Genomic DNA, 84,342 nt, shown 5'->3' with positions numbered 1-84,342 from the left:
CTGTGCATCGGCCGCGCCGCGCAGCCGGTGGCGGTCGAGCGACTCGGCCGCGCCCGTGGGCGGCTCAGCGTGGTCGGCCTCGGCCCCGGCGCCGCCGAGCTGATGGTGCCGGCGGTGCGCCGGGCGCTGGACGAGGCCGAGGACATCCTCGGCTACGAGACCTACGTGAACATGGCCGGGCCGCTGCGCGCGGAGCAGGTGCGCCACTGCAGCGACAACCGCGAGGAGCTGCAGCGCGCCCGCCATGCCTTCGAGCTGGCCGCCAGCGGGCGCCGTGCGGTGGTGGTGTCCTCCGGCGATCCGGGGGTGTTCGCCATGGCCGCGGCGGTGCTGGAGGCGCTGGAGCAGAGCATTGACCCGCTCTGGCATGCGGTCGAGCTGGAAATCCTGCCGGGCGTCTCCGCCGCGCTGGCCACCGCCGCGCTGGCCGGTGCGCCGCTGGGCCACGACTTCTGCCTGCTGTCGCTGTCGGACAACCTCAAGCCCTGGGCGGTGATCGAGCAGCGCCTGGAGCACGCCGGCGCCGCCGATCTGGTGATGGCCTTCTACAACCCGATCTCCCGCGCCCGGCCCTGGCAGCTCGGTCGTGCCCTGGAAATCGTCAGGAGCCATCGTGCGCCGGAAACCCGCGTGGTGCTCGGCCGCGACATCGGCCGCCCCGGCGCCCGGCTCACCAGCCTGACCCTCGGCGAGCTGACCCCGGAGATGGTCGACATGCGCACCCTGGTGATCGTCGGCTCGTCGACCACCCGCAGCTTCCCGCGCGCGGATGGCGGCGACTGGGTGTATACGCCGCGCTGGTATCGCTGAGGTCGAGGCCCGGCAGTGCTCGAGACGGTTCGGTGCGCCACGGCAGATGCTGCCGGCGAGACTTCATTCCGCAAGCGTCTCGGCATGTTTCCTGTCCGTGGCGATCCGCTGGCCGCGGTCATGCGCGTATTCCGTTTCCGCCAGCGAAGGGCCGAGGAACTCGCGCAGGGTCGGTCCCGGCCTGAGCCCGGGGATGCGGCGCAGGAATTCCGCCACCTCGTGGAGCCAGACTCGCCGGCCGATCCGGCTGTACCAGCGCATGGCGTGGCGGAAGTCGCCGTCGCGGTGCAGGAGGATGCGTCCCAGCGCTCTGGGGCGGGACTGCATGGCCAGCTCAATCAGCTTGAACCACAGGAACACCCGCCAGGCCGGGACGCGTCGCACCGCCAGCACCTGATGCTTGTAGTCCCAGCGCCGGGTGTCCGTCTCGATGACCTGGCGCTCCTCCACCGTGGCATAGAAGGGTGTCCAGCGATGTGGCGTGGCGTAGATCAGCTGGATCTGGTCGGGGTCGTAGCGCAGCAGATGGCGGAACGACCGCCAGTAGTCGCGGTCGCCTTCCTCCTCGAAACCGAGCACGTAGGTGGCCATGGAGACGATGCCGTGCTGGCGCAGCAGGCAGATGGCCTGGCGGTCCTCGCTGACGTCCGCCCGCTTGTTGATGTTCGCCAGCGTGGCCTCGTCGTAGCTCTCGATGCCGAGCAGGAAGCGGATCACGCCAGCCCGGCGGTACAGATGGAGGATGTCGGCGTCGCGCACGATGTCGCCGGCGCGGGTCGAACCGACCAGCAGCAGCGGCACGTCTTCGGCGATCAGCGCCTCGAGGAAGGTCCGCCAGGCCTTGCGCGAGCCGGTGGGCAGTTCGTCGGCGAAGTTGATCAGCTCCACCCCGTGCTCGCGGTGCAGGCGCGCCAGTTCGCGGGCGAAGGCCACCGGGTCGCGGTGCCGCCATCGCGTCCAGAAGCCGCGCTGCCCGCAGTAGCTGCACGGGTAGGGGCAGCCGCGCGAGAACTGCACCACCACGGCGCGCTTGCCGCCCCAGTAGGAGTAGCGGGTATGGTCGATCAGCTCCCAGCCGACCCGGTAGGCGTCCAGGTCGCGCAACGGCGGCGCCGGCGGCGTGCCCAGCACCTGGCCCTGGTGGCGGAAGGCGATGCCCTTCACGCCGTCCAGCGGATCGCCGTCGCGCAGCGCTTCGAGCAGGGACAGGGCGGTCTGCTCGCCCTCGCCGCGCACGATGAAGTCGATGGCCGGGCAGTCGCGGAGGATTTCCTGCCAGTGATAGGTGGGGTGTACCCCGCCGTAGACGATGGTCAGCTCCGGCAGCGCCTGCTTGAGCAGCCGGCACAGCTCGACCACGGTGGCGTGCGCCGAACTCGACCCGGAATGGCCGAGCATCGCCACCGTCGGCCGCAGCTGGCGCACCTGCCCGGTGATCGCCGACAGCGGCAGGTTCTCGCGGTCGGCATCCAGCAGCGACACCGCGAACCCGGCATCCAGCAAGGGGCCGCCCACGCTGAGCAGGCCGAGTGGCGGCAGGTGCTCGTCGGGGATACGGCTGCCGATGGCAGTGTGGGGCGGGTTGATCAGGACGATCCTGGGCGGTGTGGGCATTCCTTGTCCCCTGGCGATGAAGTCTGGCTGCTCTGCCGCCGGGGATGGCCCGGTGGCGAGGCGGGCAGGTTATGCCATCCGGCTAGCGGAGGAGGGTGCGCCTCTTGGCAGCTTTGACGGCGCGCGCCCCTCTGCCCCGTCCGTTTTGACGATGTAGCACCCCCGAGCGCCCCGTATACCTGTGGCAGACCGTTTACCAACGAGGTTTCTGCCATGCGACAAGCTCCCCCCTACGTGCCCGGCCACCAGCTGCTGGCCGGCAAGTCCGTCCTGATCACCGCCGCCGCCGGCGCCGGCATCGGTTTCGCCGCCGCCAGGCGCTGCGCGGAGGAGGGCTGCCGGGCGCTGATGATCTCCGACATCCACCCGCGCCGTCTGGAAGAGGCGGTCGAGCGCCTCAAGGCCGAGACCGGCCTCGAAGCCGTCTACGGCCAGCTGTGCAACGTCGCCGTGGAAGAGGAGGTGCAGGCGCTGATCGCCGCCGCCGAGCTGGCTCTGGGCGGCGTCGACGTGCTGATCAACAACGCCGGCCTCGGCGGCCAGAAGCGCGTCACCGAGATGAGCGACGAGGAGTGGAGCAGGGTGCTCGACATCACCCTGACCGGCACCTTCCGCATGACCCGCGCCATGCTGCCGCACATGCAGGGCCGCGGCCGCGGGGTGATCGTCAACAACGCCTCGGTGCTCGGCTGGCGCGCGCAGAAGGAGCAGGCCCACTACGCCGCGGCCAAGGCCGGGGTGATGGCGCTGACCCGCTGCAGCGCCCTGGAGGCCGCCGAGTTCGGTGTGCGCATCAACGCGGTATCGCCGTCCATCGCCCTGCACGACTTCCTCAAGAAGGCCTCCAGCGAGGAGCTGCTCGCCCAGCTGGCCAGCCGCGAGGCCTTCGGCCGCGCCGCCGAGGTCTGGGAAGTGGCCAACGTGATGGTCTTCCTGGCCAGCGACTACGCCTCCTACATGACCGGCGAAGTGCTGTCGGTCAGTTCCCAGCAGGCCTGAGGAGCGCGCCATGACCACCATCTATTCCAGCGCCGAACAGCTGCTCGCCGCCGAGGGCCAGGACCTCGGTGCCACCGAGTGGCTCGAGATCGACCAGGCGCGGGTCAACCTGTTCGCCGAGGCCACCGGTGACCACCAGTGGATCCACGTCGACCCGGTGCGCGCCGCCAGCGGCCCGTTCGGCGGCTGCATCGCCCACGGCTACCTGACCCTGTCGCTGGTCAACCTGTTCCTGCCGCAGCTGATCCAGGTCGACAACCTGCGCATGGGCGTCAACTACGGCTGCGACCGCGTGCGCTTCCCGGCGCCGGTCAAGGTCGGCGCGCGCATCCGCGGGCGCGGCGAGGTGGTGCGCGTCGAGCAGGTCGGCGCGGCGGTGCAGGCCACCGTGCGGGTCAGCGTCGAGATCGAGGGCGGCGAGCGCCCGGGCTGCGTGGTCGACACCATCAGCCGCTACACCTTCAACTGAGCGAGAGATTCCCATGCAAGCCAATCCGAACGATGCGGTGATCGTGTCCACCGCGCGCACCGCGCTGACCAAGTCCTTCCGCGGCTCCTTCAACGATACCGAGGCGCCGGTGCTCGGCGGCCACGTGGTGCGCGCGGTGGTCGAGCGCGCCGGCATCGAGCCGGGCGCGGTGGAGGACGTGATCATGGGCGCGGCGGTGCAGCAGGGCACCCAGGCCTACAACATCGGCCGCCTGTGCGCCTACACCGGCGGCCTGCCGGACACGGTGCCGGGCATGGCGCTGGACCGCATGTGCGCCTCCGGCCTGATGACCATCGGCGTCGCCGCCAAGGGCATCATGACCGGCGAGCTGGGCGTGGCGGTGGCCGGCGGCGTCGAGTCGCTGTCGCTGACCCAGACCAAGCACAAGAACAGCTATCGCGCACAGTCGCTGGCGGTGCAGGAAGTGGTGCCGGCGGCCTACATCCCGATGCTGGAGACCGCCGAGATCGTCTCGCGCCGCTACGGCATCTCGCGCGCCGCCCAGGACGAGTATTCCCTGCAGAGCCAGCAGCGCACTGCCGCGGCGCAGGCCGCCGGGCTGTTCGCCGACGAGATCGTGCCGCTCGCCGCGCGCAAGCTGTGCTTCGACAAGGAGGGCAACCCGACCGGCCACGAGGAGGTGCTCGCCGACCGCGACGAGTGCAACCGCCCGTCGACCAGGCTGGAGGACCTCGCCGCGCTGAAGCCGGTGTGGAAGGACGGCAAGTGGGTGCAGCAGGGCGAGTTCATCACCGCCGGCAACGCCTCGCAGTTCTCCGACGGCGCCGCGGCGACCCTGCTGATGAGCCGCGCCGAGGCCACCCGCCGTGGTCTGGCGCCGCTCGGCGTGTACCGCGGCATCGCCGTGGCCGGCTGCGCGCCGGAGGAGATGGGCATCGGCCCGGTGTTCGCGGTGCCCAAGCTGCTCAACCGCTTCGGCCTCACCGTGGCCGACATCGGCCTGTGGGAGATCAACGAGGCCTTCGCCTGCCAGGTGATCCACTGCCGCGACGTGCTGGGCATCCCCGACGACCGCCTCAACGTCAACGGCGGCGCCATCGCCATCGGCCACCCGTTCGGCATGTCCGGTGCGCGCATGGTCGGCCACGCCCTGCTGGAAGGCCGTCGCCGCGGCGTGCGCTACGTGGTGGTGGCCATGTGCATCGGCGGCGGCATGGGTGCTGCCGGCCTGTTCGAGATCGCCTGATTTACACCCATATGTAGGGGCGAATTCATTCGCCAAAACGCCTCGCAAAGGCGAATGAATTCGCCCCTACAAGCCGCTCTGCGCCAGCCCTGTCCATCCCCATTCCCCCCTCTGTGCCGGCGTACTCCTTATGGACGATGCCGGCACCGCTCTATCTGGGGACTATCGGGCTGTATCCGCCTGCGTCGAGCGACCGCCGCGTCGCGCTCGCCCACAACAAGAACAAGGGAAAGACAGCATGAAAGCACTCAATCGCCTGCGGAGGTCGCCATGCGCCAGTTGATCGCCTACGCCGTCTCGGCCGTGGTCGCGGCAACCACCGCGTACGCCTTCTCGCACCGTACCCCGCCACCCCTGCCGGCCACCGAGCTGCGCACCGACCGCCTGCTGATCAACGACATGACCGTCGACGGCCACCGGGTGGTTGCGGTCGGCGAGCAGGGCATCGTCCTCACCAGCGACGACCTCGGCGACAGCTGGCAGCAGGCCGCCATCGACCAGCGCCGCGGCAGTTCGCTGACCGGCGTGGCGCGGCTGTCGGCCGAGCGCCTGGTGGCGGTCGGTCACGACGGCTGGATCCTGCGCTCCGCGGACGGCGGCAAGCACTGGCAGGAGAGCCGCATCGACAACGAGCTGGCCGAGCCGCTGCTCGGCGTCTGGGCCGGCGCCGGAAACACCGTGATGGCCTATGGCAGCTACGGCAAGTTCTTCGTGTCCCGCGACGCCGGGCAGAGCTGGCAGGCCCGCGAGCTGCCGGTGGACGGCTATCACCTCAACGGCATGGACGGCGGCGCCGACGGCCAGCTGATGCTGGTCGGTGAGCAGGGCACGGTGCTGCGCTCGGCCGACGGCGGCGAGAACTGGGAAGCCCTGCCGGCCTTCTACAAGGGCTCGCTGTTCGGCGTGGTGCGCCTGTCGGCGCAGCGCTGGCTGGCCTACGGCATGCGCGGCCATGTGTTCGTCAGCGACGACTTCGGCCAGAACTGGACCCAGGTCCCGCTCGGCCATACCGCGCCGCTCTACGGCCATGCGCGGCTGCCCGGGCAGACCGGCGTGCTGGTGGTCGGCGCCGGCGGCGTGGTCAGCCGCTTCGATGGCCAGGGCAAGCTGGTCGACAGCCTGCGCCTGAAGAGCCTCGGCACCCTGACCTCGGTAGCGGCGCTGGACGAGCGTGTGCTGGTGGTCGGCGGCGAGCAGGGCGTGTTCAAGAGTTTCCGTGGCGGCATCACCGCCGTGCAGGACTGAGGGTGACGTGATGAAAGGACAAACTTCCCGGGTGGATCGCTGGGTCGAGGCCTGTGCCGACCTGCTGATGGCCCGCCGCCGCGCGCTGATGGCGCTGTTCGTCGCCATCACCGTCGGCCTGGGCGCCAGCGCCCTGCAGACGCGGCTGGACCCTGGCTTCAACAAGCTGATCCCGCTGCGCCACGAGTACATGGTGAACTTCCTCGAATACAGCAAGGTGTTCACCGGCGCCAACCGCTTCCTGGTCAGCGTGCGCTGGAAGGGCGAAGGCGACATCTACAACCCGGTGTTCCTCGATACCCTGCGCAAGGTCACCGACGACGTGTTCTTCACCTCCGGGGTCAGCCGCTCCAGCGTGACCTCGCTGTTCACCCCCAACGTGCAGTACGTCGAGGTGACCGAGGACGGCTTCTTCGGCGACGTGGTGGTGCCGCCGCGCTTCGCCGGCACCCTCGAGGATCTCGAGCAGGTGCGCAGCAACACCGCGCGCTCCGGGCAGATCGGCCGCCTGGTGGCCACCGACCTGAAGGCGGCGATGGTGCGCGCCGACCTGCAGGACGTCGATCCGAAGACCGGCGAGAAGGTCGACTACGTCGAGGTGGCCAAGCGCCTCGAGGAAATCCGCAGCAAGTACAACAACGAGCAGATCGAGATCAACGTGGTCGGCTTCGCCAAGCTGGTCGGCGACGTGGTCGAGGGCCTCGGCGCGGTGATGGGCTTCTTCGTGGTGGCCTTCCTGATCACCGCGGCGCTGCTGTGGGGCTATTCGCGCTCGCTCAAGCTGACCGTGGTGGCGCTGGTGGTGGCGCTGCTGCCGGTGGTCTGGCTGCTCGGCCTGCTGCCGCTGCTGGGCCTGGGCATCGACCCGATGTCGATCCTGGTGCCGTTCCTGATCTTCTCCATCGGCGTGTCCCACGCGGTGCAGATGACCAACGCCTGGAAGCAGGACGTGCTGGCCGGCGCCAGCGCGCAGGACGCGGCCCATGCGGCCTTCTGCAAGATCTTCATCCCCGGCTCGCTGGCCCTGCTGATGAACGCCGTGGGCTTCGCGGTGATCATGCTGATCGACATCCCCATCGTCCACGAGCTGGGCGTGACCGCCTGCCTCGGCGTGCTGCTGATGATCGTCACCAACAAGATGATGCTGCCGATCATCATCTCCCACCTGCGTCTGGAACGCTCGGCGCAGCCCAGCAACAAGCCGCTGGAAGGCCGCAAGCACCCGCTGTGGTGGGGGCTTTCCAGCCTGGCCAAGCCCGGTCCGGCGCTGCTGGTGTTCGCCACCAGCCTGATCCTGCTCACCGTTGGCACCCTCAAGGCCCGCGACCTGCAGACCGGCGACATCGGCGCCGGCGCGCCGGAACTGCGCAGCGACTCGCGCTACAACCGTGACAACGCGCGGATCGTCGGCAGCTACGCCATCGGTCTCGATGTGCTGACCGTGTTCGTCGAGGTCAAGGATCACCCGGAAGCCTGCCTGGACCCGGCCGTGATGCGTGCGGTGGATCGCTTCGACTTCGCCGTGCGCCACATCGCCGGCGTGCAGTCGGTGTCCAGCGTCACCGGCACCGGCAAGGTGGTGATCGCCGGCAACAACGAGGGCAACCCGCGCTGGTCGGCGATTCCCAACTCCGAGCGCGGCCTGCAGCAGGGCTCGCGCGCCTATTCGTCGGAGCTGGGCATGGTCACCGACGGCTGCCAGCAGATGCAGATCCTGGTGTTCCTCACCGACCATGAGGGGGCGACCGTCGCCCACGTGGTCAAGGAACTCAAGCGCATCGTCGCCGCCGACGTCACTCCCGGAGTGAACTTCCGCCTGGCCGGCGGCAACGCCGGCATCATGGCCGCCTCCAACGAGGCGGTGGACCGCGCCGAGGTGATGATGCTGGCCGCGCTGTTCGGCTCGGTGGCGCTGTTCTGCTGGTTGACCTTCCGCTCGCTGCGCGCGGTGCTGTGCATCCTGGTGCCGCTGGCCATCGTCGCCATCCTCTGCAACGCGCTGATGGCGCTGCTCGGCATCGGCCTCAAGGTCGCCACCCTGCCGGTGGTCGCGCTGGGAGTCGGGGTCGGCGTCGATTATGGTATCTACCTCTACGAGCGCATCCAGCACGAGATGGAGGAGGGCCGCGACCTGCGCCACGCCTTCTACGAGGCGATGCGCCAGCGCGGCACGGCGGCGGTGTTCACCGCGCTGACCATGTCCATCGGCGTGTGCACCTGGGCCTTCGCTCCGCTGAAGTTCCAGGCCGACATGGGCGTGCTGCTGGCCTTCATGTTCCTGGTCAACGTGTTCGGCGCGATCTTCCTGCTGCCGGCGCTGGCTGCCTGGTTCAACGAGGGGCGGCCGCTGGTACGGGCGCGCGAGGGCGCAGCCACCGCCGACGGCAGCCAGCACCGGTCCCAGGCCGGGACGAAGGAGGCGACGGCCTGCGTGTAACAGCCGGAAACAGAAGTCAGGGAGGCCTCAAGATCGCGGCTCTTGAACTGCCTCCCGGCTTTGGCAGTATCCTGACGACAGGAAAATGACGAAGGTGCCCGCCGTTTCGACGGCGGCCGCACCGGCGCAGGAGGCGCACCGGGCAGGGGGCTTGCGCCGCCGGCCCGGAGGATGCCCGGGGCAACCTGATCGACAAGAACAATAAGGAGCCGGCCCATGAGCCGTCTCCGCCAAGAGGTGATAGGGTGGAAAAGACTACTGCAGACCTCCATGCCCTGGCGGGCCTGGATCTGGCCGAATACGACCGCCTGGTCGCGGCCCTGTACGATGCGGCGCTGGACAGCCGGCTGTGGCACATCCCCATGGAGCAGCTGCGCGACCTGTTCGCCGCCAACTACGTGACCCTGATCCTGCGCGTCCCCGACCAGTCGGACGCCGGCCTGATGATCGTCGCCGGCAACGTCGAGGGCGAGGGCAAGGTCACCTACCTGACCTACCCGCACTCCAGCACCCCCTTCATCAACCAGCCGGTCGACAAGGTGTTCACCGTCGACGACCTGATGAGCGAGAAGGACTGGCGCGAGTCCTCCTACTACCAGCACTGGTGCGGGCCGAAGGGCGTGTACCACGTGATGGGCGTGGACATCGCCACCCCGGATTCCGGCAAGCTGCGTTTCCGCATCACCCGCCCCGAATCCGCGCCGAAGTTCTCGGCGCGCGACCGCGCCCTGTGCGAGCTGATCCTGCCGCACCTGCGCCGCGCCCTCAACATGCACAACCAGCTGGACCGCAGCCAGTCGATGGGCACGCTGTATTCCCAGGCGATCAGCCGCCTGTCGGTGGCGACCATCGTGCTCGACGAGAGCGGCCGCGTGCTGCAGCAGAACGCCATCGCCCAGGAGATCCTCGCCGGTGCCGACGGTCTCAAGGTGGTCGGCGGTCGCCTGGAGGCCTCCTATCCCAGCGACAACCGCGAGCTGCAGCGCCTGGTGCGCAGCGCCTTCGCCCGTCAGGGCAAGGAGAGTCCGCCGATCGCCGAGGCGGTGTCGATCGCCCGGCCGTCCGGCCAGGTCAGCCTGGTGGTGGTGGTGGAGTCGGTGCCCTCGCTGGAGTGGGCGGAAAGCAAGGGCCAGCCGGCGGTGGTGGTGTACATCCGCGATGCGGTCGGCAAGTCGCTGACCAGCACCACGGTGGCCAAGCAGCTGTTCAACCTGACCCCGGCGGAAACCGCGCTGTGCCTCGAACTGGCCAACGGCCTGTCGCTGGAGGAGGCCGCCGAGGCGCTGAACATCCGCCGCAACACCGCGCGCGCCCACCTGCGCGCGATCTTCTCCAAGACCGGCGTGCGCCGGCAGACCGAGCTGGTGCGCATCATGCTCAACAGCGTGATGGCAGTCGGCCAGGCCGACGGCCAGGCGCAGCGGCTGCGCGCCGGCTGATATCGTCCGCTCGGACGATTCGACGCGCGCCGCGCCGCCCCTAGAGTGGGGCAAACCCAGCCATCCAAGCCAGTCATCAAGGAGAGTTTCCATGCCAGTCACAGCTGTCAGCGGTTCCGCGTCGGGCATCGGCGCCGCCGTGTGCGCCGCCCTGCGCGCCGCCGGTCACCAGATCATCGGCATCGACCGCGCCAACGCCGAGGTGATCGCCGACCTGTCCACCCCCGAAGGCCGCCAGGCGGCGGTCGACGAGGTGCTCGACCGTTGCGACGGCGTGCTGGACGGCCTGGTGTGCTGCGCCGGCGTCGGCGTCACCCTGCCATCTTCGGTGATCGTCGCGGTCAACCACTTCGGCGTCACCGCACTGGTCGACGGACTAGCCAGCGCGCTGGCGCGCGGCGAGCGCGGTGCGGCGTTGATCGTCGGCTCGGTGGCCGCCACCCAGCCGGGCGCCGACAGCCAGCCGATGACCGAGGCCATGCTGGCCGGCGACGAGGCGCGCGCCATTGCCCTGGCCAGCGAGCTGAACCAGGCACACGTCGCCTATGCCAGCTCCAAGTACGCGGTGACTCGCTACGCGCGGCAGAAGGCGGTGGAGTGGGGTGGCCAGGGCCTGCGCCTCAACGTGGTTGCGCCGGGCGCGGTGGAGACCCCGCTGCACCAGGCCTCCTTGGAGGATCCGCGCTTCGGTCAGGCGGTGCGCGACTTCGTCGCCCCGCTGGGCCGCGCCGGCCAGCCGGCGGAGATCGCCGCGCTGGTCGCCTTCCTGCAGTCGCCGCAGGCCAGCTTCATCCACGGCAGCGTGATGTTCGTCGATGGCGGCATGGATGCCATGGTGCGCCCGGCGAAGTTCTGACTTCATCGGTAACGACGAGGCCACCTGCGGGTGGCCTCGTCGTTTCTGGTCCGTATTGACGATGCCCCCTGGGGTGCCCGGCACCAAGACTTGAGCTGTAGGGGCGAATTCATTCGCCAACGTGGCCGCGTCGGGCGAATGAATTCGCCCCTACAGAGGATTCGATTCGGGGATTCAATTCAAGGAGTCTGCAATGAACAAGGTGGCATTCATCACCGGCGCCAGCCGGGGCATCGGCCGCGCGACGGCGCTGGCCTTCGCCCGCGCCGGCTTCGACGTGGCGATCAGCGCGCGCACGCTGGAGGAGGGCGAGAGCCACCAGCACGCGCTGCGCAACCCGGACGGCACGCCGCTGCCCGGCAGCCTGGCGGCGACCGCCGCGGCCATCCGCGAGCTGGGCCGCGAGGTGTTCGTGGTACGCATGGACCTGCTCGACGCGGAATCGGTATGTGCCGCCTGCGCGGCGGTGCTGGAACACTTCGGGCGCATCGACGTGCTGGTCAACAACGCCATCTACCAGGGCGGCGACCTCAACCTGCCGTTCCTCGAGCTGGAGCCCGAGACCCTGCTGCGCGTCTACCAGGGCTACCTGCTGGCGCCGTTCCTGGCCACCCGCGCGGTGCTGCCGCAGATGCTCGAGCGCGGCGAAGGGGTGATCATCAACGTCACCTCCGGCGCCGGCGAGAGCGACCCGCCGGTGGCGGCCGGGCGCGGTGGCTGGGGCTATGCCTACGGCGCCGGCAAGGCCACGGTGTCGCGCCTGTCCGGGGTGCTGAGCACCGAGCTGGGCGAGCGCGGCATCCGCGCCTTCACCATCAACCCTGGCGTGGTCACCACCGAGGCGCTGATGGCCACCATCGGCGACAAGGGCGTGATCGCCCTGCGCGGCGGCATGGCGCCGCCCGAGGTGCCGGCGCAGGTCATGCTCTGGCTGGCCACCGCCGCCGAGGCGGGGCAGTTCCAGAAGCGCACCATCGCCGCCCAGCCGTTCGCCCTGGAGCAGGGCATCGTCGCCGACTGGCGGGTGCCGGCCGGCGCCTGAAATCGCGCTTTCTAGTCCAAGCGGATGATGAGCGCAGGGCGTGCCTCGGTGAAGATCGTCGGACGCCGCCGTCCGGCCCGCCCCGAGGCGCGGCCGGACGGCGTCCCGCCTTGCGTGTGCTCAACGGAGAAAGCCTGATGACCAATAACAACACCAACAATGCGCTGCCGCACCGTTTCGCGCGCGGCTGGCACTGCCTGGGTGTCGCCGACGACTACCGCGACGGCAAGCTGCACACCCTGAACATCTTCGGCACCCGCCTGGTGGCCTTCGCCGACGACAGCGGCAAGATCAACGTCCTCGACGCCCACTGCCCGCACATGGGCGCGGACCTGTCGCAGGGCACCCTGGAAGGCAACCGCGTGGTCTGCCCGTTCCACCACTGGCAGTTCGAGGGCAGCGGCCGCTGCGCTGAAATCCCCTACTGCGAACGCATCCCGCCCAAGGCCAAGACCCGCTCCTGGCTGACCTGCGAGGAGAACGGCCTGCTGTTCGTCTGGAACAACCCGGAAGGCAAGGCCCCGGCCGCAGACGTGGTGATCCCGCACCTGCCGGAAATCGACAGCGACGAGTGGTCGCACGACTGGCACCTCGACACCCTGATCATCGACACCCATCCGCGCGAGCTGGTCGACAACCTCGCCGACGCCCAGCACTTCGGTCCGGTGCACGGCACCCCGACCAAGTACTTCGCCAACGTGTTCGAAGGCCACATCGCCCACCAGATCTTCCATGGCGACTCGATCCGCCTGGGCGGGGACCTGGTCGCCGAGTCGGCCTACTTCGGCCCGGCCACCCACTTCACCCGCATGCGCGCGGTGTTCGAAGGCATGGAAGTGCACTCGATCCTGCTCAACTGCCACGTGCCGATCGGCCCCAACAGCTTCGAGCTGCGCTTCGGCTGCCTGGTGAAGAAGATGCCTGGCTGGAGTGAGGAGCAGAACGAGGCGCTGGCCAAGGAGTATGTGCAGCAGAACCGCACCTCCTTCTACCAGGACGTGGACATCTGGAAGCACAAGGTGTGCATCAACAACCCGGTGCTGGCCGAGGGCGACGGCCCGGTCTACCAGCTGCGGGAGTGGTACCAGCAGTTCTACACCGACGAGGCCGAGGTGCCGGCAGCGATGAGCGAGCGCCGCGAGATCGTTACCGTCGACAAGCGCTGATCCGCCCGTGATATACAAACCGCCCGGCATTCGCCGGGCGGTTTCGTTTGCGCCCCGTAAGGCGGCAGCGCTGCGAGCGGAATTTGAAGCGGGGGGAGGGCCAGTGCCTGAGCGGCTTCCGCGCTGTTTGGGCGAATTCATTCGCCCAAACACACCGCCAAGGCGCATGAATTCGCCCCTGCAGGCCGGGGGCGGCTGGCGTTCGCCGCCTAGAGGGACAGCTGGCCGAGCGAAATGGAGGGCGCGACGAGTTGTGCCGGACAGTACTGACAGCTGTCTGCCCGGGCGAGCAACGCAGGCTGGCTGCTGGGCAGCAGGGCGGGGGAGAGGGTGGTGCAGGCAGAAAATACGGCCAGGTAGATCAGCTTTCTTGTTTTCATTGTTGTTGTTCTCGCTATCGAACTGCAGGCAGCGAGCCGACGGCTTGCCGTCGCGTCTCAAGGCCACCATAGGAAGCGAGTGTGCTTTTGTCCTAGTCCGAACGGACTAGAAGCGACGAGCGGTTTCTCCATCGTCGCAGACGCAAGGCTGGCGCGCGGCCAGCCCAGAGCTTCCAGCGATCCCGTGCCCAAAGCATCGTCCGAATGAGGGAGGGATGACTCCCCTTGTCTGATCGGACGATGCGACGCCCCCTTGGCGCCGCCACAGTCTGGCCATCCCCCAGCACCGCAGTCTGCTTTGGGCTGCCGGAGCTGGGGTGACGAGGAGGAGTCATGCAGCCAGTCACAAAAATAAATACAGAGTCGGCCTTGCGCGCGGTGCCGCCGACAGAGGTCGGCGCCCACCAGGCGCCCGGCCGTTCCCGCATCTGGATCGGCCTGTGCATCGTCGGCCTGGTGGCCGCGGGCACGGTCGCGTCGTTCCTGCCCCGCCCCAGTCCGGCGTTCCCGTCCAGCGACGCCCGCCCGGAGCTGATGCTGATCAACGGCGCGACGCAGGCCGCCGGCGCGCAGCTGGTCGCCGCCGGCGAACTGGGTCACCTGTTCCACAGCCAGGGTGCCGGCCAGCCGTGGCGCGAGGCCGCAGTCGCGCCCCAGCGCGGCTCGACCCTGACCCAGGTGTTCTTCGCCGACCGGTCGCTGGGCCTGGCGATCGGCCATGACAACTGGATCCTACGCAGCGAGGACGGCGGCCGGAGCTGGCAGGAAGCCCACTTCGACGCCGAAGCCGCCGAGGCGCTGATGGGCGTGTGGGGCACTGCCCGAGGGCCGCTGTTCGCCACCGGCAGTTTCGGCCGCTTGCTGGTCTCGGAGGATCGCGGCAAGACCTGGCAGCCCCGCGACACCGGCCTGGGCGACCGCCATTTCTACGGCATCGCCGGTGGCGGCCAGCAGCGCCTGATGCTGGTCGGCGAGAGCGGCCTGGTCGCGCGCTCCGCCGATGGCGGGCAGAGCTGGGAACGCCTGCCGGACTTCTACAACGGCAGCTTCTTCGGCCTGATCGCCCTGTCGGCCAGCGACTGGCTGGTCTACGGCATGCGCGGCAAGGTGTTCCGCACCGGCGATTTCGGCGCTACCTGGCAGGAGGTCGACGCCGATACCGGCCTGTCGCTGTACGGCGGCACCCACACCGGCGACGGCAAGGTGGTGCTGGTCGGCGAGGGCGGCGTGGTCACCCAGTCCGGGGATGGCGGGCGGACCTTCAAGCGCCTCAACGACGGCGGCGCCGGCAGCCTCTCCAGCGTCGCCGAGCTGGCCGATGGCCGGCTGATCTTCACCGGGCAGTCCGGCATCGCCGTGTCCGGCGCGCCGGCCGCATCCCAGACTCACTGACACAAGCGGACACTCTCATGGACAACCACAAGAATGCCCAGTGGGTCGACCGCTGCGCCGACCTGCTCATGGCCAACCGCCGCTGGCTGCTGCTCCTGTTCATCCTGCTGACCGTGGTGTTCGCCGCGACGGCTACCCGGATCAAGCTGGACCCCGGCTTCTACAAGATGATCCCGCTGCAGCACCCGTACATGCAGACCTTCACCGAGTACCAGAAGGCCTTCCCGGGTGCCAACCGCGTGCTGGTCAACCTGCGCTGGAAAGGCGAGGGCGACATCTACAACGTGCAGTTCCTCAAGGCCCTGCGCGAGGCGACCGACGACGTGTTCTTCATCCCCGGCGTCGACCGCACCCGGGTGTCCTCGCTGTTCACCCCCGACACCCGCTTCATCGAGGTCACCGAGCAGGGCTTCTACGGCGACGTGGTGGTGCCGGCCAAGTTCGGCGGCTCGGAACAGGACCTGGCGACCGTGCGCCGCAACGTGGCGCGCGCCGGCGTCATCGGCCGCCTGGTGCAGGGCGACCTGCGCGGCGCGCTGATCCGCGCCGACCTGCAGGAAATCAACCCGGAGACCGGCGCGAAGGTCGACTACGTCGAGGTCGCCAGGGCGCTCGATGCGGTGCGCGCCAAGTACGCCAGCGCGCAGATCGAGGTCGACATCATCGGCTTCCCGGTGCTGATCGGCGACGTGGTCAGCGGCCTGAACGCGGTATTCGTGTTCTTCCTGCTGGCCTTCGTCATCACCACGGTGCTGCTGTTCGCCTACTGCCGCTCGCTGCGCATGACCCTGCTGGCCCTGGTGGTGGCGCTGCTGCCGGTGGTCTGGCTGCTCGGCCTGCTGCCGCTCTTGGGCTACGGCATCGATCCGATGTCGATCCTGGTGCCGTTCCTGATCTTCTCCATCGGCGTGTCCCACGCGGTGCAGATGACCAACGCCTGGAAGCTGGAGGTGCTGGGCGGGGCGAGTTCGCTGGCCGCGGCGCACAGCTCTTTCTGCCGCATCTTCGTGCCGGGCGCCCTGGCGCTGCTGGCCAACGCGCTGGGTTTTGCGGTGATCATGCGCATCCAGATCGACAGCGTGCGCGAACTGGGCATCACCGCCTGCCTGGGCGTGCTGCTGATGATCATCACCAACAAGATGATGCTGCCGATCCTGCTCTCCGGCATGCGTCTGGAAGACTCCGCGCGGCGCACCGCCACGGCGGGCGGCAAGCGCCATCCGTTCTGGTGGAAGCTGTCGGCGGTGACCAATCCCGGCACCGCGCTGCTGGTGGCCGTCGTCTGTCTGGGCCTGCTCGGCCTGGGCATCGCCGAGTCGCGCAAGCTGGTGGTCGGCGACATCGGCAGCGGCGCTCCGGAGTTCCGCGAGGACTCGCGCTACAACCGCGACAACGCCAGCATCGTCGGCAGCTACGCGATCGGCGTCGACGTGCTCAGCGTGGTGGTCGAGGCCAAGGGCTTCGAGGGCGATGCCTGCCTGCACTACTCGGTGATGAGCGCGGTCGACCGCTTCGCCACCTTCATGCGCGGCGTGCACGGCGTGCAGTCGGTGGTCAGCGTCCCGGACATGGCCAAGGTCGGCATCGCCGCCAACAACGAAGGCAATCCGCGCTGGGCCGCGCTGCCGCGCAGCAGCCAGGCCCTGCAGCAGGGCGCCGAGGCCTACAACCCGGACCTGGGCATGAACACCCAGGGCTGCACGGCGATGCAGGTGCTGATCTACACCCGGGACCACGAAGGCGCGACCCTCCATCACCTGACCAGCGAGATCAAGCGCTTCATCGCCGAGCAGCCTAAGGACAGCCCCGAGTTCCGCGTGGCCGACGCCTTCCGCCTGGCCGGCGGCAACGCCGGGGTGATGGCGGCGACCAACGAGGCGGTGGAGCAGGCCGAGGTGGAGATGCTGGTGGCCATCTTCGGCGCCATCACCCTGATGTGCTTCCTGATGTTCCGCTCCTGGAAGGCGGTGCTGTGCATCATCGCGCCGCTGGCGGTGGTGTCGGTGCTGTGCAACGCGCTGATGGCCGCGCTGGGCATCGGCCTCAAGGTGGCGACCCTGCCGGTGGTGGCCCTGGGCGTCGGGGTGGGGGTCGACTACGGCATCTACCTGTTCGAGCGGGTCAAGCACCAGATCGAGCACGAGGGCCAGGACCTGCGCATGGCGTTCTACGAGGCCATGCGCCAGCGCGGCACGGCGGCGATCTTCACCGCGGTGACCATGTCGGTCGGCGTGGCCACCTGGGCCTTCTCGCCGCTCAAGTTCCAGGCCGACATGGGCATCCTGCTGGCCTTCATGTTCCTGGTGAACGTGTTCGGCGCGGTGCTGCTGCTGCCGGCGCTGGCCTGCTGGCTGAACGTCGGTCGCGAGCGCCGCGCCGACCAGTTGCCCGCCGCTCAGCCTTCCGCCTGATCGACGCCGGTGGCTGTCCGTGACGGGCAGCCACCGGCAATTCCACTGACTTCGAGTGCGCGCCTGCATGCCGCGCAGGGGCACTTTCGTGCCTGCGAAAAGTGCCGATCGATAGCCGGAATGCTGCCGATCCGCCTAGTCCGAACCAAGTATGTGAGCGGATTTTTCGCGGGTAATCATGAACTCACTCGACGATCACCTGCGGTTGTCGAGGCAGAAGCCAACTGGCAAATGGCGGGTCTGCCGAGATGCAAGGCCGTATCAGGACAACAACCAACAAGATCCTCCGAGAGGAGCTGAACTGATGAATTACAAATACAAGAAACGTGGCGTGTCCCGCTTGCCGCATCATTTCAAACTCAGCCTGCTCGGCTGCGCCGTGGGCGTGCTGGCGCTGCCGGCCGCGCAGGCCGGCTCCTTCGAGTTCGGCGATGGTTTCGAAGTCGACTATCTGGCCACCTTCAACTACGGCCTGAACATGCGTGCCGAGAAGCAGGCGCACGAGTTGCTGAACAACATCAACGGCGACGACGGCAACCGCAACTTCGACCGTGGCAGCTTCTTCAACAACCGCGTCAGCCTGCTCGCCGAAATGGACATCCACAAGGGCGACTACGGCCTGATGCTGCGCGGCTCGTCGTTCTACGATTTCGCCTACAACCGCAAGAACGACAACCACTCGGCGAACACCATCAACAAGCTGGGTGATACCGACGAGTTCAGCTCCGAGGCCGAAGACCGCGTCGGCAAGCGCACCCGCCTGCTGGATGCCTACGCCTATGGCGGCACCACCGTCGGCGACAGCGGCTTCCTCGACGTGCGTCTCGGCAACCAGGTCGTCGCCTGGGGCGAGAGCCTGTTCATCTCCGGCATTTCCGGGGTACAGGGGCCGGTCGACGCCACCAAGAGCAACATCCCCGGCACCGAGATCAAGGAAATCCTCCTGCCCGAACTGCAGGCCTCCGCGTGCTTCTCGGTCAACGACTGGACCCTGCTCGGCTACTACCAGTTCAAGAACCATCCCTACGAGCTGTCGCCGGCCGGCGAGTACTTTTCCTACGCCGACATGATCGGCCCGGGCGGCCAGTACATCCGCTTCGCCCCGGGCGACCTGGCGACCCTGGCGGGCTTGGGTGCGGCCATTCCCCGTACCGAGACCGACAACGCCCGCGACGGCGGCGAGTGGGGCGTCGGGGCGCGCTACAAGCTCACCCCCTACACCGAGGTGGGCGCCTACCGCCTGCGCTACCACGAGCGCACGCCGAGCCTGCTGCTCAACATCGACCCCGTCACCTTCCTCCCGACTTCCTACACCCTCAAGTACTTCGAGGATGTCGACCTGACCGGCGCCAGCATCTCCACCCGCCTCGGCGACTGGCAGGTGTCCGGCGAGGTCAGCTACAAGGACGGCCTGTCGCTGCTGACCAAGACCGGCGTGTCGCGCGGCGAGGCGACCCAGGCGCAGGTTTCGCTGCTGAAGACCTGGGGCGACAGCTGGATCGCGCCGCAGACCTCCTTCGCCGGCGAATTCGGCGCGGTGCACATCAACGACGTCGACGATGGCGGCCTCGATGCCCTCGCCAACGACCGCAACGCCCAGTTCGGCCAGTTCATGGTGACCCTGACCTACCCGAACGTGTTCAACGGCTGGGACCTGGACGTGCCGTTCAGCTACGGCCACGCCTTCAACCAGTCCTCGGTGAGCACCTTCGGTTTCGGCGGCGATGGCGACGCCCGCGCCAGCCTCGGCGCCAAGTTCAAGTACCTGAACAACCTCGAGATGGGCCTGACCTACAACGCCTATCTGGGCTCGGCCGACCAGCTCGAGCGTCCGCTGGCCGACAGGGACTTCGTGGCCTTCAACCTCAAGTACAACCTGTAACAGCAGGAGACACAGCGATGAAGACGACTCTTTTCCGGGCCAGCCTGCTGAGCGCGGGCATCCTCTGCGCATTCAGCCAGACCGCCGCGGCCAAGGTTTCCGCCGAAGAGGCCGCGCGCCTGGGCAAGGACCTGACCTGCTCCGGCGCCGAGAAGGCCGGCAACGCCGACGGCAGCATTCCGGAGTTTTCCGGCAAGTGGCTGGGCGCCCCCGACCACATCAAGCACGAGGGCACCGGCAAGTTCTGGGAGAACCCCTACGCCAGCGAGAAGCCGCTGTTCACCATCACCGCGCAGAACATGGACCAGTACGCCGACAAGCTCAGCGACGGCCTGAAGGCGCTGTTCAAGAAGTACCCGGACACCTTCAAGATGCCGGTGTATACCAGCCACCGCGACTTCCGCTTCCCCGACTGGGTGTGCGAGGCCTTCAAGAAGAACGCCACCACCGCCGAACTGGTCGACGACGGCCTCGGCCTCAAGGCGGTGACCGGCTCCCAGCCGTTCCCGATCCCGAAGACCGGCTTGGAGCTGCTGTGGAACATCAACAACACCGGTCCGCAGCCGCACAAGACCGAGCTGACCACCCAGGACGTGGTGGTCTACCCGGACGGCAACCTGGCCTGGGGCAAGATGGAGAACAAGTTCCTCGGCATTCGCTCCGAACCGGGCGCGATGCGCGACACCACCGACTTCACCCCGCCGTATGGCGGCATCCAGTCGCTGACCATCCAGAAGACCCACCTGCCGCTGCGCGACAAGGGCACGGTGTATTCGACGCGGGAGACCTTCAACTACAAGACCCTGCCGCGCGACGTGTACATCTACAACCCGGGCACCCGCCGCGTGCGCCAGGCGCCGTCGTTCGGCTTCGACATGCCGCAGGGCGCCGGCGGCTTCCGCACCGTCGACGAACACCACATGTTCAACGGCTCGCCGGAGCGCTACGACTGGAAGATCGTCGGCAAGCGCGAGATGTACATCCCCTGGAACGCCTTCGCCACCAACCAGGCCGAGGTGAAGATCGCCGACCTGATCAAGCACAAGGGCCACGTCAACACCGAGCCCATGCGCTTCGAGCTGCAGCGCGTCTGGGTGCTGGAAGCGACCCTCAAGCCCGGCTTCCGCCACCAGTACGCCAAGCGCGTGTTCTACATCCAGGAAGACACCTGGGGCTCGGCGCTGTCCGACCAGTACGACGGCCGCGGCCAGCTGTGGCGCACCGTGCTGGGCAACTGGATGTGGGCCTACGAGTCGCAGACGCCCTACTGGGGCATCGCCGCGCATCATGACCTGATCTCCGGCGCCTACCTGGTGGACAACATCGCCAACGAGACCGGCGCGCCGATCCTGGAAACCAAGGAAAACTGGACTCCGGCCATGTTCAGCGCCGAGGCGGCGGCTCGCTGGGGGCGTTGATCCGCTAGGTTCTGTACGAAAAGTACTGCCGTAGGCACCGCAGCGTGCAGGCCAGCGTGACCATAGCGGCAAAACTTCTTGCCAGCTTGTCGTAGCGAGTGCCAATCCTGCGGCTCTCCTTCAGCCAGCCGAACATCCGCTCGATGATGTTGCGCTGCCGGTATTTCGGGCGGTCGAACAGCCTTGGTAGGCCTGGCTTGGGCTTGCGTTTCATGGTTCGCAGCGGAATCACAGGCTGCATCCGGTAGCGGTCGCAGTACTGGCGCAAGTGCTCTGCATCGTAGCCCTTGTCTGCCAGCAACCAGCGGCAGCGCTTGCGAGGTCGGCCTGGCTTGCCAGGGATGCGAACCTGATCCAGGAGTGCCTGAGCATTCGAGATGTCGCTGGCCTGGCCCGGTGACAGCAAAAAGCGCAGAGGCACGCCGTTGGCATCGCAAACCATATGGATCTTGGTGGTCAGGCCACCTCTGCTGCGCCCCAGCGCATGGTCTACCGGCTCTTTTGGTCCCCCTTTTTCCCGGCGCCAGAAGAGGCTCGGGTTGCTCGCACCGCTGTGGAGTCAATCATCCAGGTATCCAGATCGATCAGCCCTTCCTGATTCAGGCGAATGTGCAGGCGCTCAAGTACCTGGTCGAACGTGCCGTCATCCCGCCAGTCACGAAAGCGCTGATACACCGTCGACCATGGGCCGAACCGCTCTGGCAGGTCGCGCCAGGCGGCACCTGAGCACAGGATCCAGAGGATTCCGTTGAGCATCAGTCGGTCATCACTGCGAGGTCGCCCCATCTTCTGTTCGGGGGAAACCAGATCGGCGATCAACTCCCGCGGCGTCTGGGAGTTCGTAGCGCTTTGCCATGCGGGCCTCCAGCCTGTCATGGCGCCAATTCTACCCGTTCAGACTTTTCGTACAGAACCTAGCAGCCAGCGCGCGAGAAAAAGCGGAGCCCTCCCCACGCGAGTGGGGAGGGCTCTTTGTGTTCTGGGTCGGGCTGCCGACTTCCTGCACGGCCTTCCGGCCGTCTGCCATCAGCTTCTGCGCGGTTGACTCTGCCCCTAGGGAGAGAGTTTAGAGTGCGCGCGCCCTGGTTGGGGCAGGTCATTCACCGTGACGTAACTATCGGGTTACGGCTATGGACAGACAAGGAGCAGGACTTTGAACAACCCCCTGGAACTGGAATCCGTCATCGCGAGCACGCGGGAGATCCTTGCCCAGTTGCTGGTTCTCGACATCGAGGATATCGAGGCCGACAGCAGCATCGTCGAGGATCTCTCCGCCGATTCCCTGGACATCGTCGATCTGAGCTTTCAGCTCGGCAGACGCTACGGCTGCGTCCTGCCCAAGACCAGCGTACTGGACCACGCCGCTGCAGTATGCGGCGATCTGCAGGCATTCGTCGACGCCGGCGGCCTGACCCCGGCCGGCAAGGCGCTGCTCGAGGGAAGCCTGAACGCCTATGCCGATGGCCAGTTGCGCCCGGGCATGAAGCCGGCCGATGTGTTCGCCGCCACGACGGTCCGCAACTGGGCTGCCCAGTGTCGCAACCTCTTCGATCACCTGCCGGAATCCTGCCCCCAGTGCGGCGGCAAGCATGCCAGCCTCAGCCCGCAGAACCTGGTGGTATGCAGCTCCTGCAGCGCACGCCTGAGTCCTGCCGACGGCGATCAGGTTTCCCGGCTGCTGGTCGAGAAATTCGTCGCTGCCAACCTGCAAGAACGCGTCTAGGGGCCGCCATGCGGGCGCGCGAAGTCTGCGTCACCGGCTACGGTCTGGTGGCTCCCACGGTGCTGGACGGCGACAGCCTGTTTCGGCGGATCTGCGAGAATCGCTCCTGCGTTCGCAGCCACCCATTGTTCGAGGAGCTCGGTTTTCCGAACACGGCGGCCGGCTATCTCGATGACGAGCAGTGGCTGCACATGTTCGACGCCTATGACGGCGATCCGGTCGTACCCCCGCGGCAGTGCGTGCTGGCGACCTATGTCGCCAGACAGGCTCTGGGCCATGCCGGGCTGACGGCGAATGCGTTCGGGGAGAGCTGCAGCGGCCTTTTCCTCGGCGCCAACAAGTACTGCGCCAACGTCCAGGATCTCGACCGCCTTGGCATGTGCCTGAACGATGACTGCCTGGACCTCGACCGTCTCCTCGGGCAGCAGCCGGACATCGAGCCGGTGTTCTCGCGGCGGGTCGACCAGCAGACCTTCCAGCTGGCCGCAGAGCTGGGGATCAGCGACCACATTTCCACCCATTCCGACGCCTGCGCAGCCGGAACAGTGGCCATCGGCAGCGCCTATCGGGCGATCGAGCGTGGCGAGATCGACCTTGCACTGTGCGGCGCCGTCGAGCTGATGGCCAACGAGCTGCCCTATTACATGTTCGGCAGCCTCGGCGCGCTGTGCCAGCAGAGCGAGCTGCCACCCGAGCGGCAGAGTCGACCGTTCATGCGCGACCGCAGCGGTTTCGTGCTCAGCGAGGGGGCTGCCTTTCTGGTCCTGGAGTCGCGCGAACACGCCGAACGCCGCGGGGCGCACGTGCTCGGCCGGGTGCTGGGTTATGCCAACCACTGCGAGGCGGAGAAGATGACGGCCAGCAGCAAGGATGGCAGCAAGTACGCGCGCTGCATGGAGGAGGCGATAGAGGATGCCGGTCTGCTGCCGCATGCCGTGCAGCACGTGAATACCCATGGCACCTCGACTCAGGTCAATGACAGCTGCGAGGCCCTGGCTCTCAAGCGGGTCTTTGGCGAACAGCTGGATGCCATCACCCTCACCGCCAACAAGTCGGCCGTCGGCCACTCGCTGGCCGGCAGCGGCGCCATCGAGGCGGTGCTTTCGCTGATCAGCCTGCGCGATGGCGTGCTCCTGCCGACGCTGAACTACTGCCCGGATGGAGCCCAGTTTCCCGAGCTGAAATTCCTGACCGAGCCCAGGCGCCAGTCGGTGAATGTGGTGCTGTCCAACTCCTTCGGCTTCGGCGGCATCAACAGTTCCATCGTGCTGGGGAGGGCTTGAGCATGACCATGTTGCAGGGAAGGCCGGTGTACCTGGTGGCGGCCTCCGTACTCAATGCCGCCGGCAGCGAGGCCGGCGATCTCCACGGCGCGGTGCCACAGCCGCGGCCTCTGCCGTTCGCCGCCGAGCGAACGGCGCATGCCGTGGCGGCTCCGCGGCTGCCGGCGGATCTGTTCGACCGCAAGATCCAGCGCAGCGTCGAGCCGCAGGGGCTGCGCCTGCTGCACTGCGCCGCACGACTGGCGCCGGCTCTGCGCGAGTTGCGACTGCCGGCGCAGCGGGTAGGGCTGACGGCGGCGATACCCGAGGTTGACGCGCCCAGTCCCTGCTGGGATGCGGTCGAAGCCATCGAGCGCGAGCCGGACAGGCTTCTTGCGCAGCTGCTGGCCAACACCCCGCCGCTACACGCGTTGACCCTGCTCAACAGCTCGGTCATGGCCTATGTCGCCGAAGCGCTGGACTGCCGGGGCGTCATGGCGGGCTATTGCGCGCAGGTCGGTGCCGGCTTCGATGCGCTGATCGAGGCGGTTGCGGAAATCGCCGAGGGGCGGGCCGATGCGGTGCTGTCGGTCAGCTGCAGCCCGAACCTGACGCCGGCCCTGTTCCTGCGCGACGAGCCGGGCCAGGACGTGCTGTACGGGGAGGGGGCCGCGGCACTGCTGCTGGCCGCCCAGCCGCCGCTCGAAGGCCTCGTGGTGCGGGTGGCCGGTTACGGCCGTGGCTTCAGTGCCGACCCGCAGCGCCGCCCGGCAGTGCTGCAGCAGGCCGTGCGTCAGGCGCTGCAGGCGGAGCGCCTGACGCCGCGCGACATCGACTGGCTTGGCGGCAGCGTCCCCGATCTTGCCGCCAGCGAGCCGTTCGCTGCCTGTGCCGTCCTGCGCGATACCCGGGAGGTAACCGGCGAACTGGGCGCCAGCGGCCTTGCTACCGAGATCGCTGCCCTGATCGGCGATCCGCGTCATGAACGCGAGCCCCGCCTGCGCCATGTGCTGCTGCCGAGTGTCAGCCGGGCAGGGCACTGCGACGCCATGCTGCTGGCAATCACCTGGAAGGAGAAGGCATGAACGGAGCAAGGGTAGTGATCACCGGGATGGGGGCGGTGACCGGCTTCGGTTTCCAATGGCAGGACATGTGGCAGCAGATGCTGCGCGGCAGGCACTGCGTAGCGCCCTGGCAACCCGAGGAAATCGAGGACGGCGGCTTTCCGGTGCGGTTCGCCGCGGCCGTCGACATCACGCGCCTGCCGTCCGGACTGCAGGGGCATCCGGCGTGGGACATGCCCATGGAGAAACGCAGTCGCCTTGGCTGGATCGCCGCCACCCAGGCGGTCGCCGACAGCGGCCTGGCCGTCAGCGAACTCAGCCGTGCCGCGGTGCTGACGGCATCCGGCGCGCCCCAGCACATGCTCGCCGACATGCGTCTGGCGCTGCCCGCCGATGGCGGCCAGGGGGCGGACTGGCGCCACCTGATGCAGCGTTCTGCGCAGGTCCACGCGGATGGCTCGCTGCGACAGGCCAACGACCGGCTGTCGCGGCTGATCGCCGCGGACTTCTCCTGCGAAGGCCCGGTGCTCAACGTCAGCAGCGCCTGTGCGGGCGCTGCGCAGGCGATCGGCAATGCCTTCCGGATGATCCGGCGCGGCGAGGTGGATGTCGCCGTGGCCGGCGGGGCCGATTCGGTGCTCAATCTCGACACCATGAGCGCGCTTTACCTGCTGGGTGCCGTCAGCAGCGAGCAGCGCTGGGGCAGCGAGCTGTGTCGGCCGTTCGATCGCGACCGCAGCGGCCTGGTCGCCGGCGAAGGCGGTGGCTTCGTGGTCCTCGAGCGGCTGGAACGGGCGCTGGCCCGTGGCGCCACGCCCTATGCCGAGGTGCTCGGCTATGGCAGCAGTCTGGATGGCTACAAGGTCACCGCTCCGGATCCGCAGGGACGCGGCGCTGCCCTGGCCATGCGCGCGGCTCTGGAGGATGCCGGTGTGCGGCCGCGGCAGGTCGATCTGGTCAATGCCCACGGGACGTCCACGCCGCTCAACGATGTGGCGGAAACCCTGGCGATCAAGAACGTGTTCGCCGAGGAGGAGCATTACCGCCAGCTGGCTGTTTGCGCCAACAAGTCGCAGTTCGGCCATCTGATCGCCGCGGCGGGGGCACCCGAGTTCATCGTCACGGCGCTTTCCTGCCGCGACGATCGCATTCCGCCGACCCTCAACCTGCAGCACCCGGACCCCGACTGCGATCTGGACTACTGCGCGCAGCGGGCGGTCAGCCGCCCGGTGCAGGTAGCGCTCAGCAACTCGTTCGGTTTCGGCGGCCTCAACGCGTCGCTGGTGCTGGGCAAATACCGGGAGAGCCGAGGATGAAGCACGTCGATCAGCGGATCGCCATCAGCGGTGCCGGTTGCGTGCTGGCCACCGGCTGGGGCGTCGCCCCCTTCTGGGCGGCCGCGCGGGCCGGGCGCAGCGGCATCGGACCACTGCGTGCCAGGCACTTCCACAGTCGGCGGGTGGTCGCCTTCGGCCACGTCGCCGAGGACGTCCAGCAGCGCTGCCGTCAGGAGGTGCCGCGCAACCTGCACCGCTACTGCACGCCGGCGCTGGCCTGGGGCGTCAGTGCGGTCGGCCAGGCGCTCGCGGAGGCCGGGATCGATCCGCAGCAGGGGCGGCTGCGCCTGGGACTCTATGGCTGTCAGGGGGGCTACACCCATCCCTCGCTCGATGCCTACGCCGAGTTGCTGCGCGATTGCTCCAGCGAGCTCGGTCTGGACAAGGCCGGGCTCAGCCGGCGCGTGCTGCATGAGCGTGCCCTGGACCCCTTCCTGGTGCTGAAGAGTCTCAGCAACGGCCTGCTCGGGGTGGTCAGCCTGGCCCACCGTCTGGAATGCGAGGGCAGCGCCTTCATGCAGGGCGTCGCCGGCAACCAGGCGGCCTTGCGCGAGGCCTGCGCCGCGCTGCGCAGCGGCCGTATCGATGCCGCCATCGTGGTCGGCTCTGGCAGCGAACTCGACGCGCTGGCGCTCGCCGCGCTGGTTCGCGCCGGAGTCATTTCCGCCAATGGCACTGAGGCCTTCCTGGCGTTCGACGAACGCGGCCGGGGCGGCATTGCCGGTGAGGGCGCCGCGGCACTGGTGCTGCAGCGCTGCGCGGATCTGCCGACCGCGGCGCACGTGTGCCTGGTCGGTCAGACGGCGCACGCCAGCCTCGACGCCCTGCAGCTGCCGGCCGAGTCGACCGACCTGCTGGTCTGCACTGCCAGCGGCGAGCCGGAGCAGGACCGGCGGCTGAGTGCCCGCCTGGGCCGGATCCCGGCCGCGCATGTCGGCGCTGCGCAGCCGCTTACCGGAATCCTCAGCGCAGCACCCAGCCTGGTCGATCTGATTCTGGCTCGCAGCGCCATGCAGGCCGGCTACGCGCCCCCGCTCGCCGGGCTGAGGTATCCGGTCGACGACCGGCTGCCCTTCGTCGTCGGCAGCGGACGCGAGGTGCCGATCCGCCGGGCCACAGTGGTCGGCCGCGACGACAACGGCTTCAGCGCCTGCTACCGGCTCGAGCTGGCCAGCTAGTACCCGCACGCAGCGCGCGGCCACTGCCGGCTGCGGGCTGTCTCTTCAGTGAAAGGATGTGAGTCCCAATGGATTACCGCGACTATGTAAGGCCCCGCTACGTCGAACTGATGCAGGCGCTGGGTCTGGAATGCCAGTTCCATCGTGCCAGTGGCAGCAAGCTGTTCCGCCGTGACGCCGCGGGAGCCGAGGTGGCCGTGACCGACTTCCTGGGCGGCTATGGTGCCGCGCTGTTCGGCCATAACGACCCCGAACTGGTCGAACTGCTCTGCGCTCTGCTGCGCGAGCAGGCGCCCTTCAACGCACAGATGTCGGTGCGCAGGGCCGCCGGCGAGCTGGGGCGGCGGCTGAGCGAGGCGCTCGGCCAGGAGCTGGGCTGCGCCGAGCACTTCGTGTCGACCTTCTCCAACAGCGGCGCCGAAGCGGTGGAGATCGCCATCAAGCACGCCGAGTTCAGCCGCCAGAAGCGTTTGCAGGCCGCCTTCGACCAGCGGGACTTCGTCCTGGCCGGTCTTTCCGGCGGTCAGCAGGCGTACGTCGAGTTCGATGTGGGCGAACTCGAGCTGCCGGCCGGCCTGCTGCCGGCGCACCTGACCACGGTGACCCTGCGCCAGCTGGCCGAGGCCGTGCGCCAGCACAACCTGGCCCAGCTGCATGCCGCTCCGGTGTTCGTCGCCATGCGGCGCAGCTTCCACGGCAAGCTGGTCAGCAGTGTGCAGCTCACCTACGGGCGGCAATACCGCCAGCCTTTCGCCCGCTTCGGGCTGAATGTCGATTTCGTCGACCCCGAGCAGCCCCTGCAGCTCGAGGAACTGCGCCAGCGGCACCGCCGCGACTGGCTGAGTCTGGAGTTCGCCGGCGCGCGCCCGGTGCTGCATCGGGAGCCGTGCAGCAGCATCGCCGCGATACTGCTCGAACCGATCCAGGGCGAGGGCGGCATCCACGAAATTCCCGCAGAAGCCTGTCTGGCGCTGCGCCGGCTGTGCAACGAGCTGGGTTGTCCGCTGATCGTCGACGAGGTGCAGTCGGGCTTCGGCCGCACCGGCACGCTGCTGGCCAGCAGCCAGCTGCGCCTGCTCGGCGACTACTACTGCCTGTCCAAGGCGCTGGGTGGTGGCCTGACCAAGATCGCCGCCACGCTGATCCGTGCCAGCCACTACGAGACCGACTTCAGCTACATCCACAGCTCGACCTTCGCCGAAGACGACCTGTCCTGTCGGGTGGCTCTGCAGTCCCTGCAGCGCCTGCAGGCGGACGGCGGGGCGATGCTCGAGGACATCCGCAGCAAGGGCGAGTATCTCAAGGCTTCGCTGTGCGAGCTCAAGGACTACTACCCGGACGTGATCGCCGACGTGCGCGGCCGCGGCCTGCTGCTCGGCATCGAGCTGCACGACCTGAGCGACAGCAGCTCGCTGGTGCAGGCCTCGGCGCAGTACAACGATGCGCTCGGCTATCTGATCGCCGGCTACCTGCTGCAGCACGAGCACCTGCGTGTGGCCCCTTCGGGCAGCAACGCCAACGTGATCCGCCTGGAGCCGCCGGCGTGCATCAGTCATGCCGAAATCGACGGCCTGCTCGCGGCGCTGCAGCGGGTCTGCGAGATGCTCCGCCGGCGCGATGCACTGCCGCTGGCCGCGGCGGTGTGCGCCGACCTGCTGCCCGAAGTGCCGCCACGCGAGGAGAGCTTCGGCGAGGAGAGCCCGCGCCCAAAGCCTGAGCAGGGCACCCCGGTGGTAGCCAGGGTGGCCTTCATCAACCATCTGATCGACACCGGCATGCTCGGCGACGTCGACCCTTCGCTCGCCGTGCTCGACGCGGAGCAGAAGCGCGCCTTCGTCGAACGCACGGCTCCCGAGCGCAGGGCCGCGCCCATAGGCCCGGTGACCATTCGCTCGCGGCTGGGCACGGCGGTGGAGTTCACCCTCTATCCGCTGTGCATGGACTCCAGCGCAATGGCCGGATACATGGCCAGCGGCGACCTGCAGCCGATCCGCGAGGAGATCGCCGCACGCATCCGCGATGCCCGCGCCGACGGCTGCCGCATCGCGGGACTGGGGATGTACACCTCGATCGTCACCAACAACTGCCAGTCCCTGCAGATCCCGGATGTCGCGCTGACCTCCGGCAATGCCCTGACCATCGGCATGGGGCTGGAGGCCATCGAGCAGGGCTGCGCCCGCCAGGGCATCGACCTGGCCAGGGAGACCGCCGCAGTGGTCGGCGCGGCCGGCAACATCGCCTCGACCTACGCCTCGCTGCTGTCGATGCAGGTCGATCGTCTGCTGCTGATCGGCAGCGGCCGCGAGGGCTCGCTGCGCCGCCTGGAGAAGACTGCCGAGCTGATCTACATGGATGCCGCACGCTCGATTCGTGCCGGCACAAGCGAGCACGACCGGCTGGCCAGGCGCCTGCTGCAGCTGGAGGGGGTCGAGGCGTTGCTGCAGCTGTATGGCGATGCTCCGGATCTCGGCCGCCGGCTGTTCCGTTTCGTGGCCGAGCGCCTCGGGGATGAGGCGTTCATCGTCGTCGGCAACGATCTCGACAGCCTGCGCCAGGCGCGCATCGTGCTCTGCGCAGCCAATGCGCCGCAGGCTTTCCTGCAGGCCGGGCATTTCGCCGAGAACGGCGTGGTCTGCGATATCGCCGTGCCGCTCAACGTCGACCAGGCGGTGGCGGCGCAGCGTCCCGACCTGCTCTACATGCACGGCGGCATCGTGCAGACCCCGTTCGGCGACGGCCTGGCGGAAAACGTACGCGCCTATCTCGGCGAGGGACAGCTCTACGCCTGCATGGCCGAGTCGGTGCTGATGGGGCTGGCGGGCATGAGCCGGCACTACTCCTACGGCGATATCAGCCGCGAGCAGGTACAGCAGATCCGCGCCATCGCCGCGACCCACGGCTTCGGGCTGGCCCGGATCAAGACGGACAACTCCCTGTAAGGAAACGACATGCACAACAAGACTGCGGTGGTCACCGGCGGCAGCCGGGGCATCGGCAGGGCGATCGTCCGGGTGCTGGCAGGAGCCGGCTACCGGATTGCCTTCAGCTACGTGCGCGACGAGGCAGCGGCGATGGCCCTGCGCGAAGAGATCGAGGCGATGGGGCGACCGTGCCTGGCCTTGCGCTGCGACATCGGCGAGAGCGACAGCATCGCTGCCTTCTTCGCGCGAGTGGAGGAGGAATACCAGCGCATCGACCTGCTGGTGAACAACGCCGGCATCACCCGCGATGGCCTGCTGGCGGTGTTGCCCGAAGAGGACATCGTCAGTGTCATCCAGACCAACCTGGTCGGCACGCTGCTGTGCTGCCAGCAGGCGCTGCCGGGAATGCTGCGCCGGCGCAGCGGCAGCATCGTCAACCTCAGTTCGGTGGCTGCCCAGCGCCCGGGCAAGGGACAGAGCAACTATGCCGCCGCCAAGGGCGGCGTCGAGGCGCTGACCCGCGCCCTGGCCGTCGAGCTGGCGCCGCGCAACATCCGCGTCAACGCCATCGCTCCCGGCATCGTGCGCACCGAGATGAGCGAGGCGCTGATCGGCAGCATGGCGGAAGCAATCCGCGAGCGCCTGCTGATCAAGCGCTACGCCGAGCCCGAGGAAATCGCCGAGGCGGTGCTGTTCGTGGCCGAACGCGCACTCTACATGACCGGGGAGGTCCTGCCGGTCAACGGCGGGCTGAAAATGCCATGAGCAAGACTCGTACGATTCTCGTCACCGGCGCGGCGAAAGGCATCGGCAGGGCCGTCGCGGAGTCCTTCGCAGGGGCGGGCGGCCATCGCCTGGTCCTGCTCGACCGCGACCTGGGCGAGCTGGAGGGCTGGACGGCCGGCCATCCGGCGCGGGAGAGCATCGAGTCCCACTTCGCCGACATCGCCGATCTGCCCGGTCTGCAGCGGCTGTTCGAGGACCTGGCCCGTCGCCACGGGCAGATCGACGTGCTGGTGAACAGCGCCGGCATCTGCGACGAGAACGAGCCCGAGGACCTGGACACCTGGCACAGGGTGATCGCAGTGAACCTCAGCGGCACCTTCTACGTGACCGCGCTGTGCCTGCCGCTGATCCCCCGGCATGGGCGGATCGTCAACATGGCCTCGATCCTTGGCCGCGCCGGCAAGGTGCGCAACACCGCCTATTGCGCCTCGAAGCACGGCATCGTCGGGATGACCAAGGCGCTGGCGCTCGATCTGGCCGCGCAGCAGATCACGGTGAACGCGATCCTGCCGGCCTGGGTCGACACGCCGATGCTGCGCCACGAACTGGCGGTGCAGGCCGGCATGGCCGGCCTGACTCCCGAGCAGATCCAGCGCAATGCCAGGCGCAAGCTGCCCTTGCGCCGCTTCATCCAGAGCGAGGAGGTGGCTGCACTGGTGCGTTATCTGGCCAGCCCCGAGGCGGCGGGTGTCACCGCCCAGAGCCTGGTGGTCGATGGCGGCGCCGGATTGGGGATGTAGCGTGTCGAGAGCCGATCACTGCCGCGGTCTGCTGGCCGTGCTGGCCGCATTGTCGTGCCAGGCCACCGCGGATTCGCTCTACCGGGAGGCCGAAGTGGGCCTGGCCAGCGCGCTGCGCCTGCATGGCGAAGACCGGGTCACGCAGAAGGAGGTCTACTTCAAGGCCAGCCTCGAGGACAGCTGGGACAGCGGCTACTACAAGGCCAAGGGGCGGATACGCTACGACGCCCGCTACGACGGCAACAATCCCTATTCGGCCCAGGCCCGCGACGAGTACCGCCTGGATGCCGACTGGCGCCACCTGTACTGGGGGCATTACCTCGGCGCAGGCGAGCTGACCGTCGGCTGGCAGCAGGTGGTATGGGGGCGCGCCGACGAGCTGCGCGTCCTCGACCAGATCAACCCGCTGGACTACCGCGAGGGGGTGACCGCGCTGCTCGAGGAAAGTCGCATCGCGCTGCCCATGGTGCGTTACATCCGGCCGCTCGGCGACTGGGAGCTGGAGGCGCTGTGGATCACCGGCTTCGAGAAGAACCGGCCTCCCGCGGCTGGCAGCGAATTCGATTCGCCGCTGTTCGCCAAACCGCCTGCCGATACCTTCCTGGTCGACTCGACGCCCGACTACGACGGTGCCGACGGCTTCGCCTACGGGCTGAGCGGCAACGGCCGGCTCGGCGACGTGGACGTCAGCGCGGTGCTGCTCAATGCCCGCCAGCAGGACCCGGTGTACGCCGTCGAGGGCCTGGCGGCGGATGGGCGGATACGCCTGGAGCGGCAGTTTCCCCGCTACACCATGGTCGGTACCGGGCTCGCGCTCGATGCCGGGCACAGCATCGTGGTGCGCAGCGAGGTCGCCTACTTCGACAACTGGCGCCTGACCAACCCGACGTGGGACTTCGGCAGCGACGAAAGCCCGCTGGTCAAGGCACTGCTCGGCGTCGACTACCTGGTCCGCGACTGGATGATCTCCGCGCAGTGGCAGGAACAGCAGGTTCTCGACTGGCGCGCGGGCATGCTGCTGGAGCGCCGCGAGCACCTGTTCACCCTCTCGGCGGAGGGCTCGCATGCCCAGGACCGTCTGAAGAGCCGGCTGGTGGCCGCCTTCAGTCCACCGGCCGGGGACGATGCGCTGCTCCAGGCGATTCTCACCTACAAGCCGGTCGACTGGCTGAAGCTCGGTCTCGAGGCCGACCTGTTCTTCGGTCGCCAGGGCGGCACGTTCGGCAGCTACGACCAGCGCGACCAGTTGCGCTTCTCGGCCGGATACCTGTTCTGACCCACCCCTGCTGCCCGCCGCCTGCGAGGCACGGCGGTGCGGCATTTCATGAATTTCGAGGAGTTACCCATGTTGCCGATACTCAAGAAACTCACCCTGGCCGCTCTCGTCACCGCCAGCGCGGCCGCTCAGGCCGAGCCGCCCAGCGCCGACGAGATCGTCCGTCAGGTCCGCGAGCGGGACGACGGCCACAGCTTCATGTCGGAAGTGTCGCTGATCCTGCACGACAAGAAGGGCAATACCCGGGTGCGGACCTTCACCTACCTGCAGAAGGACTACCCCGAAGGCGACAGGTTCTCCATGTTCTTCACCTCGCCCAACGACGTGCGCGATGTCGCCTTCCATATCGAGAACCCGCAGGAGGTGCTCGGCAAGGAGGACAGCCAGTGGATGTACCTGCCCGTCAGTCGCCAGACCCGGCGGATATCCACCACCGACAAGCGCGGTTCGTTCATGGGCAGCGAGTACTCCTATGCCGACCTGGACAAGATCCGGGTGAACGACTATCGCCAGACCCTGCTCGGCGAGGAGCAGATCCAGGGGCGCGACTGCCATGTGATCGAGCGCGAGCCGGCTTCCCCGCAGGTGCTCACGAAGACCGGCTACAACAAGCTCAAGGTGTGGATCGACAAGCAGAACCATCTGGTGATGCGCCAGGACTTCTTCGACGTGAAGGGCGTGCTGATCAAGCAGATGCGCACACTCAAGGTGGCCAAGGTCGATGGCATCGACAGCATCATGCTCAGCGAGACCGAGCATTTCATCGACGGAACCCGCTCGGAGATGCGCTTCGACCGGCTGCAGTACAACGTCGAACTGGATGATCGGCTGTTCACCCAGGGGGCGATCCGCCGCGGGCTGAAGTCCGGGGACGTGCCCGGGTTCGTCTCCTCCTCCCTGTAAGCGGCGGTTCGGATAATCATGGAAAGATACCTGGACTTCGTCGAACGCCATGCTAAGGGGATCATCGTCCTGCTGCTGGCGATCACGGCCTACTTCACCTACGTGCTCGGCGCGCTGACCTCGGACACCAACCCCTACCTGCTCAAGGAGTCGCATCCGGCGCGCAAGACGATCATCGACCTGCAGGGCGAGTTCACCGGCACCTTCGACTCGGTGATGGTGGCGCTGCACAATCCCGACGGGGTGTTCAACCGGGACACCCTCAACGCCCTGCATGCGCTGTCCCAGACGGCGCGCAGGGTGGTGCTCAGCAACGAGGAGGACGCCCTCGAGCTGCAGCGCATCGCCCAGCTGCATGCCGGGGATGCGCGGGTCCGTGAGCTGGTCGACGCCATACTGATCGACGGCCTGGCGCAGAACGACTACCAGACGGCCAAGGCTCTGCGTGAGCATGCCCGCAGCCAGAACTGGAAGCCACGGGAGCAGCATTTCATCGACTTCCTGGCCGAGCGGGTCAACCCGATCCGCGAGATGGCCTCGATGGGCGACTTCGAGAACATCCTGCTGACCGACGACGGCGAGCTGCTGATCCACAAGACCCTCAGGGCATTCGACATGGATCCCTCCCGGGTCGAGTCGGAGATCATGGGCAACGAGCTGATGGTCGATGGCGTGGTTTCGCGCGACAAGACCGTGGCCCTGCTGGTGGCCGAACTCGGAACCCGTCAGGACGACGCCGAGGCCCAGTTGCGGGCCTACCGGATCTTCCGCGACATGGTCGCCGACTATCAGGCGCAGCACCCGGAGTTCAAGGACGAGGTGTTCATCGCCGGCATGCCGATCTTCATCGCCGCACAGCAGGAGATCATCGACCATGATCTGGCATTGCTCTTTCCGATCGTGTTCGTGCTGATCAGCACCCTGCTGGTGTGCTTCTTCAGGAAGCCGCTGGGGCTGCTGCTGCCGTTGCTGAACATCCTTTTCTGCACCATCTGGACGCTCGGGCTGATGGCCCTGCTCGAGGTGCCGGTCGACCTGCTGACCAGCGTTCTGCCGGTGTTCCTGTTCACCATCTGCTGTTCCGATGCCATCCACGTGATGGCCGAGTACTACGAGCAGAAGTACGCCGGACAGAGCAACCGCGAGGCCAACCGGGCCACCATGCGCCTGATGATGATGCCGGTTGTGCTGACCACGGTGACGACCATCGCCACCTTCCTGATCTCCACCGCCACCAACATCGTCAGCATCCGCAACTTCGGCGTCTTCATGTCGGTCGGCCTGGCGGCGGCGCTGGTCATATCGCTGCTGCTGATTCCGGCCTGGATCGCCGTGTGGGGCAAGGACGGCATGCTGGAGCGGCGGGACGGTCAGGACTCGTTGCTGTCGCGACTGCTGGTCGCCGGCTGCGCCTGGATGATCGAGCGGCGCAGGGCCATGCTCTGCGCGGTCCTGCCCATGCTGGCCACGATGGCGGTGCTGACCTTCTCGGTCGCCATCGAGGACTCCGGCATCGCCTACTTCAAGGAGGGCAGTCCGGTACGCGTTTCCGACGAGTTCATCAACCGCAGCCATGTCGCCGGCACCGCGCCGGGGTGGATCGCCATCGACAGCAAGACCCCCAGGGGCGTGCTCGATACCGAGGTGGTGCAGTTCATCGACCGCCTCGATCGTTTCCTGCGCGAGCAGCCGGAGGTGAGTTACGGCTATTCGCTGGCGACCTACATCAAGCGAATGAACCTGGTGCTCAACGACATGGACCCCGCCTATCTGCGGGTGCCCGAGGCGCGCGAGACGGTCAGCGTGGTGGACGAGGAGGGGCGCCGCGAGACCTTCGAGGTCGATGGCAATGCGCTGATCGACCAGCACGTGATGCTGTTCGAGAATGGCGGCGGCTCGGATCTGACCAATGTTCTCAACGCGGACTATTCCAAGGCGGTCACTCTGTACACCATGACCTCCTCGGTGGCCAGCGACTACCGCAGCCTGCTGGCGCGTCTGGACGCCTGGCTGGCGGTGAACAAGCCGGCCCATCTGGAGATCACCCATGCCGGCACACCGATGATCTGGACCGGGGTGCTGGACGAGATCACCCGGGGCCAGGTGCTCAGCTTCACCCTGGCGGCGCTGGTGGTGACCCTGATGATGATGTTCTCGCTGCGCTCGCTGCGCCTGGGGCTGCTCGGCCTGTTCACCCTGCTGGCGACCTCGGCGAGCCTGTACGGCGCCATGTTCCTGCTGGACATCGAACTGAACATCGGCACCGCACTGGTCACCTACCTGGTGGTCGGGGTCGTGGATTATGCGGTGCACCTGCTGTCGCGCATCCGGCTGTTCGTGCAGCAGGGCGTCGATATCGATAGCGCCATCCTGCGCTCCATGCACAGTGTCGGGCGTTCGACCGTGGTCAACGTGGTGATTTTCTCGGTCGGCTTCCTGGCTCTGCTGTTTTCCGACTTCAAGCCGGTGGTCGATCTGGGCGCCCTGGTGGCGCTGGCGCTGCTCGTCAGTGGCGTGATGACCATTCTGGTCATCACGCTGACTGCCCCATGGTTCTTCGCACCGATCGCCGCGCGCGCGGCGTCGGCCTCCATGGCGCATGAGCCGGGTGGCGTGGTGCCTGCCTAGCGGCAGGGAGGCTTGCTCCCCCGGGGCTCGGGGTGGGCAGGCCTCCGCTGTCCGACGATTCGCCTCATCAGGTTCCCAAGCTCTGTGGGTGCGCCGGTTTTTTTTCCGCCGGGCGCGAGGCACGCAGGAGGTGGCATTCCTCCCGGGCATCCTGCAGATCCTTCTCGAAAGCCTGCAACCCGGCGTGCAACTGCTGGAGCATGTCTATCTGGGTCGTCAGTTCCTGTTTCTTCCGGGCGATCTCCTGCTGTGCCCGCTCCCAGGGAAAGTCGCGGCCGCCGTAGTCGGCGAGAATGCCCTGCAGCTCCTTGAGCTTGAATCCCAGCTGTTGGGCGCACTTGATGAAACGCAGGACATCGACGTTTTCCTGATCGTAGACCCGATATTTCCCCTCGCGCGGCGCTTGGGGAAGCAGGCCTATCTTCTCGTAGTGGCGAATGCTCTTAACGGTTGTTCCCGATAGCTTGGCTGCTTTTCCTATGTACATCCTGACAACTTCCATTTGTGTTGCGAACGCTGGGCGGTTGCCCGTGCAGGCGGGCATCTTCCGGGAATCGCAGGCGAGCTGTCGCGGGGCGATGGCAGTTCCGTCGAGCAGATCACAGCCGGGAAGTCATGGGGAAGGGGCCGGCGCCCCTGGCGGGGCTTGACTCTACCGTCCGGGGGAGACTTTAGCCTTGGGGTCTTTCCACCGCCAAGTAACGAGCCGTACTCCGTGAGCAAGAAAATTCTGCTGATCCTCGGCCACCCCTCTTCCGACAGTTTCTGCGGGCATCTGGCCGATTCCTACCTAGCCGGGGCGACCCAGGCCGGTTGCCAGGTGCGCCAGCTGCGCCTGAGCGAACTGGACTTCGACCCGATACTTCACGAGGGCTATCGGAAGGTGCAGGAGCTGGAACCCGATCTGAGCAAGGCGCAGCAGGACATCCTCTGGGCCGAACACCTGGTGTTCGTCTATCCGACCTGGTGGGGGGCCATGCCGGCGCTGCTCAAGGGCTTCATCGATCGCATCTTTCTGCCCGGCTTCGCTTTCCGCTATCGGGACAACTCGAAGTTCTGGGACCGGCTGCTGGTCGGGCGCTCCGCCCAGTTGCTGGTCACCATGGATACCCCCCCCTGGTACTACCGCTGGGTGTTCCGCATGCCCGGTCACCAGCAGATGAAGCGCACGATCCTCGAGTTCAGCGGACTCAAGCCGGTCAAGGTGGCCAGTTTCGGTCCCATCATTCACGCCACGCCGCGGCAGAAGGCCCGCTGGGTGCTCGAGGTCCGCGAGCTGGGGCTGCGCAGCGGGCTCTGATTTCACTCCTTGGGGCGCTCCAGCGGTTGCGGCTCGGGGATATGGCCAAGGGTGCCCGGCCTTGCCGGCCGGACGCCCCTCGGCATTCAGCGCAGCACGAATGCCTCCAGCTTCGGCGCCGCCATCTCATCCTTGAAGCGCTGCTGCGACCACGGCCAGGTGTTGGGGATGCCCTCGGCATCCAGATACCAGCTGTTGCAGCCGGAGCCGAACACCGTCTTGCGCGCGGCGTCCTTGCGGGCCACGTCGTAGGCGTCCAGCGCGCTCTGCGCGGCGCTCACCTCCTGGCACTGGCCGCTGCGCACCAGCTCGATCAACTGGGCGATGTAGCCCCACTGCAGCTCGGCGATGTCGATCAGCGAGAAGTTGCCGACCGGCCCGGTGGGACCGTTGAGCATGAAGAAGTTGGGGATGGACACCGCCAGGTAGGCGGTCGGCCCCTGGGCCCAGGCTTGCTCCAGGGTGTGGCCGTCGCGGCCGGTGATCTGCATCGGGCCTGGATGAGCGCACTCTCCTGATGAAGGCTCAGGAATGCACAATGACTGCCTGGGACTGGGTTACCCCTTCAGCGCCGCCTCGATCGCCGCGATATCGATCTTGCGCATGGTCATCATCGCGTCGAAGGCGCGCTTGGCCGCTGCACGATCCGGACTGGCAATCGCGGCCGTCAGAACGCGCGGCGTGATCTGCCACGACAGGCCCCACTTGTCCTTGCACCAGCCGCATTCGCTCTCCTGGCCACCGTTGCCGACAATCGCGTTCCACAGGCGGTCCGTCTCGGCCTGATCGTCGGTCGCGACCTGGAACGAGAACGCCTCGCTGTGCCTGAACGCCGGCCCGCCGTTTAGCCCGAGGCAAGGGATGCCCATCACCGTGAACTCGACGGTCAGGACATCGCCCTGCTTGCCCGCCGGATAGTCGCCAGGCGCACGATGAACAGCCCCCACCGCGCTGTCCGGGAAGGTCGCGGCGTAGAAGGTCGCAGCGTCCAGCGCGTCGTTGTCGTACCAGAGGCATATCGTGTTCTTGCTGGTCATCTTGGTGCTCCACGGTTGGGGCTGAGACATGGATATTAGCCGCGTCACTGGCATGGAGCGGCGGCAGGGCAGGTCGTTTGCCGGCTCTGCTGGGGCATCGCCGTGCATCATGAGCTGATCTTCGGTGTCGTGACCGGCAGCTGTCGGCCAGCAGCGGCCGGAATATAAATCAGTCCCCTTTCCTCTCTGTAGCTGTCAAAGGCCTTTGGAGGCGACTGACGCGCGATCTAGCTCAGCGTCCGGCCAACTGCGCCAGGCCGTCGTCGAAGCGTGATACCGCGACGAGCAGCGCCTGGATCGACGCAATGACGATGTTCGCGTGGCTGCCGGCACCGAAGCGCGAGCCGGCCACGTCCGGCCAGGCCACCTCGACCAGCGCCAAAGCCTGGGCTCCAGCAGCACCACCCAAACTGTGCTCCTCGTAGCCGTCGACTCGGATGGGCAGGCCGAGGGCGGCCACCGCCGCGTCGATCGGGCCGTTGCCCACGCCCTGCAGATTCTGTTGGCGGCCGTTAGGCAGCGCGATCTTCAGCACCACACCCTGGCCGGCGCCGTCCTCGAACAGCTGGTGGCCGATATAGACCAGATTGCCACCGGGGCGCGCCGGCGCCAGATAGGTGCGCTGGAATAGTTCCCAGAGCTCGGTGCTGGTCAATTCTGTCTCGCTGCTGTCCGCCATTTTCTGCACAATGGAGCTGAACTCCACCTGCATCCGCCGCGGCATCAACACGTCGTGGTCACGCTGCAGAAGGTAGGCGATGCCGCCTTTGCCCGACTGGCTGTTGACCCGCACGATGCTGTCATAAGTGCGTCCCAGATCCTTGGGATCGATCGGCAGGTAGGGCACCTCCCAGAAACACTCCGGGTTCTGTGCGGCGAAACCCTTGGCGATGGCGTCTTGGTGCGAGCCGGAGAAGGCGGTGAACACCAGGTCACCGGCATAGGGATGGCGCGGGTGGATCGGCAACCCGGTGCAGGCTTCGGCGACCCGCGCCACGCCGGCGATGTCGGAGAAATTCAGGCGTGGGTCGATGCCCTGGGTGTAGAGGTTCAACGCCAGGGTTACCAGGTCGAGGTTGCCGCTGCGCTCGCCATTGCCGAACAGGCAGCCTTCCACGCGCTGGGCGCCGGCCAGCAGCGCCTGCTCGGCGCAGGCCACGCCGGTGCCGCGATCGTTGTGCGGGTGAACCGAGAGCACCACGTGCTCACGGCACTCCAGGCGCTCGTGCATCCACTCGATCTGGTCGGCGAAGACGTTCGGCGTCGCCACTTCCACAGTGGTCGGCAGGTTGACGATGATCGGCCGGCCGGGGCCGGCGTCCCAAGTGCGGATGGCTGCGTTACACATGCGCAGCGACACCTCCAGCTCGGCCATGCAGAAAGTTTCCGGGGAGTACTGCAGCACCCACTCGGTCTGCGGGTGCGTGGCCACCTTGTCCTTGAGCAGCTGCACGTGACGCACCACCAACTGCTCTACTTCGTCCACCGAGAGGCCAAACACCAAGCGCCGCCAAACCGGGGCGATGGCGTTGTACAGGTGCACGATCACCCGCCGCGCGCCGGCCACGGCGCGCACGGTCTCGTCGATCAGGTCCTCGCGCAGCTGGGTCATGACCATGGGCGTGACGTCATCGGGAATGCCGCCCTCGTCGATCAGCTGGCGGATGATCTCAAAGTCGGTGCGCGAGGCGGCCGGGAAGCCCATCTCGATCTCCTTGAAGCCCAGCCTCACCAACTCGCCGAACAGGCGCAGCTTGCGCTCTCGGTTCATCGGCTCGAACAGCGCCTGATTGCCGTCACGCAGGTCGGTGGACAGCCACACCGGCGCTTGAGCGATGCGGCGCGAAGGCCAGCGGCGATCGGGCAGGTCGATGCCGGGAAAGGGACGGTACTTGGTTTGCGGATTGCGGAGCATGGGTCGGACCTCGAACGGGATAACGGACGGTGCCGATCTCCCCTGCCCGCCATGGCGGGCTGTTCAAGGCCGGGATCTGGGGGAGATCGCAAGTCGCCGCCGTACGCGCGGCGACAGACCCCGGCCGAGGCTCAGGGCGAGTAGCGTTAGCGGGGGAAGCGGAGCGTTCATGGCGGGGTTCCGGTGAGACATGTGCCTAGCATAGGCAGCCGCACACCTGGATATTCACGGCAAATGGTCCGTCGTTATCGCCAAATGGTCATTCCTGCGGCTAAGCTGGCCGACCGCGCACCCTGGACCCGCCCATGGTCGACCACAGCCACCAGCCCTACGAATCCCTGGCCATGCCGGTCACCGGCGTCGCAATCGACTACCCCAACGGCCATCAAGTGCCCGCCCACAGCCATCCGCGCGCGCAGTTAATCTATGCCATCTCCGGGGTGCTGGTGGTGGAGACCCCGGCGGGCCGGTGGGTCATACCGCCGACCCGTGGCGTCTGGCTGCAGGCCGGCGTCGAGCACTCCCTGCGCATACGCGGCGCGGCGTGCATGCGCAGCTTGTTCGTCAACCCCGACGCCATCGACGGCCTGCCCACGGGCAACTGCGTGATCGATGTGTCACCACTGCTGCGCGAGCTCATCCAGGCCGCTACCCAGGTGCCGTCGCAGTACCGCGCGGACAGCCGGGACGGCCGCCTGATGCGTTTCCTCCTCGACGAACTGCGCAGCCTGCCGGTGCTGCCCTTCCACCTGCCTTGGCCGGACGACGAACGCATAGCCCGGGTCTGCCGCGCCCTGGCGCAGAACCCGACGCTGGAAGGCGGCGCCGAGCACTGGGCGGAACAACTAGCTATGAGCCCGAAGACCTTCCACCGACGCTTCCTTCGCAGCACCGGCATCACCTTCGGCCGCTGGCGCCAACAGGTGCGCCTGCTGCTCTCGCTGGAAGCCCTGGCCGAAGGCCTGCCGGTGCTGCAAGTGGCCCTGCAGCACGGCTACGACAGCCAGAGCGCCTTCGCCGCGGCTTTCCGCCGGCAGTTCGGCGTTTCGCCTTCGAGCTTCTACAGCTGAACGTCTGAACGCAGCGCAGAGACTCTGGATATTGTTGGTGAATGCCTGAAGCCATCTGGGCGATCTTTCGATAGAAGGTAGCCTGTGTGCGTGACCCTCATCGCGAATGCGTTGGGTGTCGCCCTGAATCGCCCGTGATTTTGTAAATACTCGATGACCGCTTCTGGCCGCTTGCTGCCAGTCGCGCCTGTGGCATTGGTCAACCCGAATGCGATCCGTGGCCAAGCCCAAGCAAATTGGCTGTCAGGCGAGGAGCAAGACCGCGCCAGCCTCTGACGCACTGGCCATGATTGCCGGGACTGGCGTTTCGAGGAGACGGGAGGGGGGCTGCCTGCCCGCTGCGATAAGCGGACGGGCAGGGAGCTGAAGTGCCCCTTGGGAGTTGGCCAAACCGAAACGGGCGTCCCGTCCAGTCGGCGGGACGCCCGTTTATCTCCCGCTCAGCGCAGCACAAAAGCCTCCAGCTTCGGCCCCGCCATCTCATCCTTGAACCGCTGCTGCGACCACGGCCAGGTGTTCGGGACGCCCTCGGCGTCCAGGTACCAGCTGTTGCAGCCGGAGCCGAACACGGTCTTGCGCGCGGCGTCCTTGCGGGCCACGTCGTAGGCGTCCAGTGCGGGCTGCGCGGCGCTCACCTCATTGCACTGGCCGCTGCGCACCAGTTCGATCAGTTGGGCGATGTAGCCCCACTGCAGCTCGGCGATGTCGATCAGCGAGAAGTTGCCGACCGGCCCGGTGGGGCCGTTGAGCATGAAGAGGTTGGGGAACTCGGGGATCGAGATCGCCATGTAGGCGGTCGGCCCCTTGGCCCAGGCCTGCTCCAGGGTGTGGCCGTCGCGGCCGGTGATCCGCATCGGGCGCATGAACTGGTCGGGCTTGTAGCCGGTGGCCAGCACCAGCACGTCCAGCTCGTGCAACTGGCCGTCGCGGGTGCGCACGCCGCCGGCCTCGATGCATTCGATGCCGGCGGTGACCAGCTCGGCGTTCGGATGCTGGATCGCCTGGTAGTAATCGGGCGAGTAGATCAGCCGCTTGCAGGCGGCGCGGTAGGTGGGGAGCAGCTTCTCGCGCAACTCGGGATCGCTGACGCTTTTTTCCAGGTTGTCGCGGGCGATGGCCTCGATCTCGAGGATTTCCGGCGAGTTGGCGTCGAGCACCGCGTTGGTGAAGCGCTCGACGTTGGCCAGGTAGGTTTCCTCGTTCTGCATGCGCTTGAGCAGGGCGCGGTCGGCGCGGAAGGCGGCCTTCTGCTCCTCGCTGTAGAACGGGTTGTCGACCGGGAAGATCCACTGCGCGGTGCGCTGGAAGTGCTTGAGCTTGCCGGCGCGGGCGGCCAGCGCGGAGACGATCTGCACGCCGGTGGAGCCGTTGCCGACGATGCCGATGCGCCGGCCGTCCAGCGAGATGCTGTGGTCCCAGCGGGCGCTGTGCAGCAGGTCGCCCCGGAAGCTGTCCAGGCCGCGCAGGCTCGGGGTGTTGGGATGGTGCAGCACGCCGGTGGCGGCGATGACGATGTCGGCGCTGTCGGTGAGGCCGCTCTTCATCTCCAGCTGCCAGCGGCCGTCGACGAACTCGCAGCGGACGATTTCCTCGTTGAAGCGGATCAGCTCGTCGACCCGGTACTTCTGCACCGTGCGCTCGAAATACTCCTGGATTTCCGCGCCCGGCGGCAGGAAGCGGCTCCAGTCGGGGTTGGGCTCGAAGGAGTAGGTGTAGGCGTGCGAGGGCACGTCGCAAGTGAGGCCGGGGTAGGTGTTCTCGCGCCAGGTGCCGCCGATGCGCGAGGCCTTCTCGTAGATGGTCACGTTGGCGAAGCCGGCCTCGCGCAGCTTGATGCCGCTGAGAATGCCGGCCATGCCGGCGCCGATCACCACCACGCGCAGGTCGGGTCTTGCTGCTGTGTTGTTCATGGTCACACCCTGTTCTTGTTGTTCGGTGGGACCAATCTAGGGGGTTGCCGGCGGCTCTACATGCTGTGTACTTGCTAGTCCGATCGGACAGTATCGGCGGTATTTTGCTGCTGTTTATCCCTGATGGCAGGGGGATGCCCGCACGCAAGCGCCGGTGCGCGATGGCCTGTAGGGGCGAATTCATTCGCCTCGCGCGGAGGGTGGTTGGCGAATGAATTCGCCCCTACAGAAGCGCTATGCGGTTGCCGGGACCTCGTCCTTCTGGCGTGCCCGCTGCCGGGCGACATGGGCGGCGGCGCGGCGGCCGGAGAAGATGCAGTCGGCGGCGGACAGTCCGGAGATGTACAGGTGCGAGGGCAGGCCGATGGCGGTGCGGCCGGCGGCGTACAGCCCGCCGATCGGCGTGTCGTCGGCGCGCAGCACCTGGCCGCTGTCCTCGTCGACGCGCAGGCCGCCGACGGTCATCGACGACAGCGGGAACAGGCTGCTGCGGATCGACACGTCGATGGCGTAGAACGGGCCTTCGGCGATGGCGTGGATGTCCTTCTGGTCCTTGCCGAAGTGGTCGGCCTGCCAGCCGGCCGCCGCCTGGTTGTAGTCGCGCACCGTTTCGCCGAGCACCCGCGGATCGAGGCCGCACTTGCGTGCCAGCTCGTCGAGGGTGCGCGCCTTGCGCGAGGCGAACAGCAGGGCGAGGATCGCCGGCTGGCGCTGGAACGGCAGCATGTCGTCCTTGCGCACCTGGTGCCACGCCTTGCGGTACAGGGCGCGGTCGAGGATCAGCAGGCCGGTGCCGTCCTGCTCGTCGCCCATCACCTGGCCGATGGCGGCGCCGTAGAGCATCTCGTCGCAGTAGCGCTGGCCGCGGCCGTTGACCAGCATGGCCTCGGCGAAGGCCTTGGGCGGGTTGAGGAAGCGCCAGCTGCTGATCCGGCCGAGCCGGTCGGCGGCGCCGCCGACGCTCTGGCCGAGGCGGATGCCGCTGCCGTTGTCGCCCAGCGAGCCCAGCGGCATGCTGTCGGCGTAGCCGGGCGCGTAATGGTTGGCCATCGGCCGGTTCTGGATGAAGCCGCCGCTGCTCAGGCACACGCCGTGGCGGGCGCGGATGCGCCGCTCGACGGCGTGCGCGCTCTTCAGCGCCTCGGCCTTGCGCCAGTAGCGCAGGGCGATGCCGCTGGTGATGCCGGAGCCGGGGAAGCTGGCCGGCAGCATCAGCTGGAAGCGCGCCGCCTGCTGCATCAGCCGGGCGAACTGCGCCGCCGCCGCGCCCGGCGGGATCTGCACGACCTTGACCCCCACCACGTTGTCGTCCTGGTCGACGATCAGCTGGCGCACTTCGGTCTGCGCCATGAAGCGCACGCCCAGCCGGCTGGCCCGCTCGCGCAGCGGATCGGTGATGCGCACGCCGAAGCCGACCGGCGCGGAGGTGGGCGGCGAGTAGACCTTGTGCCCGCGCGCCGCCGGCCGGGCCACCGCCGCGGCGCGCGGCGACAGCGAACTGTCGGAGTGGTACAGGTGGTAGCCCTGCGGCGGATAGGAGGTCTTGGCCGCGTACAGGGTGCTGTCGAAGCGCACGCCATGGCCGCTCAGCCAGTCGATCATCTGCGCGCTCTGCTCGCAGAAGCGGCGCAGGGTGCTGTCCCTGACCACGCCCTGGGTCTCCAGCTTGAGGTAGTGGAACATGTCGTCCACCGAATCCTCGACCCCCGCCTCGCGCTGGATGGCGGTGCCGCCGCCGGCGTAGACCACGCCGCCGTTCATCGCCGTCGAGCCGCCGCCGTCGTAGGCATCCAGCGCCAGCACTTCCAGGCCCTGTTCGGCGGCCTCCAGCGCCGCGGCGATGCCGGCGCCGCCGTAGCCGACCACCAGGAAGTCGGCGGCATCATCCCACGGCACGGCCGCGGCGTCGGCCACCCGCTCCGGCTGGCGGACGGGGGAATGCCAGTGGGGGCTACCGGGTTCATCGCGCTGGGTCACGTCGGGCATCTCCTTGGATTGTTGTTGTTCGATCTGTGGGGGCGAATTCATTCGCCATGGGCCGCAACGCGGCCCCGGAGGTTGCCAAGGGCAGGCCGGTTGCCTGCTTGGCGAATGAATTCGCCCCTACAGGGGACAGGGGATTGGCCTGGGGGCCGAAGGTTGGTCAGGAGCGGGCGGGCTGGGCGTTGAGCTGTGCATCGCCGGGGGTGCCCAGCACGCAGCTGGTGCCGCCCGGGGTGTACATCATGGCCACGCAGCGGTTGCACGAGGTGCAGCCGGTGGCGCCGGCGCCGCCCGCGGCCAGCTTGTTGACGAACTCGGGGTCGAAGATCAGCCCGCGACCCAGGGCTACCGCCTCGAAGCCTTCGCCGAGCGCCTGCTGCACGTTGGCGGCGGTCTTCACGCCGCCCAGGTAGGCCAGCGGCATCGACACCGCGGCGCGTACCTTGCGCGCATGCTCGAGCAGGTACAGCTCGCGGAACTCCACCTTGGGTTCGGTGAAGCTCTGGATGGTCATCGCCGCGCGCACGATGGGGTTGCTGACGGAGACGCGGTTTTCCTTGGGGAAGGACGAGCCGAACAGGGTGGTGGTGGACTCGACGTTCATCCCCGCGCTGAGCACCAGCAGGTGGGCGCCTTCGCGCTCGAGGATGCGCGCCACCGCGGCGCCGTCCTCGGCGGTGTGGCCGCCTTTCGCTCCTTCGGTGACGCTGTACTTGCAGATCACCGCCAGGTCGCGGCCCACCGCCTCCAGCACGCGACGCAGCACCAGGCTGGGGAACTGCAGGCGCTTGTCGAGGCTGCCGCCCCAGGCGTCGCGGCGCTTGTTGTACAGCGGCGAGATGAACTGGCTGAGCAGGTAGCCGTGGCCCATGTGGATTTCCACGGCGTCGAAGCCGGCCTCGCGGGCGAGCAGGGCGGCCTGGGCGAACTCGCCGGCGATGCGCTGCATGTCGGCCTCGCTCATCGCCTGCTTGAGGAAGCGCCCGCTCATGATGCCGACCTTGTTGAAGCCGCCGCTGGCCGACAGCGGCCGGGGCGTGGACAGCTCCTCGAGGAAGGTGAAGCAGCCGCCATGGGTGATCTGCGCCGAGGCCGCGCCGCCATGGCGGTGCACCGCATCGGTGAGCACGCGCAGGTGGGGCACGGCGTCGCGGTCGAGGGTGATCTGGTCGGGGAAGGTGCGCCCGTCGCGGCTCACCGCGCAGTAGGCCACGGTGGTCAGCGCGGTGCCGCCAGCGGCCATCGCCTCATGGAAGCGCACCAGCTGCTTCGAGGGCGTGCCGCCGCGGGCCATGCCCTCGTTGGTGGCGGACTTGATGAAGCGGTTCTTCAGCGTCAGCGGGCCGATCTTCAGCGGGCTGAACGGCGACGGCGAGGCGGGCAGGATCTTGTTGTTATGCATGCTGAGTCCCAGCGATTCGACTTCAGGTGGCAAGCAGGGCGCCGGGCACGAGGCGCTCCCGTTGCTGCCGGTGGCGGGCCCACGGGAGCCCGATGCGATGTTCCTACCATAGATAGCGGGGCAGGGGGCTACCTCGTCCGAACAGACTAACTGCCGGCAGGTGTGCTCCGCATCGGCCGCTGGGCGGTTAGTCCCATCGGACGATGCGGGCGGACGGCGCGATGGCGACGATCCGGACGACCCCCGGGGGCGAATTCATTCGCCTTGGCTGGGTGTCCGGGCGAATGAATTCGCCCCTACAGGACCGGATTGCCCAGGGACGGTCGCACCGCGCACAACCACCGAGAGGATCAGACATGAGTTGCGAGAATCGCCAGGTCGCCGTGGTCACCGGCGCCAGCCGTGGTGTCGGCAAGGGCATCGCCCTGGCCCTGGGCGCCGCCGGCATGGTCGTCTACGTCACCGGCCGCTCGACCACGACCAGCGGCTCGCAACTGCGCGGCCAGGTGCTGCCGGGCTCGATCCAGGAAACCGCCGAGGCGGTGACCCGCGCCGGCGGGCTGGGCATTCCGGTGGCCTGCGACCACGCCGACGATGCGCAGGTCAGGACGCTGTTCGAGCAGGTCGCCCGCGAGCAGGGGCGTCTCGACCTGCTGGTCAACAACGCCACCTTCCTCCACGAGAACCTCATCGATCCCGGCCCGTTCTGGGAGAAGCCGCTGGAGCTGGTCGGCATCCTCGACGTCGGCCTGCGCTCGGCCTACGTCGCCAGCTACTACGCCGCGCCGTTGCTGTTGGCCGGCGGCCGCGGGCTGATCGCCTTCGTCTCCTCCTACGGCGCCGGCTGCTACATGCACGGCCCCGCCTACGGCGCGCAGAAGGCCGGCTGCGACAAGCTGGCCGCCGACATGGCGGTCGATCTGGAGGGCACCGGCGTCGCCGCGCTGTCTCTGTGGCTCGGTCCGCAGCGCACCGAACGCACCGCCATCGCCAGCGAGGAACGCGCCGACCAGTACGAGGCGTTCCTCGCCCAGGCGGAAACCCCCGAATTCAACGGCCGGGTGATCCACGCCCTGCTCGACGACCCGGCGCTGGCCAGCCTCAGCGGCCAGACCCTGGTGACCGCCGAGCTGGCGCCGGGTTACGGCATCAGCGAGGAGGGCGGCCGCCTGCCGCCGTCCTACCGCGAGCAACTGGGCGCGCCGCGCGTGCCGCATCCGGCGCGGGTGATCTAAGGATCCTGTAGGGGCGAATTCATTCGCCTTTGCCGGGTATCCGGGCGAATGAATTCGCCCCTGCAATGGATACCAAGCGCCCGCACCGCCGGTGCGGACGCATTCCATCCCTCGAAAGGCAGCGCTTCCATGGAAAAAGTCGTCTATGTCGTCTGGCGTGATCGCCAAGTCAATCCCGAAGAATTCGCCAGCCGCCTGCGCGGCGAGGTCGCCGAACAGCTGCTGGCGCTCGGCGCCCGCGGCCTGCAGGTGAACGTCGCCGACGCCGCCGTCGAGCCCGCCGCCGGCCTGCGCCAGGCCAACCTGCAGCCGCTGATGGACGGCAGCGTGTCGCTGTGGCTGGACAGCGCCATCGCCCAGTTCCGCCGCCCGTTCGACGCGGTGATCGCCGGTGCGGTGGAGCGCCTGGCCGCCTACCTGGTCACCGAGTCGGTGCCGATCCGCAACACCCGCTTCCCGGCCGTCCCGGGCGAGCGCACCCACGGCTTCGCCCAGCTGGCCTTCCTCACCCGCCCGCCGCGCCTCACCCACGAGGGCTGGCTGGACATCTGGCACAACAGCCATACCCAGGTGGCCATCGACACCCAGGACAACTTCCAGTACGTGCAGAACGTGGTGGTGCGCGCGCTGACCCGCGGCGCGCCGGCCATCGACGCCATCGTCGAGGAGTGCTTCCCGCCGGCGGCGATGAGCGACCCGCAGAGCTTCTTCGACGCCCCGGGCGACGAGGAGAAGTTCCGCCGCAACCTGGCGGCGATGATGGAGAGCTGCAAGCGCTTCATCGACTACGACAAGATCGACGTGCTGCCGACCAGCCAGTACCTGATCGCAAGGCCGGGCGGCGCCTGAACCACACTCCAGCGGGGCAAACGCAACCCGGAGTCCGCCACTGGCGGGCTCCGGGTTTGTTTTTTGGGATGCGCAGCGTGCTCAAGAGCATGGCATGCAAAGCCGATATGTTTTGCACGGAATTGGCTCAACTTCGCTGCTGATGCCTGCAGTAGCAACAAGCTGGGGGCTGGAGCCGAGTGTGGGTCGGCTATGTGCTTTGCGTCATCGCGCGTTGTAGAGTTCGCTGCAACGCTGGCGTGGTGAGCGCCGTGCAGATGGCCTCATCAATCGTTCGGCCCATCAATCGCTCGAGGATTCCTTGAAGATCACAGGGAAACCAGTCTCGCAAGGAGATCAGATGTATTTATCAAACTTTTTCGAGGACGCTGACGATGAACTCATCGGATGCATCCGCTGCAGGGATGCCAAGCCACTTCATCTCGAATTGAAGATGGCTTTCCAGCCGATCGTCGATGTCGAGCAGCGGAGTGTGTTTGCCTACGAGGCGCTCGTTCGCGGCGCCGATGGTGCCTCTGCGGCGCAGGTGCTGGGCGCGGTGAAGCCCGACGAGATGTATTCGTTCGATCAGACCTGCCGTGTGCTGGCGATCGAAACCGCTCAACGCCTCGGCATGCAGACCTATCTGTCGATCAACTTCCTGCCCAACGCGGTTTATGAGCCGGCCAGTTGCATCCGCCTGACGCTGGCCGCTGCGCGCAAGGTCGGCTTTTCGCCGGATCGCCTGATTTTCGAGATCACGGAGTCGGAAAAGATCCGTAATCCCGAGCATGCCCTGAAGATCATCAAGGACTATCGGCAGCGTGGCTTCCTGACTGCCATCGACGACTTTGGCGCAGGCTATTCCGGCCTGAACCTGCTGGCGGACTTCCAGCCCCATATCGTCAAGCTGGATATGGCGCTGACTCGGGATATCGACCGCGATGCGGTGAGGCGGGCCATCGTCGCCGGCGTGATCGGCACGTGCAACGCACTCGGTTGCCAGATCATCGCCGAAGGGATCGAGCGGCCCGAAGAGCTCGACACCTTGCGGAACATGGGCGTTTCGCTGTTCCAGGGCTACCTGCTGGCGCGCCCGGCGCTGGAATCGCTGCCGGAACCCGACATGCGTTATTGCTGATCGTTCGGCAGCACGTGGAGCGCTGATCAGCAGCGAATTTCAGTGTTCCCGAGGAAATCCTGGAGAAGTTGTCATTCCCGTGCAGGCGACAATCCGGAAGGCCCGTGGCACCTGGGCTCCCGCCTTCGCGGGAGCGCCAAATGGGATTAGTCTCCCCAGACGATGTAGCCCCTCCCACCCGTTGCAACAATCGAATCCAGTCGATTGCGGGCTCGATCCGCGCTGATCCAGCAACGGGAGAACAACAATGAAACGAGTCGAAGGCAAGGTGTGCATCGTGACTGGCGCCGCCAGTGGCATCGGTCTGGAGGATGCCAGGCTGCTGGCCCGCGAAGGGGCCAGGGTGGTGCTCACCGACCTCAACGAGGAAGCCGGCCAGCGTGCGGCCGCCGAGATCGGCGGCGACGCCCTGTTCGTGCGCCACGACATCGCCAGCGAAGCCGACTGGCAGCGGGTGATCGACACTACCCTGGAAACCTTCGGCCGCCTCGACGTGCTGGTCAACAACGCCGGCATCCTCGCCGTCGGCACCATCGAGGACACCTCGCTGGAGCTGTTCCAGAAGGTGCAAGGCATCAACAACGCCGGCTACTTCCTCGGCTGCAAGTACGCGGTGCTGGCGATGAAGGAAACCGGCGGCGGCTCGATCGTCAACATGTCGTCGATGGCGGCGCTCGGCGGCATGCCGGCGTTCTGTGCCTATTCGGCGTCCAAGGGCGCGGTGGCGGCGATGACCCGCTCGATCGCCATGCACTGCAAGCAGCAGGGCTACCGCATCCGCTGCAACAGCGTGCATCCGGACGGCGTCAACACGCCGATGACCAGCGCCCTGCACGGCGGTCAGCCGGTTGCCCAGGAAGAGCTGGAGAAGGATCCGAAGAACCGCATGTGCGCCCCGGCGGACATCGCCAACGTGGTGCTGTTCCTCGCCTCGGACGAGTCGCGCTTCATCAACGGCGCGGAGATCCGTGTCGACAACGCCCAACTGATCGGTGGCTCCGCCTGATTCGGGGCACAGGGGGGAGGCTGTGCTCCCCCCGACAGCAAACCAGTGCGTGCTGACAGGTCTATCCCACTGTCACCTTTTACCCGGCTCAGGCCGGGTTTTTTTGCTTCTTCGCTCCGCAGTAACACCGGCGCAGCCGCCCACGCCATCGTCCGCGGGATGGCATGGGGGAGGAGGGGCGCAGGATGGGGTATCAGGCCAGCGCGGCGACGCTGTTGAGCAGGGTCTTGACCAGTTGGGCCTGGCGGGTGGCGCCGGTCTTGGCGAAGACGCCGCGCAGGTGGGCGCGCACGGTGTTGCGCGAGAGGCACAGGCGTTCGGCGCTTTCGTCCAGGGTCAGGCCGTCCATCATCAGCATGGCCACCTCGGTTTCCGTGCGGGTCAGCTGGAACAGGCTGCGCAGCAGGTGCCGCGAGGCCTGCGGCGAGTCGTTCGGGTCGCGGATGAACACCGCCACGGCCGGCCGCCGGGCCTTGCCCTGGCCTTCGTAGTTGAGGGCGATGGGGCGCAGCAGCAGGTTCAGCGGCACTTCGCCGGTCGGGCGGGACAGGGTGAGCACCTCCAGCGACTCGTCGCGGCCCTGCTGGCGCTGCAGGAGCACCGTCTGCACGGCCTTCTGCAGATCGCGGTTGTCCTGGACGGAATAGGCGCGCAGCCGGTCCTGGCGACACTCGAGGCCATCGTGCGCGGCGAACAGGCGCTGGGCCGCCTGGTTGCTGCGCATCACCTTGCCGGTTTCGTCGAGGATCGCCGTCCCCACCAGTAGGCGGTCGATGGTGGCGGCGTAGAGCAGGCGCTCCGAGTCCAGTTCGTCGACCGTCGAATGCAGGTCCACCGCCTGCTGCAGGTGCGGCCGGAGCAGCTCGATCAGCGCCCGTTCCGCGGCGTCGAAGTCCGCCGCCGCATGACCGCGGCAGGCGAACAGCGCGCAGTGCATGCCGGCGTCGGTGCGCAGGTTGGCCACCAGCACGTAACGCAGGTCGAGCGGCTGCAGGTAGCTCCGGTAGAAGTCGTCGGCCAGCCAGGCCTCCTGGCCCAGCACCTGGTCGGCGCTGGCCACCTGGCCGGCCGGCCAGTCGAGGAAGGGGCAGATCGCATAGTAGTGCTCGCTGTAGGACGGCTCGCCCGGCAGGTGCGGGCCATGGATCGAGGCGTTGACGATCAGGCCGGGGCGGTCGTGGGCGGGGTTGCGCAGCACCAGGGTCATGAAGCTGGCGCGAAAGCGCAGGCGCAGCGCTTCCAGCAGGCCGGACCAGGGCGTGGGTTCGAGCGGGCCGCGGTAGGTCAGGGCCAGCAGGTCGCTGAGTTCGCGAGCGCTGATGCCCGCCAGTGCATGGGCGTGTTCGAAGTTGTGCATCCGCGCCTCTCTAGTTGTGGTTGTCGGGCTGGATGGGGTCAGTATTTGCGCGCCGCGGGGCCGGCAAATCGTCCGTTCGGCCTAGTGGCGGCTATCCCGTGATGCAGTAGGGTGCGCCGTGCACACCGGAACCTCCGCGCGGGATTCCCGGTGCGCATGGCGCACCCTACCGTGGGGCGGGCGCGGGCGCGCCAGCAGGAGGCGCCGATCAGTTGATCGGCTTAGAAGCGACTTCCCTGTCGCCCCGGCTAGTCAGCACGGCAGAAAGTGGCCGCCGTTGACGTCCAGTTGCGCGCCGGTAATCACCTTGGCGTAGTCGCTGGCCAGGTACAGGGCAGCCATGGCGCAGTCGCCGTCTTCGGGAATCTTGCGCAGCGGAATCTGCTGGGCGATCTGGTCGACCAGCGACTCCATGGTGACGCCCAGGCGCTTGGCTTCGCTCTCGAAGTAGCCGATCACCGGTGCGCCCCACATCCAGCCCATGAAGGTGGAGTTGACCCGGATGCCGAACGGGCCGAGATCCTGCGCCAGGTACTGCACGGCGGTTTTCAACGCGCCCTTGGAGACGGCATAGCCGGATTCCAGCTGGTTGGGGATGCGGGTGGCCATGGTGTTGATCATGACGATGCTGCCCGCGCGCTGCCGCTTCATCTGCGGCAGCACGGCCTGGGTCATCTGCATGGTGCCGAACAGGTTGACGTCCATGGCCTGGCGCCAGTCGTCCATGGACGACGCGGAGGAACTGCCCCAGGCGCCATGGGCGTAGGCGGAATTGATCAGCGCGTCGATCCGGCCGAAGTGTTCGACCGTCAGGTCGGCGAGCTTCTGGCACTGTTCGACATCGGCAATGTCGGTGGGGACCTTGAGGACCGGGGTGTCGTAGCCCGCGTCGCGGATGGCCTGTTCGGCCTGATCCAGCTTGGCCGGGGTGCGGGCGGCCAGCACCACGGCCTTGGCCTGGTATTCGGCGGCGCGCACGGCCAGCTTGATGCCCAGGCCGGGACCGATACCGGAAATGATGACAACTTTATCTTTGAGCAACATGGCAATTACCTTCTTTCTTATTGTCGTGGTGAGGAATGGGCCGCTCAGGCACGGCTGGCGTGCAGTGCTTCGGCGCGCCGTTTCAGATCCAGAGCCATCTGGTCGAAGCCTTTTTTCACCCAGGCACCGTGCTCGCGCATGATGGTGTCCTGGTTCAGACCCAGGAAAATATCCGTGGTGAAATAGCTGCAGCGATTGGCGTCGATGGCGGTGATGTACTGATCGCGGCGCGCGGCGTCCATGTTTTCCGGGACGGGGCGCTGCTCCCAGGACAACAGCTGCTCGGGGTCGCAAGCCACCAGGTATTCGTGGACCGGGAAGGTCTCGTCGCTACCGGGGGCGCGTACCTGCATCAGCACCGGATCGCCGATCTGCAGGCCGCACTGAATGCTCGGGCAGAAGCTGTTCCACTCGTGGTAGTTGTCCAGATCGGTGAGCACTTCCCAGACCACGCGGGCGGGGGCGTCGATTTCCACGGTGATCGAGGTAACGATGTTTTCGGCCTTGGCCATGACTCGCTCCTGTTGGGCACTCAGTTGATAGGTTTGGAAGTGATCTGCAGCCGCCCGGGACCGGCTGGCGGCCCCGGGCGAAGGGCGCCTCACTGCGCCAGCAGGTACGCGACGATGCGCTCGGCGGCGGCCTCGGCCGATTCGCCGCTGGTGTCGATGCGCAGGTCGGGCGCCAGCGGCGGCTCGTAGGGCGAGTCGATGCCGGTGAAGTTCTTCAGCTCGCCGCGCCGGGCCTTCTGGTACAGGCCCTTGGGATCGCGCTGCTCGGCCAGTGCCAGCGGGGTGTCGACGAAGATCTCCAGGAAGGCGCCGTCGCCCGCCAGGCTGCGCGCCAGTTCGCGCTCGGCGCGGAACGGCGAGATAAACGAGACCAGGGTGATCAGCCCGGCGTCCAGCATCAGCCGTCCCACCTCGGCCACCCGGCGGATGTTCTCCACCCGGTCGACTTCGCTGAAGCCCAGGTCGCGGTTCAGGCCGTGGCGCACGTTGTCGCCGTCGAGCAGGTAGGTGTGCCGGCCGAGGGCGTGCAGCTTGCGTTCGACCAGGTTGGCGATGGTCGACTTGCCGGCCCCGGACAGGCCGGTGAACCACAGCATGCGCGGTGTCTGGCCCTTCAGCGCGGCGCGGGCGGCGCCGTCGACGTCGATGGCCTGCCAGTGCACGTTCTGCGCCCGGCGCAGGGCGAAGTGCAGCATGCCGGCGCCGACGGTCTGGTTGCTCAGCCGGTCGATGACGATGAAGCCGCCGGTATCGCGGTTGTCCGCGTAGGCGTCGAAGGGGATCGGCAGATCGAGGCTGAGGTTGCCGACGCCGATCTCGTTCAGCTCCAGGGTCTTGGCCGCCAGGTGCTCCAGGCTGTTGACGTTGACCTTGTGCTTGAGGGTGGCGCAGCTCATGCCCAGGGTGCGGCAGCCGATCTTCATCAGGTAGGGGCGCCCGGGCAGCAGCGGTTCCTCGCCCATCCACACCAGGGTGGCCTCGAACTGGTCGGCCACCGCCGCCGGCGCGTCGGCCAGGGTGATCAGATCGCCGCGGCTGATGTCGATCTCGTCCTCCAGGCTCAGGGTCACCGCCTGGCCGCAGAGCGCCTCCTGCTGCTCGCCGGCCATGCCGAGGATGCCGGCGACGCGGCTCTGCTTGCCCGAAGGCAGCACGCGGATGGATTCGCCGACGCGCAGGCTGCCGGCGGCGACGTTGCCGGCAAAGCCGCGGAAGTCGAGGTTGGGCCGGTTCACCCATTGCACCGGCAGGCGGAAGGGGGCGCGGCTGGCGCGGCTGTCGTCCAGCGGGGCGCTTTCCAGGTGCTGCAGCAGGCTGGGGCCCTGGTACCAGGGCATGTTGGCGCTGCGCTCCAGCAGGTTGTCGCCCCTGAGCGCGGAGAGTGGGATGCACTGGATGTCGGTCAGCCCGAGTTTCGCGGCGAAGGCGCGGTACTCGGCCTCGATGTCGCGGAACACCGCCTCCGAATAGTCCATCAGGTCCATCTTGTTCACCGCCACCACGACCTGGCGGATGCCCAGCAGGGACACCAGGAAGCTGTGCCTGCGGGTCTGCGCCAGCAGGCCCTGGCGGGCGTCGACGAGGATCACCGCGAGGTCGGCGGTGGAGGCGCCGGTGACCATGTTGCGGGTGTACTGCTCGTGGCCGGGGGTGTCGGCGACGATGAACTTGCGCTTGTCGGTGGCGAAGAAGCGGTAGGCCACGTCGATGGTGATGCCCTGTTCGCGCTCGGCGGCCAGGCCGTCCACCAGCAGGGCGAAGTCCAGTTCGCCGCCCTGGGTGCCGAGCTTCTTCGAGTCCACTTCGAGCTGGCCGAGCTGGTCCTCGAACAGCACCTTGGTTTCGTACAGCAGGCGGCCGATCAGCGTGCTCTTGCCGTCGTCGACGCTGCCGCAGGTGATGAAGCGCAGCAGGTCCTTGTGCTGTTGCTGCTGCAGGTACTGGTCCAGGTTGGTAATCGCGCTCATCAGAAGTACCCCTCTTGCTTCTTCTTCTCCATGGAACCGGTCGAATCGCTGTCGATCAGGCGGCCCTGGCGTTCCGAGGTGCGGCTCACCAGCATCTCCTGGATGATGGCTTCGAGGCTGTCGGCCTCGCTGTCGATGGCCCCGGTCAGCGGGTAGCAGCCCAGGGTGCGGAAGCGCACCTTGCGCAGCTCGGGCGTCTCGCCGGGCAGCAGCGGCAGGCGCTCGTCGTCGACCATGATCAGCGTGCCGTCGCGGCGTACCACCGGGCGCTCTTGGGCCAGGTACAGGGGGACGATGGGAATCTGCTCAAGGTAGATGTATTGCCAGATGTCCAGCTCGGTCCAGTTGGACAGCGGGAACACCCGCAGGCTTTCGCCCTTGCGCTTGCGCGTGTTGTACAGGTGCCAGAGTTCCGGGCGCTGCTGCTTGGGGTCCCAGCGGTGCTGCGCGGAACGGATCGAGAACACCCGCTCCTTGGCGCGCGACTTTTCCTCGTCGCGGCGGGCGCCGCCGAACGCGGCGTCGAAGCCGTAGTGGTCCAGCGCCTGCTTGAGGCCCTGGGTCTTCCAGACGTCGGTGTGCAGGGCCGAGCCGTGCTCGAAGGGGTTGATCCCGCGCTCGACGCCTTCGGGGTTGACGTGCACCAGCAGCTCCAGGCCCAGGCGCTCGGCGGTCCGGTCGCGGAAGGCGATCATCTCGCGGAACTTCCAGGTGGTGTCGACGTGGAGCAGGGGGAAGGGTGGTTTGCCCGGGGCGAAGGCCTTCATCGCCAGGTGCAGCATCACTGCGCTGTCCTTGCCGATGGAGTAGAGCATCACCGGGTTTTCACACTCGGCGACCACTTCGCGGATGATCTGGACGCTTTCGGCTTCCAGGCGTTGCAGGTGAGTCAGCATCGCTCGTCTCCGTGGGAGGGTCCGGCACCGCGGGCTGCGGGCCGGCTTTTTTCCACGGTAGGGAAGCTGCCGCTGGCGCTTCTTCGTCTGGTCAGACGAACTTTTCCTGCCCTCGACAGCAGGGCTTGCGGCTGCGCCCCGGCCCGGCGCTTTTTAGTCCGCCCAGACGAAGAATCGCTGCCGGTGGCCTCCCTAAGGTGACGACAGCGGCGCGCCCTGCGCCGGACCAGAGGAGACCGACATGGCGATAGACGAGATCGAACGGCAGGTGTGCAGCGGACAGGTCTGGAGCGATTTCTGCGACCAGCTCAAGCGGGCCGGCGAGCAGATACTGCGGGCCGAGGCGCCCAGCGACCCGCATAACCGCGCCGAGGGCTACCGCTACCTCACCCGCCTGCTGCGCATTGCCCTGGAAATGCACCTGGAGTTCGCCGACCCGGACTTCCCCGGCTTCTTCTCGCCGTCCCACGAGACGGCCAAGATCGGCGCCGACAACCCGGACAACCTGTACCAGTACGCGCGCCTCAACGGCGAGCGGCAGTACCGGGTCAGCGGCCGGCGCGGCAGCGTGGCCTACCTGAGCTTCGGCACCCAGAAGGGTGGCTACGAGAGCGACGGCACGATGATCCAGACCGGCTTCATCGACGCCAGCCAGCTGCAGCTGGAGGCCGACGGCAGCTTCGAGCTGATCTTGAGCCAGGAGCCGCCGGCCAGCGGCAACTGGCTGCGGCTGGAACCGGCGAGCAACGCGCTGATCGTGCGCCAGACCTTCCTCGACCGCGGCGCCGAGCAGCCCGCCCAGCTGCGCATCGAGCGGCTGGACAGCCAGCAGCAGCCGGAGCCGCTGAGCGCCGAGCGTTTGCAGCAGAGCCTGGGGCGGGCTGCCAGCTTCGTCGAGAACACCGCGCGGCTGTTCGCCGACTGGTCCGAGGGCTACCAGGCGCATCCGAACCAGTTGCCGCCGGCCGACCAGGCGCTGTGCCAGGCCGTGGGCGGCGATCCGAACATCTTCTATTACCACGGCTACTGGAACCTGGCGGAGGACGAGGCGCTGCTGATCGAAGTGGCTCAGGTGCCCGACTGCGACTTCTGGAACCTGCAGATCAACAACTACTGGATGGAGTCGCTGGACTACCGCTACCACCGCATCTGCCTGAACAAGCATTCGGCACAACTCGACGGGCGAGGCGGCGTGCGCCTGGTGCTCAGTCACCGCGATCCCGGCCTGCCGAACTGGCTGGAAACCGCCGGCCATGCCAACGGCACCTACTGCCTGCGCTGGGTCGGCGCCGTGCAGCCGGTCCATCCCACTACCCGCGTTGTCAAGCTCGACCACCTCAAGGAGCTGCAATGAGCCATTCCGTTTCCTTCGCCCCGGACAGCCTGCTGGCCGAGGCCAGCGCCCGCGCCGGCGGGCTGGACGACTTCGGCCCCGGCGATTTCCGCCAGGCCCTGCGCGTGCTGGAGCCGGCGCTGCACAGCCAGGCCCGCCTGTCGTCCCAGGGCGCGGCCCTGCTGCGCGAGAAGCTGGTGTCGCAGCTGGCCAACCGCCTGGTGATCGAGGACTACTGCAAGCGCTACCCGGAGATCCTCGCGCAGCCCGTCGACGACCCGCTGGTGATCGTCGGCCTGCCGCGCACCGGCACCACCCTGCTGCAGCGCCTGCTGGCGGTGGACCCGCAGTTCAGCAAGGCGCAGTGGTGGGAGACCCGCTACCCGGCGCCGCTGCCCGGGGAAAGCCTGGAGCAGCCGGAGCAGCGCATCGGCCGGGCGCGGGGCGAGGTGGCGGCGATGATCGAATTCGTGCCGCAGATCCTCGCCATCCATCCGCTGGACGCCGAGCAGCCGGACGAGGAGTTCATGCTCATGGAGCACTCGTTCCTCTGCGCCATGGACTCCTACGTCAACGTGCCGGACTACACCGCCTGGCTCGACCAGCAGGACCAGAGCCAGGTCTACGTCTACCTGAAGAAGATGCTGCAGTTCCTGCAGTGGCAGCAGGCCCGCCGCGGGATCGTGCCGGGCCGCCGCTGGCTGCTGAAGAGCCCGCAGCACCTGCACACCCTGGAGCTGCTGCTGCAGGTGTTCCCCCGCGCGCAGGTGATTCTCACCCACCGCGACCCGGGCAAGACCATTCCGTCGCTGGCCAGCTTCGTCCATACCCTCTGGCAGATGTACAGCGACCAGGCCGATCCGGCCCAGGTCGGCGAGCAGTGGAACAGCCGCATGGCCCGCGCCCTGCGCCACAGCATGGCGGTCCGCGAACGGATGCCCGCCGCGGCCTTCCTCGACGTGCAGTTCGAGGACACCGTGAACGCCCCCCTGGCGGTGGTGGAGCGCATCTACCGCTTCGCCGGCCTGGAGCTGGCGCCGGCTACCCGTGCGGCGATGGAGGCCTGGCTGGCCGGCAACGCCCGCGACAAGCGCGCGGCCCACCAGTACGACGCGGCGGCCTTCGGCCTGGACGAGGAGCGCCTAGAGCAGGACTACGGCGCCTATCGCGCCCGCTACGGCGCCCAGCTCGACGCCAACGGCGGCGAGCGGATGCGTTGAGGAGGCGAACATGCTGGATCATTGCGCCTTCAATGGCGACGCCGACGGCCTTTGTGCCCTGCAGCAGCTGCGCCTGGCCGGGGAACTGGACCCGGCAGTGCGCCTGGTCAGCGGGGTGAAGCGCGACATCGCCCTGCTGCAGCGGGTGCAGGCCGGGCCGGGCGAGCGGGTCACCGTGCTGGACATCGCCCACGACAGCAACCGCGCGGACGTCGCGCGGCTGCTCGCGGGCGGTGCCCGGGTGCGCTACTTCGACCACCACTTCGCCGGCGAGCTGCCGGAGCACCCGGCGTTCGCGTCGTTCATCGACACCGCCGCGGAGGTCTGCACCAGCCTGCTGGTGGATCGTTTCCTCGACGGCCGCTTCCACCGCTGGGCGGTGGCGGCGGCCTTCGGCGACGGCATGCCGGGACCGGCGCGGGCGCTGGCCCTGCGCCACGGGCTGGGGGAGGGCGACACCGAGTTGCTCGCCGAGCTGGGCCTGCTGCTCAACTACAACGCCTACGGCGAGCGGCTGGACGACCTGCATTTCGACCCGCTGGAACTGGCGGCGGAGCTGTTGCCGTACCAGGATCCGCTCGACTTCGTGCGTGACAGCCCAAGCTTCCAGCGCATGCGCGAGGGCCATGCGGCCGACATGGCCGAGGCCGCCGCACTGCGCCCCTGGCGTGAGGGGCCGGGGGCCCGGATCTACCGCCTGCCTGACGCGCCCTGGGCGCGGCGGGTCAGCGGGGTGCTGGCCAACCAGTTGGCCGCCGCCGATCCGCAACGGGCGCTCGGCCTGCTGTCGGTACGCAGCGACGGCGACTGGCAGTTCAGCCTGCGGGTGCCCGCCGACGCGACGCTGGCGGCGGACGACTTCTGCCGGCGTTACCCCAGCGGCGGCGGCCGCCAGCGTGCCGCCGGCATCAACCGGTTGCCGGACGAGGCGCTGGAGAACTTCGTGGCGGCGTTCCTGGCCGGCTATCCCTCGCCCGCTCGGTGCTGACGGCAAGCTCCTGCGGTGTCCCGGGGCCCGCAGGACTCCCCTGCAAACCAGTCTTCATCCTGCCAGGCCGGCTTAGTCCCAGCGGACGATGGCGCTCCCCCGACGCTGCGATTGAATCCGCAGCCAGGGCCGTCCATCCGGTCGACCGTGCGCCGAGGCCACGTCCTTCCCCTCCCGGCGAGGGCGATGCCCGCCAGGAGGTGATTCCATGCAGGCTGCCGCTGTCCTGAAACGCCCGCCCGCGCCGTCACCGGCAGGCGGCGCCGTGTTGCCCGAACTGATTGGGCTGGTCTACGAAGGACTGAACGAGGCCCGGCCCTGGGCCGCCCTGGCCGAGCGCCTGCGCCAGGTGCTGGCGGCCATCAACGTCACGGTCACCCTGCTGCACGCCGAGGATCGGCCGACCGATATCCAGGTGATGGCGGTCGAGGCGGGCGACGACACCGACTGGCTGCTGGCGGAGCGGCTCTACCGCGAGCGCTTCGCGCACATCGAGCTGGTCAACCCGAAGTCGCTTGATCCAGGCGGTGTGGTCGTCTTCGGCCCCGAGGACGTGGAGGCCGAGTGCGCCGCGCACATGGAATTCATCAATCTCGCCAGCTGCCTGCGGACCTGCTTTGCCGAGCCCGGCGGCATGCGCTGCTGGATCGACGTGATCCGCGGGCGGTCCGATCCGCAGCGGCCGTTTGCAGCCGGCGACCTGGAGCTGATCCGGGCGCTGTTGCCCCACCTGACCCGCGCCCTCGGCCTCTACGCCCGGCTCAAGCGCCAGGAGGCGGAAAAGTCGATCTACGAAGGCTGCCTGGATCATCTGGTCCTCGGCTGCCTGCTGCTCGATGGCGATGCTCAACTGCTCTGCGTGAACCGGGCCGCCCGGGCCATCATCGACAAGCACCAGGGCATCGAGCTCAGCCACGGCCGCCTGCAGTTGCAGGACCGCGCGGTCCAGCGGGCGCTGGAGAAGGCGGTCGCCAATGCCATCGCGGCCAGGGCACAGAACGACGGCGGCCCCTACCGTGGTGAGCTGGTGCGCGTGCCGGCCCTGGATGGCGTGCTGCTGGGCATGCTGGTGACGCCGGCGCCGTTGCTCGCCTACTTCCAGGGCCGGCATGTGCCGAGCGTGATCATCTACCTTTCGGAGCTGACCGAGAACCTGGCCATGCAGCAGGTCTCGGGCGGTTCCGCAGCGGAACTGATCGCCCAACTGCTGGATCTGACCCGTCAGGAAGCCCGACTGGCCGCGCTGCTGGCCTGCGGCCAGACCATCAGCGAAGCCGCCGGGCAGATGGGCATCGCGGTGACCGCCGCGCGCAACTACTCGAAGAACATCTACGCCAAGCTGGGCATCAAGGGGCAGACCGACCTGGTGCGGATCCTGTTCAAGAGCTTCGCCCTGCTGCGTTGACCGGCGCACTAGGCGACTCGGTGCCGTTGCTGCAGAGCAATCGGCACGCTGGCCGCGGCCGCCAGGGCCGCGCAGAGCAGCAGGGCAGGGGCGTAGCTGCCGGTGGCGTCGACCAGGTAGCCGACGGCTGCCGGGCCGAACGCCGCGCCGAGCCCGCCGAGCAGGTTGCCGATGCCGAGCAGGCTGCCGAAGTTGCGTTGGCCCACGGCGTCCACCAGCAGCAGCGGGGCGAGCTGGTTGACCAGGTTGAAGGTGGTGCCCCAGCTCAGGGTGAACACCGCGAGCGCCGCCAGGCCCCAGGCCGGGTGCTGGGCGAGCAGCAGGCAGAGGAGGCCGGCGACGCCGATGGCGTTGCCGCACAGCAGGATGGTCCTGGCGCTCAAGCGCTGGCTCAGCGCGCCGAACAGGAAATTGCCCGCCAGCGAGGCGGCACCCACCCCGGCGTACCAGCCGGAGGCGGCCTGCGCCGAGTAGCCGGCCGCTACCAGGCAGGAAACCAGCGAGATGTAGATGCCCACGCCGCTCATGGTCAGCAGCAGCTGCATGGCGATCCACAGCCAGTAGCGCGGCATGCGCAGCACCTGGCCGATGGCGTGGCCGGGAAGCGCCGCCGTCGCGTGGGAGCTGGCCGCCGCCGGCGCTCCGGGCAGGCGCGCCAGCCACAGCAGCAGGGGCACGCAGACCAGCAGGATCAGGCCGGCGACGAGCTGCATGACGCTGCGCCAGCCGAGTTCGCCGATCAGCCGGGTGAGCAGGTTGGGAAAGATCACCCCGCCGATGGCCGCCCCGGCGAGCAGGATGCCGAAGGCCAGGCCCTGCCGGGCGGGGGCCATCCAGCGCGAGGCCAGGGTCATGGCCGGCACGTAGGTCGAGGCGCCGACGCCGATGCCGGCCAGTGCCAGGGCGAGGGTGAGGCGGTCGATGTCGGGGCTGCCGGCGGCGAGCAGGTAGCCCAGCGCGGCGAGCACGCTGCCGGCGGTCATCACCGGGCGCGGTGCGAGGCGGTCGAGCAGCCAGCCGGCCAGCGGCATGCTCAGGGTCATGCTGAGCATGAAAGCGGTGGCCATGCGCGCGGCCTGTTCGTGGCTGCAGTGCAGGTCCGCGGTGATCGGCAGGGTGAACAGGCCAAGGGCGCTGATGGTGGTGCCGAAGATCACGCACAGCACCACCGCCAGGCCAACGACCACGCGCCAGCCCTGACGCTGGTCGGGCAGGGCCGCCGCCGCTGCCTGGGGCGCGAGGCGCTCCTCGGCAGCCTCCGCTAGCGCTGCGCCGTCCAGCGCCACTGCCGTCTGTTGCATACGCGCCATGCTCGATCTCTCAGGTGATGGGTCGGGAAGTCCGGCCCGGAGTCTACCCAGCGGCCGATTTCCCTCGGCAGTACCAGCTGGTACTGGAGCGCCGCTTCCCCTCCTCAATAGGATCGAAACCGCTGCGACAGGCAGTGGCGGTGCGATCCCGTCGCGCCCCGAGCAGTCCGCAGCGTGTGCTGCGCAGTGAATTCGAGGAGGCGGCAGTGAGTTGGCGAGGGTTTCGGCATGCAGTGGCGGGACAGGTTCCCGTCTTTCCGGTAGCGGATGCCTATGAAGCAGGGGTAGTGCCCATTCGCTTCAGCGGCTGGCCGCTGCCAGGGGAAATCCCGGCCTACCCGGCCCTGGATCGGGACATCGAGGCGGATGTGGTGGTGGTCGGCGCCGGGCTGGCCGGCGCTTCGCTGGCCCTGCGTCTGGCCGAATGCGGTGTTCGCGTGGTGGTGCTGGAGGCCGACCAGCCGGGCAGTGGCGCCTCCGGGCGCAACGCCGGGCATGTGCAGCCCTATCTGGGCTCGTTCGAGCCGCTACATGCCCATGCCGACGGCGGAAAGCGCTTCACCGACTACTTCATCGAGCACCGCAACGTGGTCTTCGAGCTGTGCCGCAAGCATGGCCTGCAAGCCGATGCGGCCCAGTCCGGCATGGTCGATGCAGCCAGCCGCCGGCACGCTGCGCTCGACGCCAAGGTGAAGAAGTGGAAGGCCCTGGGCTACGACCTGGATGTGGTCGGCGCGGTGCGCCTCAAGGAGCTGCTCGGCACCGACGCCTACAGCTACGGCATCCACTGGCGCGAAGGCGGACGGATCAACCCGTTCCTGTTCACCAACGGCATGATCGCCGCCGCCGCCCGCTTGGGCGCCAGGGTGTACGGCAACTCCAGCGTGGTGGGCTGCGAGCGCAGCGGCTCGTCCTGGCGCGTGCGCACCGCCGTCGGCAGCGTGCGCACCCAGCAGGTGGTGCTGTGCACCAACGGCCACGTCGGCAATGCCTTCTTCCCGGAGCTGGCGCGCACCCAGTTCCCGCTGGTGGCCTGCGGCCTGGCGACCCGGCCGCTGCCCCAGGCGGCGCTGGAGATCATCAACCCGGCGCGGGTCGCCCTCATGCAGTATCCGGCCGGCCTGTATCCCTTGGTCATCGACGGGCGCAACCGCCTGATCACGGCGACCATTCCGGCCGCCGGCCGCGCGCAACGGGCGGTGGATCATTTCGCCTACTTCCTGCGCTACCTGCGGCGCACCTACCCGCAGCTGGGCGATACGCCCATCGAGCTGGAGTCCTACTGGACCGGCATGACCGCCAATTCGTCCTCGGTCTACGACGCCTGCTACCCGAAGTTGTACCAGGTCGCCGACGGTGTGCTGGCGCTGAACAACTTCGGCTCCTGGGGCAACGTCCTCGGCCCGATGCTGGGCGTCAACCTGGCCGAGTCGCTGGTCGCCGGCCGCCTGGCCAACTGCCTGCTGCCGCTGGAAACCCCCAGGGCCGTGCAGTTCCCCGGCCTGTTCGAAACCAAGATCCGCCGCGTGCTGATCCCGGCGGCGCGCTGGGCCGACAAGTTCAACCTCGTCTGAGCGGGCCGTGCCCGCGCAGCGAATGCCTTGCAGAAGAACGACAACCAGAAAAAGAAGGAAACAAGCATGAAAGTCTTGCTATTGGGATGCGGCAACGTGGGCGCCAACGTGGCGCGGCAGCTGGTCCCGCGCCACCCCGAGCTGGAGTGCGTGGTCGGCGACCTCGATCTCGCCGTTGCCGAGAAGCTCGCCGCCGAGCTGGGCCCGCGGGTGCGCGGCGTGCGTGCCGATGTGCTCGACCCCGCCTGTCTGGACGAGCTGCTCGACGGCGTCGATCTGGTGTTCAACGCCGTGGGCCCGTTCTACCGCAGCGCCGTGCCGGTCATCGAGGCCGCGCTGCGCGCGCGGGTCGACTACATCGACATCAACGACGATCACGATGTGGCCGAGCAGCTGTTCCTCGATCCGTCCTGGCAGCAGCGCGCGCTGCAGGCGGGGATCCGCCTGATCATCGGTTGCGGCTCGACCCCGGGGCTGACCAACGTGATGGCCCGCCTGCTCGCCGACCGCCTCGACAAGGTGCGCGAGATCCACCTGGCCACCGCCGTGCCCTTCCTGCCGGGCCTGCTGTCGCCCGCGGTGGTCGACCACATGATGCATATCACCGCCGGCGAGGTGGTGCAGTTCGTCGACGGCGAGTACCGCAAGATGCCGGGCTGGGGCGGTCGCCTCGAAGTGCCGTATTCCGCGCCGTTCAAGGCTTATCCGTCGTTCTTCATCGGCCATGGCGAAACCGTCACCCTGCCGCACTTCGTCAAGGGCCTGGAGCAGGTGACCAACCGCATCGGTTTCTTCCCCGAAGCCGGCTCGGAAATCTGGCGCAAGCTGATCGACCTGGGGCTGGGCAGCCCCGAGGTGATCGAAGGACTGGGCATCTCGCCGCTGAAGTTCCTCACTCACCACCTGACCAGTGAGGCCGGCGGCAAGAGCATGACCGTCGACCTCTCCGACGAGCCCTGGGCAGTGGTCTTCCGCGTGGAGGTGATCGGCGAGCGCGATGGCGCCGAGGTCTGCTCGGTGCTGGAGCAGCACCTCGATCTGCCGGTCGAGGAGACCGCGGACAGCACCTCCGACCCGACCCCGACCTGCGCGCGCCTGGCCATCGAGGCCTGGCTGGCCGGCAAGGTGTTCGGCGAGGGCCTGCTGGCCCCGGAGGTCTGCCTGGATGCCGAGGCCTACGTGCACGCCTACGCCTGCGAGACCGGTGCCACCTTCATCACCACCGAAACCAAGGTCAAGCGCCACGAGCACGTCTGAGCGGCTGCGTGCCGCCGGAAACGATGACGAACGGACCGCTCCCCGTCGGGAGCGGCCTGGTGCACAACAAGAACAAGAGGAATGCCATGAATATCCCGTTTCGTAGCAGCCTGCCGCTGGCAGCACTGCTGATGCTGGTCGCCCAGGGTAGCTGGGCCAAGATCGACGGGGCCGAGGCGCAGAAACTCGGCAACGAACTCACCTGCTTCGGCGCCGAGAAGGCGGCCAACGCCGACGGTTCCATCCCGGCCTTCTCTGGCAAATGGCTGGGCACCCCGCCCGGCATCCAGTTCGCCGGCGTAGGGGCGCGCCACCCCGATCCCTACGCCGACGAGAAGCCCCTCTACACCATCACCGCGCAGAACATGGCGCAGTACGAGCAGCGCCTGTCCGATGGGCAGAAGGCGCTGCTGCGCAAGTATCCGCAGACCTTCGCCATCCCCGTCTACCCCAGCCACCGCGACTTCCGCCTCGACGACGTGCGCTGCGACATCACTCGCGAGAACGCCCTCGTTGCCGAGCTGGAGGACGGCAACATGGGCGTGAAGGCCCTCAAGGGCGGCACGCCGTTCCCGATCCCGCAGAACGGCGACGAACTGCTGCGCAACATGCTGCTGCCGGCCTACGTCCTCGAGGAGGATGCGGTGTACGACCAGGCGGTGGTCTATCCGGACGGCAAGGCGGCCTGGGGGCAGATGCGCTACGAGATCCTCGACAAGACCGGCGGTCCGGAGGATCTCGGCCAGCCGACCACGGGGGTGTTCGCCTACTCGCGGGCAACCGTGCTCAAGCCCGAGCGCCAGAAGGGCGAGGCGTCGATGACCTATACCTACTTCAACGAGCTGACCAACCCGCAGACCAGCTGGCAGTACAACCCCGGCGCCCGCCGCGTGCGCCAGTCCCCCGGCTTCGGCTTCGACATGCCGCTGGGCGTGGGCGGCTTCCGCACCATCGACGACGACCGCCTGTTCAACGGCTCCCCGGAGCGCTACGACTGGAAGCTGGTCGGCAAGCGCGAGCTGTACATCCCCTACAACGGCTACCGGCTGGAAGGCACGGACGTGAAGTATGCCGACCTGCTCAAGGCCGGCAGCATCGACCCGCGCTTCATGCGCTACGAGCCGCACCGCGTCTGGGTGCTGGAAGCCACCCTCAAGGAAGGCTATCGCCACCGCTACGCCAAGCGCGTGCTGTACATCGAGGAGGACAGCTGGCAGGCGGTGATGGCCGACAACTACGACGCGCGCGGCCAGCTGTGGCGCACCAACTTCATGAACACCTTCTACGCCTACGACGCCCGGGTGTTCCACGCCGGGGTCACGGTCTACCACGACCTGATGTCCGGGGCCTACCTCGCCGACCGCCTGACCAACGAGGGCGCGGCGCCGCGGCTCAACGGCGACCGGCTGAAGCCCTTCATGTACACCACCGACATGCTGCGCCAGGCGGGCCGCTGAGCGGATTCGGCGAATCGGGATTTCCCCAACTTCCCACACGGGCTCGGCGACGATGGCATGCCGTCGTCGCTGCGACCTGCTGCGCCCTGATCGAGCAAAAGAAGCTCCGCGCGGCAGGCAATCAGGAGACAGATGATGAAGCATTTTGCAGATAGGGCGATGGTGAATGGCCGGCTGGGACCATGGCTGCTCGGCGCCTGGCTGCTGCCCCTCGGCGCGCCGGTAGCGGCCGGCTCTTTCGAGCTGGGCGACGAAGTCAGCGCCGACTACGTGGTCAACCTTTCCTATGCCGCGGCCTGGCGGCAGCACGATCCGGCCCGGGCCCTGGTGGACGGGCCGATCGACCCGGAGAGCGGCCTGCCGACCACGGTCAACTCCGACGACGGCAACCGCAACTTCAAGGGCGGGGCGATGATCAACAACCGGGTGGCGCTGCTCGGCGAACTCGACCTGAAGTACCGCAACTACGGCGGCTTCGTGCGCGCCAGCACCTTCTACGACGACGTGTACTTCCACGCCAACGACAACGATTCCCCGGAGACCGTCAACAAGAGCGGCGCGCACGACCACTTCAGCTCGCAGGCCAAGAACCGCGCCGGCAGCCGCAGCCGCCTCCTCGACGCCTATCTGTACGGCAGCCTGCAGACCGGCGAGCAGTCGATGCTCAACCTGCGCGCCGGTCGCCAGGTGGTGCAGTGGGGGGAGAGCCTGTTCTTCCCCAACATCGCCGGCGCCCAGTCGCCAGCGGATGCCACCAAGGCCAACGTGCCGGCCACCGAGGTGAAGGACATCCTGCTGCCGGTCGGTCAGCTGTTCGCCCAGTGGCAGCTCAACCCGGACTTCGGCCTGGCGGCCTACTACCAGTACGAGTACAAGCGCACCGAACTGGACCCGGTTGGCAGCTACTTCTCCTACGCCGACATGATCGGCCCGGGCGCCCAGTTCATCTACGCAGCGCCAGGCTTCACGATTCCCAAGGGCGCGGACGACGAGCCGCGCGACAGCGGCCAGTGGGGGGTGAGCGCCCGCTTCGACCTCGGTGCCGAGAGCGAGGCGAGCCTCTACTACCTGCGTTACCACGACAAGAACCCCAACGTGGCGCTGAACTTCGACGGCGGCTTCCCGACCTCGTACAGCGTGGTGTACTTCGACGACATCAAGCTGAGCGGGGCGAGCTTCTCGACCCGCCTGGGCGACGTCAACCTGGCCGGCGAGATCAGCTACAAGGAGGGCGTCCCGGTGCTGGTCGATTCGCTGATCGGCCCGTCCGCCACCCGCGCCGACGCCACCCAGGGCCAGCTCTCGGCGATCTACCTCACCGGCCCGATGCCGCTGTCGGACCAGACCACCTTCATCGCCGAGCTCGCCTACCTGCACGTCAACGACGTCGATGCCTTCGAGTTCGCCGGCACCCGCTCCGATGAACTCACCTACGACCGCAACGCCTGGGCCTACCAGCTGCTGATGACCCCGTCGTGGAACAACGTCATCGACGGCTGGGACCTGAACATGCCGATCTCCTTCGCCCATCAGGCCAGCGGCACCGCCGCGGTGGCGGGTGCCTTCGGCAGCCTGGTCGGCGAGGGCGACAAGCGCGTGAGCGTCGGCCTCAACGGCAAGTACCTCAACAACCTCGAACTGGGGATCGCCTACAACGGTTTCCTGGGCAGCGCCGATCTGGACAAGCGCCCGCTGGCCGACCGCGACTACTACGCGTTCAGCGCCAAGTACAGCTTCTGAGGTTCGCGGCGGGGCAGGCACCTGCCTGCCCCGCCGCCCTGCATCCTTCGGGATCGTCCATGCGGACGATTCCGCGCGGTGCCCCAGTCGCCAGACTCGGCCCCACAGGGCTCCCGCGGAGCCGCGTGTGTACGCCCGATAAGCGGCTCGAGGAACGACGACATGCTTACCCCCAAACAGATCCAGGCCCAGATGGCCCTCTACGTTCAGCTGGTGGACGCCGGCGATATCGACGGCATCCTGGCGCTCTACGCACCCGATGCCACGGTCGAGGACCCGGTGGGCACGCCGGTGCATCAGGGCATCGACGCCATCGCCCGCTTCTACCGCGAGGGCCTGGGGCAAAGCCGGGCCCGCGCCAGTCTCGAAGGCGCCGTCCGCGCCACCCACAACGGCTACGGCGCCGTGCCCTTTCGCGTCGAACTCGACTGGGACGGGCGGCGCTGCTCGATCGAGGTGATCGACGTGATGGAGTTCGACACCGAAGGCTGCATCCGCTCCATGCGCGCCTACTGGGGCGAGCCCAACCTGACCATGAGGGACCTGTGATGAACCTGGAAGCCCGCATCGCCCGCCTGGAGGCGCTGGAGGCGATCCAGCGCCTCAAGCACCGCTATCTCAATGCCTGCGACCTCAAACAGGTCGAGTCGATCCGCGACTGCTTCGCCGAGGGGGAGATCCTCATCGACTACGGCCCCATCGGCACCTTCCGTGACCGCGACAGTTTCGTCGCGGTCTACCGGGAGCTGGCCTGCCAGCCGCGGGTGATCGATCTGCACCACGGCGCCAACCCGGAGATCTACCTGCTGGGAGAGGATGGGGACGAGGCGGTGGGGCGCTGGGCGTTGTGCTACTGCAACCTCGACGGCGAGACCGGCGCCACCCGCAAGCTGGGCGGCTTCTACCAGGACCGCTACCGGCGCATCGACGGCCAGTGGCGCATCGTCGAAACCGCGTTCCGCGGTCACTTCGAGACCAGCGGGGCCAGTCTGGCGCACACGTCCTGAAGGCCGGGCCGGTTACGCCAAACGCAAAACGGGGATCGTCACGATCCCCGTTTTGCGTTGTGCCGGTTCAGTCGACGTTGGCCGCGGCCAGGAAGGCCGGGCTTTCCCCACCACCGTGCACGCAGACATCCACGCCGCTGACGTAGCTGGCCAGCGGCGAGGCGAGGTACAGGCAGGCGTTGGCGATGTCCTGCGGGCTGGCCATGCGCTGCAGCGGGATGCTGGCGGCGACCCGCGCGACGCCCTCGGCATCGCCGTAGTGCAGCTCGGCCTGTTCGGTGAGGGTCAGGCCGGCGGTCACCGCATTCACCCGTACTCGCGGCGCCCACTCCACCGCCAGCGAGCGGGTCAGGTTGAGCAGGCCGGCCTTGGCCGCGCCGTAGGCGGCGGTGCCGGGCGAGGGGCGGATGGCGCTGACGCTGCAGATGTTGATGATCGCGCCGCCATCGGCCTGCTCCTGCATCACCCGGTTGGCCAGCTGGCAGAGATTGAGCGGCGCCAGCAGGTTGAGGCGGATGATGGATTCGGAAAAGCGCGGCGAGGCGGTCGCCGCGTTGGCATGGGGGGCGCCGCCGGCGTTGTTGACCAGCACGTCGAGGCGGCCGTGACGCTCGACCACCGCCGCCACCAGGCGCTCGGCCTGCTCGACGTCGCGCACGTCGCAGGGCACGAAGTGCGCCTGGCGGTCGCCATGGGACGGCAGGCTGTCCGGGGCGTTGCGCCCGCAGATCACCACCTCGGCGCCGCGCTCGAGAAAGCCCAGGCTGATGCCGCGGCCCACCCCCTTGCCGCCGCCGGTGACCAGGACCACCTTGCCGCTGAAATCGATCGGATCGTGCATGCATCACCTCGTTAACCAGTCGCTGATGCCGCCAAGGCTAGCGGGGCAGGGTGCCGGCGCCTTCGTCCGAAAGGACTTGGCGCCGCGGGTTAGTCTGCTCGGACGATTCCGGCGCGGATACCCCTTCGGACAATGCCTTTCCGACAACAACAAGCCGAGGAGGGCCGCCATGGGCGCGCTACCGCAAGGGCGATTCGTCACGCTGAACGATGGGCTGCAGCTGCATTATCTTGAGGCCGGCTCGGGCGAGCCGGTGGTGTTCATCCACGGCAGCGGGCCGGGCGCCAGCGGCCACAGCAACTTCAAGCAGAACTACCCGCAGTTCGCCGCCGCCGGCTACCGGGTGATCGTGCCCGACCTGCCGGGCTACGGCGCCTCGGACAAGCCGGAAACCACCTACGACCTGGACTTCTTCGTCAATGCCCTGAGCGGCCTGCTCGATGCGCTGGACATCCCGCGCTGCGTGCTGGTCGGCAACTCGCTGGGCGGCGCCATCGCCCTCAAGCTGGCTCTGGACCAGCCGCAGCGGGTCAGCAAGCTGATCCTCATGGCCCCCGGCGGGCTGATGGAGAAGGAGCAGTACTACCTGCAGATGGAAGGCATCCAGAAGATGGGCGCCGCCTTCGCCAATGGCGAGCTGAACGACGCCGCCGGCATGCGCCGCCTGCTCGGTCTGCAGCTGTACGATGCCAGCACGATCAGCGACGAGACGGTCGAGGAACGGGTCGCCGTGGTCCTCCAGCAGCCGCGCTGCGTGCTGTCCACCATGCAGGTGCCGAACCTGGCGCCGCGCCTGGGCGAGCTGCAGTGCCCGATCCTCGGTTTCTGGGGCGTGAACGACAAGTTCTGCCCGGCCTCCGGGGCGCAGACCCTGATGGACGCCTGCCGCAACATCCGCTTCGTGCTGCTCAGCGAGTGCGGCCATTGGGTGATGGTGGAGCACCGCGAGCTGTTCAACCGCACCTGCCTGGACTTCTTGGCCGAAGGCCGTAAATAAGTAAAGCCTGCAGCGCCAGTGGATCGCTCCGCTGGCGCTGCAGGTTGATTCCGGCCTGTAGGGGCGAATTCATTCGCCTGAAAGTCGCGCAAAGGCGAATGAATTCGCCCCTGCACGCGGACTCCGCTGCCCGGATCGGGCAACGGACTTCCGGGTTCACCGAGTGATCAGCCCTGCGCCTGCTTGTTGCGGAAGTAGGGGATCACCTTCTCGCCGATGTTCTTCAGCGTTTCCAGCTGCGCCCACTGCGGCACGGTGCCCATCTGGCAGATGAACAGGATCTCGTCGGCGCCGGCGTCGATCAGGCGCTGCACGTAGCCGATGCAGTCCTCGACGGTGCCGTAGGCGTGGTTGGGGTTCATCATCGCCAGGGCCGGGTCGGAGAAGTCCACGGTCACTTCCTCGGAGGCGAAGCGCGACTTGATCACTGCCTGGCCGTTGCCGTCGACGAAGGTGTCGTCCTTCCACTGCTCCGGGTCCGGGCGCTCGCCGCCGGCGTACCAGTAGGCCAGCGACTCCATGAAGTAGCGCTGGCCGCGGATGCCGATGGCGCGCGCTTTCTCGTTGTCGTCGAGGACGATGGCCGGGCACAGCGCGGCGATGTGGCGGTTCGGGCGGAAGCCGACCTGGTTCTTCTCGTTACGGTTGTCCCAGGCTTCGTGGTAGACGGCGACCTTCTTGGCGATCTCGTCCGGGCCGCCGAAGCCCAGCACCAGCGCACCCATGCCGCGGCCGCCGGCGTTCTTCAGCGACTCGGTGTTGGTGCAGGCCAGGTACATCGGCGGGTGCGGGTCCTGGTAGGGCTTGGGATGGATCGGCCGCTTGGGGATCTTGATGAAGTCGCCGTGATGCTCGATCTCGTCCTGCACGAACATCTTCGGGATCAGGTACATCGCCTCGTCGATCTGCGGGTGCAGGGTGGCCAGATCGTAGCCGAAGGTACCGGCCTCCTGCTGGGTGCCGCCCTTGCCGACGCCGAAGTGCACGCGGCCCTTGGACAGCAGGTCGAGGGTGGCGATGCGCTCGGCCACCTTGACCGGATGGTTCATCGCCGGCGGCAGGCACACCACGCCGTGGCCGATGCCGATGCGCTCGGTCTTGCCGGCGACGAAGGCCAGCATGGTTTCCGGCGCGGACATGTGCGAGTAGTTGGTCAGGGCGGTGTGCTCGACGCACCAGAAGGTGTCGAAGCCGAGCTTGTCGGCCAGTACGGCCTGCTCGACGGTCTCGTCGAACACGCGGCGGTCGCCCTCGCGGGTGGCGTCGAGGGTCTGTGCTTCGTAGATCAGGGAGAATTTCATGCGCTACCCCTTGTTGTTATCGGGTTGGTCGGCCCGGTGATACCGGATCTCGGGCGCATGGTCGGAAATGAAGGAAGGGGCAGATACATCCGATCAGACTAGCCAATTCGGCCCGCCGTCCGGGCCGGGATTGGCCCGTCCGCACGGGGCCCAGAGCGGGCGGGAAGCGGCTGGCGGAGCACCAATTCTTGCTAGTCCCATGGGACGATGCCGGTGGTTTGACCCAGGTCAAGAATCGGCCCGACACAACCCACGAGGAGGGCCGAACCATGAGCCAGACCGACCTGAAATCCCAGATGCTCCAGGCCATGCGTCGCCTGGCCAAGTCGGTGACCATCATCACCACCAGCAACGGCAGCGAGCGCTTCGCCATGGCCGCCACGGCGGTCGACTCGCTGTCCACCGAGCCGCCGTCGCTGCTGATCTGCGTCAACCAGAGCGCCTCGCTGCACGCCGTGCTGGAGGAGGGCGCCGACTTCTGCGTCAACATCCTCGGCCACCAGCAGGAATACCTGTCGCACCTGTGCAGCGGCCCGATCAAGGGAGAGGGGCGCTTCCAGCAGGGCGACTGGCAGACCAGCGCCGCGGGCATCCCCTGGCTGGCCGACGCCCAGGCGGCGATCCTCTGCAAGCAGGACGGCAAGTTCCGCTACGGCACGCATACGGTGTTCATCGGCCGCATCGAGCAGATCCATCACCACGGCGAGATCAGCCCGCTGGTCTATGTGGACGGCACCTACACCACCACGGCGGCGACCCTGCCGCTGGCCGCGGCCAGCTGAGCTACGCCCGTCCAATCCCGGAGCGGGGTCCGTCTGCGCAGCACGCCGTGCGGGACGCCCCGCCCGATCCGAGGAATTCCCATGAGACTTGCTGACAAGGTCGCGCTGGTCACCGGCGCCGGCTCGGGGATCGGCCGCGCCACCGCCGAGCTGTTCGCCGCCGAGGGCGCCCGCGTGGTGCTGGCGGACATCGACGAGGCGGCGGCGCGCCGGGTGCTGGAGAGTCTTCCGGCCGGCAGCGACGGCCTGGCCTGGGGCTGCGACATCGCCGACGGCGCCGCGGTGGAGCGGCTGTTCGCCGCGGTCGAGCAGCGCTACGGCCGCCTCGACGTGCTGGTCAACAATGCAGGACTGGGCCAGGTGCCTGGCGACGGTTTCGAGCACTACCAGCAGCGCATGGCACTGCGCAACGCACAGCTGGCGGCCAGCAAAACGCCCGACGTGTTCACCGACATGATCGTCGACCTGACCGACGCCGGCTGGCAGCGCCTGCTCGCCATCAACGTCAACGGCGCCTTCTACTGCAGCCGCGCGGCGGTGCGCCTGATGATCGCCAGCGGCCGCAAGGGCTCGATCGTCAACGTCGCCAGCCTGTCGGCGCTGAGCGGCGAGGGGCCGCTGGCCTACTGCACCGCCAAGACCGCCATGCTCGGCATGACCAAGTGCCTGGCCCGCGACCTCGGCCCGCGCGGCATCCGGGTCAACGCGGTGTGCCCGGGGCCGACCCGCACGCCGATCATGCAGTCGATCTCCGCGGAGTGGGTGCAGGCGCTGGAACGCGCCATCCCGCTGGGGCACATGCTCGAGCCCGAGGAGATCGCCCAGACCTGCCTGTTCCTGGCCAGCGACGAATCCAGCGCCTTCACCGGCCAGACCCTGGCCGCCAGTGGCGGCATGTTGATGCTTTGACAAGGAGAACAACAATGACTGCAAGCATGCAAGACAGGGTGGCGCTGATCAGCGGCGCCGGCACCGGCATCGGCGCGGCCGCCGCGCAACTGTTCGCCGCCCAGGGCGCGAAGGTGATGGTCTGCGGCCGCCGCCAGGCACCGCTGGAGGCCGTGGTGGAGAAGATCCGCGCGGCCGGCGGCGAGGCCGACTGGGTGCAGGCCGACGTCACCGACGAGCAGGCCATCGACCGCGCGGTGGCGCGCACCGTCGAGCGTTTCGGCCAGCTCGACGTGATGGTCAACAACGCCGTCAACTACACCTGGGGCCCGCTGGCCCAGCTGAGCACCGAGGACTGGCAGCGCAGCCTGCGCGGCAGCCTGGACGTGGCCTTCTTCGGCACCCGCGCGGCGTTCCGCGCCATGGCTGGCCGCGGCGGTTCCATCGTCAACCTCGGCTCGGTGGTCGGCCTGCTCGGCAGCCCCGGCCTGTCCGCCTACGGCGCGGCCAAGGCCGGCGTGCTCAACTTCAGCCGCGCGGCGGCCCTGGAGGGCGCCGCCGAGAACATCCGCGTCAACGTGGTGATCCCCGGCGTGGTATGGAGCGAGGGCACCAGCGAGGCGCTGCGCAGCGAGCAGATGATCGCCGGCACCGCCCGCTCCGTGCCGCTGCGGCGCATCGGCGAGCCGGTCGAGGTGGCCAATGCCATCCTCTTCCTGGCCTCGGACGCTTCTTCCTACATCACCGGGCAGAGCCTGGTGGTCGACGGCGGCAAGACCTGCGAACTTAACGTGGGCGCCACCGATTACACCTCGCAGACATCCAGCGAACTCAGAGGAGAATAACAATGCACAATCTGTTGAACTCGCCGGCCAGCCCGGTACTGGTCACCGGCGGAGCTTCCGGCATCGGCGAAGCCTGCGCCGAGGCCTTGGCCGCGGTGGGCCGCCCGGTCGCCATCTGGGACCTGCAGGAGGAGAAGGCGCAGGCCGTGGCCGCGCGCCTGGCCGAGCAGTACGCGGTGGCGTGCCTGGGCGTCGGCATCGACCTGTGCGACGCCGACGCCATCGCCCCGGCGCTGGCGCGCACCCGCGCCGAGCTGGGTGCGCCGGGCGGCCTGGTGCACGCCGCCGGGGTGGTCGACCAGAGCGGCCTGGAAGGGCTCACCGCGGCGCGCTGGGACGCGGTGCTGAACGTCAACCTGCGCGCCATGGCCCTGCTGGTGCAGGCCATGCTGCCGGACCTGCGCGCCAATCCCGGTTCCTCCGTGGTCGGCATCGCCTCGATCAACGCGACCCTGGGCAACGGCCTGATCCCGTCCTACAGCGCCTCCAAGGGCGGCATGCTGTCGATGGTGCGCTCGATGGCCGACGCCCTCGGCGCCGACGGCATCCGCGTCAACTCGGTGTCGCCGGGGCAGATCCTCACGCCGATGGTCGCGCCGATCGCCGAGGCCCATCCGGGCATGTTCGAGCGACGCATCCTGCTCGGCCGCCTCGGCCAGCCCGAGGAGCTGGGCCGGGTGGTGCGCTTCCTGCTCTCGGACGAGGCCAGCTACATCAACGCTGCGGAGATCGTGGTGGACGGCGGCAACATCTCGTCGCAGCGCTGAACCGGCTGAAGCACAACGCCCGCCCTGAAGATCAGGGCGGGCGTTGTGCTTTGTGGCTCTGGCGGATCGGGCTGTGCGTCTGTAGGGGCGAATTCATTCGCCTTGCGGGGCATTTTGGCGAATGAATTCGCCCCTACAGGTACTACGCCAGCGCGTTGCGCAGGTCGGCCGCGGCCAGCTCGAGCGCCGCGGCGGCACCCTCGACCAGCGGGGCGAAGCTGATGAAGCCGTGGATCATGCCGGACGCCCGCTGCAGACGCACCGCCACCCCGGCGTCGCGCAGACGCTCGGCGAAGGCCTCGCCCTCGTCGCGCAGCGGGTCGAACTCGGCGCTGAGCAGGGTAGTCGGCGGCAATTGCGCCAGGTCGTCGGCGAGCAGCGGCGAGGCCAGCGGCTCCTCGGCCTGCTCGGCCCGTTCCAGGTACTGGGCGCGGAACCACTCCATCATCGCCCGGCTGAGGAAGTAGCCGTCGGTGAAGGCGTCGTAGGACGCGCTGGCGCAGCGCAGGTCGGTGACCGGGTAGAACAGGCACTGGTAGGCGACGCGCGGGCCGCCCTGCTGCGCGGCCTGGCGGCAGGCGGCGATGGCCAGGTTGGCGCCGGCACTGTCGCCGGCCACGGCCAGGCGGCGGGTATCGAGCTGCAGCTCGGTACCGCGTCCGGCCAGGTCGCGCAGGGCGTGGAAGGCGTCCAGCGCGGCAGCCGGATAGCGCGCCTCGGGCGCGCGGCGGTAGTCCACCGACACCACCGCCGCGCCGCTGAGCAGGGCCAGGCGGCGGCACAGCTCGTCGTGGCTGTCGAGGTCGCAGAGCACGAAGCCGCCGCCGTGGAAGAACACCAGCAGCGGCAGCCCGGACTGCGCCTGCGGCCGGTACAGGCGAGCCGCCAGCGGGCCGGTGGCGCCGGCGACGCTCAGCTCGCGCACCTCGGCCAGCGGCGTCGGCGCGCACAGCGGCGGCATGACGCTGGCCTGGCGCAGGGTCTCGGCATCCAGGTGGGCGAAGTCGGGGGCCGGCTGGGCGGCCATCTGCGCAAGCAGGGCGGCGATCTGCGGATCAAGCGACATGGGCGTCTCCTAGCGGGTCGAAGGGATCGAACTGCGGGTTGCGTTCCTCCAGCACCGACTGCAGCCGGGCGCGCAGCGCCGGCTTGAAACCCTTGTGCGGCAGGATCCAGAAGCGTTTCTCGGCGATGGCGGCGAACACCAGTTCGGCCAGTTCGGCCGGGCTCATGCCCTGGCGGATCTGTCCGTCGAGCAGGCGGTTCAGGTCGCTGGCAGCGCCCTGGCCCTGATCGGAGGTCATGATCTCGCTGGCCACCGGCCCCGGGCACAGCACCGAGACGCCGACTGGCGCATTCAGCGCGGCCAGCTCGTAGTGCAGGCTCTCGGAGAGGGCCACCACCGCCTGCTTGCTGACGTTGTAGGCGGCCATGAACGGGCTGTTGAGCAGCCCGGCCAGGGAGGCGGTGTTGACCACGTGGGCCGGGCGGCCCTGGGCCAGCAGCAGCGGCAGGAAGGCGCGGACGCCATTGATCACGCCGCCCAGGTTGACCGCCAGGGCGCGCTGCCACTGCGCGTCACTGAGTTCCCAGCAGCTGCCGGTCTGCATCACCCCGGCGTTGTTGAACAGCAGGTCGACCGCGCCGAAGCGTTGCACGGCGGCGTCGCGCAGGCGCTCCAGCTGCGCCGCATCGGCCACGTCGGTGACCTGGGTGAGCACCTGCACGCCCTGCTCGCGCAGCTGCGCCGCGAGGCGCTCGAGCGCCTCGCCGTCGCGGTCGGCGAGGACCAGATGCAGTCTCTCGATGATGGCCCGTTCGGCCAGGCCGCGGCCGATGCCGCTGGCCGCGCCGGTGATCACCGCGACGCGGTGCTGGGGTTGGTGCATGGCTGTGCGCTCCTCGCTGGTCTGCCAGATCCCGCCGTTATTTCAGGCGGCCGGGGGCGTCGCTACGTCCGAGCGGACTAAGGCAAAAGCGTGGGACGAGGAGAGAATGGCGGCGCGGGTGTCTTGCTCCAGCCGGGGCAGGGCCATCGCTCGAACGTGTCGTGGCGGGCTCATGCACGTCCCGCCACGGTACCGCCCGGAATGCGTCAGGAGGGCGGGCGACGGACTGCCCGGCCGTTTCATTGCGCCAGCTCAGAAGGCCGTAATATGCTGCAGAACGTCCAGAACAATTACAAAGTGCCACCCATCATGACTGCTTCGCTCACTCTGGAACGCCTCGGCGACATGCTCGGGCATCTCTATCAGGGCCCACTGGAATCCGTGCCCTGGAACACCTTCCTGGACGAACTCAAGGACCTGCTGGCCTCCAAGTACGCCACCTTCATCCTGCGCCCGCCGAGCCAGCACGTGGACGGCCTGAGCATCTCCACCGCGGGAGCCTCGGAGGAGGTCACCAGTTCCTACCACCAGCACTTCTATCGCCTCGACCCCTTCGTCGACCTGCCGAACCGCCAGGTGGTCTCGCTCACCGAGTTCGTCGCCCTCAACGACTGGCTGAACTCGGACTTCTACAAGAGCTTCATGGAGCCGACCGACGTGTTCCATGTGCTCGGTGCCGACATCAACACCGCGGACGGCGCCCAGTGCCGCATCCGCATCAGTCGCGGGCGCAACGATCCGCCGTTCAACCAGGCCGACAAGGACCTGTTGACCCTGTTCCTGCCGCATCTGGAGCGGGCGATGATCCTGCATATGCGCCTGAACCGCATCGAGAGCGAGCGCGACCTGTACGCCGGCGCGGTGGACCAGATGGCCGTCGGCACCATCCTGCTCGATTCGGACGGCAAGGTGCTGCAGATGAACCGGGTCGCCGAGCAGCTGGTGCAGGAGAAGGACGGCGTGAAACTGGTCAGCGACGGGCTGCAGGTCGGCACGCCACGTGACAGCCAGAAGTTCCGCCAGCTGATCAAGCAGGCGCTGCTGTCGCAGAAGAGCGGCAATCCCTCGGTGGTCGAGGCCATGCGCGTGCAGCGTCCCTCCGGTCGCGCCGACTTCGGCATCGTGGTGCGCTCGGTGCCGCCAGGCGAGTGGAGCGGGTCGAAGCAATGCCCCGCTGTGGCCATCTTCATCGGCGACCCGGAGCAGGAGTCGCGGCCGCCGCAGGAGATCGTCCGCGCGCTGTTCGACCTGACCCCCTCGGAAGCGCAGATCTCCCTGCTGCTGGCCAACGGCCTGACCCTGGACGAGGCCTCCGACGAGCTGGGCATCAGCCGCAACACCGCCCGCGCGCACCTGCGCTCGACCTTCTCCAAGACCGGCGTGACCCGCCAGACCATGCTGGTGCGCCTGATCCTGCGCAGCGTCGCCACCCTCGGTTGACTTCGTACTGGCCGAGAACGACGACAGGAGCGCAAGCATGATCCAGGCCGGCACAGGGAGTGCGGCCTGGATATCGCTCGGTTGCTCTGCCGCTGCGCCATTCGGAACTGTCGGTGACTACTGCGAAGCGTTTCTGGCCAGCATGTCGAGCATCTCCACCCCCTTGCCCAGATACAGGCTGGCACTTCGGGAGACGCCGCCCTTGTCGTCAGCCTTCAGGCGCTGACGGACGAAACTGTAGTTTCTCCACACTTCATTCAGTTCGGCCTTTATCTCGGGGGAGAGTTTCAGCAGGTTCTCATAGGTCGAACCGATGCGCCGATCGATTGTATTGATGCTGTGCTCATCCAGTTCTACCGAGCGAATACCGAGATTGTCGAAACCCTTGCCCTGATGAATCAACAGCAGGCGACTCATATCAAGACTCATCTGGTGCAGGCTGGCAATTACAGGATCTTTCTCCTCCGCCTCGCGATAGGCAGCGCCGGCAGCTTCGTCGAGGTCGTTCTGGGTGTGCATCACGGGATTCAGCGACGATGTATAGAGCACGCGAGCATTTTCCGGCTGCTGCTCGAGTTCGCCGATGCTGGTCTTCAGCCCCTGCAGGGCCGTGGCCAGCGCCGGTTTGTCTGCGAGCGCAGTCACCAGCGGGTCGAGCCCGCGCAGATTCCGCCGATAGGCCTCGCGCGCCGCCGGGTCGAAGGCGGCCGCCGGATCCTGGTTGTTGTAATAGACGAGCAGGTTCGCGCACAGCATGAACCCATGGGTGCGTATCTCGTGCACTTGCTGGAGCGTGGCGGGGGCGGCTCTTGCTATCGATGAAAAGAGCAGCACGGTCAGGAGAATGGCTCTTTGCATGTTTCATCCTTTGTGATTGTTCGGCAATCGTTCAGGTAGACGACGCCAAGACCGATTTGCACTGATATTGCTGCCCGGTCGTCATCTGCACTATGAGTATTCAATCGCGCGAACGACATTAGAGATCCAGACTCGCGATCTGCCCATAGTCTTGATGGACGATGCCGAGTGACACTCCAGGGAATATGTGCTGCACCATCATGCATGCACTAGTTCAAGTGAACGATGCACGCCGATGTTCCTGCGCCATAGGCTCCATGCAACTGCTCGAAATACGTTGGAGGTTGCATGAAAATCCTGGTCCCCGTGAAACGCGTGGTCGATTACAACGTCAAGGTCCGGGTCAAGGCGGACAACAGCGGCGTCGATCTGGCCAACGTGAAGATGGCGCTCAATCCCTTCTGCGAGATCGCCGTGGAGGAAGCGGTGCGCCTCAAGGAAAAGGGCATCGCCAGCGAGGTGGTGGTGGTCTCCGTCGGTCCGAACACCGCCCAGGAGCAGCTGCGCACCGCCCTGGCCCTCGGCGCCGACCGCGCCGTGCTGGTCGAGAGCGACGCCGAACTGGGCTCGCTGGCCGTCGCCAAGCTGCTCAAGGCGCTGGTCGACAAGGAACAGCCGCAGCTGGTCATCCTCGGCAAGCAGGCCATCGACAGCGACAACAACCAGACCGGGCAGATGCTCGCCGCCCTGACCGGCTTCGCCCAGGGCACCTTCGCCTCGAAGGTCGAGATCGCCGAGGGCAAGGCCACGGTGACCCGCGAGATCGACGGCGGCCTGCAGACCGTCGCCCTCAAGCTGCCGGCCATCGTCACCACCGACCTGCGCCTCAACGAGCCGCGCTATGCCTCCTTGCCCAACATCATGAAGGCCAAGAAGAAGCCGCTGGAAACCGTCACTCCGGAGGCGCTGGGCGTGTCCACCGCCTCGACCGTGAAGACCCTCAAGGTCGAGGCGCCGGCCGCGCGCAGCGCCGGCATCAAGGTCAAGTCGGTGGCCGAACTGGTCGAGAAACTGCAGAACGAAGCGAAGGTGATCTGAGATGGCAATCCTGGTAATCGCTGAACACAACAACAGTGCCCTGGCTGCCGCCACCCTGAATACCGTGGCCGCCGCCCTGCAGATCGGTGGCGATGTCCATGTGCTGGTCGCAGGCGCCGGTTGCGGCGCGGTGGCCGAGGCCGCCGCCAAGGTCGCGGGCGTCGCCAAGGTGCTGCTCGCCGACGATGCCGCCTACGCCCACCAGCTGCCGGAGAACCTGGCGCCGCTGATCGTCGAGCTGGCTCGCGGTTACAGCCACGTGCTGGCCCCGGCCACCACCAACGGCAAGAACTACCTGCCGCGCGTCGCCGCGTTGCTCGACGTCGAGCAGATCTCCGAGATCATCAAGGTCGTCAGTGCCGACACCTTCCAGCGGCCGATCTACGCCGGCAACGCCATCGCCACCGTGCAGTCTTCGGCTGCCGTCAAGGTGATCAGCGTGCGCGCCACCGGCTTCGACCCGGTGGCGGGCGAGGGCGGCAGTGCCGCCATCGAGTCCGTCGGCACGGTCAGCGATGCCGGTCTTTCCGCCTTCGTCGGCGAGGAAATCGCCAAGTCCGAGCGCCCCGAACTGACCGGCTCGAAGATCGTCGTCTCCGGCGGTCGCGGCATGCAGAACGGCGACAACTTCCAGCTGCTGTATGGCGTGGCCGACAAGCTCGGCGCCGCGGTGGGCGCCTCACGCGCGGCGGTGGACGCCGGCTTCGTGCCCAACGACATGCAGGTCGGCCAGACCGGCAAGATAGTCGCGCCGCAGCTGTACGTGGCCGTCGGCATCAGCGGTGCGATCCAGCATCTGGCCGGCATGAAGGACTCCAAGGTCATCGTGGCGATCAACAAGGACGAGGAGGCGCCGATCTTCCAGGTGGCCGACTACGGCCTGGTCGCCGACCTGTTCGAGGCCGTGCCCGAGCTGGAGCGCGCGCTTTAACACACCTGGCCCTCTGTAGGGGCGAGCTAATTCGCCCTTACAGACCGGGCATGCGATTGCCCTGCACCCATTCCGGGGGACTGCCATGACCGATTCACCTCTGCTCGTCGAGCGCAGCGGGGCCGTCGCCCATCTGCGCTTCAACCGTCCGGACGTGCTCAATGCCCTGAGTGTCGATCTGGCCCATGCCCTGCTGGAGGCCTGCCATTCGCTGACCGCCGACAGCGCCGTGCGCGTCGTCGTGCTCAGCGGCAACGGCCGCGCCTTCATGGCCGGCGGCGACCTGGCCGCGATGCGCGCCGCGCCGGTAGAGGCTGCCGACGCGCTGATCCGCCCGCTGCACCAGGCCGTGCAGCTGCTCGCCGAGATGCCCCAGCCGGTGCTGGCCAGCGTGCACGGCGCCGCCGCCGGCGCCGGCATGAGTCTGGTGCTGGGCGCCGACCTGGCCATCGCCGCCGAGGGCACGCGCTTCAGCTTCGCCTACACCGACATTGCCACCAACTGCGACGGCGGCGCTTCCTGGGCGCTGTCGCGCCTGCTCGGCCTGCGCCAGGCGCTGGAAATCGCCCTGCTGGCCGAGCCGTTCGATGCCGCCGAGGCGCTGCGCCTGGGGCTGCTCAACCGCGTGGTGGCGGCCGAGAAGCTGGCCGAAGCGACCCACGAGATGGCCGAGCGTCTGGCCGGACGGGCGCCGCACGCGCTGGCCAATCTCAAGCGTCTGCTGCGCCAGTCCCTGCAACAGCCACTGGCCGAGCAGCTCGCCGCCGAACACCGGGGCTTCCTCGACTGCGCCGCGCGGCCCGAGTTCGTCGAGGCCATCGACGCCTTCTACGCCCGACGCAAGCGCGGCTGAGCGGCACATCAATCCGTTGTAGGGGCGAATTCATTCGCCCGGATACCCCGGCAGGCGAATGAATTCGCTCCTACGGGCCGGGGTCAAGACCCAGAAATCAAGGAGAGCGGAATGCACATCGGTATTCCCCGCGAAACCCACCCCGGCGAGACCCGTGTGGCCGCCACGCCGGAAACGGTCAAGAAACTCGTCAGCCAGGGCCACCAGGTGCTCGTCCAGGCCGGTGCCGGCGTCGCCGCCAGCATCCCGGACGACGCCTATGTCGCCGCCGGCGCGCGCATCGGCACGGCCGCCGAAGCCCTCGGCGCCGGCCTGGTGCTCAAGGTCGCCGCGCTCGACGCCGACGAGCTGCAGCTGATGCAGCCCGGCGCCGTGCTGGTCGGCATGCTCAACCCGTTCGACAACGCCAACC

69 protein-coding genes and 2 pseudogenes are annotated in these 84,342 nt (G+C 67.8%); 51 read left to right on the top strand and 20 right to left on the bottom strand.

Going from position 1 to position 84,342, the window contains the following annotated elements; translation table 11 throughout:
• On the top strand, positions 1 to 810 hold an 810-nt coding region (cobJ, locus tag E5198_RS03210; RefSeq protein WP_256658957.1), incomplete at its 5' end, for a precorrin-3B C(17)-methyltransferase.
• A gap of 63 nt (positions 811 to 873) precedes the next feature.
• Here the strand turns inward: cobJ and bchE are convergent.
• A complete protein-coding gene (gene bchE, locus E5198_RS03205; protein WP_136488572.1) occupies positions 874 to 2,424 on the bottom strand; it encodes a magnesium-protoporphyrin IX monomethyl ester anaerobic oxidative cyclase in 1,551 nt (516 codons plus the stop codon).
• A gap of 213 nt (positions 2,425 to 2,637) precedes the next feature.
• Between bchE and E5198_RS03200 the strand changes: the two genes are divergently transcribed.
• The 13 genes from E5198_RS03200 (at position 2,638) to E5198_RS03140 (ending at position 20,788) form a co-directional block, all read left to right on the top strand.
• Positions 2,638 to 3,423: an SDR family oxidoreductase gene (locus tag E5198_RS03200; RefSeq protein WP_136488571.1), complete on the top strand. Its 786-nt coding sequence runs from the start codon at positions 2,638 to 2,640 to the stop codon at positions 3,421 to 3,423.
• A 10-nt stretch (positions 3,424 to 3,433) separates the two neighbouring features.
• On the top strand, positions 3,434 to 3,892 hold the full coding sequence (locus E5198_RS03195; protein ID WP_136488570.1) for a MaoC family dehydratase: 459 nt from the start codon (positions 3,434 to 3,436) through the stop codon (positions 3,890 to 3,892).
• A 13-nt stretch (positions 3,893 to 3,905) separates the two neighbouring features.
• Positions 3,906 to 5,120, top strand: coding sequence for an acetyl-CoA C-acyltransferase (locus E5198_RS03190; RefSeq protein ID WP_136488569.1), 1,215 nt, complete (start codon positions 3,906 to 3,908; stop codon positions 5,118 to 5,120).
• 270 nt (positions 5,121 to 5,390) lie between these two features.
• Positions 5,391 to 6,365 carry a YCF48-related protein gene (locus E5198_RS03185; RefSeq protein ID WP_136488568.1) on the top strand — a complete coding sequence of 325 codons (975 nt, stop codon included), beginning with the start codon at positions 5,391 to 5,393 and terminating at the stop codon, positions 6,363 to 6,365.
• A gap of 10 nt (positions 6,366 to 6,375) precedes the next feature.
• Positions 6,376 to 8,802 carry an RND family transporter gene (locus E5198_RS03180; protein WP_136488567.1) on the top strand — a complete coding sequence of 809 codons (2,427 nt, stop codon included), beginning with the start codon at positions 6,376 to 6,378 and terminating at the stop codon, positions 8,800 to 8,802.
• Between the two features lie 245 nt (positions 8,803 to 9,047).
• On the top strand, positions 9,048 to 10,241 hold the full coding sequence (locus tag E5198_RS03175) for a helix-turn-helix transcriptional regulator (RefSeq protein WP_256658956.1): 1,194 nt from the start codon (positions 9,048 to 9,050) through the stop codon (positions 10,239 to 10,241).
• Between the two features lie 91 nt (positions 10,242 to 10,332).
• Positions 10,333 to 11,097: an SDR family oxidoreductase gene (locus E5198_RS03170; RefSeq protein WP_136488566.1), complete on the top strand. Its 765-nt coding sequence runs from the start codon at positions 10,333 to 10,335 to the stop codon at positions 11,095 to 11,097.
• A gap of 193 nt (positions 11,098 to 11,290) precedes the next feature.
• Entirely contained in the window at positions 11,291 to 12,139 is an 849-nt protein-coding gene (locus E5198_RS03165; RefSeq protein WP_136488565.1) for an SDR family NAD(P)-dependent oxidoreductase, read from the top strand.
• Between the two features lie 137 nt (positions 12,140 to 12,276).
• On the top strand, positions 12,277 to 13,305 hold the full coding sequence (locus tag E5198_RS03160) for a Rieske 2Fe-2S domain-containing protein (protein WP_136488564.1): 1,029 nt from the start codon (positions 12,277 to 12,279) through the stop codon (positions 13,303 to 13,305).
• 713 nt (positions 13,306 to 14,018) lie between these two features.
• The gene (locus tag E5198_RS03155; RefSeq protein ID WP_136488563.1) at positions 14,019 to 15,077 is read left to right on the top strand and encodes a YCF48-related protein; all 1,059 of its coding nucleotides are present in this window, start codon (positions 14,019 to 14,021) and stop codon (positions 15,075 to 15,077) included.
• 17 nt (positions 15,078 to 15,094) lie between these two features.
• Positions 15,095 to 17,488 (top strand): RND family transporter, encoded by a 2,394-nt coding sequence (locus E5198_RS03150; RefSeq protein ID WP_136488562.1) that lies wholly within the window; start codon positions 15,095 to 15,097, stop codon positions 17,486 to 17,488.
• Between the two features lie 304 nt (positions 17,489 to 17,792).
• Entirely contained in the window at positions 17,793 to 19,370 is a 1,578-nt protein-coding gene (locus E5198_RS03145; protein WP_168772464.1) for a DUF1302 domain-containing protein, read from the top strand.
• 17 nt (positions 19,371 to 19,387) lie between these two features.
• Positions 19,388 to 20,788 (top strand): DUF1329 domain-containing protein, encoded by a 1,401-nt coding sequence (locus tag E5198_RS03140; RefSeq protein ID WP_136488560.1) that lies wholly within the window; start codon positions 19,388 to 19,390, stop codon positions 20,786 to 20,788.
• 4 nt (positions 20,789 to 20,792) lie between these two features.
• On the opposite strand, the pseudogene E5198_RS03135 reads toward E5198_RS03140, so the two are convergent.
• Positions 20,793 to 21,644 (bottom strand): annotated as a pseudogene (locus tag E5198_RS03135) (IS5 family transposase).
• A 297-nt stretch (positions 21,645 to 21,941) separates the two neighbouring features.
• Here E5198_RS03135 and E5198_RS03130 point away from each other — a divergent pair.
• The 11 genes from E5198_RS03130 to E5198_RS03080 all read left to right on the top strand — a co-directional run bounded on the left by E5198_RS03130 (position 21,942) and on the right by E5198_RS03080 (position 36,606).
• Positions 21,942 to 22,511 carry an acyl carrier protein gene (locus tag E5198_RS03130; RefSeq protein ID WP_136488559.1) on the top strand — a complete coding sequence of 190 codons (570 nt, stop codon included), beginning with the start codon at positions 21,942 to 21,944 and terminating at the stop codon, positions 22,509 to 22,511.
• 8 nt (positions 22,512 to 22,519) lie between these two features.
• The gene (locus tag E5198_RS03125) at positions 22,520 to 23,794 is read left to right on the top strand and encodes a beta-ketoacyl-[acyl-carrier-protein] synthase family protein (RefSeq protein ID WP_136488558.1); all 1,275 of its coding nucleotides are present in this window, start codon (positions 22,520 to 22,522) and stop codon (positions 23,792 to 23,794) included.
• A 2-nt stretch (positions 23,795 to 23,796) separates the two neighbouring features.
• Positions 23,797 to 24,858: a beta-ketoacyl synthase gene (locus E5198_RS21440; RefSeq protein ID WP_372239860.1), complete on the top strand. Its 1,062-nt coding sequence runs from the start codon at positions 23,797 to 23,799 to the stop codon at positions 24,856 to 24,858.
• Complete coding sequence (locus tag E5198_RS03115; protein WP_136488557.1) at positions 24,855 to 26,153, top strand: beta-ketoacyl synthase; 1,299 nt, start codon at positions 24,855 to 24,857, stop codon at positions 26,151 to 26,153. The genes E5198_RS21440 and E5198_RS03115 overlap by 4 nt, the downstream gene beginning before the upstream one ends.
• Positions 26,150 to 27,352 (top strand): beta-ketoacyl synthase N-terminal-like domain-containing protein, encoded by a 1,203-nt coding sequence (locus tag E5198_RS03110; RefSeq protein ID WP_136488556.1) that lies wholly within the window; start codon positions 26,150 to 26,152, stop codon positions 27,350 to 27,352. The genes E5198_RS03115 and E5198_RS03110 overlap by 4 nt, the downstream gene beginning before the upstream one ends.
• A gap of 68 nt (positions 27,353 to 27,420) precedes the next feature.
• The gene (locus E5198_RS03105; protein ID WP_136488555.1) at positions 27,421 to 30,291 is read left to right on the top strand and encodes an aminotransferase class III-fold pyridoxal phosphate-dependent enzyme; all 2,871 of its coding nucleotides are present in this window, start codon (positions 27,421 to 27,423) and stop codon (positions 30,289 to 30,291) included.
• Between the two features lie 9 nt (positions 30,292 to 30,300).
• Positions 30,301 to 31,038, top strand: a complete 738-nt coding sequence (locus tag E5198_RS03100) for an SDR family NAD(P)-dependent oxidoreductase (protein ID WP_136488554.1) — start codon at positions 30,301 to 30,303, stop codon at positions 31,036 to 31,038.
• Positions 31,035 to 31,799, top strand: a complete 765-nt coding sequence (locus tag E5198_RS03095) for an SDR family NAD(P)-dependent oxidoreductase (RefSeq protein WP_136488553.1) — start codon at positions 31,035 to 31,037, stop codon at positions 31,797 to 31,799. The genes E5198_RS03100 and E5198_RS03095 overlap by 4 nt, the downstream gene beginning before the upstream one ends.
• Before the next feature lie 31 nt (positions 31,800 to 31,830).
• Positions 31,831 to 33,075 carry a DUF1302 family protein gene (locus E5198_RS03090; protein WP_256658958.1) on the top strand — a complete coding sequence of 415 codons (1,245 nt, stop codon included), beginning with the start codon at positions 31,831 to 31,833 and terminating at the stop codon, positions 33,073 to 33,075.
• Positions 33,076 to 33,144: 69 nt separating this feature from the next.
• Complete coding sequence (locus E5198_RS03085; RefSeq protein WP_136488551.1) at positions 33,145 to 33,978, top strand: outer membrane lipoprotein-sorting protein; 834 nt, start codon at positions 33,145 to 33,147, stop codon at positions 33,976 to 33,978.
• An 18-nt stretch (positions 33,979 to 33,996) separates the two neighbouring features.
• A complete protein-coding gene (locus E5198_RS03080; protein ID WP_136488550.1) occupies positions 33,997 to 36,606 on the top strand; it encodes an RND family transporter in 2,610 nt (869 codons plus the stop codon).
• 67 nt (positions 36,607 to 36,673) lie between these two features.
• Here E5198_RS03080 and E5198_RS03075 read toward each other — a convergent pair whose 3' ends face one another.
• Entirely contained in the window at positions 36,674 to 37,093 is a 420-nt protein-coding gene (locus E5198_RS03075) for a MerR family transcriptional regulator (RefSeq protein WP_136488549.1), read from the bottom strand.
• A gap of 228 nt (positions 37,094 to 37,321) precedes the next feature.
• Here E5198_RS03075 and E5198_RS03070 point away from each other — a divergent pair, with 228 nt between their 5' ends.
• Entirely contained in the window at positions 37,322 to 37,906 is a 585-nt protein-coding gene (locus E5198_RS03070) for an NAD(P)H-dependent oxidoreductase (RefSeq protein WP_136488548.1), read from the top strand.
• A gap of 86 nt (positions 37,907 to 37,992) precedes the next feature.
• Here E5198_RS03070 and E5198_RS03065 read toward each other — a convergent pair whose 3' ends face one another.
• The 3 genes from E5198_RS03065 to E5198_RS03055 all read right to left on the bottom strand — a co-directional run bounded on the left by E5198_RS03065 (position 37,993) and on the right by E5198_RS03055 (position 40,858).
• Positions 37,993 to 38,397: a hypothetical protein gene (locus tag E5198_RS03065; RefSeq protein ID WP_136488547.1), complete on the bottom strand. Its 405-nt coding sequence runs from the start codon at positions 38,395 to 38,397 to the stop codon at positions 37,993 to 37,995.
• A gap of 66 nt (positions 38,398 to 38,463) precedes the next feature.
• A complete protein-coding gene (locus E5198_RS03060) occupies positions 38,464 to 38,943 on the bottom strand; it encodes a VOC family protein (RefSeq protein ID WP_136488546.1) in 480 nt (159 codons plus the stop codon).
• 232 nt (positions 38,944 to 39,175) lie between these two features.
• On the bottom strand, positions 39,176 to 40,858 hold the full coding sequence (locus tag E5198_RS03055) for a 2-isopropylmalate synthase (protein ID WP_136488545.1): 1,683 nt from the start codon (positions 40,856 to 40,858) through the stop codon (positions 39,176 to 39,178).
• Positions 40,859 to 41,163: 305 nt separating this feature from the next.
• On the opposite strand from E5198_RS03055, the gene E5198_RS03050 reads away from it, so the two are divergent.
• Complete coding sequence (locus E5198_RS03050) at positions 41,164 to 41,928, top strand: helix-turn-helix transcriptional regulator (protein ID WP_136488544.1); 765 nt, start codon at positions 41,164 to 41,166, stop codon at positions 41,926 to 41,928.
• Positions 41,929 to 42,368: 440 nt separating this feature from the next.
• On the opposite strand, the gene E5198_RS03045 is transcribed toward E5198_RS03050, so the two are convergent.
• The 3 genes from E5198_RS03045 to E5198_RS03035 all read right to left on the bottom strand — a co-directional run bounded on the left by E5198_RS03045 (position 42,369) and on the right by E5198_RS03035 (position 47,223).
• The gene (locus tag E5198_RS03045) at positions 42,369 to 43,838 is read right to left on the bottom strand and encodes an NAD(P)/FAD-dependent oxidoreductase (RefSeq protein ID WP_136488543.1); all 1,470 of its coding nucleotides are present in this window, start codon (positions 43,836 to 43,838) and stop codon (positions 42,369 to 42,371) included.
• Positions 43,839 to 44,072: 234 nt separating this feature from the next.
• Positions 44,073 to 45,815 carry an FAD-binding protein gene (locus tag E5198_RS03040; protein WP_256658952.1) on the bottom strand — a complete coding sequence of 581 codons (1,743 nt, stop codon included), beginning with the start codon at positions 45,813 to 45,815 and terminating at the stop codon, positions 44,073 to 44,075.
• A gap of 166 nt (positions 45,816 to 45,981) precedes the next feature.
• Positions 45,982 to 47,223 carry an NADH:flavin oxidoreductase gene (locus tag E5198_RS03035; protein WP_136488542.1) on the bottom strand — a complete coding sequence of 414 codons (1,242 nt, stop codon included), beginning with the start codon at positions 47,221 to 47,223 and terminating at the stop codon, positions 45,982 to 45,984.
• A 356-nt stretch (positions 47,224 to 47,579) separates the two neighbouring features.
• Between E5198_RS03035 and E5198_RS03030 the strand changes: the two genes are divergently transcribed.
• The 4 genes from E5198_RS03030 to E5198_RS03015 all read left to right on the top strand — a co-directional run bounded on the left by E5198_RS03030 (position 47,580) and on the right by E5198_RS03015 (position 51,433).
• Complete coding sequence (locus tag E5198_RS03030; RefSeq protein WP_136488541.1) at positions 47,580 to 48,458, top strand: SDR family NAD(P)-dependent oxidoreductase; 879 nt, start codon at positions 47,580 to 47,582, stop codon at positions 48,456 to 48,458.
• A 129-nt stretch (positions 48,459 to 48,587) separates the two neighbouring features.
• A complete protein-coding gene (locus tag E5198_RS03025) occupies positions 48,588 to 49,307 on the top strand; it encodes an EthD domain-containing protein (RefSeq protein WP_136488540.1) in 720 nt (239 codons plus the stop codon).
• A gap of 340 nt (positions 49,308 to 49,647) precedes the next feature.
• Entirely contained in the window at positions 49,648 to 50,427 is a 780-nt protein-coding gene (locus tag E5198_RS03020) for an EAL domain-containing protein (RefSeq protein WP_218569035.1), read from the top strand.
• Positions 50,428 to 50,674: 247 nt separating this feature from the next.
• Positions 50,675 to 51,433 carry a glucose 1-dehydrogenase gene (locus E5198_RS03015; RefSeq protein WP_136488539.1) on the top strand — a complete coding sequence of 253 codons (759 nt, stop codon included), beginning with the start codon at positions 50,675 to 50,677 and terminating at the stop codon, positions 51,431 to 51,433.
• Between the two features lie 193 nt (positions 51,434 to 51,626).
• Here the strand turns inward: E5198_RS03015 and E5198_RS03010 are convergent, their stop codons facing one another.
• From E5198_RS03010 to cysD, 5 genes are all read right to left on the bottom strand, one after another.
• Positions 51,627 to 52,790, bottom strand: a complete 1,164-nt coding sequence (locus E5198_RS03010; protein WP_136488538.1) for a helix-turn-helix transcriptional regulator — start codon at positions 52,788 to 52,790, stop codon at positions 51,627 to 51,629.
• A gap of 252 nt (positions 52,791 to 53,042) precedes the next feature.
• Entirely contained in the window at positions 53,043 to 53,834 is a 792-nt protein-coding gene (locus E5198_RS03005) for an SDR family oxidoreductase (RefSeq protein WP_136488537.1), read from the bottom strand.
• A 44-nt stretch (positions 53,835 to 53,878) separates the two neighbouring features.
• The gene (locus E5198_RS03000; RefSeq protein WP_136488536.1) at positions 53,879 to 54,346 is read right to left on the bottom strand and encodes an SRPBCC domain-containing protein; all 468 of its coding nucleotides are present in this window, start codon (positions 54,344 to 54,346) and stop codon (positions 53,879 to 53,881) included.
• An 89-nt stretch (positions 54,347 to 54,435) separates the two neighbouring features.
• The gene (gene cysN / locus E5198_RS02995) at positions 54,436 to 56,313 is read right to left on the bottom strand and encodes a sulfate adenylyltransferase subunit CysN (protein ID WP_136488535.1); all 1,878 of its coding nucleotides are present in this window, start codon (positions 56,311 to 56,313) and stop codon (positions 54,436 to 54,438) included.
• A complete protein-coding gene (cysD, locus tag E5198_RS02990) occupies positions 56,313 to 57,209 on the bottom strand; it encodes a sulfate adenylyltransferase subunit CysD (protein WP_136488534.1) in 897 nt (298 codons plus the stop codon). Before cysD ends, cysN begins: the two co-directional genes overlap by 1 nt.
• A gap of 241 nt (positions 57,210 to 57,450) precedes the next feature.
• On the opposite strand from cysD, the gene E5198_RS02985 reads away from it, so the two are divergent.
• The 4 genes from E5198_RS02985 (at position 57,451) to E5198_RS02970 (ending at position 62,155) form a co-directional block, all read left to right on the top strand.
• Positions 57,451 to 58,563, top strand: a complete 1,113-nt coding sequence (locus E5198_RS02985) for a DUF1214 domain-containing protein (RefSeq protein ID WP_136488533.1) — start codon at positions 57,451 to 57,453, stop codon at positions 58,561 to 58,563.
• On the top strand, positions 58,560 to 59,762 hold the full coding sequence (locus tag E5198_RS02980) for a sulfotransferase (RefSeq protein WP_136488532.1): 1,203 nt from the start codon (positions 58,560 to 58,562) through the stop codon (positions 59,760 to 59,762). Before E5198_RS02985 ends, E5198_RS02980 begins: the two co-directional genes overlap by 4 nt.
• A gap of 10 nt (positions 59,763 to 59,772) precedes the next feature.
• Positions 59,773 to 60,750: an acetyltransferase gene (locus tag E5198_RS02975; protein ID WP_136488531.1), complete on the top strand. Its 978-nt coding sequence runs from the start codon at positions 59,773 to 59,775 to the stop codon at positions 60,748 to 60,750.
• Between the two features lie 268 nt (positions 60,751 to 61,018).
• Positions 61,019 to 62,155 carry a helix-turn-helix transcriptional regulator gene (locus tag E5198_RS02970; RefSeq protein WP_136488530.1) on the top strand — a complete coding sequence of 379 codons (1,137 nt, stop codon included), beginning with the start codon at positions 61,019 to 61,021 and terminating at the stop codon, positions 62,153 to 62,155.
• Between the two features lie 8 nt (positions 62,156 to 62,163).
• On the opposite strand, the gene E5198_RS02965 is transcribed toward E5198_RS02970, so the two are convergent.
• Positions 62,164 to 63,465, bottom strand: coding sequence for an MFS transporter (locus E5198_RS02965; RefSeq protein WP_218569034.1), 1,302 nt, complete (start codon positions 63,463 to 63,465; stop codon positions 62,164 to 62,166).
• Between the two features lie 287 nt (positions 63,466 to 63,752).
• Between E5198_RS02965 and E5198_RS02960 the strand changes: the two genes are divergently transcribed.
• The 6 genes from E5198_RS02960 (at position 63,753) to E5198_RS02935 (ending at position 70,500) form a co-directional block, all read left to right on the top strand.
• Positions 63,753 to 65,039 carry an FAD-binding oxidoreductase gene (locus E5198_RS02960; RefSeq protein ID WP_218569033.1) on the top strand — a complete coding sequence of 429 codons (1,287 nt, stop codon included), beginning with the start codon at positions 63,753 to 63,755 and terminating at the stop codon, positions 65,037 to 65,039.
• Between the two features lie 66 nt (positions 65,040 to 65,105).
• Positions 65,106 to 66,296 carry a saccharopine dehydrogenase family protein gene (locus E5198_RS02955; protein WP_136488528.1) on the top strand — a complete coding sequence of 397 codons (1,191 nt, stop codon included), beginning with the start codon at positions 65,106 to 65,108 and terminating at the stop codon, positions 66,294 to 66,296.
• An 86-nt stretch (positions 66,297 to 66,382) separates the two neighbouring features.
• On the top strand, positions 66,383 to 67,753 hold the full coding sequence (locus E5198_RS02950) for a DUF1329 domain-containing protein (protein ID WP_136488527.1): 1,371 nt from the start codon (positions 66,383 to 66,385) through the stop codon (positions 67,751 to 67,753).
• Between the two features lie 135 nt (positions 67,754 to 67,888).
• Positions 67,889 to 69,493 (top strand): DUF1302 domain-containing protein, encoded by a 1,605-nt coding sequence (locus tag E5198_RS02945; protein WP_168772462.1) that lies wholly within the window; start codon positions 67,889 to 67,891, stop codon positions 69,491 to 69,493.
• A gap of 162 nt (positions 69,494 to 69,655) precedes the next feature.
• On the top strand, positions 69,656 to 70,042 hold the full coding sequence (locus tag E5198_RS02940) for a steroid Delta-isomerase (protein WP_136488525.1): 387 nt from the start codon (positions 69,656 to 69,658) through the stop codon (positions 70,040 to 70,042).
• Positions 70,042 to 70,500 (top strand): nuclear transport factor 2 family protein, encoded by a 459-nt coding sequence (locus E5198_RS02935; protein WP_136488524.1) that lies wholly within the window; start codon positions 70,042 to 70,044, stop codon positions 70,498 to 70,500. Before E5198_RS02940 ends, E5198_RS02935 begins: the two co-directional genes overlap by 1 nt.
• Positions 70,501 to 70,567: 67 nt before the next feature.
• Here E5198_RS02935 and E5198_RS02930 read toward each other — a convergent pair whose 3' ends face one another.
• On the bottom strand, positions 70,568 to 71,341 hold the full coding sequence (locus E5198_RS02930; RefSeq protein ID WP_136488523.1) for an SDR family oxidoreductase: 774 nt from the start codon (positions 71,339 to 71,341) through the stop codon (positions 70,568 to 70,570).
• 169 nt (positions 71,342 to 71,510) lie between these two features.
• Here E5198_RS02930 and E5198_RS02925 point away from each other — a divergent pair, with 169 nt between their 5' ends.
• Complete coding sequence (locus tag E5198_RS02925) at positions 71,511 to 72,338, top strand: alpha/beta fold hydrolase (protein ID WP_136488522.1); 828 nt, start codon at positions 71,511 to 71,513, stop codon at positions 72,336 to 72,338.
• A 167-nt stretch (positions 72,339 to 72,505) separates the two neighbouring features.
• Here E5198_RS02925 and E5198_RS02920 read toward each other — a convergent pair whose 3' ends face one another.
• Positions 72,506 to 73,639: an LLM class flavin-dependent oxidoreductase gene (locus tag E5198_RS02920; RefSeq protein WP_136488521.1), complete on the bottom strand. Its 1,134-nt coding sequence runs from the start codon at positions 73,637 to 73,639 to the stop codon at positions 72,506 to 72,508.
• Between the two features lie 269 nt (positions 73,640 to 73,908).
• Between E5198_RS02920 and E5198_RS02915 the strand changes: the two genes are divergently transcribed.
• The 4 genes from E5198_RS02915 (at position 73,909) to E5198_RS02900 (ending at position 76,921) form a co-directional block, all read left to right on the top strand.
• Positions 73,909 to 74,421, top strand: a complete 513-nt coding sequence (locus tag E5198_RS02915) for a flavin reductase family protein (protein ID WP_136488520.1) — start codon at positions 73,909 to 73,911, stop codon at positions 74,419 to 74,421.
• A gap of 81 nt (positions 74,422 to 74,502) precedes the next feature.
• Positions 74,503 to 75,330: an SDR family NAD(P)-dependent oxidoreductase gene (locus tag E5198_RS02910; protein ID WP_136488519.1), complete on the top strand. Its 828-nt coding sequence runs from the start codon at positions 74,503 to 74,505 to the stop codon at positions 75,328 to 75,330.
• A 14-nt stretch (positions 75,331 to 75,344) separates the two neighbouring features.
• A complete protein-coding gene (locus tag E5198_RS02905) occupies positions 75,345 to 76,154 on the top strand; it encodes an SDR family NAD(P)-dependent oxidoreductase (RefSeq protein WP_136488518.1) in 810 nt (269 codons plus the stop codon).
• Positions 76,155 to 76,156: 2 nt separating this feature from the next.
• On the top strand, positions 76,157 to 76,921 hold the full coding sequence (locus E5198_RS02900) for an SDR family NAD(P)-dependent oxidoreductase (RefSeq protein ID WP_136488517.1): 765 nt from the start codon (positions 76,157 to 76,159) through the stop codon (positions 76,919 to 76,921).
• Positions 76,922 to 77,063: 142 nt separating this feature from the next.
• Here E5198_RS02900 and E5198_RS02895 read toward each other — a convergent pair whose 3' ends face one another.
• Together E5198_RS02895 and E5198_RS02890 are read right to left on the bottom strand one after the other, a co-directional pair.
• Entirely contained in the window at positions 77,064 to 77,987 is a 924-nt protein-coding gene (locus tag E5198_RS02895) for an alpha/beta hydrolase (protein ID WP_136488516.1), read from the bottom strand.
• Positions 77,977 to 78,810 carry an SDR family NAD(P)-dependent oxidoreductase gene (locus tag E5198_RS02890; RefSeq protein WP_136488515.1) on the bottom strand — a complete coding sequence of 278 codons (834 nt, stop codon included), beginning with the start codon at positions 78,808 to 78,810 and terminating at the stop codon, positions 77,977 to 77,979. Before E5198_RS02890 ends, E5198_RS02895 begins: the two co-directional genes overlap by 11 nt.
• 309 nt (positions 78,811 to 79,119) lie before the next feature.
• On the opposite strand from E5198_RS02890, the gene E5198_RS02885 reads away from it, so the two are divergent.
• A complete protein-coding gene (locus tag E5198_RS02885) occupies positions 79,120 to 80,250 on the top strand; it encodes a LuxR C-terminal-related transcriptional regulator (protein WP_136488514.1) in 1,131 nt (376 codons plus the stop codon).
• Positions 80,251 to 80,367: 117 nt separating this feature from the next.
• Here the strand turns inward: E5198_RS02885 and E5198_RS02880 are convergent, their stop codons facing one another.
• Positions 80,368 to 81,108 (bottom strand): hypothetical protein, encoded by a 741-nt coding sequence (locus E5198_RS02880; protein WP_136488513.1) that lies wholly within the window; start codon positions 81,106 to 81,108, stop codon positions 80,368 to 80,370.
• A 288-nt stretch (positions 81,109 to 81,396) separates the two neighbouring features.
• On the opposite strand from E5198_RS02880, the gene E5198_RS02875 reads away from it, so the two are divergent.
• From E5198_RS02875 to E5198_RS02860, 4 genes and pseudogenes are all read left to right on the top strand, one after another.
• Positions 81,397 to 82,146 (top strand): electron transfer flavoprotein subunit beta/FixA family protein, encoded by a 750-nt coding sequence (locus E5198_RS02875; protein ID WP_136488512.1) that lies wholly within the window; start codon positions 81,397 to 81,399, stop codon positions 82,144 to 82,146.
• A 1-nt stretch (position 82,147) separates the two neighbouring features.
• The gene (locus E5198_RS02870) at positions 82,148 to 83,077 is read left to right on the top strand and encodes an electron transfer flavoprotein subunit alpha/FixB family protein (protein ID WP_136488511.1); all 930 of its coding nucleotides are present in this window, start codon (positions 82,148 to 82,150) and stop codon (positions 83,075 to 83,077) included.
• Between the two features lie 85 nt (positions 83,078 to 83,162).
• Positions 83,163 to 83,930, top strand: a complete 768-nt coding sequence (locus E5198_RS02865) for an enoyl-CoA hydratase/isomerase family protein (RefSeq protein ID WP_136488510.1) — start codon at positions 83,163 to 83,165, stop codon at positions 83,928 to 83,930.
• 111 nt (positions 83,931 to 84,041) lie between these two features.
• Positions 84,042 to 84,342: pseudogene (locus E5198_RS02860) on the top strand (NAD(P)(+) transhydrogenase (Re/Si-specific) subunit alpha); the annotation flags it as partial.

The organism is Pseudomonas sp. A-1, assembly GCF_004801855.1.
Classification (GTDB): Bacteria; Pseudomonadota; Gammaproteobacteria; order Pseudomonadales; family Pseudomonadaceae; genus Geopseudomonas.
The sequence above is the reverse complement of the archived record's forward strand: the minus strand, read 5'-3'. Positions and strand labels throughout refer to the sequence as shown.

Excerpts from the sequence above, each read along its gene's own strand:
- E5198_RS03145 (WP_168772464.1), top strand. The coding sequence starts at position 17,793 with ATGAATTACAAATACAAGAAACGTGGCGTGTCCCGCTTGCCGCATCAT.
- E5198_RS03140 (WP_136488560.1), top strand. The coding sequence starts at position 19,388 with ATGAAGACGACTCTTTTCCGGGCCAGCCTGCTGAGCGCGGGCATCCTC.
- E5198_RS02875 (WP_136488512.1), top strand. The coding sequence starts at position 81,397 with ATGAAAATCCTGGTCCCCGTGAAACGCGTGGTCGATTACAACGTCAAG.
- E5198_RS03170 (WP_136488566.1), top strand. The coding sequence starts at position 10,333 with ATGCCAGTCACAGCTGTCAGCGGTTCCGCGTCGGGCATCGGCGCCGCC.
- bchE (WP_136488572.1), bottom strand. The coding sequence starts at position 2,424 with ATGCCCACACCGCCCAGGATCGTCCTGATCAACCCGCCCCACACTGCC.
- E5198_RS03035 (WP_136488542.1), bottom strand. The coding sequence starts at position 47,223 with ATGCATAACAACAAGATCCTGCCCGCCTCGCCGTCGCCGTTCAGCCCG.
- E5198_RS02975 (WP_136488531.1), top strand. The coding sequence starts at position 59,773 with ATGCTGGATCATTGCGCCTTCAATGGCGACGCCGACGGCCTTTGTGCC.
- E5198_RS02880 (WP_136488513.1), bottom strand. The coding sequence starts at position 81,108 with ATGCAAAGAGCCATTCTCCTGACCGTGCTGCTCTTTTCATCGATAGCA.
- E5198_RS03030 (WP_136488541.1), top strand. The coding sequence starts at position 47,580 with ATGAGTTGCGAGAATCGCCAGGTCGCCGTGGTCACCGGCGCCAGCCGT.
- E5198_RS03045 (WP_136488543.1), bottom strand. The coding sequence starts at position 43,838 with ATGAACAACACAGCAGCAAGACCCGACCTGCGCGTGGTGGTGATCGGC.
- E5198_RS03185 (WP_136488568.1), top strand. The coding sequence starts at position 5,391 with ATGCGCCAGTTGATCGCCTACGCCGTCTCGGCCGTGGTCGCGGCAACC.
- E5198_RS03000 (WP_136488536.1), bottom strand. The coding sequence starts at position 54,346 with ATGGCCAAGGCCGAAAACATCGTTACCTCGATCACCGTGGAAATCGAC.
- E5198_RS03080 (WP_136488550.1), top strand. The coding sequence starts at position 33,997 with ATGGAAAGATACCTGGACTTCGTCGAACGCCATGCTAAGGGGATCATC.
- E5198_RS03165 (WP_136488565.1), top strand. The coding sequence starts at position 11,291 with ATGAACAAGGTGGCATTCATCACCGGCGCCAGCCGGGGCATCGGCCGC.
- E5198_RS02980 (WP_136488532.1), top strand. The coding sequence starts at position 58,560 with ATGAGCCATTCCGTTTCCTTCGCCCCGGACAGCCTGCTGGCCGAGGCC.
- E5198_RS02905 (WP_136488518.1), top strand. The coding sequence starts at position 75,345 with ATGACTGCAAGCATGCAAGACAGGGTGGCGCTGATCAGCGGCGCCGGC.
- E5198_RS02920 (WP_136488521.1), bottom strand. The coding sequence starts at position 73,639 with ATGAAATTCTCCCTGATCTACGAAGCACAGACCCTCGACGCCACCCGC.
- cysN (WP_136488535.1), bottom strand. The coding sequence starts at position 56,313 with ATGAGCGCGATTACCAACCTGGACCAGTACCTGCAGCAGCAACAGCAC.
- E5198_RS03060 (WP_136488546.1), bottom strand. The coding sequence starts at position 38,943 with ATGACCAGCAAGAACACGATATGCCTCTGGTACGACAACGACGCGCTG.
- E5198_RS02925 (WP_136488522.1), top strand. The coding sequence starts at position 71,511 with ATGGGCGCGCTACCGCAAGGGCGATTCGTCACGCTGAACGATGGGCTG.
- E5198_RS03055 (WP_136488545.1), bottom strand. The coding sequence starts at position 40,858 with ATGCTCCGCAATCCGCAAACCAAGTACCGTCCCTTTCCCGGCATCGAC.
- E5198_RS02910 (WP_136488519.1), top strand. The coding sequence starts at position 74,503 with ATGAGACTTGCTGACAAGGTCGCGCTGGTCACCGGCGCCGGCTCGGGG.
- E5198_RS02955 (WP_136488528.1), top strand. The coding sequence starts at position 65,106 with ATGAAAGTCTTGCTATTGGGATGCGGCAACGTGGGCGCCAACGTGGCG.
- E5198_RS02940 (WP_136488525.1), top strand. The coding sequence starts at position 69,656 with ATGCTTACCCCCAAACAGATCCAGGCCCAGATGGCCCTCTACGTTCAG.
- E5198_RS03200 (WP_136488571.1), top strand. The coding sequence starts at position 2,638 with ATGCGACAAGCTCCCCCCTACGTGCCCGGCCACCAGCTGCTGGCCGGC.
- E5198_RS02935 (WP_136488524.1), top strand. The coding sequence starts at position 70,042 with ATGAACCTGGAAGCCCGCATCGCCCGCCTGGAGGCGCTGGAGGCGATC.
- E5198_RS02885 (WP_136488514.1), top strand. The coding sequence starts at position 79,120 with ATGACTGCTTCGCTCACTCTGGAACGCCTCGGCGACATGCTCGGGCAT.
- E5198_RS02865 (WP_136488510.1), top strand. The coding sequence starts at position 83,163 with ATGACCGATTCACCTCTGCTCGTCGAGCGCAGCGGGGCCGTCGCCCAT.
- E5198_RS03105 (WP_136488555.1), top strand. The coding sequence starts at position 27,421 with ATGGATTACCGCGACTATGTAAGGCCCCGCTACGTCGAACTGATGCAG.
- E5198_RS03150 (WP_136488562.1), top strand. The coding sequence starts at position 15,095 with ATGGACAACCACAAGAATGCCCAGTGGGTCGACCGCTGCGCCGACCTG.
- E5198_RS03160 (WP_136488564.1), top strand. The coding sequence starts at position 12,277 with ATGACCAATAACAACACCAACAATGCGCTGCCGCACCGTTTCGCGCGC.
- E5198_RS02915 (WP_136488520.1), top strand. The coding sequence starts at position 73,909 with ATGAGCCAGACCGACCTGAAATCCCAGATGCTCCAGGCCATGCGTCGC.
- E5198_RS03190 (WP_136488569.1), top strand. The coding sequence starts at position 3,906 with ATGCAAGCCAATCCGAACGATGCGGTGATCGTGTCCACCGCGCGCACC.
- E5198_RS02985 (WP_136488533.1), top strand. The coding sequence starts at position 57,451 with ATGGCGATAGACGAGATCGAACGGCAGGTGTGCAGCGGACAGGTCTGG.
- E5198_RS02930 (WP_136488523.1), bottom strand. The coding sequence starts at position 71,341 with ATGCACGATCCGATCGATTTCAGCGGCAAGGTGGTCCTGGTCACCGGC.
- E5198_RS02945 (WP_168772462.1), top strand. The coding sequence starts at position 67,889 with ATGAAGCATTTTGCAGATAGGGCGATGGTGAATGGCCGGCTGGGACCA.
- cysD (WP_136488534.1), bottom strand. The coding sequence starts at position 57,209 with ATGCTGACTCACCTGCAACGCCTGGAAGCCGAAAGCGTCCAGATCATC.
- E5198_RS03125 (WP_136488558.1), top strand. The coding sequence starts at position 22,520 with ATGCGGGCGCGCGAAGTCTGCGTCACCGGCTACGGTCTGGTGGCTCCC.
- E5198_RS03015 (WP_136488539.1), top strand. The coding sequence starts at position 50,675 with ATGAAACGAGTCGAAGGCAAGGTGTGCATCGTGACTGGCGCCGCCAGT.
- E5198_RS03050 (WP_136488544.1), top strand. The coding sequence starts at position 41,164 with ATGGTCGACCACAGCCACCAGCCCTACGAATCCCTGGCCATGCCGGTC.
- E5198_RS03005 (WP_136488537.1), bottom strand. The coding sequence starts at position 53,834 with ATGTTGCTCAAAGATAAAGTTGTCATCATTTCCGGTATCGGTCCCGGC.
- E5198_RS03115 (WP_136488557.1), top strand. The coding sequence starts at position 24,855 with ATGAACGGAGCAAGGGTAGTGATCACCGGGATGGGGGCGGTGACCGGC.
- E5198_RS03020 (WP_218569035.1), top strand. The coding sequence starts at position 49,648 with ATGTATTTATCAAACTTTTTCGAGGACGCTGACGATGAACTCATCGGA.
- E5198_RS03010 (WP_136488538.1), bottom strand. The coding sequence starts at position 52,790 with ATGCACAACTTCGAACACGCCCATGCACTGGCGGGCATCAGCGCTCGC.
- E5198_RS03100 (WP_136488554.1), top strand. The coding sequence starts at position 30,301 with ATGCACAACAAGACTGCGGTGGTCACCGGCGGCAGCCGGGGCATCGGC.
- E5198_RS21440 (WP_372239860.1), top strand. The coding sequence starts at position 23,797 with ATGACCATGTTGCAGGGAAGGCCGGTGTACCTGGTGGCGGCCTCCGTA.
- E5198_RS03095 (WP_136488553.1), top strand. The coding sequence starts at position 31,035 with ATGAGCAAGACTCGTACGATTCTCGTCACCGGCGCGGCGAAAGGCATC.
- E5198_RS03075 (WP_136488549.1), bottom strand. The coding sequence starts at position 37,093 with ATGTACATAGGAAAAGCAGCCAAGCTATCGGGAACAACCGTTAAGAGC.
- E5198_RS03065 (WP_136488547.1), bottom strand. The coding sequence starts at position 38,397 with ATGCAGATCACCGGCCGCGACGGCCACACCCTGGAGCAAGCCTGGGCC.
- E5198_RS02890 (WP_136488515.1), bottom strand. The coding sequence starts at position 78,810 with ATGCACCAACCCCAGCACCGCGTCGCGGTGATCACCGGCGCGGCCAGC.
- E5198_RS03195 (WP_136488570.1), top strand. The coding sequence starts at position 3,434 with ATGACCACCATCTATTCCAGCGCCGAACAGCTGCTCGCCGCCGAGGGC.
- E5198_RS03155 (WP_136488563.1), top strand. The coding sequence starts at position 14,019 with ATGCAGCCAGTCACAAAAATAAATACAGAGTCGGCCTTGCGCGCGGTG.
- E5198_RS03110 (WP_136488556.1), top strand. The coding sequence starts at position 26,150 with ATGAAGCACGTCGATCAGCGGATCGCCATCAGCGGTGCCGGTTGCGTG.
- E5198_RS03180 (WP_136488567.1), top strand. The coding sequence starts at position 6,376 with ATGAAAGGACAAACTTCCCGGGTGGATCGCTGGGTCGAGGCCTGTGCC.
- E5198_RS02895 (WP_136488516.1), bottom strand. The coding sequence starts at position 77,987 with ATGTCGCTTGATCCGCAGATCGCCGCCCTGCTTGCGCAGATGGCCGCC.
- E5198_RS03085 (WP_136488551.1), top strand. The coding sequence starts at position 33,145 with ATGTTGCCGATACTCAAGAAACTCACCCTGGCCGCTCTCGTCACCGCC.
- E5198_RS03025 (WP_136488540.1), top strand. The coding sequence starts at position 48,588 with ATGGAAAAAGTCGTCTATGTCGTCTGGCGTGATCGCCAAGTCAATCCC.
- E5198_RS02900 (WP_136488517.1), top strand. The coding sequence starts at position 76,157 with ATGCACAATCTGTTGAACTCGCCGGCCAGCCCGGTACTGGTCACCGGC.
- E5198_RS02965 (WP_218569034.1), bottom strand. The coding sequence starts at position 63,465 with ATGGCGCGTATGCAACAGACGGCAGTGGCGCTGGACGGCGCAGCGCTA.
- E5198_RS02870 (WP_136488511.1), top strand. The coding sequence starts at position 82,148 with ATGGCAATCCTGGTAATCGCTGAACACAACAACAGTGCCCTGGCTGCC.
- E5198_RS02950 (WP_136488527.1), top strand. The coding sequence starts at position 66,383 with ATGAATATCCCGTTTCGTAGCAGCCTGCCGCTGGCAGCACTGCTGATG.